The sequence below is a fragment of the Streptosporangium longisporum genome, from assembly GCF_039534895.1.
Classification (GTDB): Bacteria; Actinomycetota; Actinomycetes; order Streptosporangiales; family Streptosporangiaceae; genus Streptosporangium; species Streptosporangium longisporum.
In genome coordinates this window covers 230,153-345,495 of the sequence record NZ_BAAAWD010000015.1, presented here as the reverse complement: position 1 = coordinate 345,495, position 115,343 = coordinate 230,153, and the positions used below count along the sequence as shown (strand labels likewise).

The following is a 115,343-nucleotide window of genomic DNA, read 5'->3' as shown; positions in this document are numbered from 1 at the left end:
CCGCCCGCGGGCTGCCCTCGGTGATCTCCCTGCGCGGCATCGCGGCGGGTGCGGTCATCGGCGGTGAGGCGTTCCTGCCGCTGATGCTCAGGGACGAGCGCGGCCTGTCGCTGACCATGGCCGGGCTCGTCCTGACCGGCGGTGCGCTGAGCTGGTCGTTCGGCTCGTGGGTGGTCGGGCGCAGGAGGTTCGAGCGCGTCCCGCTGCTGCGGTTCGGCATGCTGCTGATCACCGTGGGCCTCGTGATGATGGGCCTGACCGTCTTCGCGGCCGTCCCGATCGCCGCGGCCTTCGCCGGTGAGATCGTGCTGGGGCTCGGCATGGGCGTCGTGTACCCGACGCTGTCGGTGCTCGTCCTGGAGCTGTCGCCCCCGGGACAGGAGGGGGAGAACAGCGCGTCGCTGGGGGTCGCGGAGTCGGTCTACACGGTCGTGTCGGTCGCGGTGGCCGGCGCGCTGCTGGCGGCCCTGGGCACCCTCGGTGCCGTCTACCTGCTCTGCTTCGCGCTGGTGGCGCTGCTGGCGGCCAGCGGGACCCTGGTGGCGGGACGGGTCAGGACCTGACGCCTCCCCGGGCCCGGTCCCTGTTTCCACCTCGGGTCCCCGCTCTCGCCTCGATCCCTGCCCCCGTCTCGGGTCCCGATCATGGGCTCGGGCAGGGAGCCGGGCGGGGGCCGCTTTCTCCTGATCCGTCCGACTCCGGACCCCGTTCCGGATTTCCCCGGGTACGGGGGATGTCCGTGGGTCCGCGTGGCACCATGGGGAAGAACGCCGTCCTTCCCGGTGTTGAACGGAGTCCCGCCCCCGGGCGGGATTCGTGTTTTCAGAGCTTGGAGTTCTCCGGGCTCGGAGAGACCGAGGGGGGGTCCATGCCGCGTGTCCGTGATCTCGAGGTGTTCCGGTTGATCCTGCCGTACGGCAGGCGGCCGGAGAGCATCCTCGTCCGGCTCACCGACTACGGCGGCATGACCGGGTGGGGCGAGGTCGTCGACGCCGACCCCGAGACCTGGGTCTCGCTGGAGGAAGGGCTCGGCCAGGCGTTGATCGGCCTGGACTGGGAGCACCCGGACGAGCTGGGCAGGATCCCCGGAGGGTCCGCGGCCGACATGGCCTGCTGGGACCTGTGGGCCAAGATGCGCGGGGTGCCGCTGGCCCACGCGCTCGGCGGTACCCGTACCTCCCTGATGGCCACCGTCAGGATCGGCGCCGAGCGCAACCTGGACAGCCTGGTCGCGAGGGTGAACCGGCACGTCTGCGCCGGATACGCCCACGTCACCCTGGACGTCCATCCCGGCTGGGACGTCGAGCCGCTGCGCGCCGTCCGCCAGGCGTACCCGGTGCTGGGCATCGCCGTGGACGCGCGCGGCGCCTACACCGGCATCGACGCGCTGGCGGCGCTCGACGCCTACACGCTCTCCGCGATCGAGCGTCCCTTCGCCGGTCCCGCGGGCCTGGCCGACCACGCCGACCTGCAGGAACGGGTCGCCGCGCCGGTCCTGCTGGAGGTCTCCTCCGCCGCGGAACTGGAAGAGGCGATCACCGTGCGGGCCGGCCGGGCGCTGCTGCTCCGCCCGGCGGCCCTGGGGTCCCTGCGCGAGGTGCGCCGGGTGCACGACCGCGCCGTGGAGGTCGGCTGGGAGATCGCCTGCGCCGGTGGCCGCGGCACCGGGCTGGCCCGCGCGGCCACCGTCGCCGCCGCCAGCCTGCCCGGTTGCGGCCTGCCCTGTGACGTGGCCGAGCCGCCACGCAGTGCCCAGATCGTCGACCCGCCGGTCGGTGCCTCGGGCGGCGTGGTGGCCGTGCCGCTCACCCAGCCGGGCCTGGGCCACCGCATCGACGAGGACCGGGTCCGCCGCCTGGCCAAGGAGTCGTACGCCGTCTGAACGGGCGTACTCCGACCGGACGTCTTCCTCACCCGGAGGCCTCGCGCGGGAGCGACACGACCGAGCCCGGCGCCCGCCCCGGAGCCGCTCCAGAACCGCCACAGAGCCGACCCGGAGCGGTCCGGTAGCCGTTCAGGGTTCTCCGGGATCCTCTACGGACAGGCCGGCGTCGTGAAGACCACGCCGTCCAGGAAGTTGCCGGCCCCCTGGCTGCCGCCCGCGGCCGACACCGAGTCGAAGGCGAACCGCGTGACGGTCTGCCCCGCGGGGACGACGTACACCCCGGTGTAGTAGCCCCAGGCGGTGTTGCCGTCGGAGATGTCCGGGGACGAGGCGCCGGTGGGGATCTGGGCCACGGTCGCCCCCGGCGCGCCGATGAGCACCCGCATCACGTCGGTGCCCTGACGCCCCCGGTGGTACAGCGACCAGGTCATCCGCGTCCCCGGGACGGTCGGCAGGTCCTGGTAGAGCGTGGAGACCTGGTTGGCGTTGAGCTCGGCGAACTGCCGGCCGTCGGCGGCGGGGACGGCGACGCTCCCGCCCCCGGTCTGGCCGCCGGCCCAGAACTCCAGCCGGTTGTCGGTCGCGGTGGTGCGCCAGCCGACGCCCGGGTTCGACGAGGCGTCCGGGACCGCGCTGTCGATCGTGGCCACCGGCGGTGCCTCGAAGCTGCCGTTGACCAGGTCGACGGGCGTGGAGGTGCACGGGATGGTGACCGTGGCGGTGGCGGTGGCGGTCCCGCAGGCGGTGGTGACGGTGTAGGTGAAGCTGTCGGTGCCGGTGAACCCGGCGGCGGGCGTGTAGACCACGTCGCGGCCGGAGATCGTCGCGGTGCCGTTGGCCGGCGGGTTCAGGCCGGTGATCGTCGGTGCGGCCGCGGTGTCGTTGGCCAGGACGGGCACCCTGACGGCCGTGCCCGGCGCGGTGGTGGCGGTGTCGTCGGCGGCCCGGGTGGGCGAGACGGACTGCCCGCTCACGATCTGGATCGGGGGAGCGGGAGCGTTGGCTCCGAGCTGGCCCGGAGCGGACAGGACACTGCTGATCCCGGTCGGCCGGATGGTCATGGCGCCCCCGACGGTGCCCTGCCTGACCTGGAAGGTGATGACCTTCGCCGGCGGGTCGGCCTTGGTGCCCTGCGAGGGGATCGACAGGACGCTGCCGACGACGGCGCCGGTCCCGGACTGGCCGACGACGTCGGCGTAGGCCAGCAGCGACGACAGGTCCCACGTCGTGGTGTAGCGGCTGACCAGGAACGGCCACCGGGTCGTGCGGTGGGCCAGCGTGATGGTGAAGGTGCCGCCCGGCGCGATCCGCCCGCCCCACAGGGGCGGGGAGGTGTCGACCGAGACCGACCCGCCGCCCAGCCGCATGCCCAATGCGTTCTTCCAGTAGTACTCGACGGGGTAGGTGGCCTGCCCCTGCTGCACACAGGGCGTGACGGCGGCCCGCGCGGTGGCCTGCGGTGCGGTGGCGGCGTGCGCGCCGGTGCCGGCCGCGGCCGGGGCGCCCGGCGGGGTGAGCAGCGTCGACAGCGCGCAGGCCGACGCGATGAGCGCGGAGGTGAATCGTCGTGGCACCAACTCTGGACTCCCGTTCTGTCATGAGGGATGCCCTCATGGATCATCCACTTCAGAACGGAGATTACTCTCGGTGACGATCGTGTCGCGTCAGGTGCCCGCGTACCGCGTTTCCCGCGACACGCGGGACGAACGCCCTCCTTGAGCGACAATCCCGGTGTGAGCGGATGTTCCAGGCGATCGCTTCTCCGGCTCGGCGGAGCCGCCGCGGCCGGGGCGCTGATCCCGGCGGAGGTCGCGCGCGTCCCGGGCCGGTCCTCGCCCGGGACGGACGCCCCGCCCGTGGCCCGTGCGGCGTCCGGGCGGGACGACGTCTTCGCCCTGCTGCGCCGCCGGTGGCGGGACGTCACGGCCGGGTCGGGCTTCGACGCCTCGGCCGAGCCCTACCGGACCCGGCTGGCGGAGCTGGGAAGGACCGCGGCCCGGTACCGGGACACCATGGCGCCGGCCGGCGCGTCGCTCTGGCCGGGCCTGGCGTTCCCCTCCTTCACCGCCACCCCGGAGCGGTTGCGGACCATGGCCCGCGCGTACGCCCTGCCCGGGACCGGGCTGACCGGTGACGCCGGCCTGGCCGCGGCCGTGGCCTCCGGGATCGACCACTACCGGAGCCGGGTGTACGCCGCGGGCGCGGAGGCGACGGGCAACTGGTGGAACTGGCAGATCGGCGTGCCGCGCAGGCTCCTCGACGCGGCCGTGCTGATCGGCCCGCACCTGACCGAGCGGGAGGGCGGGCCGCTGCGGGAGGCGGCGGAGCACTTCGTGCCCGCGTGCCTGCTGCGCGACTACGAGGGCACCAGCACCGGTGCCAACCGGGTGGACCTGTGCGTGGTGACGCTGCTGCGTGCCCTCGTGGGATCCGACCCGGGCGGGGTCGCGCTGGCCGCCTCGGCGCTCTCCCCGGTCTTCCCGTACGTCGAGGAGGGCGACGGCTTCCACCGGGACGGCTCGTTCCTGCAGCACACCTTCGTGCCCTACCAGGGCGGGTACGGGGCGGTGCTGCTGTCGGGCCTGGCGACCCTGTTCGCGGTGCTGCGCGGCTCTCCGTGGGAGATCACGGATCCCCGGCGGCAGGTCGTCTTCGACATGGTCGAGAGGTCGTTCGCGCCGTTCGTCCACGACGGTCTCTGCATGGACCTCGTCTCCGGCCGCGGGATCGGCAGGCGGCCGTACGGCGACCACGACAGGGGACGCAGGATCGCCCTGTCGATGCTGCTGCTGGGCGAGTCGGCGTCGGCGGCCGAGCGGGCCCGCTGGCGGTCCACGGTCAAGGGGTGGGCGCTGCGGGAGACCTGCCGGCCCATGCTCGCCGCGGCCGGGGCCGAGGACCTGGGAGCGCACGCCCGCCTGGCCGCGGTGCTGGAGGACGACGCGGTCCCCGCCGCGGCCGAGCCCGCCGGGCACCGGCTCCTGGCGAGGAGCGCCCGCGCCGTCCACCGCAGGCCGGGCTGGTGCGCGGGCCTCAGCATGGCCTCGGACCGGATCGGCCACTACGAGCACGGCAACGGCGAGAACCCGCGCGGCTGGCACACCGGCTCGGGAATGCTCCACTGGTGGGGCCGCGGCCACGGCGACCAGTACTCCGACTCCTTCTGGGCCACGGTCGACCCCTACCGGCTGCCGGGCACGACCGTCTCCACCAAGCGGCTCGCGGACGGCGCCGGGCCGGCCTGGGGCGACACCTGCCCGCCGGTCCGCTGGGTGGGCGGCGCCACCGACGGCGTGTACGCGGCGGTCGGCCAGCACCTGAACGGCTTCGAGAGCACGATGCGGGCGTTCAAGTCCTGGTTCTTCCTGGACGACGCCGTGGTCTGCCTGGGGGCGGGCATCACCGCCGATGACGGCGTACCGGTCGAGACCGTCGTGGACAACCGCAGGACCGGCGCGCGCCTGACCGTGGACGAGGCGGCGGGCTGGGCGCACCTGGAGGGGCACGGCGGCTACGTCCTTCCCTGCGCCTCCGGCCTGCGCACGCTGCGCGAGAGGCGGGTCGCCGAGGGGACGCGGACGGGCGGACCGGCGCGCGACTACACGACCCTGTGGTTCGACCACGGCGTCGACCCCGTCTCGGCCGGTTACCTCTACCTGCTCCTGCCGGGGGCGAGCCTGGCCGCGACCCGGTCCCGGGCCGCCGACCCCGGCCGGGTGCGGGTGCTCGACAACACCGCCCGGCGGCAGGGCGTGCGGGTCCCGTCGCTCGGCCTGACCGCCGTCGTGTTCTGGGACGCCGGGACCGTCGGCGGCCTGGCCGCCTCCGCCCCGTGCGCGCTCCTGGTCAGGGAGACCGGCGACGGTACGGCCACGGTGACCGTGTCCGATCCGCGGCGCGACCTGGACACCCTGACCGTGACCTGGGACCGGCCGGTGACCGGGGTGCTGGACGGGCACGGAGTGCTGACGGGCGCCACCACCGGGGCCGGGCTCACGCTCGTCTTCGACCGCCCGGCGGCCTGGGGCGGGGACTCGGTCACGGTCACCGTACGGCTCGGCGGGAGGTCGCCGGGCGGCCGGTGACGGCCGTGCGCGGGTGTTCACCCGGACCCGGGACGCGTGCGCTCAGCCGCAGCCCTCGGAGATGCCCTTGGGGGAGGCCGGGTCCGGGGTGGCCGTGGCGCTCGCCCGGGGGCGGGGCGTCCGGGTGGGCGCGCCGGTCGCGGTGCCGGTGCTGTCGGTGCTGTCGGCGCCGTCGGTGGTGCTCCTGCCGGTCGTCCCGGTGGTCTCGCCGGTCCGCGGACCGCCGGTGGCGGTGGTGGTCGTCCCGCCGGTGGGGGTCCCCGGGGTGGCGGAGGGGGCCGCGGTGGCGGTGAGCGGGCGCCGCGGGGTGGTCGCGGAGGCGCGCAGGGCCTTCGCGGTGATCTTGCGGATCTTGCTCCAGTCGGGGTAGCCGGTGTTGATCAGCGGCGGGACGAACTGGACGCTGGTCACCTTCGCGTTCTTCACCTTCAGCGCCAGCGGGACCAGGTGCTCCAGCATCGGGCGTGGGATGTCGGTCTTCAGCAGTTCCTTGGTGGCCAGCGCGACCCGGTTGAACCGGGACAGCACGGTCGCCGGGTCCGACTGGGAGAGCAGGGCGCCCAGCACGCAGCGCTGGCGGCCCATCCGGGTGTAGTCGTCGCTGTTGGTCCGCGAGCGGGCGAACCACATCGCGTCGGCGCCGCGCAGCCGCCGGGTGCCCGCCTTGACCAGGCCCTCGTTGTACCTGCCGAAGACCACGTCCTGGGGGACGGTCAGCGTCACGCCGCCGATCGCGTCGATCAGCCGCGCGAAGCCCCACATGTTGACCAGGGCGTACCAGTCGATCTTCAGTCCCAGCGTGTACCCGACCGTGTCGATGAGCGTCTTCGTGCCCTGGTGCCTGCGTCCCCCGAAGATCTCCGGGTGCGCGTCGGCGTACTCCCAGACGGCGAAGAGCAGGTCCTCGCGCGAGCCGTCCGGGTTGGCCGGGAGGCGGAAGCCGTCGGGGAAGCGCTTCGCCATGGGCGAGCCCGGGACGAAGCGGACGTTCTCCAGGTTGCGCGGCAGGCTGAACAGCACGGTGTTGCCGGTCCGGACGTCCACGCTGGCCACGTTGATGCTGTCGGTGCGCACGCCCGCCCGGTGGGTGTCGGCGTCGCCGCCCAGCAGCAGGATGTTCACCCGGGAGCGGCCGGCCCACGGGTCGTCCGCGTTCACCGTGCCGCCGTCACCGCTCCCGGGACGGGGGGTGGACGGGGCGCTGAAGATGTCGTTCAGCGCCGACTGCGAGAACGCCGCGGACTGCCCGACGAAGCCGAAGGGCAGCAGCACGGCCACCGCGAGCAGCCCCGCCAGGCCTCCCGCGACCGCCTGCCCCGCACCGGGGAGACGGCCGGGGTTCATCACCGTGAACGAGTGCACGACCAGCGCGAACCAGGCCAGCCCGAGCACGGCCGAGGCCGCGATGACCGTGGTCACCCGGGAGGAGGACGAGGCCAGCTGCCCGGCGAGGGCGCCCAGGTCGGAGGTGAGCGCCACCCAGAGCAGCGCCAGCAGCAGCACCGCGTACACCGACAGCAGGGTCAGGCCGGTCCTGCGCCATCCCGCGCGCAGGTGGGCCGCGCCCGGGACGACGGCGGACAGTGCCGTCCAGCCGATGACCGTGCCGACACCGGACGGCCGTGGTCTGTCCCGCACCCGCCCCCCGTTTCCTCGCCGTTCAGCGTCGTCGGAGATATTAGGGGGATAAAACAGCGTCGCGGGCGACAAGTCGGTGAACAACTCAAGAAGCCCATCCGGACTTATCGCACATTTTCCCTGGAATAAGATTCGGTCATGGCCTTCACGGAGATCCACTACGAGGTGGCGGACGGTGTCGCCACGATCACCCTCGACCGTCCCCACCGCCTCAACGCCTTCACCTACGTGATGCGCGGCGAGCTGATCGACGCCTTCGACCTCGCCGACGCCGACGACGGGGTACGCGCCGTCGTCGTCACCGGCAGGGGCCGCGCCTTCTGCGCGGGCGCCGACCTCGCGGGCGGGGGCGAGACCTTCGACCACCGCAGGACCGGCGAGATGTACGCCGGGCAGGACACCGTCGACGGCTCGCCCCGCGACGGCGGCGGCACGGTCGCGCTCCGGATCGCCAGGTCGCTCAAGCCCGTCATCGCCGCGATCAACGGCCCGGCCGTGGGCGTCGGGGTGACGATGACGCTCCCGATGGACATCAGGCTCGCCTCCGACACCGCCAGGTTCGGCTTCGTCTTCGCCCGCCGCGGCATCGTCACCGAGGCCGCCTCCAGCTGGTTCCTGCCCCGCCTCGTCGGCATCTCCCAGGCCATGGAGTGGGCGGTGACCGGCAGGGTGTTCCCCGCCGACGAGGCGCTCCGGGGCCGCCTGGTCTCCAGGGTCCTCGCCCCCGACGAGCTGCTCCCGGCCGCGTACGCGCTCGCCCGCGAGATCGCCGACAACACCTCGGCCGTCTCGGTCGCCGCGATCCGCAGGCTCATGTGGTCGGGCCTGTCGGCCTCCTCCCCGTGGGAGGCGCACCGCGCCGACTCGATCCTGATGAACGCGCTCGGCTCCGCCCCGGACGCGGCCGAGGGCGTCACGGCGTTCCTGGAGAAGCGGGCGGCGACGTTCCCGATGAAGGTCCCGGGCGACCTCCCCGAGGCGGTCCCGTCCTGGCCGGACAACCCCTACGAGTGACGCCGAGCACCATGTCCGACGTTCCCGCCCCCGGCGTCCCCTCCCTCGACGTCCCCCGCCCCGCGGTCCCCGCTCCCGACGTGCCCGCCCCTGACGTTTCCTCACCTGACGTTCCCGGTCCCGCGGTTCCCGGTCCCGGTCCCGGTGGCGAGGACGCCGACGGTCCCGCTCCGGACGTTCTCGGCCCCGGCTACGAGCTCACGGTCCTGCCGATGGCCGACGACCACGAGGGGCCGGTGGTGGCCTCGCTGGTGCGGCGGCGGACCGGCGGGCCCGCCCGCGGAGCCGTGCTGTACGTGCACGGCTTCACCGACTACTTCTTCCAGACCCACCTGGCCGACCACTTCGTCGCCCGGGGCTTCGACTTCTACGGGCTGGACCTGCGCAAGTACGGCCGCTCGCTGCTGCCGCACCAGACCCGCGGGTTCGTGCGCAGCCTCACCGAGTACTTCCCGGAGATCGACGAGGCCGTACGGGTCGTCCGCGAGCGGGACGGGCACCAGCGGGTCGTCCTCAACGCCCACTCCACCGGTGGCCTGATCGCCTCGCTCTGGGCCGACCGGGTCCGCGGCCGGGGCCTGGTCCAGGCCCTGGTGCTCAACAGCCCCTTCCTCGACCTCAACGTCCCCTCACCCCTGCGGGCCGCCGCCGACCTGCTGCGCGGCCCGCTGTCCCGGCTGCCCGCCGGTGCCGTCCTGCCCCTGGTGGCGGCCACCGCGTACGGCACGAGCCTGCACCGCACCCACCATGGCGAGTGGGACTTCGACCTGGAGTGGAAGCCCATCGGTGGGTTCCCGGTGCACGCGGCCTGGCTGGCCGCGGTCCGCCGGGCACAGCGCAGGCTGCACGGCGGCCTGGGGGTGGACGTGCCGGTGCTGGTGCTCTGCGCCGAGAAGGGACTGCGGCTGCGTGCCTTCGCTCCCGAGGCGCGCGGCGCCGACGTGGTGCTCGACCCCCGGCAGATCGCCCGCTGGTCGACCAGCATCGGCCCGCACGTGACGTGCGTCCGGATCGCGGGCGGCATGCACGACCTGGTGCTCTCGCCCGAGCCGGTCCGCGGGCGCGTGCTCGCCGAGATCGACCGTTGGCTCGGCGGCCACCTCTGACCCTGCCACCGTCCGCCCGCGTTCCGCCCGCCGTCGCGGGCGGAACGCGATCCGGGCCCCGGCCGCGGGCAACCTGTCGAACGGCTCACGCGTACCAGAGGGATGCGAACGACTTTTCCTATCAAAGGGAACACGTGAGAACCAGACGAAGAAGAACGAGCCTGCTGATCGCGGGCACGACGGTGGCCGCACTCGCCGTCCCGCAGCCGGTCGGAGCCGCCCCCACCCCCGTTCCCACACCCGCGCCGACGAGTCCGGCCCTCTCGGCGGCCCCCGCCCAGGCCCCGGTCAGCGTCACGCTGATCACCGGTGACCGGGTGACGGTGACCGCCTCCGGAGCCGTCCTGATCGACAGGGGCGAGGGCCGGGACGGGATCTCCTTCGTCACCGACGAGCACGACGGGCGGCTGAGGGTCGTCCCCGGCGACGCGTTCGCGCCGCTGCGCGAGGGCCGTGTCGACCCCCGCCTGTTCGACGTCGGCACGCTCGCCGCGTTCGGCTACGACGATCGCCGGGACGACCTGCCGCTCGTCGTGACCGGCCGGGGCTCTACGGCCAGGAGCGCGCTGCGCTCGGCGATGACCGCGAGCGGCACCACGGTGACGCGCGACCTGCCCGCCGTGGACGGGGTGGCCGTACGGGTACCGGAGAAGGGCCGTACCCGGTTCTGGAACGACATCGCAGGCGGCACCCGCGCCCGCTCCGGCGGCGCGGCGGGGACGGCGAAGGTGTGGCTGGACGGCCTGCTCAAGCCGTCGCTGGACACCAGCGTCGTGCAGATCGGCGCGCCCGCCGCGTGGCAGAGCGGGTACACCGGCGCGGGGGTGAAGGTCGCGGTGCTCGACACCGGCGTCGACGCCACCCACCCCGACCTGGCCGGCCGGATCGGCGCGCGGGCCGACTTCACCGCCGAGCCCCGCGCCGGCGACCCCGACGGGCACGGCACCCACATCGCCTCCACCATCGCCGGCAGCGGCGCCGCCTCCGGCGGAAGGCACCGGGGGGTCGCCCCGGGGGCCGAGATCCTCGACGGCCGGGTCTGCGAGGACCACGCCTGCCAGACGTCGGCGGTACTGGCGGGCATGCAGTGGGCCGCCGAGCAGGGCGCGAAGGTGGTGAACCTGAGCCTTGGTGGCGGGGACACGCCCGAGGCCGACCCGCTGGAGCAGGCGGTGGAGACCCTCACCGAGCGCCACGACATGCTCTTCGTGGTGTCCGCGGGCAACTTCGGGGCGGAGCGGTCGGTGGAGTCACCGGCCAGCGCCGACGACGCGCTGGCGGTCGGCGCCGTCGACGACTCCGAGGCGCTGGCGGACTTCTCCGCCCGCGGGCCGCGTGCCGGCGACTCCGGGCTCAAGCCCGAGATCACCGCGCCCGGCGTGGGGATCACCGCCGCGCGCTCCAAGGACAGGGCCACCGGCAGCGGCCCCTACACCGGCATGTCAGGTACCTCGATGTCCACCCCGCACGTGGTGGGCGCGGCGGCGATCCTGGCCGGGCGGCACCCCGGCTGGACGGCGCGGACGCTGAAGGCGGCCCTGATGGGATCGGCACAGCCCAACCCGGCGCTCGGGGTCTTCGAGCAGGGCGCGGGCCGGGCCGACGTGGCGCGGGCCACCGCGCAGACCGTCATCGCCGAGCCCGGCGGTGTCGGCTTCGGCCTGCGGCAGTGGCCGTACGACGACACGCCCGTCACCAGGAAGGTCACCTACCGCAACGCCGACACCTCCCCGGTGACGCTCCAACTGTCCGTCGAGGACCAGCCCGGCACCGCCCCCTTCACGGGGTCCCCCGGACCGTCACGGTGCCCGCGGGCGGGCAGGCGGACGTCTCGGTCAGCGCCGGCACCGCAGGCACCCTGCCCGGTGCCGTCGGCGGCCGTCTCGTGGCGAGCGGGGACGCGGGACTGCGGGTGAGCACGCCGCTGGCCGCGGAGAACGAGCAGGAGACGTACGCGCTGACCCTGAGGCACACGGGCCGCGACGGCGCCCCGACCCCCCACTACCTCACCACCCTGCGACAGCTCGACGGCGCCGCCTCCTGGAGGGTGATCCACGCGCCGGAATCCGGGAACGGCTCCGTCACGCTCCGGCTGCCCCGGGGCAGGTGGGCGGTGTACGGCACCCTCACCGACGGTGAGCACACCACCCATCTGGTCCACCCGGACCTGGACCTGAGCGCCACCCGGACCCTGGAGCTGGACGCCCGCCTGGGCCGGCCCGTCTCGGTCACCGTGCCGGACCCGTCGGCCGTACAGCTCAACGCCCAGGTGAGCTTCGACGACTCGGTGGGCAGACGGATCTTTCTGTCCGACCGGTTCGAGAACATGGCGACCGCGCAGCTCGGGCCCGACCGTACCTACGACGACGTGGTGACCGGCGTCGCCGGGACGTGGACGCACGCCGGCACCGGCGGCACCGATGCCGGGGCCCGTACCTACCGGCTCGCCTGGTTCCACGACGGTGGCATGATCACCGGGTTCCACCGCGAGGTCGCCCGGCGGGACCTGGCGACGATCCACACCGACCACGCCGCCCACCTGCCCGGCCGCCACCGCCGGGCCGCCGTCGCCAGGCTCGGGGACGGGCGGGGCGGCATCGCCGACATGGCGATCGGCTTCACCACGCCGTCGACGTACACCGAGTACGTCAACGGTGACCGCGGGGCACGCTGGCAGCGCTTCTTCCTGGAGGACGGCCCCGGCACGGAGGAGGGCCCCGAGGGGGAGGAGGGTGCTGAGGCGGAGACCGTCCTGGAGTCGCCGCCGACGCGCTACACCCCCGGCCGCGTCCACCGGGAGTCGTGGAACCGGGGCGTCTTCGGCCCCGTCCTGACCCCGCAGGACGGAGTCTCCGACGCGCTGGTCCGCTCCGGCGGCAGCATCAGGGTGGACGTACCGATGTACGGGGACGGCGCCGGGCACAGCGGCACGGCGAGGACCACCGGTGCGCGCGTCGCCCTCTACCGTGACGGTGACCTGATCACCGAACGACCGGGGCTCGGGGCCAAGTTCACCGTCCCGGCCGAGGCGGCGCGGTACCGGCTGGTCGTGGAGGCCGAGCGGGGAGCCCCGGCCACCCTGTCCACCCGCCTCTCGGTGGCCTGGACCTTCCGCTCGGAGGAGGCCGAGGGCACGGTGCCCCTGCCGGTCTCCGTCGTCCGCTTCTCCCCGCCGCTGGACGCCCGCAACACCGCACCGGGCGGTGTGCCGTACCGGGTGCCGGTCACCGTGCAGGCGCAGCCCGGCTCCGCGGCCGGAACGTCCCGGGACCTCGTCGTGGAGGTCTCCTACGACGACGGCGCCACCTGGAGCCGGGCACCGGTCCACGGAGGCGGCGCGGTCCTGCGCCATCCGGCCGCCGGGGGCTTCGCGTCCCTGCGGGCGACGTCCACCGACACCGCGGGCAACACCGTCGAGCAGACCGTGATCCGCGCCTACCGCATCGTCCCGGCGAACCGGCGGTAGCAGCGACCGAAGCGGCCGGGCACGCCCGGCCCGGTCCCGCGAGGCCGATCCCCGTGACCCGATCCTCACGGGGCCGGTCCCCGCGGGGACCCGGCCCCCTACAGGGGGAAGGAGAACAGGCCGTAGTAGGCCGCGGCCACCAGCAGCAGGCCGGTGCCGCCCAGGGCCCCGGCCACGGCCAGACTCTGGGGACGCGAGGGCTGCCAGCCCTCGCGCAACCCCTCGATGACGGCCGCCACGCCCGTGACCTCCTGCAGCAGCATCAGCAGCGCCAGGATCCTGATGACCAGCCATCCGGCCAGCACCGCGGGCCAGGCCCCGGCCTGGTTGACCGAGAACAGCACCAGCAGGACGATGAACGCCGGCACCGAGACCAGCAGCCCGACCCCGGTCCACGCCATCCGGCGGAAGCGGCGGCGGATCGGCGGCCAGATGCGGGCGTTGGTCTCCGCGGCCGCCCGGCCGCGGATCCGGGCGGCCATCTCGGCCACCGGGCCGACCACGTAGCCGACCGCCGCCAGGCAGAGCGCCAGCCCGATGACCGTCCCCCCGGCGTACCAGGGGGCGGCGGGCACGTCGCTGGCCTCCAGGCGCTGGACCGGCGTGGCGCCGGCGATGTGCACCGACGGTGTGGCCGTGCCCGGCAGCCCCCGGATCCAGTTGGCGAGCGTCTGCAGGTAACCGGGGGCGAAGGGGCCGCCGTGCAGGCGCATGCCGTGGTCGGCGCCCCGCAGGTAGCGGATCGTGTAGTTCGGGTTGCCGCCCTCGGTGAGCGCGCCGGTCAGCGCCTTGCTGCTCTCCACGAACGGGATCGACGGGTCACGGGTGCCGTACAGGGCCAGCACCGGCTGCCGCACCCGGCGCAGCGCGGGCAGGCCGTCGTAGCGCAGGAAGTTCATGTCGACGGCGCCCATCGCCCGGATGAGCAGCTCGCGTACCCCGGGAGGGGCGTACAGCCGGTCCAGCTGCTCGCCCAGCGCCCATGTCACCTGCCGCATGGGGGAGACGTTGGGGGCCGACACCAGCACGGTGAACCCGACCTCGTCGCTCTGGGTCGCGGCGATGGGCACCACCCAGCTCCCCTCGCTCACCCCCCACAGTCCCACCCTGGCCGGGTCGACGTCGGCGCGCCCGCGCAGCTCCCGCAGGACCCGCACGGCGTCGCGGGCCAGCAGGTCGAAGTCACGGTGCCGGAAGTCGTAGCCCACGGTGCGCTTGTCGTAGGCGAGCGTGACGATGCCGGCCCTGGCCAGCCACTCGGCCTGGCTGGTGAACTCGCCCCGCGTCCCGGCTCCGGCCCCCTGCACGAAGACCATCGCCGGGTGCCTGCCCGGTGTGAGCGGCGCCCGGATCGTGGCCGGCAGCGGCGTACCGTCCTCGGCGGTGACGGTGACCTCGCTGACGCTGATCCGCGCGGTCGCCGCGACCGGCACGACCTCGGCGGACGGCTGCGGCGGGAGCGTCCGGAAGACCGGGTCGACGCGCAGCGGGGTCGGGTCGAACGACGGCGGCAGCGTGTAACCCACCGTCGCCAGGGCGACCAGGATCAGACCGGCGGCGACGCTCAGAACGCCACGGCCGGCCTGCAGACCGATCCGATCCCCGCTCGTCACTCGCCTTTGCGCCCTCGCTCTCCGGTATCGTTCCCTTCGATCTTCAAGCCTACTCACGACCCCGAACCCCCGGCAGGGCGGGGATCCACGTGACGCGAGTGGCCACATTTGTCGCTGAGTCCTGTTAGCTTCGTGCGACATGCGGGTGCTGCACACATCGGACTGGCATCTGGGCCGCTCGTTCCACCGGGAGAGCCTCCTGGCCGCCCAGGGCGTCTTCGTCGACCACCTGATCGAGACGGTCAGGTCGGAGCGGATCGACGTGGTCGTGGTCTCCGGTGACGTCTACGACCGGGCGCTGCCCTCGGTCGACGCGGTCGAGCTGTGCAACCAGGCGCTGCGCCGGCTGGTCGACGCCCGCGTGCGCACCGTGCTGATCAGCGGCAACCACGACTCGGCGCGCCGTCTCGGCTTCGGCGCCGAGCTCATCGACGCGGCGGGCGTCCACCTGCGCACCGACCCCGGACGCGTCGGCGAGCCGGTCGTCATCGACGACGTCGCCTTCTACGGCATCCCCTACCTGGAACCCGAGCTGGTACGGGTGGCGTGGGAGCTGCCCGAGCGCACCCACACCGCCGCGGTCGGGCACGCCATGTCGCTGATCCACGAGGACCTGCGGCGCCGGGGCACCCGGTCGGTGGTCCTGGCCCACGCGTTCGTGACCGGCGGGCAGGGCAGCGACAGCGAGCGCGACATCAGCGTGGGCGGCGTGGCCCACGTCCCGGTGCGGGTCTTCGACGGCGTCGACTACGCGGCGCTGGGCCATCTGCACGGCCGCCAGCGGATGAGCGAGACCGTCCGCTACTCCGGTTCCCCCATCGCCTACTCCTTCTCCGAGGCCGCTCAGGTGAAGGGCTCCTGGCTGGTCGACCTCGGCCCCGGCGGGTTCGAGGGCGCCGAGTTCGTCGAGGCACCGGTGCCCAGACCGGTCGCCCGCCTCACCGGCCGCATCGACGACCTGCTGACCTCGCCCGAGCACGCCCGCCACGAGGACCACTGGCTCCAGGTGACGCTCGTCGACCGGATCCGGCCCAAGGGGGCGATGGAACGGCTCCGGGCCCGCTTCCCGCACACGCTCGCCCTGTCCTTCGAACCCGAGGGCGGCCCGGACGACGTCGTGACCCGTCCCCGGGTGGCCGGGCGCGCCGAGATCGACGTCGCCCTCGACTTCGTCCGCGAGGTACGCGGCGAGGCCGCCGACCCCGAGGAGACCCGGCTGCTGCGGGAGGCCGTGGAGGCCTCCCGTACCAAGGAGGCGATGGCGTAGATGCGCCCGCACCGTCTGTGGATCAGCGCGTTCGGTTCCTTCCCCGGTGAGGAGCAGGTCGACTTCGACGCCCTCGCCGAGGCGGGGCTCTTCCTGATCCACGGCCCCACCGGCGCGGGCAAGACCACCGTGCTCGACGCGCTCTGCTACGCCCTGTACGGCAGGGTGCCCGGCAGGCGCGACAGCGCCAAGAGCCTGCGCTGCGACCACGCGCCCCCCGGCCGCGGGCCCAGCGTGGCGCTGGAGGTCACGGTCAGGGGCCGCCGGCTGAAGATCACCCGTTCCCCGGCCTGGCAACGGCCCAAGCTCAGGGGCACCGGCACGACCAGGGAGAACGAGAAGGCCCTGCTGCAGGAGCTGTCCCCGGGCGGGGAGTGGGTGGGGCTGACCACCCGGATCGACGAGGCGGGGGAGTTCGTCGGCACCCTGCTCGGCATGAACGCCGAGCAGTTCCTCCAGGTCGCCATGCTGCCCCAGGGGGACTTCGCCAAGTTCCTGCGCGCCGACGGCGAGGACCGCCGCAGGGTCCTGGAGCGCCTGTTCTCGGTGAAGATCTACGCCACCGCCGAGTCCTGGCTCGCGGACAGGCGCACCGAGGCGTTCCGCGAGCAGCAGGCGCTGCGCAAGGAGGTCGACTTCGCCGTCAAGCGCCTGGAGGAGGCCGCCGGTCCCGCCCTGACCGCCGCGCTCGCGGCCGGTACGGGGTTCACGGCGGGAGCCGCAGTGGAGGACGCGACGGGAGTCCTGTTCGAGGTCGCGACAGAGTCCTCGACCACGTCCTCGACCACGTCCTCGACCACGTCCCCGGCCGCGTCCTCGGTCAAGCTCACGGCAGGGTCGCCGGTGGAGTTCTCCGCGGAGTTCTCGGTGGAGGACGACCCGCTGGCCTGGGCCCGCGCGCTGGAGGAGCTCGCGCGCCTGGAGGTCGCGCGGCTGGACCCGCGGGACGCCGGGAGCGAGGACGCCGTACGACGGGCACGCGAGAGCCTGGAGCGCGGTGCCGCGCTGGCCGACCGGCGCCGGCGCCACGCCGAGGCGCTGGTCAGGAGCCGCGCGCTGGAGGAGACCGCCGAGGAGCGGGCACACCTGGAGGCCGTCCTGGAGGAGGCGACGGCGGCCGACCGGGTGCTGCCGCTGCTCCAGGAGGCCGAGCAGCGCGCCGAGGCCGCGGCCAAGGCCGAGAACCTGGCCGCCGACGCCGTCGCCCGTGCCCTTCCCCTGCTCGACGCCACCGCCGGGGTTCACGACGCGTCCCCGGACCTGTTCGGCACCGGCCGCGCCGACGACACCGACGCTGCCGACACCGACACCGACATCGACGACGGCGGCGACGCCGCCGATGCCCGGGACGTCAACCGGGCCGCCCGCGACGCCGCCGGCGCGCACCGGCGCGGCGCCGTGCTCGGTCACCTGGCCGCGCTGGAACGCGACCGCCAGAGCGAGATCACCCGGCTGGGGGAGCTGCGCGCCGAGGAGACGCGCCTGGCGGAGCTGGAACGGGAACGGGAACGCGCCGGTCGCGAGATCACCGAGCTGACCGCCGCGCAGGCCGTGGCCGACGCCCGCCTGGAGGTCCTCCCTGAGCTGCGGCGCGAGGTGGACGAGCGCCTCACCGCCGCCCGTCTGGACTCCGCCCGCGTCCCGGCCGCCGAGTCGGCCGTGGAGGCCGCCGTCACCCGGCTGCGGGCCGCCGAGCAGCGCGACCGCCTCGCCGCCGAGCTGGCCGCCGCCCGCGCCGGCCTGGCCTCCCGCCTCGCGACCCTTCCGCCCGACCTCGGTGAAGGACTCGGCCGCGGGCTCGACGACGGGTCCGGTCGCGGGCTCGACGACCGGTCCGGCGACGGGCTCGACGGCCGCTTCGGCGACGGTGGCGCCGACGAGCCGGACGACGTTCGCGCGATCCTCGCCGACGGCGAGAGGGAACGCCGCGAGGAACTGGCCGGGCTGGAGGGGCTGCGGAGCGAGGAGGCCCGCCTGGCCGAGCTCGACACCGAGCTCGACGAGCTCGACACCGAGCTGCGCGAGGCCGCCCGCACCGAGGCCGGGATCCAGGAGACCCTGCGGGGACTGCCCGCCGCGTCGGCGGAGGTGGCCACCCGCCTGGAGGAGGCCAGGGCCGCCGCGGCGCGCGTCCCGGTGGCACGGGCCGAGGCCGAGACGGCCGGCGTGGTGCTCGGCGCGGCACGGCGGCGCGAGGTCCTGCGTGCCGAGCTGGAGACCGCCCAGGCCGCCCGGTCCGGGGCCGTCGACCTCGCCCAGCGGCTCCGCGACCGGCACCAGGACATCCGGCAGGCCAGGATCGACGGCATGGCCGCGGAGCTCGCCGCCAAGCTCGTCCCGGGTGAGGCGTGCGTGGTCTGCGGCTCGCCCGAGCACCCGGCCCCGGCCGCCGCGGCCGACGAGGCGCCCACCGCCGAGGACGAGCGCACCGCCCAGACCGACCTCGAGACGGCCATGGAACGGCGCCGGGCCGCGGAGACCGACGTCACGGCGCTCTCCCTCCGCCTGGAGGAGGCCGTCGCCACGGCGGGGGAGCGGACCGTTCAGGAGGCCGAGCTGAGCCTCGCCCAGGCCGAACGGGCGCTGGCCGCGCTCCGGGAGGTGGCGGTCACCGAGGAGACCCTCACCGCGGAGGCCGGCCGCCTGACCGCCGAACTGGACGCGGCACGGGAGACCGCCGCCGAGGTCGCCCGGCGCCTGGCCGAGGGCCGGGCCCGGCACGCCGCCCGGCAGGCCGAGCGCGAACGCCTGACCGGCCGCCTGGACGCGGCCCGGGGAAGCGACCCCACGGTCCAGGCCCGCCGCGACCGGCTGGCCGCGGAGGCGGCGCTGCTGTCCGCCGCCGTCGGCGCCGCGAGCCGCGTCGCCGAGGCCGCCGCCGCCCACCGCGAGGCGAGCGAGCGGACCACGCTGAGCGCGCACGACGCCGCCTCCGGGCTCGCCGGGACGGAGCGGGCGCTGGCCGCGCTGCGGGAGTCGGCGAGCGCCGAACCCGAGCTGGCCGCGCGGGCGGGCGAGATCGCCGCCGAGGCCGACCTGCTCCGGGAACGCTCGCGGGAGCTGGCCGTCGCGCTGGCCTCCCGCCGTACGGACGTCGGCAGGCTCGGCGCCGAGGCCGGACGGCTGGCACGGCGCATCGACGAGGCGCGCGGCCAGGACGCGACGCTCTCGGCCCGGCTGGACCGGCTGGCCGACGAGGCCGCGCTGCTCAGGGAGGCCGTCGAGGCGGTCAGGGACGAGCGGGTCACCGCCGCCGAGCTCGTCGCCGCCCGCGACCGCGCGTCGGCCGCCGTCGTCGAGGCGGGGTTCCTCGATCTCGACGACGCCCGCGCCGCGGTCCGCCCTCCCGCCGAGCGGCAGGCCAAGACGGCCCGGTTGCGCGAGCTCGCGACCGAGAGCGCCGCGGTCGCCGCGATGCTCGCCGACCCCGAGCTGGTCGCCGCCGCGGCCGAACCCGAGCCCGACCTGTCCGCCCTGCGCGAGGCACGTGACGCCGCGGACGCCGCCCACGCCCGCCTGCTGTCCGAACGCAGCCAGGCCGCCGCCCGCCTCACCCGGCTGGCCGCGCTCCGCGCCGAGCTGGACGCCTGCCTGGAACGCTGGCGTCCCGCCGCGGAGCATCACCGCCTGACCGAGCGGCTCGCCGCGCTGACCGGCGGCAACTCCACCGACAACCGGTGGAACATGCGGCTGTCGTCGTACGTGCTCGGCGAGCGCCTGCGGCAGGTGGTCGAGTCGGCCAACGAACGGCTCGACCACATGTCGGGCGGGCGCTACCTGCTGGAGCACAACCGCGACCGCACCGCGGGGGACCGCAGCAGGTCCGGGGGCGGGCTGGGCCTGCACATCCTGGACAGCTGGACGGGTGTGGGCCGCGACCCGGCGACGCTGTCGGGCGGGGAGAGCTTCATCACCTCCCTGGCGCTGGCGCTCGGCCTGGCCGACGTGGTCACCGCCGAGGCCGGGGGAGCGGACATCGGCACGCTCTTCGTCGACGAGGGCTTCGGCACCCTGGACGAGGACACCCTCGACGGCGTGCTGGACATCCTCGACGGGCTGCGCGACGGCGGCCGCGCGGTCGGCATCGTCAGCCACGTCGCCGAACTGCGCACCCGGGTGCCCGCCCAGCTGCACATCCGCAAGGAACGCCGCGGCTCGACCGTCCGCCAGTGACCCTCCTGCCGGGGGCGTTAGACTCGCCGCCCGGATGTGGATGAGAGAGCCGTACCGGTCACAACGTCGGGCTCCGGTGCGGCACACGGGGCGGACGGGGTGGCGATGAGCACCGAGGATCGGATCGAACGCGCCAGGGCGCTCCACGAGCGCGCGGTCTTCGGCGGAGAGGCCGGGGCCCTGGACGCGGCCGACGCGGAGCTGGACGCGGTCGAGGCCGACCTCGCGCTGGCCCGCGGCCGTATCGTTCACGAGCGGCTCCGCCGGGAGCGCGCCGAGCATCCCCGGGAAGCGTCCGAGGAGGACCCGCTCGAGCTGTTCGAGCGGGCCGCGCGGCTCTACCGGGCGCTCGGCGACGTGCGCGGCGAGGGGGAGGCGCTGCTCTGGACCGGCCTGTTCCATCAGGTCATCCGGCGGGACGACGCCACCGCCGTGCCCCTGCTCGAACGGTCGCGCGAGCTCGCGGAGCGGACCGGCGACAGGCTGACGCTGTCGTACGCGCTGCGCCACCTCGGTGTCGCCGAGCACAGGGCCGGGCGGCTGGACGCCGCGCGCGAGCGGCTGGAGGAGTCGACCCGGTTGCGCCGGGAGATCGGGCTCCTGCCCGGGGTGGCCGCGAACATGGTCGGGCTGGCCTACATCGCCGCGGCGGACGGCCGTCATGACGAGGCGTCGGCACTGATCGAGGAGGCGAGCGCGATCGCCGGGGCCAGCGGTGCCCATGCCGTCGCGCGCCAGCTGGAGGAGGCGCGCACACAGGTGTCACGCGACTGACCGGCCGGCCGCCGCCCCGTAGGTGACGCTGCCGGGTGGCATGGCGGCATGGCGGGTCCTCCACGCCCGGCCGGGCCGTCGGGCGCGGCGCCGGGTCCGTCCGGTCTGATAATGGCTGGTATGACCGGCGCGCGTAGAAGAGCTGAGATGTTCGTCGACCCCGAGCACGACCATCGGTTCGGCACCTCCGCCACCGCCGGCGAGCGGAGCATGCTCGTCGACGTCCTGGCGGCCCAGCGTACGACCCTGCGGCTGAAGTGCGCGGGCTTGGACACGGAGCTGTCCCGGCGGTCCGTGGAGCCCTCCACGCTTTCACTGCTCGGGCTGGTCCGGCACCTGGCCGATGTGGAACGCCGCTGGTTCCGGCGGGTGCTGGCCGGGCAGGACGCGCCGCCGCTGTTCTCCTCGGAGGCCGCCCCCGACCGGGACTTCGACGGCGCGGTGCCCGATCCCGCCGTCGTCGCCGAGGCGTGGGAGGCATGGCACGCCGAGGTGGCGTTCGCCACCGAGTTCGTCACGGGCGCGCCCGACCTCGACATCGCGGGCGAGGACTCGTGGCGGGGGACCGTGTCGCTGCGCTGGGTGCTCATCCACATGATCGAGGAGTACGCCCGGCACAACGGGCACGCCGACCTGCTGCGCGAGCGGATCGACGGGGCGATAGGCGTGTGAGATCGGGCGCCCGCATGGAGGCCGGCCCCCTTGCGCCGGGGCCGGGCGCCACGGTCCGGCTCGTGCCACGCCGTCCGGCTCGTGCCACGCCGTCCGGCTCGTGCCGTGTCGTCCGGCTCGTGCCGTGTCGTCCGGCTCGTGCCGCGTCGCTCGGCCCGTGTCGTGCCGTCCGGCGCGGGAGATCGCATGATCGTGATCTCTTCGGGCATGACGCCCTCATGCGCGGACGTTCAGGATCAGGGTCGTGGGGTGTGGTGCTCGACGCACCCGAGGCGGGAGAGCTCGCACGGTTCTACGTGCGCCTCCTCGGGTGGAAGATCACCGCGGAGGAGCCGAAATGGGTGGTGGTCATGCCGCCCGACGGCGTCGCCTACATGGGCTTCCAGACGGAGCCGGACTACGTGCGGCCGATCTGGCCGGCCACCGACGGCCGTCAGCAGATGATGATGCACCTCGACCTGGAGGTCGACGACCTCGAGGCCGCGGTCGCGCACGCGGTCGAGGCGGGGGCGACGCTCCCCGACCACCAGCCGCAGGAGACGGTACGGGTGCTGCTCGACCCGGCCGGGCACCCCTTCTGCCTCTATCTCGACACGTCCGCGGACGAGGAGCCGACGTGACGGCCTGACGGTGGCCGTCCGGCCGGTCCGGGTCACCGTGGAGCCGATGGCGGCCTCCGCGCCGGACCGGACCGGCCGGAGACCGCGTCAGCGCCGTCTGCCCAGGAACATGTCGCGCGGGGCGTACTCCCCGGTGCCGGCCTCCACGCGGTACTCGGCGTCGAACCCGGCCTCCTCCAGCATCTCCATCCACAGAGCGCGGCCGAACATGCCCGTCTCGTGGGTCTCGTTCACGGTGTCTACGGTCTTGTCCGCGTGCCTGAGGATGAACGCGTACTCCGTGAGGATCCGCGAGTCGGACGGATCGGGGTCCCACGTCCAGGAGAGGTATCTCGCCGCGCGGCCGTCGGCGCCGTCGCTCCCTCCGGAATCGTGGCCCGGCTCGAACGTCTCCGTGGTCACGTCCGGGACGAACAGCGCGAGGCCACCCTTCGCGCAGTGCAGGGCCGCGGTGCCGATCGCGGCCCGCAGGTCGTTCTCGTCGGTCATGTAGTCGACGGCGTCGTGGACGAACACGGCGTCGAAGCGCCGGTCGAGCCGGAGCGTCCGCATGTCGGCGCACACGTGCTCGCACTCGGGGTTGAGCCGTCGCGAGACCTCCAGCATCGGCTCCGACAGGTCGGTCAGGGTCATGGCGAAGTGCCGCTTCAGGTGGCAGGCGTTGTGTCCTCCGCCACTGCCCAGTTCGAGCACGGACCGGACCGGGCGTTCGTGACCCGACAGGATCTCGGCGAAACCGGCCGCCTCCTCCGCGTACTCCTCGAACGGGGAGATCAGCGGCCACCAGGGCGCGAGGGAGCCGTAGAACCGGTTGTCCTGCCGCACGGTCATCGAGGCTCCTGAGGGGAGGGGGAGCCCTCGGCTCCCCGGCGGTGTCTGCGGTAGTAACGCGACTGGCGAGCACGGTGGCCGCACGAATCGTGGCACCAGCGCCGGCGCGAGTGGTTCTTGACGAAGAACAGGGAGCACCCAGGCCCCTCACAGCGCCGCACGCGCGAGTCGGGAGACCCCGCCAGCGACTCGACGCAGCCGAGGGCCAGGCGTCCCAGCACCCCCGGGACGCCCAGCGCGCTCGGTTCGGTGCCGATCAGCATCCCCTCCCCGGGGCCCCAGCCGAGCGTCCAGCGAACCGGCGCGGCGGCGAGGCACCGGTTGATCGCCGCGAGCGACGTCGCACGCGGGCGGACCGCGTCGACCTCGGCGCTCAGGACGTCGTGAACGGCGTCGCGGAGTTCGCGCAGACGGCCGATCTCGTCGTCCGACCACGAGACGGGTGCGGGCTGATCCGCGGCGGCGAACCAGCCTGACACGAGACCGGGGGTGGCGAGGTAGTCCACGACCTCCTCGCCGGACCCGTAAAGGGTGTTGGCGAACTCGACGGCCGGTGGTTCCCCCAGGACGGGAAACTCGATCGCGTTCACATGCTGATGGTAGCAGGACCCTCCAACCGTCAGGTTCGGGCGGACGTGCGGATCGTCGCCCGTCTCGGGCGTTCGCTCCGGCGCGTCACGCCCTCCCGCCGACACCCGGGAACACCGGTGTCAGGAAACGCCGGCGCCCGGGAACGTGGTACTCGGGGAGCGTGGTGCCCGGGAGCGTGGTGCTCGGGGGCGTGGTGCTCGGGAGGGTGGTGCCCGGGAGCGTGGTGACCGGGGGCGTGGTGCCTGGGAGCGCCGGCGCCGACGAGGCGGTGTGGCTCGGGAGGCGGTGGCTCAGGAGGCGGTGTGGTCCAGTACCCAGACCACGCCGAACCCGTCCCTGAGCATTCCGTACAGCGAGGACCAGCCGGCCGGGGCGAGATCCTGGACGACGGTCGAGCCCTCGCCCTCGGACAGGCCCTTCCAGTAGGACGTGATCTCCTCGGCCGACGTGCCGCGGATCGAGACGAAGAACGAGTTCCGCCCCTGCTCCCACGGCGTGCCCGACGGCACGTCGTACGCCATCACGCGGAAGCCGTTGTCGCCAGAGACCTGGCCCCACATGATCTGGTCCGCCTCGGACGGATCCTGCACGTTGTGAGCGTCCTCGTAGCTGACGAGAGCGATCTCGCCACCGAAGACGGAGCGGTAGAACTCGAGTGCCGCGCGGGCGTCACCACGGAAGTTCAGGTGGACGGTGGTGCTGACGGTCATGACGGCTCCTTGGTCGTTGACGATGTGTTCCCGGGCGCGGTCGTACGCCCGGCGTGACCGGCGACGGATGCCGTCGGCCGGACGGGACGGTGTGAGACGAGCGGGGTGCGGTGCCGGGACCGGCCGGGTGAGTGAGGGGCCGGTCGGGCGAGGGGCCGGTCGGGTCAGAGGTGAAGCGCGGGCATGATCACACCGTCGACCAGGGTGACGAGGAACTCACGGTCGAAGGGCCTGCGCTGGACGAGCGCACAGTAGGCGGCCATCGTCGGGACGACCCGGGAGAGCGTCTCGATGTCGGCCGTCGCCGGGATCTCGCCGCGGTCCACGGCGCGGCGCATGAACGCGAGGTGCGCGTCGGCCCACGGCTTCACGAGCGCGGTGTCGGCGGCCTCGGCGAAGGTGTGCTCGGTGGAGATCATCGAGGCGAGAGCGGTCATGATCCTCAGGGTTCGCTCGCCCTCCTCGATCGTCTGCGGCCTGTAGAGGGCCAGAAGGTCGCCGCGGAGCGTGCCGGTGTCGGGCAGGTTCCCGGCATCGGCCTTGCTGTACTTCATCCGGGCGATCGCGTCGACGACGAGCTCGCCCTTGGAGGACCAGCGCCGGTAGACGGTGGCCTTTCCCGCCTTCGCCCGTGCCGCGACCATGTCCATGGTCATGCCGGAGTAACCGACCTCGGCGAGGACGTCGAGGGTCGCGTCGAGAATCTTCGCGTCTCGCGTATGGTCCCGCTTCCTGCCGGTACGTCCGGTCTGTTCGGGCGGGGATGGGCCGTCGTCGTCCGTCATGGGTCACCTCCTCTCACCAGGGGAACGATACCAGCCAGTTCCGAAACCGCCAAGTTTCGGAACTCGGTGGTCTCGTTATGCCCGCCACCAGGGTCCGGCTGTGGCACCATGGCGCGATGCGCCATATGTCCGACGACGAACGCCGTGCCCGACTCGCCGTCCGGCACGCGCTGGCCCCGGCGTTCCGCGTCGGCTCCCCGCAGGCCGCCACCCGGGCGATGACCGCGCTGCACGCCACCGAGCCCGCGACCGTCCACCTGTCCTGCCGGGCGCGCGTCGCGTCCCTCACGCTCGCCGACGTCGACCGGGCCCTCCACGACGACCGCGACCTCGTGAAACAGCTGGCCATGCGCCGTACCCTCTTCGTCTTCCCGCGCGACCTGCTGCCCGCGGTGTGGCCCAGCGCGTCCGCCCGGGTCGCGGGCAACGAGCGGGCCCGCATGGCCAAGGACGTGGTCAGGGCGGGACTCGCCGCCGACGGGGACGACTGGCTCGACCGCGCTCGCGCCGAGGTCCTCGCGATGCTCGCCGACGCGCCCGACGGCCGCTCGGCCCTGGAGATCCGCCGTGCGGTGCCGATGATCGACGTCAAGGTGACGGTCTCACCGACCGACCCGTGGTCGGCGTCGCGCGTCCTGACCCACCTCGGCGCAACCGCCGACATCGTGCGCGGCGTCAACGCCGCCCGCTGGTACACCTCGCGGCCGCGCTGGACCCTGATGCGGCACTGGCTCGGCGACGTCCCCGCGACCATGAGCGCCGCCGACGGTTACCGCGAGATCGTGCGCCGCTGGCTGTACTCGTTCGGGCCCGGCACCGTGGACGACCTCGCGTGGTGGCTGGGAGCCACCAAGACGGCGGTACGGACGGCGCTCACGGCACTCGACGCGGTCGCGGTCTCGCTCGACCGGGGCGCCACCGGCTGGGTGTTGCCCGACGACCTCGGCGAGACCCCCGACCCCGGCCCGTGGGCGGCGTTGCTGCCGGTGCTCGATCCGACCGTCATGGGCTGGCAGGGACGCGACTTCTACCTCGGCCCGCACCGCGACCGGCTCTTCGACCGCCGGGGCAACGCCGGCACGACCGCCTGGGCCGACGGCCGGGTGGTGGGCTGCTGGGTGCAGGACGAGGCCGGTGTCGTACGGGTGCGGTTGCTGGAGCCGGTACCGGCTCCGGCGCGCCGGGCCCTCGACGACGAGGCGGCGCGCCTGACCGAATGGCTCGGCGGCTTCCGCGTCCCGACCGTCTACGGCTCGCCCGCGATGAAGGCCCACCCGTCCGCCGACGCGATCCCGCTCTAGGACGGCGGCCCGGTGGCTCACGCCGGGGGAAGAGGCTCCGGGAGCCTGCTCAGCACGGTGTTGTGGACGCGCTGGAAGATCACCGACGTGCGGAATCCGGCGATCTCCCGGCGCTTGCTGAGCCGGTCCAGGAGGAAGGCGTGCAGGTGGTCGAGGTCCTGAAGGGCGACGTGGAGGAGGAAGTCGTCGCCACCGGCGAGCACGAAGACGCTGACCACCTCCGGGAGCCGGGCCACGGAGTCCTTGAAGGTGTCGATGACCGTCCGGTTCAGGGGGCGTACCTGAACCGACACCATGGCCTGGACGCCGCGGTTGAGCGAGGCGTGGTCGATGTCGGCGTGGTAGCCACGGATGACGCCGCGCCGGGTGAGCGCGCGCACCCGTTCCAGGCAGGTCGAGGGCGCCACGCCGAGCCTGCGGGCGAGCTCCCGGTTGGACTGCCGCGCATCTGTCTGGAGAAGCCGGATGATCTCCGTATCAAGTTCGTCCACGCTCGCATTCTCCTCCCGATTCCGGCCGTTCGTTCGCCCGGACCCCTCGTGCGGCACGCATGTGAGTAGCTTCGACCGCGCATCGGTGTTCATCTGAAAAGGAGTACGTCGTGGTTCTGGCGACGAAGCTGGTCCTGGTGGTCCGTGACGACCTGCCCGCCGCGCTGGCGGTGAACGCCGCCGCCGTGGTCGGGCTGAGCCTGGGAGGACGGCTGCCCGATCCACCGGCGGCGGAGGGGAAGGACGCCTCGGGCGGGGTGCACGCCGGGCTGAACCCCCACCCCGTGCCCGTGCTCACCGCGTCCGGTGACCGGCTGCGAGAGCTCCACGACCGGGCCCGCGCCCGGGAGGACCTGATCACGGTGGGTTTCAACGAGGTGGCCCGGCACGCCCGCGACTACGACGACTACCTCACCGCGCTGGCCGCGACGCCGGGGGAGGACGTCGAGTACGTCGCCGTCGCGGTGTTCGGCCCGCGTAACCGGGTCACGGCGCTGACCAAGCGGTTGCCGCTCCACGACTGACGCGTCAGGCACCGGGGCCGGAGGGGCTCAGCCCGGTGAGGCGGCACAGCGCGTCGAACCCCGCGGGGGTGCCGGGCCAGTGGCCGCGTACCGCCTCCAGCCCGGCCCGTCGCACCACGCCGCGCAGGACCGCGGTGACGATGATGGCGTCGTCGGCGTAGCCCAGCACGGGGATGAAGTCCGGGATCAGGTCGATCGGCATCGCAAGGTAGAGCATCAGCAGGCCGAGCCGGATCCGCACGCCGCGCGGCAGACTCTCGTCGGCGGCCAGCCGCCGGAGCAGGCGCAGCAGGTCGGGCAGGATCCGCAGGGCCTCCCGCAGCAGCCCGGCCTCGGGCCGGACGACGAGCAGCGCCACGATCAGCAGCAGCCACCCGGCCAGCAGCGCGGCCCCCACGCCGAGGGCGATGTCCCACCACACGGTGCCCCTCCCGTCCCCATCCGCTCGTCCTCGCCGGACCGCGACGACCGGGCCGGCATCGATGCGATCCGGTCGTGACCGGCCCGATCCAGACCGCGGCCAGGGTCGCGACCGGCCCGATCGAGGCCGAGGCCGAGGTCACGGCCGGTCCGGTCGAGGCCGAGGCCGAAGTCATGGCCGGTCCTGTCGCGGTCACGGCCGGTCCGGTCACGATCGGTCTGCTCGCGGTCACGATCGGTCCGCTCGCGGGCATGTCCGGATCGGTCGCGGCCATGGCCGAAAACCGGTTGCTTCCCCCGGAAGAATGACAGATGGCACGCGGCCTCGTTGACGGGACCCTCGGTGGTCCCGGCGCGTTCCAGCGTGATGTCGCGTCGATGGCGTATGGCCGGAAAGCAGGAGAACAGCCGTGGTTCCGCCGATCGTCGATCCCCCTCCCGCGAAGCAACGCGAACCGCTCCGGGTCATGGCCGCCGGGCTGGTCGCCGTGGTGCTCTGGGCCTCCGCCTTCGTCGGCGTCCGGGCGGCGGGCACCGACCTGTCGCCCGGAGCCCTCTCGCTCGCCCGGCTGGCCGTCGGCAGCCTGGCCCTCGGGGTGTTCGTCCTGGCCCGCAGGGAGACGATGCCCTCGCGGAGCGATCTGCCCCTGCTCGTCTTCTACGGCTTCCTGTGGTTCGGCGTGTACAACGTCACGCTCAACTGGTCGGAGCAGCTGATCGACGCCGGTACCGCGGCCATGATCGTCAGCCTCGGGCCGGTCCTCATCGCGCTGCTCGCCGGTCTCCTCCTCAAGGAGGGCTTCCCCCGGTCGCTGCTGGTCGGCTGCGCCATCGCCTTCTCGGGGGTCGTCGTCATCGGCACGGCCACCGCCTCGCAGAACGTCTCGGCAGGGCTCGGCAGCCTCCTCGCCCTCGTGGCCGCCATCACCTACGCGGCCGGGGTCGTCTCACAGAAACCCCTGCTCGACAGGTCGTCCGTCCTCGTCATCACCTGGCTGGGATGCATCATCGGCGCGGCCTTCTGCCTCCCGTTCACCCCGCAGCTCCTCGACGAGCTGCCCCGGGCGTCGTCGTCCGCGATCACCTGGACCGTCTACCTCGGCGTCTTCCCCACCGCCATCGCCTTCACCGCCTGGGGGTACGCCCTGTCCCGCTCGACGGCAGGACGGATGGGCGCGATGACGTACCTGGCGGCCCCGCTGAGCACCCTGATGGCCTGGCTGCTCCTCGGCGAGGTGCCTCCGTGGGCGGCCCTGGCCGGCGGCGCGCTCTGCCTCACCGGAGTGATCATCAGCCGCCGCGGACCACGGCCGTGAGCCGCGGACCACGACCGTGACACCGGGGAGCGGCCCGGCGCACCGTCGCCGGGTCCGCCTCCCCGCCGTCATCCCCGCCGTCATCCCCGCCGTCATCCCCGCCGTCATCCCCGGGGGCGCTCCCCGCTGTCCTCCCGGGACCGCTCCCCGCCGCGGGGCCGCTCACTCTCTTCCGGTCGGCCCGCTCACCGGCTCACCGCCGCGGCCAGGGCACGCACCCGGGCGGCGTGACCGTCGTGGCCGATGACGACCGGCGGCTCGTTGTACGGCATGGCGTCGGAGGAACGGCGCAGCTTGACGTACTGCCCGCAGGCGTCGACGGCGTAGGGCTCCATGTCGTCCTGGAGCGCACCGATCACCGTGATCCCGTACGTCTCGCCGATCCGGCGGAACAGCGCCACGGCCTCCCTGCGGTGCTCCTTGCCGAGGTTGCGGCCCAGCTCGTCGAGGACCAGGCACAGGTGCCCGCCGCCCGAGGACGCGATCGCCGCCGCGCAGACCAGCTTCACCGCCTTCTCGTCCATCAGCGCGGTGTTGGCCCGCCGGTCGTACGGCACGAACCCCTGGCCCTCGCCCCGGCGCCACTTGGGGGTCACCCGCCAGGCCCAGCGCTGCTCGGGATCGGCCGGAGCGGGCGGCACCGGGAACTCCAGCGTCGCCCCGTACCCTCCGTAGGAGGTGTCGAGCCTGTCGAACTCCTCCGCCACCCGGGCCAGCCTCGCCCTGATCGCGGCGGTCAGCGCGGCCCGGTGCGCGGCCGTGGACCGGGCGGCCTCCTCCGCCCCCCGGGTCGCGGCCGTCAGGTCGCGCTGCCGGGTGACGATCTGCGTCTCGATCTGGCGCCGCCGGTGCCGCTCGTACTCCTCCTGCCCGCGCAGGTAGGAGGCGAGCGCCGAGCAGACACCGGGGAACATGGCCTGCTCGCGCGCGGTACGCCCGGCACCGGGCGCGGCCCGTTCCCTGACCAGGAACCGCAGCTCCTCGGGCATCTCCTCGTCCTCGCCGGGGAAGGTGTCGCGCAGCGCCTCGTCCAGCCGCCGCTCGGCGGCCCGCCACCACTCCTCGGCCGTCAGCGGGCGCTCCTGCTCGTCGAGGGCGTCCAGCCAGTCGCGGGCCCCCTCGGCGGTGCCGCCCCACTCCCCGGCCAGCGCGTCCAGGCCGAGCGCCTCGCGGTCGGCGGTGATCCGCGCCGCCTGCTCCGCGGCCTGATCCCGCTCGGCCTCGTGCCGTGCCCGGCGGCCCTCCAGCCGCTCGACCTCCATGGTGCGCGTACGGGACCGGAAGTCCAGCGAGCTCACCCGGCGCTCCGCCTCGCCCACCCTCGGCGCGATCGCGGCCAGCGCCTCGGCCAGCTCGATGAGCGCGTGCCGTCGCTCGGACAGCCGCCGTTCGATGTCGGTCAGCTGTACGGCGGCCTTGGCGCCCTCCAGCCGCCTGCCCGCCTCGGCCACCGCGTCCTCGGCGGACCGCACGGCCGCCGACGCGCTCTCCTGGACGTCCCGGGCCCGGTGCAGACGCTGCTCGGCGGCCTTGATCCTGGCCTCCCTGCCGGTGACCGCCACCTCGAACGATCCCACCACGGTCACACCGGCGGCACTGACCAGCACCGAACCGGGCAGCGCGTCCAGTGCCCGTGCCGCGGCCTCCAGGTCGGCGGCGTCGACGATCACCGCGTGCTCGTGCGGCCACCCCCGGGCCCCCGGCGCGGACGGCGCCCGGCCGTCGCCGGGCCCCTCCTGGTCGCGCGCCTGCTCGGCGACGTCGATGGCGTCGAGCAGGCCGGTGGCCCCCACGCCCGCCTCGGCGAGCGCGTTCAACTGGGCCGCGGCCGGGCCGCCCTCGGCGTCGTCCAGTGCGGCCCTGGCCCCCTCGCTCTCGCGGTCGGCCACGCCCAGCGCCTTCAGCGCCTCGTTCAGCCGGGTTCCGGCCGTGGCCAGCTCGGCACCGGCCGTGGTCACGTCACGCCCGTCGGCCAGGCGGCGCTGCTCCTCCAGGCCGGGGATCCAGCCGCGCAGCTCGTCCACGGAGTTCTCCGCCACCGCCCGGTCGGCGTCCAGCTTCGCCGCGTGCGACTGCAGGTCGGCGAGCTCCCTGCGGGCCTGGGCCAGGCCGCGTTCGAGCGTGTCGTCCTTGAGCGTCGCGATCTCCGCCCGCACCTCGCCGATCGCCTCGACGGCGCGGTCACCCGCCGCCCGGACCCGCTCCAGCTCCACCGCCAGCGCCTCGTCCCGCCGTGCCGCGTCGACGAGCCTGCGCGCCAGCCGTCCCCGCCAGCAGCGCAGGGCCTCGGCCAGCCGGACGCGGGCCCGGTCGCGCCGGTCGAAGGTCTCCAGCAGGGTGCGGGACTCGTCCTCGAACTCGCGGAGCAGCTCCACGGCCCGTGTCGCGCGGACCCGCCGGGCGTGCTCGTCGCGCCGGGCCTCCCGCTCCTGGTCGAGCTCGGCGTCCAGGCCGGTCAGCGCGGCGATCGCCTCGAAGACCCGTTCGGGGGAGATCTCGTTGAGCGGCTGGGAGAGCAGGTTGGTGGCGACCTTGCTCCGCACCGAGGTGGACAGGAACGACACGCATCTGACCCGGTCGCCGTACAGGAACCTGGTCAGGTCGCGCGCCACCACGTCGCGGCGTCCGGCCGAGCGGGGCAGCGCCGCCCAGAGCTCGTCCGCCCGCGCCACCCGTTCCGCCTCCGAGGCGGCCGAGGCCAGGTGGATCCCGGGGACCCACCGGATCTCCAGGTGCGGGGCCTCCTGGTTGACCCGCAGCCACACGGTGACGGCGTCCAGCGAGTCGCCGCCGGGTGGGACGTCGGGTGGGACGTCGCCGGGTGGGACGTCGTGCCCGGAGTCGCGGTGTGAAGGGGCATCGTGCGCCGGGCGACGCCCGGGGGCGTCGTGCGGGACGCCGCCGGGTGCCGGATCGGCCGGTGCGAAGACGCCGACGATGTAACCGTGGTCGGCGCTGGCCCAGGTCCGGCCGCCACCGCCCGCGGCGAGTTCGGCGTTGAACAGCAGCTCCGAGACCGACTTGGCGCCGGAGGCGAAACGCCACTGCTCGTCCCCGAGCAGCGCGGTGATCATCGCGATGAACGACGACTTGCCCGCGCCGTTGGAGTCCTTCGGCCCGGCACCCGCGACCACGATGAGGGTGCCCGGCACGGTCGGCACCGGATGGGTCGAGAGCCGGGAGATGTTGACCGGTTGCACGGCGACCAGCACCCGGTCACCCACCACGTTCTCCGTCGGCGCGCCCGCCCGGACGTCCACGGAGACCAGGGTCGCCTGCGTCCCGGCCGAGACCCCGGATGTCCCGGGGACCTCGGAGACTCCGGGGATCGCGGGGATCGCGGGGACTGCGGCCGGAGCGGGCACGGTACGGACCTCCGTGGCCCGGGCGCCCCTGCCCCGCCCCTTCGCCACGGGAGCGGGCCCGCCGGGGGAGGTCGTGCCCGGGGCGGGAACGTCCGGGGACGTCACGGCCGGAGTGGGCGCGTCTCCGGGCTCCACGGCCGGAGCGGTCTCGGCTCCGGAGGCGCCCCTGCCGGGAGGCGCGCTCCCCGCGCCGCTCCCGCGTGAGCCCTTCGCGGCCTGGTTCCGCTGGTCGGTCAACCCCGTTCCCCTCTTCCATCGTGTTCACGGCTCCTGCGTTCTGCCCGCGACGTCGGAGCCCGTCCCGGCGGCACCCCGCCGGTCGCCGTCCCGGTCGCCGTCCGCCCCGGGAGGCCTCCCGTCCCGGGACACCGCCCCGGAACACGGCCCCGGGACACCGTCCGGTTCGGTCTCATCGCCGGGCCGCCCGTACGGCCGCGGCCAGCGGTGTGTGCGGACCTGCGGCCAGGATCAGCTCCTCCTGAAGGCGGCGCCTGGCCTGCGGGGTCAGCCGGTGGAACTGCGGGCCCGGCACGTGACCACCGGCCTCCTCACCCGCCTTCACCTGGGTCACCAGGCCCGCGTGCCGCAGGACGCGGAGCGCGGCCTCCAGCTCGCCGATCGGCAGCCGGGTGTGCCGTCGCAGCTCGTCGGCCTGGGCGGGGAACGGCGACAGCCAGCTGTCGGAGGGAAGGAGCCCGTCGGCCCGGGGGATCGCCACCGAGTGGATCAGCACCAGCACCAGCACCGCCCGCTCGGCCTGGCCCAGGACCGGGCCCGTCCCCGCGGTCACGCCGTCCGCGTACCCCGACGTCCACGTCTCGCGCTCGTGGATCAGAACCCGGCCGCGGCGCTCCAGCATCCCGGCCAGCGTGTGGCGCAGCGCGGGCTCGCGCAGCGCGGGGAAGCGGGCCTCGTGCACCGGCTCGGCCGCGTGTTCCACCGCCATGAACGCGGCCACGATCTCGGCCCTGCGCCGCTCGTCGAAGGGGCCGAGCAGGTCCTCGTCCACGTTCTCCGGAGCGCTGACGCTCGCGGCGGCCTCGACCTCCCCGCCGGGAGCGTCCCCGCCGGGGGCACGGTCGTGAGGAGCGTCGCCGTCGACGGTGACGGGAAGGACCGCCGGACCTCCCCGCGTCTCCTCACCCGAGGGCAGGCGGCGCATCAGCTCGCGCAGCTGGGCGTGCGACGACGCAGGCCACGAGGCGCACCGGGGGCCGAGCCGGACATGGCCGTCGGCGACCTCCAGCCACGCCGAGTCGTGCAGGCGGCGCAGCGCGCCGATCGCCCAGTTGCGCATCAGGTCGTCGCCACGCCCGATCAGCGCCCGGTACGCCGACAGCACGTCGTCCACCGGGACTGGGACACCGGGCCAGGGATCGGCGGACAGGTCGGTCCAGCAGCAGCGCAGCGCGGCGGCCAGCACCCGCCGGGTCTCCCCGGAGCGTTCCACCGCGACCGGTGTGACCTGGTACTCCTCCAGGAGCGAGGGGGTCGCGCCGTCCGGCCAGACCGGCAGCGCCAGGCCGGTGCCGTCACCGCGTCCCAGCCGCGCCATCCCCGGCGGAGCCGGCCGCCCGGTGCCGAGCCGGAGCGGACCGCCCGCCCGCGCGCGGACGTGCGCCACATCGGGCCGCTCGGGCACGGACCCCGTCGCGGAGGGCTCTCCGGCCGCAGACCCCGTCACGGAGGACTCGACGGCCGTGGAGCCTCCGGAGCCCGCGGTGTCATCGGCCGCCCCGGCGACCCCGGGGACCTCGGGGACCGGGAGGGTGTGCGGGTCAGTCGCCACCGCCGGTCCTCTCCAGCCGGCCGTGGGAGAGCCAGGCGGGCTCGGCCGCGGGGTCGGCGGTGAGGCCGTCGGACCAGCGCAGCCGGTACGGGGAGTCGGGGCGCAGGTCGGCCGCGACCAGGTCGGCCAGCAGGCGGCGGGCCGAGACCCACTCGCCGTCGGCGGTGAGCAACTGCTCCAGCCGGGCCGAGGAACGCCCGGCCAGCGCGGTCTCGGCCACCGAGGTCAGACGGTCCAGGCCGTCGGTGCCGGGGGCGTAGGTGTCGGCGGGACCGGGGTCGGGCAGGGCCGAACGCGGGGGAGTGGGCTGGGCGGGGACCGGCCGCGGGCTCTCGTCCACGGCCCGGACGATCGCCGCCGGGTCGTGCCAGGGGGCGGGGGCGTCGAAGACGAAGCCGTCGAGCACCGCGGCCAGACGCTCCTTGCTCGCGGTCTGGGCGAAGGTGCGCCAGGTCTCCGCGGGGAGCAGCGTCAGGTTCCTCGTCGTACCGGCGGAGTCGGCCAGCCGCCCGGCGGCGCGGCGCGAGGCGTCGCTGTAGGCGTAGATCGCGGCGCGCAGCTCGGTACAGGTGCGGTCCAGGTCGGGCCAGCGGTTCAGGACGGTGTCGTGCAGGCTCTGCGCCCGCCGGGTGATCTCCTCGGTGCCCCAGAGCTTGGGCGCCTGCTCGCGCAGCTCCTCGATGGTGCCGCCGGTCAGCGTGATCAGCTCCAGCGCCCAGAGGCGGAAGGCGCGCGAGAGGTTCTGCGCGCTGGTGCGGGCCTCCTCCATCGTCGTGGCGGGGTCGGCCACGTTGAGGTCCTCCAGCGCGAGCAGCCGGTGCATCTCCGACTGGCCGCCGTCGTCCATCATCCGGCGGATGAACATCAGCCCCACCACGCTGGTGAAGGAGGCGCGGTAGCGGAGCTGGTTGGGCTTGGGGAACACCTCGCGGATCGCGCCGAGGCCGCGCAGCACCCGCAGCCGGTTCTCGAACCGGTCGAGCGGGTAGGCCCGGCAGACGTGGCGCATCTGCTCGTGGGTCAGCCACTCCTCGCCGGCCTCGGCGAACGCCGCGAACAGCGTCTCGGCGATGTCGACGAGCGCCGGGTCGTCCACCACCGCGCCGCTGTCGCGGGCGAGGGCCGCGAACATGCGGCGGTAGGTGGAGAGCACGGCCTCCTCGGTGAGGGCCGAGTCGAGCGTGATCTCGTGGTTCGTCTCTGGCACGCGCCCTACCGTAAGGCCTGCGCCCGACATTCCTGGCCCGTACGGGCGGACGTGCCCGGCCTGCCGGCCCGTGCGACGGAACGTGCCCGCTCGTCCGGCCGGTGCGACGGGACGCGTCCACCCGTCCGGCCCGTGGCCGCGGGACGCGCACCCCGTCAGCGGCCGACGGCCGCCCGTACCTCCGCCATCAGGACGGCCGCGTCGGCGACGGTCCGCTCGATCTCCTCGGTGGAGCCGCCGACGCCCGCGAGCAGCCGCCCGGCGCGCGCGGTGAAGTCCCCCGGCGCCCCCGGCAACCGGCCGGCCGAGGCCACCATGCCCTTCTCGTTGATCAGCCAGCGGCCCGCGTGACCGTGCAGCCCCTGGCAGGCGACGCCGACGGCGCGGAACAGGCACCCGGCCGCGTACGCGGGGTCGGTGCCGGCCGCCCCGTACCGGGCCAGGCCCACCGAGAAGTCCGCCTCCCAGAGACCGTCCACCAGCGCCGTCCCCAGCGCCGGGGGGTAGGCCCGGGCGTTCTCCCGCAGCCCGGTGAGCTCTCCTCCGGGATCGGCCAGCACCCGGCAGAGCGCCACCTCACCGGCGTAGGCGTGGGAGTAGAACCCCAGCGGGTGCCCGGCCTGCGTCCCGACCTTGTAGCGGCCCCGCCGGCAGTCCTCCCAGACGCGGTGCACCCGGTCGAGGTCGCGGTAGAGCCAGTCGACCCGCCGTCCGCCGATCGTCAGCCAGCCGCCGCCGTCGACCCACGGCCCCCAGCCGCCCGGCTCGGTCAGCTCGCTCCCCTCACCGGCCTCCCGTACGGCCAGCGCGCGCAGCGCCGCCACGTCCAGGTCGCCCCGGTAGTACAGCCCGAGGTCGACGTCGGAGTCCGGGCGGTGCGTGCCGCGGGCCCGGCTGCCGCCGAGCGCCACCGCGACGATCCCGGGAACCTCCACCAGCCGTCGCGCGAGCGCCGTCATCGTCGCGTCGTCCAAGGCGATGTCCATGATGATCCATTCGACCACACACGCGACGGCCGTGCCCGCCCTCCGGGCCTGTCCCAGAGCCGGGGATCCCGCGCGCCGGTGGACGGGGCGGTCCCGTCCGGACGCCGCGGAGCGCCGGAAGGAACACGCCTGCCTCGTACGCAACGATTCGCAATTTTCGCGACAGGTCGCAATACGCGGCATACGGTCGGAGGACCAACCCCCCTGTGGTGACGAGGTGACGGAGATGGCGACCTCCACGGCGCGCATCGACGAGGCCAAGGGCATTCTCGCGGCCCGGCTCAAGGCGCTCCGCGCCGGTGCCGGGCTGACCGGGAGGGCACTGGCGGCGAAGACCGGCCTGGACCACACCAAGATCTCCAAGATCGAGAACGCGGTCCAGATGCCCAACCAGACCGACATCCGCACGTGGTGCGAGGCCTGCGACGCGCACGAGCAGGTGGTCGACCTCATCGCGGCCGCCCAGAACATCGACGCCATGTACGTCGAATGGCGCCGGCTGGAGGAGAACGGCCTCGGTCACGTCCAGCGCTCCTTCCAGCCCCTGTACGAGCGGACGCGCCAGTTCCGCGTCTGGCAGCACTCCGCGGTCCCGGGACTGCTGCAGACCGACGACTACGCCCGGGGACACCTGCGCGCCGTCATCGACTTCCGCGGCATCCCCGACGACACCGACGCCGCGGTGGAAGCCAGGCTGCGGCAGCGGGAGGTCCTGCGCGACGGCGGCAAGCGGTTCGCGTTCGTCGTCGGGGAGCAGGCGCTCCGTACCCCGCTGACCGGGCCGCGGGAGATGGCCGGCCAGCTCGACCGGCTGGCGGAGCTGACCTCCGGTATCGCCAACGTGTCCTTCGGGATCCTCCCCGCGACGGTCAGGCCGCCGCTCATGCCACCGGAGAACTTCTGGATCTACGACACCGACCGGGTCCGGATCGACACCGTGCCGGGCCAGATCCAGCACCGGACCCCGAGCGACGTGGCCGCGTACGAGAAGGCGTTCCAGGCGCTGAGCGGCGCCGCCGTGTACGGGCGGCAGGCGCGCGACATGCTGTGGGCCGCGGCGGAGGCGTTCCGCGCCGGGTGAACGCGCAACATCGCGCAACAACGTTGAGCCCGGGGCCGCGCGGTCCCTACCCTCGCCAGCGTGACCGTTGATCACACCGCTCCCGGAGATCTCGCGCCGCACCCGGTCGACCTCCGGGCCGGTGAACTGGCGGCCCTGCTGGCCCGAGCGCACAACATCCCGGCCGACGTCCACCGCCTGCCGTCGGGCGAGCCGGTCGTCTCCGTCTACTACGGGCTCGTCGTCCGCATCGACGACACGTGCCGTTTCTGGTGGGTCGTCCCGGCCTCGGTCGGCCGGCGGAGGCCGCTGTGGACGAGCGCCACCGTCCCGGCCGTGGCGGCGAGCCGGATCGCCGGTCACTACCGGGAGCTGCGCGCCCGCCCGCCGGGTCACCTGATCCGCGGCGGCTACCTGACCGCGGACGTTCTCATGGAGCACCACACCGCCTCCGCCCCGATCTGAGCGCGGCCCCGATCCGGGCGCGTCCTACCGCGTCTGCCGTTCCTGCCGCGCCTGCCGTCCCGCCCGTCCCGGCACGCGGCACAACGGCGGGCGGCGGGCCCAGGTGGCCCAGCGCCAGAGCCATTCGAGCGGGCCCTGGCGGTACCGGCGCAGCCACAGGACCGACAGCGGCCACTGGACGCACAGGACGCAGGCGGCGATCAGGTACACCCTGGCCGGGGACCAGTCCTGCGGGGAGCCCAGGACCTGCCGGACCCCCAGGACCAGGACCGTGGCGCTCAGGTAGTTGGTCAGGGCCATCCGGCCCAGCGGCGCGAAGACGGCCGACAGCACCGGTCGCAGCGGCGTCCTGAGCAGCACCAGCAGGACGCACACGTACACCCCCGCGACCAGCGCCCCGGCCGTGTGGATCCAGAAGCCGAAGTACGGGTCGTCCATGCCGCCGGCCAGCCCGGTCTGCACCCACAGCGCGGGCGCCGCGGCCGTCGCGAAGGCCAGGCCCAGCAGGAGCGGCACCCGGGTGGAGCCCTCCAGCCGGTCGGCCACCCCGTAGCGGACCAGCGCCGAACCCAGCAGGAACAGCCCGGCGACCAGCACGGTCCTGTCGCCGCCGAGGACCAGCGCCGTCGCGACGAGCGCGACGGCCAGGCCCGCCACGGCCCCGCGCGGCAGCCAGGTCGAGGGCAGCAGCACCAGCAGGCCGACGGCGGCGTAGACGGTCAGGATGTCCCCCTGCCACAGCAGCAGGAAGTGCGCCAGGCCGATCGCGAGCAGCGCGAGGAGCCGGCGCAGCAGGAGCAGCCGGGGACGGGCGACGCGGCCCGTGACGGAGGCCAGCAGCAGCGAGAACCCGATCCCGAACAGCAGCGAGAAGATCGGGAAGAAGCGCTGGTCGACGAGCATGCCCATGACCTGCTGGACGCCGTCGTTCGCCTCCTGCGGGTCCACCGGCGAACGTCGCACGACGACCTCGCCGGCGTTGGCGATCGGCTTGACGTTGGCCAGCAGGATCCCGCACAGCGCGAACCCGCGCAGCACGTCGAGGGCGGCGATCCGCGGCCTGCCCGGCGGGGCCGCGGCGAGGGTACCGGGGGACCCGGACGAAAGTGGATCTTCGTGTGGCATGGGCCTCATCCTGCGGGCCGCGCCCGGTGCCGGATATCGGCCGAAGGCAGGGGCGGCGCCGTCCGCGGCGGTACTTTCGGCCGGTACGGCGCGCGGCCGGGACCTCTAGCCTGAACGGCGTGAAGGTACGGGACCGGCCGGGCGGGCGGGTGCGGAACGCGGCCGACGCCGGGTTCGGGGTCGTGTCCGCGATGACGCTCGCCCTGTGGGCGTACCAGATCGCGGTGACCTGGGGCGGGACCCACTGGTGGTTCGGCTGCGCCGCCGGGGCGACCGTGTGCGCGATCGCCCTGGCGCGCCGGCGCGACCGGACGCGGGCGGCGGTCGCGGGCCTGGCCGTCGCGGGGGCCGCCCTCGTGGTCGCCCGTCTCGCGTCGCTGCCCAGCGAACCCGGTCCCGCCATGGCCCTGGGACTGGCCGTGCTCGTCGGCTCCGCGGCCGGGGCGCTCCCGGCGCCGCGCGCCGCCGCCGTCGCGGCCGGCGGGCTCGGGCTGGTCGCCGCCACCTGGTTCACCGCCCCGCCGTCCCCGGGGCTCCCGCCGGTGACGCTGCTGAACGCCGTCGCCTGGTCCGCGGCCCTCGCCACGGGGCTGTGCTCGCGGCTGTTCGAGGCCCGCCACCGGGCCGCCGTCGAGAAGGTGCGCCGTGACGAACGGCTGGCGCTGGCCAGGGAGCTGCACGACGCCGTCGCCCACCACGTCACCGGCATCGTGCTCAACGCCCAGGCCGCGCAGCTCGCCGCCCGCAGACGACCCGCGACGCCGCAGGGCCCGTTCTCGGAGATCGAGGCCGCCGGGTCCGACGCGCTGCGCGCGGTACGGCGCGTCGCCGGCCTGCTGGGCGACGACGGCGACGCGTCCCCCGCCGCGGCCGGTCCCGGATCCCTCGGCGACCTGGTCGGGCGCTTCGGCGACCGGGAAGGCGGCCCGCGGGTGCGCCTGCTGTCCTCGGCCGACGAGTCGCGATGGCCCCCGGAGGTGGCCGTCACCGTCCACCGGGTCGTCCAGGAGTCGCTGACCAACGTCTCGCGCCACGCCCGGCGGGCCCGCTCGGTCACGGTCCGCGTCGGCCTGGACGGCGGGTCCGTCGTCGTCGAGGTCCTCGACGACTCCCCGCCGGTCCCGGCCGGGTACCACCGCCGCGGCGGGTACGGCCTGGTCGGGATGCGCGAACGCGTCGAGGCCCTGGGAGGCACGCTGAGCGCGGGCCCGCGCCCGGGGGCCGGCTGGTCGGTGCGCGCCGTCCTCCCCGTGCCCGCGCGGACCCGCCGATGACGATCCGGGTGCTGCTGGCCGACGACCAGCCGATGGTCCGCCGCGGCCTGCGGCTCATCCTGGAGGACCAGCCCGGCATCAGCGTGGTCGCCGAGGCCGCCGACGGCGCCGAGGCGGTCTTCCTGGCCCGGCGGCTGCGCCCGGACGTGTGCCTGGTGGACGTCCGGATGCCCCGGCTCAACGGCATCGAGGTCACCCGCCTCCTGGCCGGTCCCGGTGTCGCGGACCCGCTCCGGGTGGTCGTGGTCACCACCTTCGACCTCGACGAGTACGTCTACGACGCGCTGCGCGGCGGAGCGGCCGGCTTCGTGCTGAAGGACGCCGGTCCGGTCCTGCTCGTCGAGGCCGTCCGGGCGGCGGACGCCGGTGACGCCCTGGTCTCGCCGTCGGTCACCCAGCGGCTGCTGCGCCGGTTCACGGCGGCCGCCGCCCCCTCCGCCCGCGGGCCGGGGCGACCGCTCTCCGAACGGGAGACGGAGGTGGTGCGGGCCATCGCCAGGGGCCTGACCAACCACGAGATCGCCGCGGAGCTGTTCATCTCACTGAGCACGGTCAAAGGCCACATCTCCGGCATCCTCACCAAGCTCGGGGTGCGCAACCGGGTCGAGATCGCCGCCTGGGCATGGGAGAACCGCGGGCCGGACGGCCCCTGAGGGCACCGGCACGCCACCGGCACGTCACCGGTATGCACCGCCGCGGAATCGGTCATCCGAAAAAAACCCCGCGCTAGGAAAAATCAGGAAATTGCGGTTCATAATGGAAACATCACTCTGGAATTAAATTCTTTTCGCGTACGGCGAAGCCCGCTACCTGCACTGATCTCACATCTATATCGTCTGATCCGTGTTTAACTCGGACTTGCGGTAATCACCCGACTTCCAGGGGTAGTGAACTCGGATTGAGCGAGACCGCACCGTGAACCAGGGGGAGACCATTCATGATCAGTGTCCTGATCGCCGAGGACATGCATCTCGTTCGGGGGGCCATGGTCGCCCTGCTCTCCATGGAGAGCGACATCAAGGTCATCGGTGACACCGGTCACGGCGACGAGGTCGTCCCCTCCTGCGTGCAGCTCCGGCCGGACGTCGCGCTCATCGACATCGGGCTCCCCGGCACCGACGGTCTCACCGCGACGGCGGAACTGCGCCACAGGCTTCCCGAGTGCGCGCCCGTGATCCTGACCGGGCTCGCCACCCCGGCCGCGCTCTGCCGGGCGCTGGACGTCGGGGCCCGCGGATTCGTGGTCAAGGACACCCCGGCCGACCAGCTCGCGGGATACGTGCGCCGGGTGGCCGCGGGGGAGCAGGTGGTCGACCCGGAACTGGCCGTCGCCGCGCTGCACGCCAAGCGGAACCCGCTGACCGCGCGCGAGCTGGAGGTCCTGGGGGCCGCGGCCGAGGGGGCCCCGGTCGGCGAGATCGCCGACCGGCTCTGCCTGTCCGGCGGGACCGTGCGCAACTACCTGGCGCGGATCCTCACCAAGGTCGGCGCCCGCACCCGCGTCGAGGCGGTCAAAATCGCCAGGCAGGCCGGCTGGCTCTGGTCCGACGACCCGGCCGAGCTGGGCGTGATCCGCTACCGCTGATCCCGCGCCACCGGACGCGGGGAGGGGCCGATCTCCAGGCCGGTGTGGGCGGCGAGGAAGGCGAGCATGTCCGCGGCCAGCCCGATCGCGCGGTCCGCCGAGCGGGCGCCGTGGCCGACGTCGCCCTCGTGGCGCAGCAGGATCGGCCGCGAGCCCGACGTCGCCCACTGCAGCGCCGCGCACATCTTGCGCGCGTGCATGGGGTCGACGCGGGAGTCACCGCCGAAGGTCGTCAGCAGCGTCGCCGGGTAGTCGACGCCCTTCGTGACCCGGTGGTAGGGGGAGTAGCCCAGCAGCCAGCCCAGCTGCTCGGGATCGTCGGCCGAGCCGTACTCGGGACGCCAGGACGGCCCCAGCCCGGAGCGCTCGTAGCGGACCATGTCGAGCAGCGGTGCCGAGCAGACCGCGGCGGCGAACAGGTCCGGGCGCTGCGTCAGCGCGGCGCCCACCAGCAGGCCGCCGTTGGACTCGCCGCACGCCCCCAGCAGCGAAGGGGTGGTCCAGCCGTCCGCGACGAGCTTCTCGGCCGCCGCCGCGAAGTCGTCGAAGACGTTCTGCTTGCGCTCCAGCATGCCGTCGCGGTGCCAGTCCGCACCCTCCTCGCCGCCGCCGCGCAGCTGGGCGAGGGCGAAGACCCCGCCGGCCTCGACCCAGGGCAGGACGTAGCTGGAGTACGACGGCGTGAGCGAGAGCCCGAACCCGCCGTAGCCGTACAGGATCGCCGGCCGGGGGCCGGAGCCGGGGCGGGCCAGCACGACCATCCGCACCGGCGTGCCGTCCGCCGAGGGGAAGACCACCTGGCGGGCCTGGAGCTCGGGCACCTGCACGGCGCCGGGCGGGACGGCCCACGGCGTCGTCAGGCCGGTGCGCGTGTCGTAGCGGTGCACGCTCGCGGGCGTGACGCTGTCGGTGTAGGTGAACCAGACCTCGTGCCCGCCCTCGGGACGGACGGTCATCCCGCCGGCCGACCCCAGGCCGGGCAGCGGCACCCGCCCGCGCCGCTCCCCGGTGGCCAGGTCGTGGACGTCGATCTCGGCGACCGCGTGCCGCGTCCGGGCGACCAGGAGCGTCCGGCCGGCGATGGTGAACTCGCCGATCACCGCCTCGGGGTCCTCGGCGACCAGGTCGGCCCAGTCCTCGGGGCCCGGCCGCGCCGGGTCGGCCACGCAGAGCCGTCCGCGCGGCGCGTCCAGGGTGGTGAGCAGGTACAGGCGCCCGTCGAGGCCGACGGCCGGGGCCGTCACCGCGCCTGCGTCCCGCTGGATCACCCGCAGGTCCGGGCGGTCCGGGGAGGAGGCGGACAGGTCGGCCAGCCAGAGGTCGTTGCCCCCGGCGGCCATCGCCGAGATCGTCAGCCAGCGCCCGTCGTGGCCGATCCCGAGGCCGTAGGAGCGGTCCTCCTCCATGATCATGGCGTCGTCCTCGGCGGGGGTGCCCAGCCGGTGCAGGCGGACCTGGCGGGAGCGGACGTAGAAGAAGGACTTCCCGTCGGGCAGCCACGCCACCGGCGCGTACCGGCACCGGTCGATCGGGCCGTCCACCACCTGCCGGGTGACGACGTCCATGACCCGCAGCTCCGAGCGCTCGTCCCCGCTCCTGGACAGCTGGTAGGCCAGCAGCCGGCCGTCCGGGGACGGCTGCCAGTGGTCGAGCGTGGTCAGCCCGCTCGGGTCGAGCTCCGCCGGGTCGATCAGTGCCTCCTCCGCCTCCTCCGTCCCCTCCGGACCGCACCGGTACAGGACCGCGTGCCGCTGGTCGGCCGTACGGCGCACGAAGAACCGGTGCTCGCCGCGCCAGGCCGGGGTGCCGACCATCCCGGCCCCGGTCAGCGCGGCCACCCGCGAGCGCCACAGGTCACGGCCGGGCAGCTGCCCGGCGTGGGCGCGCCACAGCTCCTCCTGGGCCGCCGACCAGCTCCGCGTCTCCGGGGCGCCGGGATCCTCCAGCCACCGGTACGGGTCGGGCACGGCGCGTCCGTGCAGGTGGTCGACGACCGGTCGCCGCTCGGCGGGAGGGTAGATCATCGGTTTCCTCCGGGGTGGGGACCGCGGGCCCGGGCTCTGCACGGGGGACGCGGCGGGACGGTCACGGGCATCGGGACGGCCGGGAACGGCGGGGACGGCGCAGGCTCTCGCGTGGTCACGGCACCGGCTCCCGCCCGGTCACGGCACCAGCTCCTGCGCGCTCGACGGGTCCCACCGTCCGGCCAGGTCGGCGTACAGCGGGGAGGTGGCGAGCATCTCCTCGTGGGTGCCCAGCCGGACGCTGGTGCCGTCCATCACGAGGATCCGCCGGGCCCGCAGGGCCGAGGTCAGCCGGTGGGCGATGACGATGAGCGTGCCGCCCCGCCGGGCGAACGCATCCTCGGCGCGGGCCTCGGCCACCGGGTCCAGGTGGCACGTCGCCTCGTCGAGGACGACCAGCCGGGCCGGGGCCAGGTAGGCGCGGGCCAGGGCGATCAGCTGGCGGTCGGCGGGGGAGAGCAGATCGGAGCGGACCTCGGCGGACAGGCCGCCCAGCCGCGTCACCAGGCCGGTCAGGCCGATCTCGGCCACCGCCTCGCCGACCGCCTCGGGCGAGGCGTCACCGGCCAGGTAGACGAGGTTCTCCCACAGGGAGCCCCGGAAGACGTAGGCCTCCTGGGGGATCAGCACCCGTCCGGCCGGGTCGAGCCGGTCGGCCGGCACCCCGCACACCTCGATGCGTCCGGACGCGGGCCGCAGCAGCCCGGTCAGCAGCGCGGCGAGCGTGGACTTGCCGATGCCACTGGGGCCCACCACGGCGATGTGCTCGCCCTCGGCCACCGACAGGTCCAGGCCGTCGATCACCGGTTCGGCGTGCGGGCCGTAGGCGAACGTCACGCCGCGCAGCTCGGCACCCCCGTCCCCGGTCACGGCCGCCACTCGCGCGCCCGCCCGCGCGGGCGGCTCGCCGTCGCGCAGCAGCCGGTCGAGCGCCACCCGCAGCCGGACCCCGTTGATGCCCAGCCCCTCCACGAGGTTGCCGAGCGCGGGCGCCAGCGACTGCGTGACGTAGGCCAGGGCGCCCAGGATCACCCCGGCGCCCGCGCCTTCGCCGATCAGCCAGGGGGTGCCGGCCAGGATCAGCAGGATCGGCAACCGGCCGCCCACCGCCAGGGACACGGTGCGCAGCGCCGTCACCCGGGCCAGCGACCGGGCCGCGCCGGCCTGCTCGGCCACCCGCAGGCCGACCTCGTCGGCCATCCGCCGCTCGGCCCGGCAGGCGGTGATGTCCCGCAGCCCGCCGACCATGCCGGCCAGCGCCGTGGCGGTGCGCTCGTCGGCCAGGATGAACTCTCGCTGCCGCCGGGCCAGGGCGCGCAGCGACAGCAGGAAGACGACGAGCCCCGCGACGAACGGCGGCAGCACCAGCACCAGCACCTGCGGCACGAGGGCCGCCAGCCCGAGCGCCACGCTCACCACGGTGAACGCGAACGACCTGACCACCGTGATGACCGAGGCGAACGCGTCGCGGGCCAGCTCGACCTGGAGGTTGGAGCGCGCCACCGCACCCGCCCCCGGGCCCCGCCCGGAGGCGGCCGAGTGGCGCAGCGCGTCGTCGACGACGTGGGCCAGCAGCTCCTCGCGGAACGGCTCCACGATCGCGGCGACGGCCAGCACGACCTGCCGCGCGCCGACCGCGGCCAGCAACCACGCGCCGCCGAGCAGGGCCAGCCAGGCGAACCCGGTCCCGGGCCGTCCCGCGCCGAAGCCCTCGTCGATGGCCCGCGCGATGGCCAGCCCGATGACCAGCGAGGGCGCGCTCTCCGCGACCGACCACCCCGCCAGCCTGACCAGCTGGTACGGGTCCCTGCGCAGCGCCCGGCGCAGCGGCCGGTTCACGGGGCGTCCGCCTGGAAGACGGCGCGGTAGGCCGGGTCGGCCCACAGGACGCCGTGCGCCGCGCAGGCGCGTATCCGGCCGTCGTCCAGCCAGATCACCCGGTCGGCCGCCGCGGCGGTCGCCACCCGGTGGGTCACGATCAGCCGCGTCCGGTCGCGCAGCTCCCCGGAGAGCGCGCGGGCGACCTGGCGCTCGGTGACGGTGTCCAGGCTGGAGGTGGCGTCGTCCAGGACGAGCAGGCGCCGGCCCTGCGCGAAGGCGCGGGCCAGGCCGAGCCGCTGCCGCTCCCCGCCGGACATGGGCGCCTCCTCCAGCGGGGTGTCGTACCCCAGCGGGAGCCTGCGGACGAAGTCGTCGGCCCGCGCCGCCCGCGCCGCCGTCCGCACGACCTCGTCCCCCCCGGAGGCGTACCGGGGAGCGTGCCGGGGAACGCGTCCGGAGCTCGCGGAGCCCGCGGGGCCTGCGGAGCTCGCGGGGTCCGGGCCGGAGGGCGACGGGGGGCCGGGAGCGGGGAGGTCGGCGCCCAGGGCGACGGCGGCGCCCACGGTCCCGCCGAGCAGCACCGGGCGCTCGAAGGCGTACCCGACCGCGGCGCGCAGCGCCTCCTGGGAGAGCTCGGGCAACGGGACGCCGTCCAGCAGGACCGTGCCGCGGCACGGGTCCACCAGGCGGCCCGCGACCGCGGCGAGCAGCGACTTCCCGGCGCCGGAGCGGCCGACCACGGCCACCGCCTGCCCGCCGGGGACGACGAGGTCGACGTCGCGCAGGCCGTCCGCCTCGACGCCGTGGAACTCCAGTGTGCCGGGCCCGGGAGGCAGCGTCCGGGCACCGTAGAGGCGGGGGCTCTCGGCCAGCAGCTCCCCCACCCTGGACGCGGCGGCCCGCGCCCTGGCCAGGCGGCCGACCTGGCCCAGCGCCGAGCCGAGGCCCGCGCCGAGCACGACGTAGCGGGCGGCGGCGTACAGCTCACCGGCCGACAGGTCCCCGGCGGCCAGCCGCAGCCCGCCCACCCCGAGCACGGCGACCTCCAGCAGCGGGACCACGGCCCCGGCCTGCACGCCGGCGCGCGCGTTGACCCGCCACATCTCCATGGCGTGCCTGCGCAGCAGGGGCAGCGCGGTCAGCACCCGCGCCCGCTCCTGGTCGGCGGTGCCGGCGGCGGCGATGGTACGGGCCCCGGCCAGGGCGTCGACCAGGCGGCCGGCGATGTCGCCCTGCGCGGCCTGGTACTCGCCCGCCATCGTGGTGCTCGCGCTGAGGAAGGCGCGCAGGACGAGCCCGATGAGGACGAGCCCGGCGACCAGCGTCACGGTCAGCAGGGGATCGATGAGGGTGAGGGCCACGACGGCGCCCGCGGTGGGGATGACCAGCGCGGCCGCGGTGACGACCGCCTCGGGGGCGCGTCCGATCTCCTCGGTGTTCAGGCCCATCCGGGTCACCAGCTCCCCCTCGGGGAACCTGCGGGTCATCGCGGGCCCGACGCCGAGGACGTGACGCACCACCCGGGTCCTGAGCCAGGCCGCCGAACGCGCGCCGCTCGACCCCGCGGCCCAGACACCGAGGGCGTCGCAGACCACGGCCGCCACCACGACGCCGGCGCAGACGCCGACCCAGGTCGCCGCGCCACCGGTCATGCCCGTCCCACCGGCCACCAGCGCGTCGACCGTCCTGCCCAGCACCAGCGGGAGCGCCAGCTGGGCGAACGCCCCCAGGACCGAGGCGACCGCGAGCACGGCCAGCCAGGGTCCGCCCCGCCGTACGGTCTCGGCCACCAGCCGGTCGGCTGCCCGCACGGGTGCCTCCTCCCTCGGGAAACGGGCGTGCCCGGGACGGCCGCCGTCGCTGGCCGTCCCGGGCACCGGATCTCACTAGTGGCAGAGCACGACGCTCAGGTTGCTGGGCTTGCCGGACTCGCAGCCGAGGACCGTGAGGGTGCTGCCGCCGCCACCGCCGCCACCGCCGGTGGGGGTCTCCAGGGACTGCAGGTCGAGAAGGACCATGGGAATCGCTCCGTTTCTGGGTTTTGTGACTCGGGGTGGAGAGGGGTTTCTAGTGGCAGAGCACGACGCTCAGGTTGCTGGGCTTGCCGGACTCGCACCCGAGGACCGTGAGGGTGCTGCCGCCACCGCCGCCGCCACCGCCGGTGGGGGTCTCCAGGGACTGCAGGTCGAGAAGGACCATGGGAATCGCTCCGTTTCTGGGTTTTGTGACTCGGGGTGGAGAGGGGTTTCTAGTGGCAGAGCACGACGCTCAGGTTGCTGGGCTTGCCGGACTCGCACCCGAGGACGGTCAGGGTGCTGCCGCCACCGCCGCCGCCACCGCCGGTGGGGGTCTCCAGGGACTGCAGGTCGAGAAGGACCATTTCGTTACACCTCCTTCGCTGTGTCGCAGGGGCCAAACCGCCCGGCGAATCCGTGCGCCGACACCCCTTGCGGGGTGTTCGTGTCGCCGGGCGGTTCGATGAAGGGGAGGAACACCGGCCTGTCGTGCAGCACGGCGCTCATCGCGAACAGGACTCCGGCCGTGCCGGTCGCGAAGTCCATGGAGAGCCTGAGCAACTGGTTGCCGGGGAAGGCCAGCCCGCCGCCGTAGGGCAGCGCGTGCCAGTCCAGTCCGCGCAGTTGCTCGGCCAGGTAGGTGGATTCGGGGACGGAGGCGCGCGGCCCGGGCGTCAGTCCCCAGCCCAGGGCGCCGATCATGCCGCTCCGGCCGGTGAACAGGCCGGACTGCACGAAGTACCGTCCCCGGGTGACGAGCCGGCAGCCGTCCAGGGCGGCGCGGAAGGTCTCGTCGTCCCGGTGGGCCAGGTAGCGGGCGAGGACCACGCCGATGCCCACGGATCCCTCGTCCAGGTAGGGCAGCGTGCGCCAGCCCTGGTCGACCTGGAGGGTCCCGTCCGCGCCGGCGGTGCAGCGCCGCAGGTCCTGGCGGAGCGCGACCTCCGCCCGCTCCAGCAGGGAGGTGTCGCCGGTGCGCTCGTAGGCGTGCAGGAACAGCAGGGCCGGTCCTGAGGAGCCGTACATCAGCCCGGCGCGGGGCTTGCCGCCGCCGCTGATCTCCGGCACGTCGTCGGGGCCGCCCAGCCGGTCGGAGCAGATGTCGACGATCTTCATGGCCGTCTCGCCCAGGGAGCGCTCGCCGGTGGCGGTGCCCAGGTGGAGGAGGTTCAGGCCCATGCCGGCCAGGCCCCCGAAGAGCCCCAGCTCCAGCGACTCCCACTTCTCGCGCAGGCACAGGTCGACGGTGTCGACCGCGTCCTGGCGGTGCCCGAGCAGGTCGAGGACGTAGGCCACGCCGTGCAGGCCGTCGTAGAACCCCAGGGCGGTCCCCGGGGCGGGGGCCAGTGCCCTGGCGCGCAGCCAGTCCTCGTACCGGGGAAGCCGTTCGGCGCCCGTCCGCTCCAGCGCGTACAGCACGCCCGCCGCGCCGTAGGCGAGGTTCACGCCCCCGCCGGGCTGGAACTGGGCGACGTCGCCGGGGAAGAGCCGGTCCTCGCGCTCGGGGGTGGCGCTCGCCAGGATGGCGCGGGTCATCGCCTCCCTGAGCCGGGGCCAGTCCTCGGCGCCCGGCCTCGGGAACGGGGTGGGCGCCGCGGGCTCGGGGCCGGTGATGGCCCGGACCGCGTCGTCGATCACCTCGGACGGCACCGGGAAGGTCTCGCGGATCATCCTGGCCAGGTCGAGGACCTTGGCGCGGTCGAGCGACAGCATGATCGTGAGCTGCGGGGCGAACAGCCCCAGGCACAGGCAGGCCAGGGCGTAGTGGTCGATCTCGACGCCCTGCCGGTCGGCCGGCGCGCCGAACGCCGGGTGGCCGAGCGCCGCCCGCCCGCGGTCGGCGGTCAGCGTGGCCACCTCGTAGTCGATCAGCGTCAGGCGGCCGTCGTCGGTCACCAGGATGTTGTTCGGGTGCAGGTCGCCGAAGACCACCCCGCGCCCGTGCAGGGACTCCACCGCACGGCGCACCTTGGGAAGGACGTCGAGCACCCAGGCGGTGTACTCGGCGATGGTCTGCTCGTCGCAGGTCGCGCTGGTCAGCGGGTAGCGGTGCACGAGCTGGCGCTGCAGCGGGTTGCCGTCGACGAACTCCTCGACCAGGAAGTGGTGGCCGCCCAGGGTGAAGTAGTCGACCAGCGCGGGCACCGCCTCCAGCCCGGACAGGCGCTCCAGCATGTCGCGCTCGTGGGCCAGCCGCGCCACGGCGTCCCGGCCCGCGGCGTCCAGCCCGGCGTGCGGGCGCCCCTCCTTGAGCACCACCCGCTTGCCGGTGCGCACGTCCTCGGCGAGGTAGACGCCCCCGCCGTTGGAGAACTGCATGACGCTCTCGACCCGGTACGGCAGCCCCTCGGTGGTGACCGCGTTGCGGGCGGCCAGGTGGGGTTCGAGGAAGGCGGGCAGCGTCACCCAGGACGGCACGCCGAAGGCCGGCTCCCGCACGTCCGGGACCAGGCGTCCCTCGCCGTCCTCGATGGCCAGCACCAGCTCGCCGTTGTCGGCCAGGCAGCGCCGCCCGGCGAAGCCGCCGTACCGGACGAAGAGCGGGCCCTCGCCGTAGCGGAGGTCGCTGAGGATGTACGGCCCCTCGATGCCCCTGAGCAGCTCGTCGAGCTCCTTGAGCGTGAGCTCCAGCTGGGCCTCGTCCACCGGGTAGATCGTCACGAGCTTGCCGCTGGCGCCGCGGGGGGCGGCCTTGGAGTTCAGCATGGCCATGACCGGCAGGCTGCGCAGGAACTTGAACGCGATGCCGCGGGGGACGCAGTAGTCCCAGACCGCCTCTATGGCGCGCTCGGCGTCCTCGACGCGGGCCGAGACGTGGATCTTCCAGCCCTGGAAGGGTGTACGGCCGGTGAGCGGCGCGTAGTGCATCCAGGTGTCGGTCGCCTGGTGCTGCCAGCCCTCCGGCAGGTCCCGGCTCGCGAGTGCGAAGTCGGGGTGGTCGCCCCGGCGGCCGTCGAGCGTGTCATAGAAAAGCGGGTCCGCCAGGCAATAAAGCTCATACTGGTCATCCACGGCATTCTCCCCTGCTGTCTTCCAGAAGAGAGAATTACGGATAACCCGAGAAACCACCAGTTACAAACTGAACCACTCGCATATGCGAAACTCACAGTGCTAACCGTGAGGGTGTGCGCTACCTGCACTTTCGCGAGGGACGTGAAGCTTATTCGGAAAAATTATCAGGAAGTTCGGCTATCAGGGTGAACCACCCGTCCTTGCCACCACTCGCCCGTACCGTGCCACCGAGGTCCTCCAGGCGGTGGCGCAGGTTGCCCACGCCGCTGCCGGGCGCGGACGTCTCCCGCCGGGGCGCCCCGTCGTTGACGACGGTCAGGCGCAGCCGGCCGCCCTGCTCGACCAGCTCGACGGCGCACCGCTTCACCCGGCTGTGCCGCAGCATGTTCGTCACGCCCTCGCGGACCACGGCGCCCAGCGCGGTGCTCACCGCCTCGGGCAGCTCGTCCACGTCCACCCGTACCGAGCAGTAGGCCCCGAAGCCCTCGATCAGCACCTTGGCCCGCGCGACCTCGCCGGGGAAGGAGATCCGGTGACCCGCCGCGGAGAGGTTCCGCACCGAGTGCGCGGCCTGCCGCACGGCCCGCAGCACCTCTTCGAGGTCCTCGCGCAGCGGACCGTCGCCGGCCGCCCGGCGATGGGCCAGCTCCCCCCTGATCGAGGCCAGCCAGAGCCAGTGCCCCACGAGGTCGTGCATGTCGCGGGCGAATCCCTCGTAGGCCCTGGAGAGCGCCCGCTCCCGTTCGAGCCTCAGCCGTCTGATGCGCAGGGTGAGGGCGTAGGTGACGCCCAGCGAGACCAGAAGCGCACCCGCCCCTGCCGCTCCGACGAGATAGGCGGCCTGCGACATCGAGTGCCTCTCCCAGAAGAAATGATATTCCCGATAATAAACGTGAAAAACAGGCCGCGTGTCAATGCGGAAGACGGTCACGCGGCGTGATGACGGGGGCGATGAATTTCAGTAATTACCCGACCATTGGGATGTGGATCACATATTCGGTTCAATGTCTAATAAACGGGCGCACCATGCTTCCGCCGCCTCGGGCGCACCCCGCCCGTCCCGCCTCCACCGGCCTCGGGCGCACCCCGCCCGTCCCGCCTCCACCGGCCCCGGACGCGCCACATTCCTCCGCTTCCACCGGCCCCGAGGGGCGCCGCACGCCCTCCGCGCACGCCGCCCCCGGGTGTACGGGAGTGCGCCGGCACGGCCGGGCGCCGGACGCGCCGGCACGCCTCCGGCCGCCACGTTCCCCGGGCCACGGCGTGGAAAGAGCCGGTCACGGTGGGTGATCGTGGAAGATGTCCGTGTGCGGTTGTCGATTCCGGCGCTCTCCGCGTGTCGTCCTCATGAGGGGCCGCCCGGAGGCGGCCCGGGAGCGACGATCAGGACGACGGAGATGACGAGGGACATGACGGCGGACACGACGACGGGAACGACGACGGACACGACGGCGGACACGACGGCGGACACGACGGCGGGGACGGTCGCGGGCCGGGCGTTCGAGGTGACGTGGGAGGGGGAGCTGCCCGCGAGCCCGCAGGAGGTCTGGGAGGCGTTCACGCTCCACACCACCGGCTGGTACTGGGAGATCGACTACGAGCCCCGGGCCGGAGGGGCCGAGCGGGGGCTGACCGGCAAGGGCGGCGTGGTGAGCGTCTGGGAGCCGCCCCGGCACTTCACCACGCGGACCGTGCCGGGCGCCGACGAGTTCAACGAGCTCGACTACCGGCTCCGGCCCACCCCGCGGGGCACCCTGCTGACCCTCACCCACCGGGGCGTCATCGCCGGGGACGACTACGACACCGAACTCGACGCCTGCCGGAGGCACACCGCGCTCTACTACCACTCGCTGGGCGAGTACCTGCGCCACTTCCCCGGCCGTGACGCGGCCTACCTCAGGCTCGACGCGCCCGGCGGCTCCGCGTCCGGAGGGTTCGCGCGGCTGCGCCGGGCGCTGGGCGTCCCCGACGGGATCGAGGCGGGCGACCCGGTGAGGCTGACACCGGCCGGCCTCGGCCCGATCGAGGGCGTGGCCGACTTCGTGGCACCCGCCTTCCTCGGGGTACGGTCCGCCGACGCGCTCCACCGCTTCTACGGACGGGACGCGTGGGGATGGCCGGTCGGGGTGGCGCACCACCTGTTCGCCGGGGACGCGGACGCGGAGGCGGCCCGGCGGGCGTGGGCGGCATGGCTGGACGACGTGTTCACGAGCGAGAGGGAGGCGTGATGGCCCGGTACGCGGTGCTCATCTACGAGCGGGAGACGCCCGGCGGGGTGGCCGACATCCCCCCGGAGGTCATGCGGGCCCACGGGGAACTGCCCGGACGGGTCGCCGAGCTGGGCGGCCGGATCGTCGCCGGGCTGTCACTCGAACAGTCCGGCACGGCGACCGCGGTCCGCGGCGACCTGGTGACGGACGGCCCCTTCATCGAGACCAAGGAGGCGCTGGCCGGGGTCTTCGTGCTGGAGGCGCGCGACCTCGACCACGCGCTGGCGCTGGCCCGGCTGACGCCGATCGTGAACGGCGGCGTCGAGGTCAGGCCGCTGACCGGCTTCGACGTCCTGGAGGAGGAGAGCTGAACCCCGCCGAACGAGCGGTCGCCGACGCGCACCGTCGCGAGTGGGCCTACGTGCTCGCCGCGACGGTGCGGGTGACCCGCGACCTCGACGCCGCGGAGGAGGCCGTGCAGGACGCCTACGTCCAGGCCCTGCGGACCTGGCCGCGCGACGGCGTGCCCGGCAGGCCCGGCGCCTGGCTGACCACGGTCGCCCGCCGGAACGCGCTCAACGTCATCCGCCGCCGGCGGACGCTGGAGACGAAACTGCCCCTGCTGCTCGGCGCCGAGGACACCGGGGACACCGGGGAGCCCGGGTACCCGGAGCCGTCCGGGGCGTCCGGGGTGCCGGGGGTGCCGGGGGAGTCCGGGACGGACGGCGGGGCGATCCCCGACGACCGCCTCCGGCTGATCTTCACGTGCTGTCACCCGGCGCTGGCCGAACAGGCGCGTACCGCGCTCACGCTGCGCCTGGTGTGCGGCCTGACGACTGCCGACATCGCGCGGGCCTTCCTGGTGCCCGAGGCCACGATGGCCGCCCGCCTCACCCGGGCCAAGAAGAAGATCGCCGCCGCGCGCATCCCGTACACCGTGCCGTCCGCCGCCGACCTGCCCGAGCGCGTCGACGCCGTGCTCACCGTCCTGCACCTGCTGTACGCGGCCGGGCACACCGCCCCCTCGGGCACCGGCCTCGTCCGCGACGAGCTGGCCGGACGCGCGCTCGACCTGGCGCGCACGCTGAGGCTCCTGCTGCCCGCCGACCGCGAGGTGGCCGGGCTGCTCGCGCTGCTGCTCGCCCACCACGCGCGCCGCGCCACCCGGACCGACGCCCACGGCCGCCTGCTGCGCCTTCAGGAGCAGGACCGCTCGGCCTGGGACCGCGAGATGATCGCCGAGGCCGACCGGCTCGTGGTCGAGGCGCTCACCGCCGGGCCGCCCGGCCGGTTCACCCTGCAGGCCGCGATCGCGGCGCTGCACGCCGAGGCCCCCGGCTACGCGCAGACCGACTGGCCGCAGATCCTGACCCTGTACGACGAGCTGCTGCGGATCTGGCCGTCGCCCGTCGTGGCGCTGAACCGCGCGGTGGCGGTGTCGATGGTGCACGGCCCCGAGGCCGCGCTGACCGAGGTCGAGGCGCTCGAACGGGAGGGACGGCTGGCCGGATACCTCTACCTGCACGCCACCAAGGCCGACCTCCTGCACCGCCTCGGGCGCGACACCGAGGCGGTGCGGTCCTACCGGGCGGCTCTGGAACTCGGCGGCAACGTCGCCGAGCAGGAGTTCCTCACCGAACGCATCCGGTCGGCCGGGCCGACAGGTTCGGCCGGTTCGACAGGTTCGGACACCGGTCTCCCCGGCTGACACCACCCCGGCCGGGACGGGGACCCGACGGAGCCACGGCACGACGGCGCGGCACGTCGGAGCGGGACGCTCAGAGCAGCGCGAACGCCGGGGGGAACAGCAGGTAGGCGCCCGCCACCAGGCACGCGCCCGCCACCAGCAGGAACAGGAACACCCAGAACCCGCCGGGCAGGAAGGTCAGCCGGGCGAGCTGGTCGGCGTCGGAGTCGGGCGCCCGGCCGCGACGGCGCTTGCCCTGCAGTTCCACGATCGGCCGCACCCCGCCCAGCAGCAGGAACCACACGGCCAGGTAGGCCAGGACCGCGTCCATGTCGGGCGCGGCGTACCAGGTGAAGGCGGCGATCGCACCCCCGGTGGCCAGCAGGCTCACCACGCCGAACAGGTTGCGGATCAGCAGCAGCATGCAGAACAGCAGCCCGATCACGACCGTGATCAGCACCGCCACGTAGCCGGACGCGGTCAGCCAGGCCCCTCCCAGCCCCAGCAGCGACGGGGCGACGTACCCGGCGGCGGCGGTCAGGATCATGCCGAGCCCGCGGGGCCTGCCCCTGGTGAGGGTCACGCCCGAGGTGTCGGAGTGCAGCCGGATCCCCTCCAGCTTGCGCCGGGTGAGCAGCGCCACCAGCGCGTGCCCGCCCTCGTGGGCGATGGTGATCAGCCCCCGGGACAGCTGCCAGGAGGTGGACCACGACACCACGCCCAGCGCCACCAGCGCCGACAGCAGCACCACCCACAGGGGCGGCCCGGAACGGGCCGTGGTCAGGGTCACCCAGACGTCGGACAACGCTCACTTCTCCTTCGCGACATGGGAGCAAAGCGTCCCACGTCCGCCGGTGTGCTGGCGATAAAGTCGGGCCGTGCCGAACATGATTCCGGGCCCCGCGCACGCCGCCGGGCCCCGGACCCCGCGCGCACTACACTCGGTCCGCAGGACATCGATGGTCGGGAGAGACTCGTGAACGATCGGAACGCCGCGCTCATCGAAACGTTCTACGACGCCTTCGCGCGCCGTGACCCGGACGCGATGGAGCGCTGCTACCACCCCGACGTCACCTTCGGCGACCCCGTCTTCCAGGAACTGGAGGGACGCGACAGGGTCATGGGCATGTGGCGGATGCTGCTCGGCCGCAGTGCCGACCTCAGCGTGACCGTCCGCGACGTCACCGCCCGCGACCACGAGGGCACCGCGCACTGGACCGCCCGCTACACCTTCGGCAGGACGGGCAGGAAGGTCGTCAACGAGATCGACGCCCAGTTCCGCTTCGAGGACGGCCTGATCGTCCGCCACCACGACGACTTCGACCTTCGGCGCTGGTCCAAGATGGCGATGGGACGGCCGGTCGGGGTCGTCCTCGGCTGGACCCCTATGCTCAGGGCGAGGATTCGCAGTACGGCGATGCAGTCGCTGCAGGAGTTCATGGGCACCCGATGAGGAGGGACGCGTGACCGACCGGCGACTGAGGGGGCTGCGCAGCCTGGTGCGCGGCCGTTCCGCCACCGGCAGGGACTCCCCGGAGCGGTCGATGGACCCCCGGTTCGCCGGGGACGAGCAGCCCCCGCCCCGCTCCCGCGTCATCGACAACGCGATCTACGTCGACGGGCACCGCGCCGCCACCCCCGGATCGCTGCCCGAGGCGTTCGAGCGCCTGAAGAACACCCCCGGCAGCATGGCCTGGATTGGCTTCTACCGGCCCGAGGACGGGGTCATCGTCAACGTCGCCGAGGAGTTCGACCTGCACGAGCTCGCGGTCGAGGACGCGATCGTCGCCCACCAGCGGCCCAAGGCCGACCGCTACGGCGACACGCTCTTCGTGGTGCTGCGCCCGGCCCGCTACCTCGACGAGACCGAGGAGGTCGACTTCGGCGAGCTGCACGTCTTCGTCGGCCCGAACTTCGTGATCACCGTACGGCACAGCGAGGCCCCCGACCTGTCCCAGGTCCGCAGGCGGATGCAGCACGACCCCGACCTGCTCGCCCAGGGGCCGCAGGCCGTGCTCTACGCCATCCTGGACGCGGTCGTGGACGGGTACGCCCCGGTCGTCGCGGGGCTGCAGAACGACATCGACGAGATCGAGGTGCAGGTCTTCGGCAACGAGCCCGGGGTCTCCCGCCGCATCTACGAGCTGTCCCGTGAGGTGATCGAGTTCCAGCGGGCCACTCAGCCGCTGCTGGGGATGATCGAGGGCTTCGTCGCGGGCGCCGAGAAGTACGGGGTGGACCAGGAGCTGCAGCGCTACCTGAGGGACGTGGCCGACCACGTGATCACCGTCGCCGAGCGGGTCGGCGGGTTCCGCCAGATGCTCCACGACATCCTGGTGGTCAACTCCACCATGGTCGCCCAGGCGCAGAACGAGCACATGACCAACCTCACCGAGGCGAGCAACGCCCAGAACGAGGAGGTCAAGCGGATCTCCGCCTGGGCGGCCATCCTGTTCGCCCCCACCCTCGTCGGCACCATCTACGGCATGAACTTCGACACCATGCCCGAGCTCCACTGGACGTGGGGGTACCCGTTCGCGGTCATGCTCATGGCGGGCGTCTGCCTCACCCTGTACGTGGTCTTCAAGCGCCGCGACTGGCTCTGACCCGCGACGTCCTTGTGGGTCCCCGCCGGAACGCGGGTCAGGAGGCCACGGCGTGCAGCAGACCCGCGGCGACACAGCCCAGCTCCCCGCCGGGGCACAGGTCAGCGGCGGGGGAGATGGGCCTCCGCCCAGGTCAGGTCGAGCGTCCGCAGGGTCTCCGGGGTCGGGACGCCGTCGTCGTCCCATCCGGTGATCCGGTAGTACAGCCGCAGCGCCGCCGCGAAGCCGTCCTCGTCGAGCAGGACCCCCTGGTGGCGTCCGGCGTCGACGGGCTCCTCGTGGAAGCGCCGGGGCAGGGCGTCGTCGGCGGCGCGCAGGCCCTCGCGGAGGTTGTAGACGCGCATCAGCTGCCAGCGCCGCCTGCCCCAGACGAACAGCTCGCTGTCGCTCGTCCGCCAGCCGGTGACCGCGGCCACCAGGCGCGCGATGCCCGGCAGGTCCAGCTCGCGGACCGGCGGACCGGCGAAGAGCGACAGGCAGAGCGCGTCCATCCCGCTCCACATGTCGACCAGGAGGCCGGTCCGCACCACGCGCCGGTCGTCGAGCAGTTCCATCGGCTCGTACTCGAGCGTGCCGAGCGTCCGCATCTGGTCGAGGCCGTGCCGCCATCCGCCCACCGGGTCGAAGTCGATGTCGTGCTCGACGATCTCGTACCGCGGCCCGACCGGGCTCACGGCGTACGCCAGCGCCTGCCCGGCCGAGGCGCGCGGTTCGAACGAGACCATCTCCAGTCCCTTGACGTGCATCGCCAGCGGGCCGAACTCCTCGCCGAGGGCGTCGGCCGCCCGTCTCACCCCCTCCGACAGCAGGCGCACGGGCTCCCTGCCCAGGGCCACCGTCTCCAGGAAGGCGACGAGCGCGGGAGTGTCCCCGAACGCGGGCGGCTCGGCGCCGAGCCGCCGCGCGTCCAGCATCCCCCTGGCCGCCGCCTCGCAGGCGAACGACACGGTGAAGGCCAGCGAGACGGGGTCGACCCCCCACAGGTGACAGCGGGCGTTGAGGTCGAGGAGGGTCGCCGTGTCGGTGATGCCCAGACCCAGGCCGAACGCGGCGAAGGCCTCCTGGTGCAGGCCGCCCGCGCGGGCGTCCACGCCGTTGTCGAAGATCTTGATGCAGTCGTTCGGACAGCCGGGACAGTTGCCCTCGCCCTTGACCAGCGCGGAGACGAGCCGCTCGCGCATGTCGCCGGGCACCGCGGGCAGGCGGCTGGTGCTGTAGTTCGTCCCGCCGCCGTAGCCGGCGTTCGCGTCGCCGTCGGCGATCCACGCGCCGAACCCCGGGGGGGTCGTGCTGCACGGTCGTGAGGTCGTTCCCCGCGATCCGCCCGGCGTACTCGGCGGTGAGCCGTTCCAGCTCCGCCGCGTCGTGGACGGCGGGGGCGGAACCACCGGTGATGACGACCGCCTTGAGCCTCTTGGAGCCCATGACGGCGCCCAGCCCCATGCGGGCGGCCGGGAACGTCCGGTCGGTGACGATGCTCGCGAAGCGGACGAGGGACTCTCCGGCCTCCCCGATGACGGCCACGTGCGCGTCCGGCCCGTGCCGTTCCACGAGCCGGTCGGTGGCGGCCGCGGTGTCCAGGCCCCACAGGGCCCCGGCGTCGTGCAGGCTCGGCCGCCCGTCCTCGACGAGGAGGTAGACGGGACGGTCGGCGGCCCCGCCGATGATCAGCCCGTCGTGCCCCGACGCCTTGAGGGCCAGGCCGAACGGGCCCTCCACCCGTGCCTCGCCGATCCCGCCGGTGAGCGGGGACTTGGCGAGGACCGCGAAGCGGGGCAGCCCGACGTAGGGATGCCCGGCGATCACGCTCGACCAGAACGTCAGCAGCGCCTCCGGCGCGAACGGATCGAGCCCGGCGGGGGTGAGGTCGAGCAGGAGCTTGGTGCCCATCAGCCCGCCGCCGACGTAGCGGCGGTAGTCGTCGGCCGGCGGGGTGAGGACACGGGTGGCGCCGGTGCCGAGATCGACCCTGAGCAGGGTCCCGTTGTACCCGGGGGTGGCGGTCACGAGATCGTCCCGGAACGGACCCGCTCCAGTGCGCGGGCGTGGTCCCCGGCCCCGCGGACGACCGTGTTGCGCAGCGTGCCGACCTCGGCGACGCCGATCTCGACGAGGTCGCCGGGCTCCAGGGTGAACGGCAGGTCCGGGACCAGGCAGGTGCCCGTCGACAGGACCGCCCCGTCGGCGAAGGTGTTGTCGCGGAACAGGTACCCGGCCAGCTCGGCGAAGGTGCGGTTGAGCTGCGCGGTCGAGGCGGAGCCGTGCCAGACCCTCTCCCCGGCCCGGGTGATGGACAGCTCCACGGTCAGGGCGCCGGGGTCCTCGATCTCCCAGGCCGGCCGGATCGCCGGGCCGAGCGCGCACGCGCCGTCGTAGATCTTCGCCTGGGGCAGGTAGAGGGGGTTCTCGGCCTCCAGGCTCCGCGAGCTCACGTCGTCGCACACGGTCAGGCCGAACATCTCGCCCGTGCTGTTGAGGACGAGCGCCGCCTCGGGCTCGGGCACGCTGATCGCCGAGTCCGCCCGGACGGCGATGGGCTCGCCGTCCCCGACCACCTTCCAGGCGACGGACTTGAAGAACAGCTCGGGCCGGTCCGCGTGGTAGACGCGCTCGTACACGTCGGCCTCGTTGAGGCTCTCCTCCATCCGGGCCAGCCGCGAGTTCTGGTACGTCACGCCCGCGGCCCACACCTCGGTGCGGCCGTCGACGGGAGGCAGCAGGACGACCTCCTCCAGGGCGGTCCCCGTTCCCGAGGCCCCCTCGCACAGGTCGCGTGCCCGCCCCAGGGGCAGCCGCAGCAACGCGGCCACGGTCTCCGCGCCCTCGACCGGGACCACCCGCCCTTCGCGGAGCACGCCGACGCCGGCGGGTGACCGGTGATCCCGGCGGTAACGGACGATGTGCACGGGGGGCTCCTCAGCGTGGTTCGCGACGGTGTCCTGCCCTGGACGGCCCGGACGTCACGGGGACCCCGCGTTCCGGGTAGACATACGATGTTTAAGTCCCCGTGCGTTCAAAGTCAAGGGTTCCGTCCCCGGGCGTCCTCGCCAGAGGTGCCGGTCCGTAAATCCCGGCCAGGGTCGGCGGATGCTCCCTCGTGGTTCTCGGCGACACGATGTGAACAGCTCTTTCTTCGACAGCGAGTGACCCCTGCCGGAACGACGCCGCGCCCGGAACATCGGGTTTTTACCTGCCGGAAATCTATTGACAACACGCGGGGCCGGGTGTTTCGTGGCCTAAACATTCGATGTTTGGTGTGACGAGGTCCGCCGTACGAGCCGTGAACGAAGGAAGCCCCCTTGACCAAGATCACCGCAGTCGAGTCCGTCGACCTCCGCTTTCCCACCTCGCGCTGGCTCGACGGTTCCGACGCGATGAACCCCGCCCCCGACTACTCGGCCGCGTACGTGATCATCCGCACCGACGCCGGCGACGGCCTCGAAGGGCACGGGTTCACCTTCACCATCGGCCGGGGCAACGAGCTGTGCACCGCCGCGATCGACTCCTACGCCCCGTTCGTGGTGGGCCTCGACCTGGAGGAGACCCTGGCCGACCTCGGCGGGTTCTGGAAGCGGCTGACCGGCGAGAGCCAGCTCCGCTGGCTCGGGCCGGAGAAGGGGGTCGTGCACCTGGCGGTGGCCGCCGTCGTCAACGCGGTCTGGGACCTGCGCGCCAAGCGGGAGGGCAAGCCGCTGTGGCGCCTGCTTTCGGAGATGAGCCCCCGGGAGATCGTCGACCTGGTCGACTTCCGCCACATCGCCGACGTCCTGCCGCCCGAGCGGGCCCTGGAACTGCTGGAGTCACGCGTCGGAGGCCGGGCCGAGCGCACCGCCCTCATCCACCGCGAGGGCGTGCCCGCGTACACCACCTCGGCGGGCTGGCTCGGCTACAGCGACGACAAGCTCCGCACCCTCGCCACCGAGGCGGTCGACGCCGGCTGGCGGCACCTCAAGCTCAAGGTCGGCGCCGACATCGGCGACGACGTCCGCCGCGCGGGCATCCTGCGGGAGGTGCTCGGTCCTGACCGCAAGCTGATGATGGACGCCAACCAGGTGTGGAACGTCGACGAGGCGATCCGCAACATGGAGGCCCTGGCGCCGTTCGACCCGTGGTGGATCGAGGAGCCGACCAGCCCCGACGACGTCCTCGGGCACGCCGAGATCGCCCGCAAGATCGCCCCGATCCGCGTCGCCACCGGCGAGCACGTCCAGAACCGGGTCATGTTCAAGCAGTTCCTCCAGGCGGGCGGGATGGGCTTCTGCCAGATCGACGCCTGCCGGCTCGGCGGGGTGAACGAGGTCGTCGCGGTCCTGCTGCTGGCCGCCCACCACGGGATCCCGGTGTGCCCGCACGCCGGCGGCGTGGGCCTGTGCGAGTACGTCCAGCACCTGTCGATCTTCGACTACATCGCCGTCGGCGCCTCCTTCGACGACGTGGTGGTGGAGTACGTGGACCACCTGCACGAGCACTTCGTCGACCCGGTGCGGATGAGGAACGGCCGCTACGTCGCCCCCACCGCCCCCGGCTACAGCGCCCAGATGCACGAGGCCACCCTGCGGGACCACGCCTATCCCGGCGGCGCGGTCTGGGCGGACGCCCGATGAGCCCGGTCGTGTCCATGTCGAAGGTGCGGCTGGCCTTTCCCGGCACCCAGGCACTGGACGGCGCGGACTTCGAGATCGAACCGGGGGAGATCCGCTCCCTGCTGGGCGAGAACGGCGCCGGCAAGTCCACGCTGATGAAGGTGCTGGCCGGAGCCGAGCACCCCGACGAGGGCGAGATCCGCGTCGACGGCGAGGTCGTCGCCCACCAGACCCCCAGGAACGCGCGGGAGCTGGGGATCGCCATGGTCTTCCAGGAGATGAGCCTGGCGCCCAACCTCACCGTCGCCGAGAACATCACGCTCGGCCGCCCGCCCGCCTCGTACGGCGTGGTGTCCTGGAACGGCGTGCGCGAGCGGGCCGCCGAGGCCCTGGAGCAGCTGAACGTGGGCGTCCCCCTGGACGCCCTCGCCCGCACCCTCACGATCGCGCAGCAGCAGATGGTCGAGATCGCCAAGGCGGTCGCCGGCGACCTGAAGGTCCTGATCCTCGACGAGCCGACCTCCGCGCTCACCGAGACCGAGACGCAGGAGCTCTTCACGCTGATCAGGAGACTGTCGGCCCGGGGCATCGCGGTGGTCTACATCTCCCACAACCTGGAGGAGATCTTCGTCGTCTGCGACAGCGTGACCGTGATGCGCGACGGCAGGACGATCGCCACCCACCGGACCGCGGAGACGGACGTCGACCGGCTCATCGGGGAGATGGTCGGCCGCGTGCTGTCGGACATGATGCCCAAGGAGTCGATCCCCCGGGGCGAGGTCGTCCTCGACGTCCGCGACCTCGTCGTCGACGGCAAGGACGTCCCCGTCAGCTTCCGGGCGCACCGCGGCGAGGTCCTGGGATTCGCCGGCCTGCTCGGCGCCGGCCGCACGGCGCTGATGCGCTGCCTGGTGGGCGACATCCCCCGCACCTCGGGGACCGTCGAGCTGCACGGCCGGCCCCTCGACCCGCGCCGTCCCGGCGACGCGATCCGCAGGGGCCTGGGCTACCTGTCCGACGACCGCCGGGCCAGCGGCATCGTCGGCGGCCTGAGCGTCCGGGAGAACATCGGCATGGCCTGCCTGTCGCTGAACGCCCGCTACGGCGTCATGAAGTCGCTCCAGGAGAGACGCCTGGCCGTCACGACCGCCGAACGGCTGCGCATCGTGACCAACGGCGTCGAGAAGAAGGTCGGGGAGCTGTCCGGGGGCAACCAGCAGAAGGTCGTCCTGGGCAAGTGGATGGCCGCGGGCGTGGAGGTGCTGATCCTCGACGAACCGACCCGGGGGATCGACGTCGGGGCCAAGGCGGAGGTCTACCAGCTCGTCAACGATCTCGCCCGGGAGGGCAAGGCCGTCATCCTGGTCTCCTCCTACCTGCCCGAGGTCCTCGGCATGAGCGACCGGGTGCTCGTCATGCGCGCGGGCTCCATCGTCGGCGAGTACGACCGCGAGGACGCCACCTCCGAGTCGGTGATGTACGACGCCACCGGCCAGGCCAAACCCGAGGAGTTCACCCGGGTCACCGGCTACGTCGACTCGCTCCTGGCCGGGCCCGCCCCCGGCACCCCGAGGGGCCCCGAGGCTCCCCAGACGTCCGGGGATCCCGGGACCCCCGCCGCTCCCGTCCCTGCCCGCCCCACCGGCACCCCGGAGGACCGCCCGTGAAGACCACCGACGAAGCACCGCGGCTCGCGGGCGGCTCACCGGGCGTGCCCGCGCCGTCGCCCGGCGCTCGCTGGCGCGCCCTCGTCGCCCCGCTGGGCCAGCAGCTCGCCCCCTTCACGATCGTGTTCGTGATCTGCGTCGTGCTGTGGATCCTCACCCCGCACTTCCTGACCACCTCGAACATCCTGGGCAACCTCGTCCAGATGTCGAGCCTCGCCATCATCGCGGTCGGCGCCACCATGGTCATCGTCGCGGCCGGCATCGACCTGTCGGTGAGCACGGTGGTCGGCCTGGCCGGGGTCGTCTCCACCGTGTCCATCGTCGAGTACGGCACGGGCGTCCCCCTCGGGCTGCTCGCCGGCGTCGCGGCCGGAGGACTGGTCGGGCTGGTCAACGGCCTCCTGGTGAGCAAACTGGGGCTCCCCGCCTTCATCACCACCCTCGGCACCCTCAGCGTCTGCGGAGGCGCGGCGCTGCTGATCACCGACGGCAAGGCCGTGTACGGGCTGCCCGACGGCTTCAAGTGGCTGGGCAACGGCACCGTGCTCGGGATCCCCGTCCCGATCGTCCTGATGCTGGTCGTGGCGTTCGCCGGCCACTTCCTGCTCTCCCGCACCACCCTCGGCCGCGCGGCGTACGCCATCGGGGGCAACCCCGAGACCGCCCGCCTGTCGGGCATCAACGTCGCCGCGATCCTCATCGCGCTGTACGTGATCTCCGGCCTCCTGGCGGGGCTCGCGGGCATCCTCGAGGCGTCGCGGGTCGTCAGCGGCCAGCCCACCGCGGGGACCAACTACAACCTCAACGCCATCGCGGCGGCCGTCATCGGAGGCGCCAGCCTCTTCGGCGGCGAGGGAAGGATCGTCGGCGCCGTCGTCGGCGCGATGATCCTGCAGCTCATCGGCAACGGCAGCAACCTGCTCAACATCTCGACGTTCTGGCAGAGCGTCATCGTCGGCGTCGTGGTCATCCTGGCCGTCCTCTACGACCAGATACGCCACCGCCGGGCCAGAAAGGCCACCTGACCCCCCGCCCGCGACCGCCCGTTCCCATCCGCCCCTCGCGGCCCGGCCCACGAGACCGCCCGGCCGCCCGTCCTCCACCGCCGTGCACCACCCCGCCTGATCGAGGTCACCATGAACGCCAGCAGAAACCCGGCACACCGCAGGACGCGGCGCGCGCTCGCCCTCGTCCCCGTCGTGTGTCTCTCCCTCGCCCTCACCGCGTGCGGCAGGGACCAGGGCACCACCACCGCGTCCGGCGGCGGGGCGGGGGGCCAGAAGCTCACCATCGCCGTCGTGCCCGGATCCACCGGCTACTTCTACTGGGGAAGCCTGCACGCCGGGGCCAAGGCCGCCGCGGACGAGCTGGGCGCCGAACTGGTGTGGCGCGGCACCGCCACCCAGAGCGACATCACCGGCCAGACGAACATCCTTCAGGACTTCGTCAACCGCAAGGTCAGCGGCATCGCCTTCGCGGCGAACGACACCAAGGCCCTGGCCCCGATCGTCGAGCAGGCCGCGGCGGCCAAGATCCCGATCGTGAGCGCGGACGCGGGCATCGACCCGCAGTCGATCCCGCTCATCGCCACGGACAACGAGAACGCCGCGGGCCAGGCCGCCGACTTCATCGGCGAGAAGCTGGGCGGCAAGGGCAAGGTCGCCCTGCTGCCGTTCCTGGCCACCTCGGCCACCTCGCAGGCCCGGGAGAAGGGCTTCACCGACCGGCTCACCGAGAAGTACCCCGACATCGAGATCGTCGCGAAGAAGTACACCGACGGCGACGTCAACAAGTCGCTGACCATCATGAACGACGTCCTCAGTGCCCACCCCGACCTCAACGCCGTGTTCGGCCTCAACGAGCCGAGCGTCATCGGCGCGATCCGCGCGCTCGAGGCCAAGAAGACCAAGGGCGTGACCGTCGTCGGCTTCGACAACGCTCCCGACGAGGTCAAGGCGCTCAAGGCCGGCACCGTGGCCGCCCTGGTGGTCCAGGACCCGTACAAGATCGGCTACGAGAGCGTGATGGCGCTGAAGAAGATGGTCGACGGGGGCAAGGTGGAGAATGTCGACACCGGCGCCACTCTCGTCACCCCGGACAACATCGACGATCCGAAGATCGAGAAGTTGATCAACCCGCCGGTCGAGAAGTAACCACACCGACCTCACCCCCGGAGGGGACCCGCCGTGCGCATCACAGACATCGCCATCGAGCGACTTCGCGAGCTGATCGTGTCCGGCGTGTTCCCCCCCGGGGCCAGGCTGCCCCCCGAGACGGAGCTGGCGCAGCAGCTGGGCATCTCCCGCGGATCGATGCGCGAGGCGGTCAGGGCCCTCACCCACGCCCAGATGCTCTCGGTACGGCGCGGCGACGGTACCTACGTGACCGACCTGCAGCCCGAGGAGCTGCTCCGCGGGATCGGGTTCGCCGCCCAGCTCGCCCGCAACGACACCGTTCTCGACGTGATCGAGGTCCGCAGGCTCCTGGAGCCGGCCGCGACCGCCCTCGCGGCGCTGCGCATGTCGGACGAGGCCCTCGACACCCTCAGGACGCACCTGGAGGCGATGCGCCGGACCGCCGGCGACCCCGAGTCGTTCGTCGAGCACGACGCCGCCTTCCACAACTGCATCGCCGAGTCGACCGGCAACATGTGGCTGGCCGCGGTGCTGCGCGGCCTGGCCGATCCCACGATCCGCTCCCGGCGGCTGCGGGTCGCCTCCCAGGAGGACGTCTCCCAGCTCACCCTGCGCCAGCACGAGGACATCTTCAACGCCCTCCTCGAACACGACCCGGCCCTCGCCGAGGCGACCGCCCTGGCGCACGTCCACTCCACCCAGCGCGGTCTCCGCGCCATCCTCGACGAGTCGGCGGGACCGGCTCGCCCACACCCGTAACGATCTCCGGTCACCGGCCGCGCCACACCGCGCCGGCACAGCAAGAGGAGTACGAACCATGGACAGCATGCAGGCCCTCGCCGAGCTCGGCGTGACCCCCGCCCTGACCCCCGAGCAGCGCGAGGCCCTCGACCGCGACGGGTTCTTCGTCGTCGAGAACGTGCTCACCCCCGAGCAGTGCGTGGCCATGCGCGAGGAGTTCGACCGCATCGTCGCGGCGGAGGCCGGCAGCGGCGTGGTCATGGACGCCGAGGCCGGCGCGACCCGGCTCTCCGACCTGTTCAACAAGTCGGACGTCTTCGACGCGGCACTCGCCGTCGAGCCGGTGCTCGCGGCCTCCCAGTACCTCCTGGGCGACTTCAAGCTGCACGGCGCCAACATCCGCGACCCGCACCGGGGCGGGGGCGACCAGCCCCTGCACAGCGACGTGCCCAAGAGCGGGGAGGAGGACTGGCGCCTGGTGAACGCGCTCATCGTGCTCGACGACCTGACCCTGGACAACGGCCCGACGCGCATCGTGCCCGGCTCGCACCGCCTCCCGCACAACAACACGCCCACGGTGAACCTGGCCGAGGGCGAGGAGCAGCGGGGCGACTACGGCGACCAGTCGAGGTTCCCCGAGGACCCCTACGCCGAGTACCCGGGCCAGATCCTCTTCACCGCCCCCGCCGGCTCCGTCGCCGTCTGCAACGCGAGCCTGTGGCACGGCGGCACGTCCAACAGGGACGGCGCCCGCCGCCGCATGCTGCACCTGACGTACACGCGGCGGGACCTGATGCAGCAGTTCGTGCAGCAGGACCACCTCACCGAGGGCCTGTACGACCGGCTCTCCCCGGCGCAGCGGTACCTGTTCGACGTCCAGGCACCCACCTCGGCCTGATCCGCCCGACCGCACGAAAGGACGTCACATGGCATCGCCGATCGCCCCGCTCACCCCGGTGGCCGGCACGGCCGGGACCGCCCATCCCCTCGGCCTGGGCACCGCACCCCTGGGCAACCTGTTCACCGGCGTGCCGGAACAGGACGCGGCCGCCGCCATCGGCACGGCCTGGGACCTGGGGATCCGGTCGTTCGACACCGCGCCGCTCTACGGCTACGGCGAGTCCGAGCGCAGGCTCGGGCGTGCCCTGCGCGACCGTCCCCGGGACGAGTACACGATCTCCACGAAGGTGGGCCGCCTGATCCGGGAGGGCGCCCCGCCCTCGCCCGAGCAGCTGCACGACGGCGAGCACTTCTACAAGACCTCCGGAAAGGCCAACCCGGTCTTCGACTACAGCTACGACGGGGTCATGCGATCCCTGGAGGAGAGCCTGGAACGGCTCGGGCTCGACCGCGTCGACCTCCTGTACATCCACGACCCCGACGACCACTACGCCGAGGCGGTGGACGGCGCGTACCGGGCACTCGACAGCCTGCGCGAGCAGGGGGTCGTCCGCGCGATCGGGGTGGGGATGAACCAGTCCGGGATGCTCGCCGACTTCGCCCGGGACGGACGGTTCGACTACTTCCTGCTCGCCGGCCGGTACACCCTGCTCGACCAGGGCGCGCTGGAGGAGCTGCTGCCGCTCTGCCTCGAGAACGGCATCGGGATCAACGCGGGCGGTGTCCTCAACAGCGGCATCCTCGCCGACCCGTCACCCGGCGCCACCTTCGACTACGTCCCCGCGTCGGCCGAACGCCTCCGGCAGGCACGCGCCGTCGCCGAGGTCTGCGCCCGCCACGACGTGCCGCTCATCGCCGCGGCCCTGCAGTTCCCGGCCGCCCACCCCGCGATCTGCAGCGTCCTGGTGGGCGCCCGCACCGAGCGGGAGGTACGCGACAACGACCGTCTGCTCTCCCACCCGATCCCGGCACAGCTGTGGGAGGACCTGCGGGAGCGAGGGCTCATCGCCCCCGGCGCCCCCACCCCGGGATGACGAGCCCGGCACAACGCGAGGAGAACACGTGAACGCCGTCCTCAGCATCGATCCGCGCACCGGCGCCGGCCACGGCCCGGTCGCCGACGAGTCCGGTCCCGCCGTCGTCGACGACGTCGCAGGCGAGGCCCTCACGGCCTTCCAGGCCCTCCAGGACGCCGGTCGCTCCGGCCGCGCGGACCTGCTCCGCGGCTGGGCCGACGCCCTGGAGGGGCACCGGGAGGAGATCGTCCGGATCGCCGACCGGGAGACGGCCCTGGGCGGCGTCCGCCTCGGCGGCGAGCTCACCCGGTCGATCTTCCAGCTGCGGTTCCTGGCCGGGGTCGTGACCGAGGACGCCTACCTGGAGGCCACGCTCGACCCGGCGGCGGACACCCCGACGGGGCCGCGGCCCGCGGGCGGTCGATCGCCGAGGGCCTGACCGCGTCCTTCACCGCCTCCGGCGGGCAGTTCTGCACCAAACCCGGCCTGGCCTTCGTCCCCGCGGACGAGGCGGGCGACCGGCTCGTCGACGTCGTCGCGGAGTCGCTGTCGGTGCTCCCCTCGTACGTGCTGCTCAACGAGAACATCGCCGCCTCGTACCGGCGGGGGATCGACGAGATCACCTCCCGCGCCGCCGTCGGCACGGTCGCCACCGGCGCGGAACCCGGCGGGGACGGTTTCGGCGCCCGCGCCAGGGTGCTCACGATCGACGCCGCCGACCTGCGGCCGCGCGACGTCGAGGAGTGCTTCGGCCCCGTCGTCCTGCTGGTGAGATACCGGGACGGCGACGACCTGCCCTCCCTGATCCGGGCGCTTCCCGCCTCCCTGACCGGGACGATCCACGCCGAGGAGGCCGATCGCGACCTCGTGGTCCGGCTGGAGGCGGTCCTGCGCCGGACGTCGGGCCGGGTGCTGTTCGACGGGTACCCGACGGGAGTGGCGGTGTCCTGGGCCCAGCACCACGGCGGTCCCTGGCCGTCGGCCAACTCCCAGCACACCTCGGTCGGCGCCACCGCCGTCCGGCGGTTCCTGCGGCCGGTGGCCTGGCAGAACGCACCCGCGTTCGTCCTGCCGGCCGAGCTGCGCGACGGGTTCACCGAGATCCCGCGCCGCGTCGACGGCGAGCTCCGGACACCGTCGAGCCGGGACGTGGGCACGGTACGCCCCTGAGGGGACACCCGCCCGCGAGTCCTCGGAGCCCGCGGGCGCGGTCACGCGTGTTGTTCGAACGCCGGGGCCGGCTCCGACCTGCGTCCGGCCTCAGCCCGCGACGAGCTCCGCCCCGTCCGGTCTCGGCCTCACGCCTCCTCCTTCCGGCCGGTCAGGTCGCGCACGCGACGCAGCAGTGCCGCCCGGCGGGCGTGAGCGCGCACGGCCAGCACCGACGCCGCCGCGACGAACAGGGCCCCGGTCGCCAGTACGAGGCCCGGACCCGTCCCGCGCTGGACGGCGACGATGGTCATGAGCGTGGTGACGGACGTCGAGGCCGCCAGGGCGATCCAGGCGGCGATCACCTGCTCGGCGGCGAACAGCGGCACCCTGTTCCTCAGGAGCCATCCTCCGTAGCCTGCCCAGGCAAGGCAGAAAACGGTCAACAGCGTGAACGCCAGGTGCGTGCGGCCGGGTAGCGGGCCCGGCTCGGACGACCACAGCGCGACCACGAACACCGCGCCGGACAGCCCGGCCAGCAGCGCCGTCACCGCCCGGACCCGCATTCCCGTCGACAGCGCCGGTGCCAGCCGCTCGATCGTCTCCCGCGCCGACAGGCGCGGCTCCTCCTCGGTCATGACCGGTGTCCCCTCTCCTGCAGGTGTTCACGGAGCATTCGGCGGGCACGGTTGAGCCGGGACTTCACCGTGCCGACGGGGACCTGGCAGATCCGCGCGCAGTCCTCCACCGACAGGTCTTCCAGATAGAACAGGACGAGGATCTCCCGTTCCGGCACGGGCAGACCCGACAGCGCGTTCACCAGCTCGGCGCGATCGACCATGGCCTCGACCGGGTCCTCGGTGAGCACGTCGTCCGCCGTGAGGTCCTCCCGCGCTCGTGCGTACTCGCCGCGCAGGCGGTCGTTCACCGAGCGCCGGGCGATCGTGAACAGCCAGGGCGCGAAGCGGCCCGGTTCCCGCAGCCGGGGCAGGCCGCGGACCACGGCCAGCCAGATCTCCTGGGTCACGTCGTCGGCCCGTTCGGCGTCGAGCATGCGGCGCACGTACGTCCATACCGGCACCCGCCAGCGGGTCACCAGCTCGGCCAGGGCCGCGCGCTCGCCCAGCTGCGCGCGCACCACCAGCAACTCATCGGTCATCTCGCCCTCCCGTTCCCCTGCACAGTCGGGCGGGAGGCCGATCAGGTTCACGAACCACGAGATCATCACGCGGAACGGGGCCCGGGAGTGAGCGAGGAGAACCCGCCGGGGCCGTCCTGCGGCTCACCGGTCCGATCACGGTGACGGCGAACGACACGGCATCCGCGATGACGAACCCGGACGTGACCCACTCCCCGGCCGGGACGTTCGAGACACCCCTACGCATGCGGGCGCGAACCGGTGTGACCCGGCCGGGTCCCGCGGTCCGCGGGACCCGTTCGTGCGATCAGTCGAGCTTGGTCAGGATCAGGTCCAGCTTGCCCTCCACGGATCCCATCCGGGAGTTCATAGAGGCCATGTCACCCTGCATGGACGTGATGTCGCCCTGCAGGGTGTCCATCCGGGCGTCCATGGAGCTCATGGCGCCCTCCATGGACTCCATGCGCCCTTCCATGGCGCCCATGCGGACCTCCATGGCGCCCATGCGGACCTCCATGGCGCCCATGCGGACCTCCAGGCCGTCGACCTTGACGTCCAGGCCGTCGACCTTGGTCTCCAGGCCGTCGACCTTGACGGACAGCGCGGAGAGATCCTCCTTGGTGGCCATCCTGTTCATGATCTCTTCGAACATCGGCGCGGTGTACGTCATGACCTCCTCGCGGATGATCGTGGGAAGATCGCTCAGGGTCTCCTTGATGTCGGCCAGGTCGGAACCCGTCCGGAAGGCCCAGGCCTCCAGGTCAGCCACGCGCTGACCGGTGTTTTTGATCGCCACGTCGGGCATGCTACCTCCTGATCAGGGGGGATGTGGAGGGACGACCGTCGCCGGACCGGGGCCATGTTCCGTAACGACGCGACACTGATTCAATACGTTCCGTGAACGTGTTGGGGCGGTTTTCCGAGATCTCGGCCGAGTTGCCGGAGCGGCCCCGGGCGGATCGGCCGAGTGACCCGCGAGCGATCGCGCGGATCGACCGATCGGTTCGCGGGCGGCCGCGCGGATCAGCCGAGCAGCTTACGGGCGGCCGTCTCGATCTCGTCCTCCGACAGCAGCACGTGCCCGGCGGCCTCGCCCAGCGGGACGAAGCTGTCGCGGGAGGTCACCCGGGCGATCCTGCCGGTGAAGCCCGCGTCGAGCAGCTCGGCGACGATGCCCTCGGAGACGCCCCCGGTACGCCGCGTCTCGTCGGCGACCAGCACCCTGCCGGTCAGCTCGGCGGCCCGCATCAGGTCCTCCACCGGCAGGGGGGAGAGCCAGCGCAGGTCCAGGACCCGGCAGCCGAACCCCTCGGCGGTCAGCCTCACCGCGGCGCGCAGGCTCATCCGCAGGCCGTTGCCGAAGGTGACGATGGTCAGGTCGCGGCCGTCGCCGTAGCTGCGGGCGCGGCCGATCGGGACGTGCGTCTCCGCCCAGCGGGCCGGGGGGGCGTAGGGGGAGAGCCAGCCGCCGTCGCCGTCCTCGAACATGTCGCGGGTGTTGTACAGGGCGATGGGTTCGAGGAAGACGCAGACGCTGCCGTCGGTACGGGCGGCGGCCAGGCAGCTGCGCAGCATCGAGGCGGCGTCGTCGGGACGGGCCGGGGAGGCCACCACCAGCCCGGGGATGTCGCGCAGCGCGGCGACGGAGTTGTCGTTGTGGAAGTGGCCGCCGAACCCCTTCTGGTAGGCGTACGAGGCGACCCGCACCACCATCGGGTTGCGGAAGGCCCCCCGTGAGAAGAACTGCAGGGTCGCGGCCTCGCCGCGGATCTGGTCCAGGGCGTTGTGCAGGTAGGCCAGGTACTGGATCTCGGGCACCGGCAGCAGGCCGGAGACGCCCGAGCCGAGCGACAGGCCCAGCACCGCCTGCTCGTCGAGGTGGGTGTCGAAGACCCGGCCGAGGCCGAAGCGCTTCTGCAGGCCGCGGGTGACGCCGTAGACGCCTCCCTTGCGCGCCACGTCCTCCCCGAAGACCAGCGTGTCGTGATGGGCGGCCAGCGCGTCGACGAGGGTGCGGTTGACCGCCTGGGAGAAGGTCAGCGGCCCCTCCTGCTCGGGGAGCCTGCCGCCGAACGCCCTCGCCCTGGCGTCCGGCGTCGCGGCCGTCGTGCTCGCCGCCGCGACGGCCGCGGGGGTGCGCGGGGCCAGCGGCCCGACGATCTCGGCGGCCGAGGTCAGCCGGGGCCGCCGCGAGCTCTCCATGGCCATCTTGAACAGGTGCTCGCGCGTCGTCTCGTAGTGCAGCAGCAGGCCGTCGGGGGTGGCCAGGCCCGCCTCGACGAGCAGCCTCGCGGTGGCGACGAGCGGGTCGCGCAGCAGGTCGGCGTCGATCTCGCGCTTGTTCCGGTAGGACAGCTCCACGTCCGAGCCGGCGTGACCCATCAGCCGGACGGTGCCGACACGCAGCAGGGCGGGGGAGCGGGTCTCGCGGACGTGGTCCGTGGCGGCCCGCGCGACGTCGTGGACGTCCGCCAGGTCGCAGCCGTCGGCCTCGAAGTACCTGATCGCCGGGTGGCGGGCGGCCTCGACCCAGCCGTCGGGGGTGCGCACGCTCAGCCCCAGGCCGTTGTCCTCGCAGACGAACAGCACCGGCAGCGCCAGCTTCCGGTACGCCCCGTAGGCGGCGGTGTTGATCCCGGTCAGCGCGCTGGCGTGGTTCATCGAGGCGTCGCCCAGGCTGCACACCGCGATCGCGTCGGCCGGCCACGGCCCCGGCAGGCCGAGCTGGCGGGCGCGCTCGATGGCGAAGGCCACGCCCACCGCGCGCGGCAGGTGGCTGGCGATCGTGGAGGTCTGCGGGATCACCGCCAGGTCGGGGTGGCCGAAGACCTTGTGCCGCCCGCCCGAGATGGGCTCCTCGGCCGAGGCGGTCAGGCCGAGCAGCACGTCGCGCAGCCCCTCCTCGGGCAGCCGCCCGGCCATCGCCGAGCGGGTGAGGTAGAAGGCGCCGGAGCGGTAGTGCAGCAGGGCGGGATCGGTGACGCGCAGCGCGGCGGCGATCGCGGCGTTGCCCTCGTGCCCGGCCGAGCCGATGGTGTAGAAACCCTGGCCCTGCTCGCGCAGCCAGCGGGCGGTGACGTCCAGCAGCCTGCTGCCGAGCTGGAACTCGAACAGCTCCCGGCAGCGGGCCCCGGTCAGGGTCGTGCCGTCCCGTACGGGCAGGCCGGGATCGCGCGGCGCCCCGGGGGAGAGGGCGGTCACGGCCTCGGTGAAACGGGTCTCAACAGTGTCGCGCGCCACAGCCCGATTATGTCCTCATCGGGGGACGCCGTCCCGAACCTTCGCATCTTTGATGCTCCCAGCTCAGTGGACCGGTCCCGACCGGCAGCCATTAATACCAATTTGTCGGACTTATCGCTTGATCGTACGAAATAAATGGCTACTTACGTAAAGAGGGATATCTCCATTGGCGTGTCCGGCGGGTCTCACCACCGGTGGCGGGTCTCACCACCGGCCGGCACGGCACCGGCGTCCCACCCCTCTTCGCGAAGCCCCGCCGGGTTAGCGGTTCCTAACCGAGGGGACGGCCAGCGCCGCGCGGGCCATGCCGCGCAGCAGCTCGGCCATGACGGCGGGCGGCAGCTCCCCGGCGCTGTGCGGGGTGGAGTTCAGCAGCCCGAAGACGGCGTGCGTGGCGGCGCGCAGGCTCGCCTGGGAGCGGCCGGGATACAGCTCGCTCAGCACGGTGACCCACTCCTCGACGTACAGCCGCTGGAGGCGGCGGATCCGCCGGCGCGCGGGCTCGGGGACGTTGCCCAGCTCCCGGTCGTGCACCGTGATCAGCGCCGGGTGGTTCAGCGCGAACTCGATCTGGCAGCCGAGCAGGGAGTCCAGCGCCTCCTCGGCGTCGGCGGCCTCGGTCACCCGGCGCGATCCCGAGCTGTGCAGGCGCTCGCTGACGTCCAGCAGCATCTCCGCGAGCAACGCCTCCTTGCCGCTGAAGTGGCGGTAGAGGGCCGGGCCCGAGGTGCCGACCGCGGCGCCGATGTCCTCGATCGAGACGCCGTGGAAGCCGCGCGCCGCGAACAGCCCGGCCGCGGCGTCGAGGATCTCCGCGCGCCGCGAGCCACGGACGCGGGTGGGGGTCCGATCGGTCGTCACCCCTCGCATGGTAGACGGTAACGTTAATGATGACTAACATCGGCCGTGAAGGCGCCGGTCGCCGGACCCCGGACGGGCGGTCGGCGATCACGGCGACGACGGTGGCCACGGTGGGGACACGGCGGCGACACAGCGGCGACGGAGCGGCGACGGAGCCGTACGAGGGAGGCTCGGATGAGTGGCTGGCCGGTGCTGCGGAGCACCTGCGACCCGGGCGGTGAGGGCTTCAAACGCAACGCCGAGGTCAACGAGGGCCTGCTGGCCGACCTCAGGGAACGCCTCGCCGTCGCGGCGCTGGGCGGCTCCGAGAAGGCGCGCGCCCGGCACGTCTCCCGGGGCAAGCTGCTGCCCCGCGACCGCGTCGACTCCCTCCTCGACCCCGGCTCGCGCTTCCTGGAGCTCTCCCAGCTCGCCGCGGGCGGGATGTACGGCGACCAGGCCCCCGCGGCCGGGATCATCACCGGCGTGGGCCGCGTCTCGGGCCGCGAGTGCGTGGTGGTCGCCAACGACGCCACCGTCAAGGGCGGCACCTACTACCCGATCACCGTCAAGAAGCACCTGCGGGCCCAGGAGGTCGCCCTCCACAACAACCTGCCGTGCGTCTACCTCGTCGACTCCGGGGGTGCCTTCCTGCCCCGGCAGGACGAGGTCTTCCCCGACCGCGAGCACTTCGGGCGGATCTTCTACAACCAGGCGACCATGTCGGCGCGCGGCATCCCGCAGATCGCCGCGGTCCTCGGCTCCTGCACCGCGGGCGGCGCCTACGTCCCCGCGATGAGCGACGAGGCGGTGATCGTCCGCAACCAGGGCACCATCTTCCTGGGCGGGCCTCCGCTGGTGAAGGCCGCCACCGGCGAGGAGGTCAGCGCCGAGGAGCTGGGCGGCGGCGACCTGCACGCCCGGGTCAGCGGCGTCACCGACCACCTCGCCGACGACGACCGCCACGCACTGCGGATCGTCCGCGACATCGTCTCCACCCTCGGGCCGCGCACCCCCTCCCCGTGGGAGCGCGCCGAGCCCGAGGAGCCCGCGCACGACCCCCGCGACCTGTACGGCATCGTCCCCGCCGACACCCGCACGCCCTACGACGTCCGCGAGGTCGTCGCCCGCGTCGTCGACGGCAGCCGGTTCGGCGAGTTCAAGGCCGAGTACGGCAGCACGCTCGTCACCGGGTTCGCCCGCATCCACGGCCACCCCGTCGGGATCGTCGCCAACAACGGCATCCTGTTCGCCGAGTCGGCCCTCAAGGGTGCCCACTTCATCGAGCTGTGCGACCGGCGCTCCATCCCGCTGCTGTTCCTGCAGAACATCAGCGGGTTCATGGTCGGCAAGGCGTACGAGGCGGGCGGCATCGCCAAGCACGGCGCGAAGATGGTCACCGCCGTCGCCTGCGCCCGGGTGCCCAAGTTCACCGTGGTGGTCGGCGGCTCGTTCGGGGCCGGCAACTACGCGATGGCCGGACGGGCCTACTCGCCCCGCTTCCTGTGGATGTGGCCGAACGCGCGCATCTCGGTGATGGGCGGCGAGCAGGCCGCCAACGTCCTGTCCACCGTGGGCGACGCCGACCCCGACGCCATCCGCGCGCAGTACGAGGAGCAGGGCAACCCCTACTACTCCACCGCCCGGCTCTGGGACGACGGGGTCATCGACCCCCTCGACACCCGGACCGTCCTGGGCCTGGCCCTGTCCGCCTCGGCCAACGCCCCCCTCGACCCCGTCGGCTACGGCGTCTTCCGGATGTGACCGCGACCATGACCCACCCCTCGGAGCCCTCGGAGTCCCGCCGGATGTTCGACACCGTGCTCGTCGCCAACCGCGGCGAGATCGCCCTGCGGATCACCCGCACCCTCAGGCGGCTGGGCATCCGCTCGGTCGCCGTGCACAGCGACGCCGACGCCGGAGCGCCGCACGTCCGCGAGGCCGACGTCGCGGTACGCCTGCCCGGCGGCTACCTGGACATCGACGGCATCCTCGCCGCCGCCGCGGCCACCGGCTCCCAGGCCGTCCACCCCGGATACGGGTTCCTCGCCGAGAACGCCGACTTCGCCCGGCGCTGCGCCGGGGCCGGGCTGGTCTTCGTCGGCCCGCCGCCGGAGGCGGTGGAGGCGATGGGCGACAAGATCCGCGCGAAGGCGACCGTCTCCGCCGCGGGCGTCCCGGTCGTCCCGGGCGGCGCCGAGCCCGACGACGACCTGGCCGAGGCCGCCGTCCGGGTCGGGTTCCCCGCGCTGATCAAGCCCTCCGCGGGCGGCGGCGGCAAGGGCATGGTGCTGGTCCGCTCCGCCGAGGAGCTGCCCGACGCGCTGGCCTCCGCCCGGCGTACGGCTGCGGCCGCGTTCGGCGACTCCACCCTGCTGATCGAGCGGTTCGTGGAGAACCCCCGGCACATCGAGATCCAGGTGATGGCCGACGCGCACGGCGGCATCGTCCACCTGGGCGAGCGCGAGTGCAGCCTCCAGCGCCGCCACCAGAAGATCATCGAGGAGGCGCCGTCCCCGCTGCTGGACGCCGGGACCAGGGCCGCCATGGGCGCCGCCGCGGTCGAGGCCGCCCGGTCGGTCGGCTACACCGGCGCCGGGACGGTCGAGTTCATCGTCCAGGGCTCCACCGGCGACTACTACTTCATGGAGATGAACACCCGGCTGCAGGTCGAGCACCCGGTCACCGAGCTGGTGACCGGGCTGGACCTGGTCGAGCTCCAGCTCAGGGTCGCCGCGGGCGAGCGGCTCCCGATCACCCAGGACCGGGTCCACCTCAACGGCCACGCCGTGGAGGCCCGCGTCTACGCCGAGGACCCCTCCCGGGGCTTCCTGCCGACCGGCGGCCGGGTGTTGGCGCTGCGCGAGCCGCGCGGCGTGCGCGTCGACTCCGGCCTGGTGACCGGCGGCGTGGTCGGCAGCGACTACGACCCGATGCTGTCGAAGGTCATCGCCTGGGGCGTCGACCGGGCGAGCGCGCTGCGCAGGCTGGACGGGGCGCTCGCGGCCACGGCGGTGCTCGGGGTCCCCACCAACGTCGCGTTCCTGCGGGCGCTGATCGGCCATCCCTCGGTGGTCGCCGGGGACCTGGACACCGGCCTGGTCGAGCGTCACCTGGACGAGCTGATCCCCGCCGAGGGCGTCCCCGCCGACGTCCTGGCCGCCGCCGCGCTCCTGCTGCACCGCGAGCACGTCCCCGCGGCACCGGCCGACCCGTGGGAGATCCCCGACGGCTGGCGGCTGGGCGAGGCGGCGTGGACCGTCCACCGGCTGGAGAGCCGCGACGGCGTCCACGAGCTCCGCGTCCGCGGCCTGCCGGCCTCCGGGGCGGAGATCCGGCTGCCCGGCTCCGACCCGTCCGGCCCCGGCGCCGACCCCCGGCCGTCCGACGGTGATCCCGCCGACCCGGCCGACCCGGCCGACCCGGCCGACCAGGACGGCCCGGACGCTCCGGTGACCGTACGGGCACGGCTGGCCGACGCCGGGGAGGACGTGATCGTCACCGTCGGCGGGATCGCCAGGCGCTACGCCGCGGCCCTGGACGGCGACACGGTCTGGCTCGCCCGCGACGGCGACGCCTGGGCCCTCACCCGCCGTCACCTGGGCGACCCCGCCGACCGGGCGGGCGCGGGAGGCGCCGGGGACGGGCAGGTCCGCAGCCCCATGCCGGGCACCGTCCTGGTGGTCAAGGCCGCGCCGGGGGACCGGGTCGCCCAGGGACAGCCGCTGCTCATCGTGGAGGCGATGAAGATGGAGCACACCGTGACCGCACCGGTCGACGGGGTCGTGGAGGAGCTGCGGGTCCGGGCGGGCCAGGCGGTCGCCATGGACGCCGTGCTGGCCGTGGTCCGCGGGGAGGAGTCGTGACGCGCGAACCGTACCCGGTCCGGGCGGCGGGGCTGCCCGAGCGGATCACGATCCACGAGGTCGGGCCGCGCGACGGGCTGCAGAACGAGTCCGTGATCGTCCCGGTCGAGGTCAAGGCCGAGTTCATCGCCCGGCTCGCCGCGGCCGGGCACCGCGTGATCGAGGCCACCAGCTTCGTGCACCCCAAATGGGTGCCCCAGCTCGCCGACGCCTCGCAGCTGCTGGAGAGCATGGAACGGGTTCCGGGGGTCCGCTACCCGGTGCTCGTGCCCAACGACCGCGGCCTCGACCGGGCCCTCGAACACGGCGTCGAGGAGATCGCGGTCTTCGCCAGCGCCACCGAGACGTTCGCGGCCAGGAACCTGAACCGGACGCTGGAGTCGCAGTTCGAGATGTTCGAGCCGGTGATCGCGCGGGCGCTGGCGCACGGCCTGCGGGTGCGGGCGTACGTGTCGATGTGCTTCGGTGACCCGTGGGAGGGGCCCACCCCGATCGGCCAGGTCGTCTCCGTCGGGCGCCGGCTGCTCGACCTGGGCTGCTTCGAGCTCTCGCTCGGCGACACCGTCGGCGTCGGCACCCCGGGCCACGTGGCCGCGCTGATCGAGGCGTTCGGCGGCCCCGCCGGGCTCGCGGTGCACTTCCACGACACCTACGGCCAGGCGCTGGCCAACACCCTCGCGGCCCTGCGCGAGGGCGTGACCGTGGTCGACGCCTCCACCGGGGGCATCGGCGGCTGCCCGTACGCCGAGAGCGCCACCGGCAACCTCGCCACCGAGGACCTCGTCTGGATGCTGCACGGTCTCGGCGTCGAGACCGGGCTGGACCTCGCGTCACTGGTGGAGACCAGCACCTGGCTGGCCGCGCGGCTCGGCCGCCCCAGCCCCTCACGGGTCGTCCAGGCCCTGGGCGGCACCCCGCCCGCCGGGCCGGCCGACCGGGCCACCACCCCGGCCCCGGGTCAGGGCACGACCGCGGACAACGTCAAGGAGTGACCATGCCGAAGCTGACCGAAGAGTACGAGGACCTGCGCAAGACCGTCGAGGCGTTCGCCCGCGACGTGGTGGCCCCGGTGATCGGGGACCTCTACGAGCGTGAGGAGTTCCCCTACGACATCGTGCGGCAGATGGGCGCGATGGGCCTGTTCGGGCTGCCGATCCCCGAGGAGCACGGCGGCATGGGCGGCGACTACTTCGCGCTCTGCCTGACCCTGGAGGAGCTGGCCAGGGTCGACTCCAGCGTGGCGATCACCGTGGAGGCCGCGGTGTCGCTGGGCGCGATGCCGATCCACCGGTTCGGCACCCCCGAGCAGCGCGCCGAGTGGCTGCCCAAGCTGGCCTCCGGCCAGATGCTGGGCGCGTTCGGCCTCACCGAGCCGGGCGGCGGCTCCGACGTGCCCGGCGGCATGCGCACCACCGCCGTGCTCGACGGCGACGAGTGGGTGATCAACGGGTCGAAGGCGTTCATCACCAACTCCGGCACCGACATCACCGGCGTCATCGGCGTGGCCGCGATCACCGGCGAGCGGGCCGGGGGCAAGAAGGAGATCTCCACCATCCTGGTGCCGTCCGGCACCCCCGGTCTCACCGTCTCGAAGAAGTACTCCAAGGTGGGCTGGAACTGCTCCGACACCCGCGAGCTCTCCTTCACCGACTGCCGGGTCCCGGCGGGCAACCTGCTCGGCGAGCGCGGACGCGGGTACGCGCAGTTCCTGCAGACCCTCGACGAGGGCCGCGTCGCCATCGCGGCCCTGTCGGTCGGGCTGGCCCAGGGCTGCGTGGACGAGTCACTGCGCTACGTCCGCGAGCGCCAGGCGTTCGGCCATCCCATCGGCCACTACCAGGCCATCCAGTTCAAGGTCGCCGACATGGAGGTGCGGACCCACACCGCCCGCCTGGCCTACTACCACGCGGCCGAGAAGATGCTCGCGGGTGAGCCGTTCAAGAAGGAGGCGGCCATCGCCAAGCTGGTCGCCGGTGACGCCGCCATGGACAACGCCCGCGACGCCACCCAGATCTTCGGCGGCTACGGGTTCATGAACGAGTACCCGGTCGGCCGCTTCTACCGGGACGCCAAGATCCTGGAGATCGGCGAGGGCACGAGCGAGGTCCAGCGCATGCTGATCGCCCGCCAGCTGGGGATCGGGGACCTCTGAGGCGTACGAGGACGGGGTCCCGTCCCCATGAGAGGGACGGGACCGCCGCCCGGACGGCGCGTTCGGAACGACGGTCGGTGACCGGTCACCGGTCACCGGTGGGTTCGGGACGGTGAGCCCGGGGGCCGGGCCGGGGCGTCAGTGCACGGGGACCGTCGCGGTGAAGGGGCGGCCCGCGACGGTGCCGGAGACGGCGATGTCGTCCCGGGCGCGGAACGCCTCCCACCTCAGCTCCAGGGCGTGCGACCCGCCGGCGCCGGTGACGGTCAGCCGGGCCGTGGCGTCCCCGCCGTTCAGGCGGGCCTCGCCGTCCACGGCGAGGTCGCCGGCGAACCGGACGTCCCGGAGCGTGATCACGACCGCTCCGCCGGCCCCTCCGGTCCCGTCGGCGAACGTCAGCAGGCCGCCGCGCAGGCCCGCCTCCGTGGCCTCCTGCCAGTACGGGGACCTGAGGGGATCGCGCCTGGCCGCCGCGTCGGCGACGGTGGCGAGAGCGGCCGCGACGACCTTCCGCTCCTCGCCGGTCAGGCCGGTGCCGTCGGCCGGCGGCACCTGCGCCACGGTCCGCGGGAAGGAACCCAGGGCGCGGTAGGTCGCCTCGTCGCATCGGGGCCCGCCGCCGGAGGCGTACGGGTCGGCGATGAAGGCGCGCATCGCGCCGCGGGCGCACGCGTTCACCGGCGTGCTCACGGTGGGGCCGTGGCCACCGGCACGGACCCGGGAGAAGACGGAGACCGGGAAGCGGCGGGTCACCGCGGCCGCCTCCGCGGTCGTCGTCCCGTCGAAGTCACCGCCCAGGGCCAGGACCGGCACCCGCGGGTACACCGCGCCCGGCGGCACGGGCGGGCTGCTGCGGGGGGTCGGCCAGCCGACGCAGACGTCCTGCATGCCGAAGATCGGCCACTGCGAGGAGGACGCGCGGAGATCGGCGACGGTGAACGGGCTGAACGGGCGCTCGGTGTCGTAGTGGCGCTCCAGCCGGCGCCGCCGCTCGTCCGGCGCGGCCCCGCGCTCGAACGGGAAGGCGCTGTCGGCGCAGGTGTAGGAGATCAGGCCCGCCAGCTCCGCGCCGCGCAGCGGCGCCCTCGGGGCCGCGTCGATCACCCGCGCCAGCCGGCGCAGCGGCAGCGGGTCGCCGCCCAGGTACGCGGCGACGGCCGCGTTCAGCTCGCGGCCGACCATCGGCAGGTAGAGGTTGTTCGTCAGGTGCCCGAGTGACGGGAGCCGCAACCGCGGATCGGGGTGCTCGCGCAGGTGCCGTACCAGCCTCGCGATGGCGTCGGCGGGAGCGCCCGGCAGCCGCCGGCAGGCGCGCGAGGGGGCGCAGGCCACGTCGAGCAGGTGGGCGCCGCTGCGGATCGGCTTGGTCACGTAACCGTCCGGGCCCGTGGGGACGATGCTGTCGAGCATCACCGCCGACAGGCGGTCCGGGTGGCGGGTGGCGTACGCCTGGGCGAACAGGGTGCCGTAGGAGATGCCGTAGAACGTCACCTTCGGCACCCCCAGCGCCGCGCGGACGGCGTCCATGTCGGCGACGGCCTGGTCGGCGGTGAAGAACCGGACGCGCGGGCCCAGGTGCGCGGCGCAGGCGCTGACGCTCTCCTGGCGTTCCAGGTCGAGTCCCGGGCAGAGCAGGGGACTGGACCTCCCCAGCCCGCGCGGCTCGACCACCAGGAGGTCGTGCCGGTCGAGCACCGGCCCGAGCGCCTCGGTCAGGGACGGCACCGCGGGGAGCGCCGGCGCCGGCCCGCCGGGATTGGCCAGTACGGTTCCGGCCGCGGGGCGGGAGGCGTCCTTCCTGGGAAGCCAGGCGAACGCCACGGTGATCCGCTCCGACGCCGGATCGCTCCAGTCGAGGGGCACCCGTATCTCCCCGTCGCAGCGGGCCCTCGCGGAGGCGCACGGATGCCGGGAGCCGTTCGTGCCCCTCGACGTCTCCCCGCTCGCCTCCCGGCCTTCGGCGGGCACGATGGTGGAGGGCGTGTCATGGTCTCGGGCGGTGGCGTTCGGGGCGGTGAGGAGCGAGACGAGGAGCGTCCCGCAGGCTCCCGTCGCGACGAGCGCCGCCGCGGCCCGGCGTGTGATGGATCGCTGGTCCCTGTTCATGTATCCAGGCTCGCCCGCGATCAGGCCCTTTCCCTCGTCACGGGGAACGGTCTCCCGCCTGGGAGCGGGGCGCCGGTCGCTCTCCCCCCTGGGAGCACGGTCCCGGACGGGGTACGCGGTTCCCGGACGGGCACGGTCCCGGACGGGAGCCGGCCGGTGCCGGGAGGGGCCGGCGGAGCTCGTGAGAGGTGTAGGGAGAAGACGGCGGAGGTGGTGAGGCGGTGGGAAGGCGGGGCGGCGGGGCGGCGGGGAAAGGTCAGCCGGCGGCGCCCGGGGTGACGAACCCCGCCTCGTAGGCGACGACCACGGCCTGGGCGCGGTCGCGGACGCCGAGCTTGGCGAACAGGCCGGTCACGTGGTTCTTCACGGTGGAGGCCGCCACGCCGAGCGCTTCGGCGATCTCGGGGTTCGAGCGCCCGTGCGCGATGAGGACCAGCACCTCCCGCTCACGGCCGGTCAGACCGGCGAGCTCGGGCGGCATCGTCGAGGGCCGGGGCCGTACGGGCCGGACGAAGGTGCCGATCAGGCGGGTCAGCAACCGCGGGGCGACGACCGAGTCGCCGCGATGCACCACCCGGACCCCCTCCATCAGTTCTTCGGGGGAGACGTCCTTGGGCAGGAAGCCCGAGGCTCCGGCCCGCAGGGCCTCGACGACGTACTCGTCCAGGTCGAAGGTGCTCAGCGCGAGCACGCGCACGCCGGGCAGTTCGGCGGTGATCCGCCCGGTGGCGGTGACGCCGTCGGTCTCCGGCATGTGCAGGTCCATCAGCACCACATCGGGAAGCAGGTCGCGGGCGAGGACGAGGGCCTCGTCGCCGTCGCCCGCCTCGCCCACCACGGAGAGGTCGTCCTGGGTGTTCAAGATCATCCGGAAGCCGGAGCGCACCACCGCGTGGTCGTCGACGACCAGTACTCTGATCATGTTCTTTTCCCTCCTGTCCGGCCGGTTCCCGGCGTCCGGATGCCGCCCGGCCGGACACCGGCCGGCAGATTCCGCCGGGCCGCGCCACCCGCCTCCGCTGCCGGATCGCCCCACCCCCGCCGCCGGGCCGCGCCACCCGCTCCCGCATCGCGCCACCCACCGCCGCCACCCGCCGCCGGATTCCGTCGCCCGACCTTGCCGCGGGACCGCGCCGTCAGGTCGTGTCGGAGAGCGTGAGGGGCAACCGGGCGTGGATCCGGAATCCCCCCTCGGGCAGAGGTCCCGTCTCCAGCCGCCCACCGCAGAGTGCCACACGCTCGGCCATCCCGCCCAGCCCGAATCCACCCCCCGCGTGGCCTTCGTGTCTCCGGCCACCGGAGGGTGTGCCGGGCCCGTCGTCGACCACCTCCACCTCGACGGCCGAGGGCTCGTAGACGACCCTGACCCTCACCGGCGCGTTCCCGGCGTGCTTGCGCGCGTTGGTCAGCGACTCCTGGACGATCCGGTAGATCGCGTGGTCGACCACGGCGGGCAGACGGCCGAGCTCGCCGGTCACCTCCAGGGACACGGGCTGCTCCGCCTCGCGTGCCCGGCCGATCAGCGCGGGCAGGGCGGCCGCCCCGCGGGCGGGGAGGCCGGCCGACGCGGGGGAGGGCTCCGCGCCGGCCGGATCGTTCACCTGGTCGGCGCGGAGTACGCGCAGGAGATGGCGCATCTCCGCCAGGGCCTCGCGCCCGGCGCGCTCGGCGCCGAGCAGGGAGGTCTCGGCCCCGGCGGGGTCGTCGGCCATGGTCATGCGCGCCGCTCCCAGCAGGATGTGCATCGTGCTGATGTTGTGGGCGACCACGTCGTGCAGCTCCCGGGAGATGTGACGGCGTTCCGCGCGCACGATCTCCTCGGCGCGTTCGGCCTCCCTCTTGAGGGCGGTCTCCCGGCGCAGCCGCATGAGCCTGCCCGCCCCGACGAGCAGCGGCGGGACGAGCACTCCCACGGAGCCGGAATCCTGACGGCCGGACGCCGTGGCGAGCTGGACGCCCATCGCCACCGCCGGGTAGAACAACGCCACCGCCACGGCCGCGATCCAGGCGCGCCGGGCCTCGCCGTGCCTGCCCGCCGCGTACAGGGCCAGCATCACCTGCAGGCCGTAGCCCTTCCAGCCCGTCGACACGACGATCACGCTGTCGCAGAGGGCGGAGACGGCCACGACGAGCCCCGGCCGGCTCCGCCGCCACAGCAGGGCCGCGGACGAGACGGTGAAGAACGTGAACAGCAGGACGGAGGACCCCTGCGCGGAGAACCTGCCCTGCATGAAGGTCACGAGGACGTACAGCGCCCAGACACCCAGCGCGAGGAGGACGTCCGTCACCCGCGAACGGTTCGCCGGCCACCACCCGTCCCCGAGTGCCCGGAACCTCACGACCGCTCCGAGGGGCGACCCCGTCCCCGGTGCGCGGCGCGAACCCCGCCGGGCACGAGGGTCGCCTTCGTGACATCCCTCACCGCCGTGCCCTTTCGCGGTGACGTCCGATCCGAGGGGAGCCGGTCGGGTCTGCGGGATGAGCCGACCCCGTGTCCGGCCGGTCCGGGACGGCGGTCCGGGACGGGGAGGGAGATCTCGGAGGCTCGGTCAGACAGATCATGACTTCCTATGATTTCAGCCGGCTGGTTTTCCGGCGAGTGCTCCGAAGGGGGATGTGAGCCCTCCTCTCCCCGGGCGGCTTCTCCGGCTCTCCCGGACATCTCCTCGTGCGGGCGGTGTCGTCCGGCCGATGTACTGAAACTTTCATGGGGGGTGGCGGGTGTTCGCACAGGTCAGCACGGCGCGATGTGAGGACGGAGCGCTCGGCGCTGGGTTCCGGGGCACCCGCGCACCTAAGGTGGGAGCGCTCCCACATCTCCCCCGAAGGAGCCTGCTCCATGCCGAGAAGGTCAATCCTCGCCACGCTCTGCGCGGCCGTCGCGATCATGTCAGGGACGGCCGTCGCCGTCGCCTCCGGCGCGTCCGCCGCCGACTCGCCGTTCTACGTGGACCCCGAGACCAGCGCCGCCAAGTGGGTCGCGGCCAACCCCGGCGACTCCAGGGCCGCGGTCATCCGCGACCGGATCGCCTCCGTGCCGCAGGCCCGCTGGTACACCACCACCAACACCTCCACGGTCCGTGGCCAGGTGTCGTCGTTCGTCGGTGCCGCGGCCGCCGCGGGCAAGATCCCCATCCTCGTCGTCTACAACATCCCCAACCGCGACTGCAGCGGTGCCAGCACGGGCGGTGCTCCCAACCACACGGCCTACCGGCAGTGGATCGACGAGGTCGCCGCCGGCCTGCAGGGACGCCCGGCGTCGATCATCCTGGAGCCCGACGTGCTCCCGATCATGACCAACTGCATGAGCTCCTCGCAGCAGCAGGAGACCAACGCCTCCATGGCGTACGCCGGGAAGAAGCTGAAGGCCGGGTCCTCCGCGGCCAAGGTCTACTTCGACATCGGGCACTCGGGATGGCTCTCGCCCGGTGAGGCCGCCGCCCGGCTGCGCGCCGCGGACATCGCGAACAGCGCCGACGGCATCTCCCTCAACGTCTCCAACTACCGGCTGACCTCCACCGAGGTCGCGTACGCCAAGAACATCATCTCCGCCACCGGCATCTCCCGGCTGCGCGCCGTGATCGACACCAGCCGCAACGGCAACGGCCCCGCGGGCAGCGAGTGGTGCGACCCGGCGGGCCGGGCCATCGGCACGCCCAGCACCAACGCCACCGGCGACTCGATGATCGACGCGTTCCTGTGGATCAAGCTGCCGGGCGAGGCGGACGGGTGCATCGCCGGCGCGGGGCAGTTCGTGCCGCAGCGCGCCTACGAGCTGGCCCTGGCGGGCCGGCCGGAACCCACCCCCACGCCCACCGTGACCCCGACCGTCACGCCCACCCCCACGCCGACCCCGACCGTCACGCCGACCGCCGGACAGGCCTGCACGGCCTCCTACAAGGTGGCCGGTTCCTGGCAGGGCGGTTTCCAGGGCGAGGTGACGGTGAAGAGCACCGGCACCGCGCCGCTGTCCGGCTGGACGGTGACCTGGTCCTTCCCGGGTGACCAGCGCATCACCCAGCTCTGGAACGGCCAGCACACCCAGAGCGGCGCGGGTGTCTCGGTGCGCAACGTCTCCCACAACGGCTCCCTGCCCTCGGGCGCCTCGGCGACCTTCGGGTTCACCGGTAGCTGGTCCGGGAGCAACCAGGCACCCTCTCAGATCGGCTGCACCGCCGCCTGACCCGGCGATGTGGCGTGATCCGGTACGGCTCACACGGTATGCCCCCCGTGCGAGCCGTACCGGATCCTTTTTTGTCGCCCGTGCTCTGACCCGGGCGGCGGGGATCCCCGCTCGGGCGTCCGGGGTCCGGGGTCCGGGGTTCGGAAGAAGGACCGGTGTCCGGGGGAAGGGGGACCCGCGCTCCGGCGGCGTCCGGCGGGGGAGGGGGCCTCGGCGAGGACCCGCCGGTCAGCCCGGAACCTCGCCCGGTCCCGTTCCGCGATCCGATCCCGGTCCTGCTTCGCGACTTGATCCCGGTCCCGTTCCGGGATCCGATCCCGCTCCCGGTTCGCGGCCCGGTCCCGGGTCGCGGAGCGGGCCGGGCAGTGCCGCCTCCATGGCGGCCGTGGCCTTCGTCATGATCTGCCGCATGGCCTCGATCTCCTCGGGGGTGAGCCGGTCGATCAGGAAGGCGCGTACGACGGCGACGTGCCCGGGCGCGGTCCGCTCCAGGCAGCGCATCCCCTGCTCGGTGAGCACGGCGAGCACGCCCCGCTCGTCCGAGGGGCAACTCTCCCGGGCGACGAGCCCTTTCCTCTCCAGCTGCCCGATCTGGTACGTGAGGCCGCTCTTGGAGACGATCAGCCTGTGGGCGAGCTCCGTCATCCGCAGCTGCCTCCCGGGGCAGGCGGAGAGCTTCGCCAGGATCTCGAACTGGGCATGGGTCAGGCCGGAGTCGGCCTTCAGCTGATCCTCGACGCGACGCTCCAGCAGGTGCGTGGCGGCCACGTAGGCCATCCACGCGGCCATCTCGGCCTCGTTGAGCCATCTCGTCTCGCTCACTCACCCATCCTATGCTTGTTCGAATTTGAACTAACCGCTAGGGTTCTGTACAAATTCGAATGACATGAGGAGTCATCATGGTTGACAGAATCCGTCCCTACACCCTGCTGGTGGCACGCGTCGTCCTGGGTGTGGTCTTCGTGGTGCACGGCTGGCAGAAGTTCGCGACGATGGGCCTGGCCCAGACCACGGCCTTCTTCGACTCGATCGGCATCCCGCTGGCGGGCGTCGCCGCCCCGGCCGTGGCCGTCCTGGAGGTCGTCGGCGGCATCGCGCTCATCCTGGGCGCGGCCCTGCCCGTCTTCGGAACCCTGCTCGCGCTCAACATGCTCGGCGCGATCCTCTTCGTGCACGGCGCCAACGGCTTCGGCGCCGACAAGGGCGGCTACGAGTACGTCCTGGTCCTCGCCGCCACCACCCTGGCCGTCGGCTTCAGCGGTGGCGGCGCCCTCGCCGTCGACGCCCTCTGGCAGCGCCGCCGTCAGCCGGTCGCGGTCTGACCCGGAGACCACACCTGGCCGCATCCGGCCACACCTGGCCGCGCACGGCCGCGCACGGCCCGTATCGTCGCCTCCGGCCGCGCCGCCCCGCGTCACGGCACATCAGAGCAGGTCAGAGCACGTCAGAACATGCCGGGCCCCGGCCGGTGTCGCACCCGGGGCCCGGATCCCTCCCGTCCGCCCGAGGCGAGCCGCCCGGAAACGGGACGAAACATCGCGCGTCCACAGGTCCCGTCCCCGCGCAGTGGGCATAGTCGTCTACGACAGCACCCGAGGGCTGGGGGGGCCGGTATGCGATGGCTGCGCAGGATCGGCGCGGATTTCAGGGCCCGCCAGCACATCGACGCGTACGCCCTCACCGTCGTCGTCTTCGCGTTCGCGCTCCTGTCGGTCTTCAGCGACGCGCTCGAGGACGACCTGCGATGGGCCGTCCTGTTCTCCGGGCTGGGACTGCTGCTCTACCGCCTCACCCTGCCCGCCGAGTCCGCCTCCCCGCCCGCCGACCTGCTGCACGACCGGTCGGTGTACGACACCGCGCCGCTGTCGTCGCTGTTCGCCCACGCGCGCGACGTCCGCGTGTTCGCCCCGTCCGCGGTGAACCTGCTGTCGGCGCGGACCTGTGAGCTGCTGCGCACCACGGTGCTCGCGCGGGAGAAGGGCAGCGTCAGGATCGTCGTGCTCGACCCGGCCGAGAGGGCGGCCGTCCGGCTGGCCGCCCGGCAGCTGGACGACTCGGTCGAGTTCCCGGTCCAGCGGCTCCCCGCCTCGCTGGAGGGGACCCTGGAGCGCCTGCGGCTGATGGGCGACTGGAAGGTCGCGGGAGGGTTCGAGTACCGCCTGCTCGCCTACAGCCCGGGGTTCAGCCTGGTGCTCGTCGACCCGGAGACGCCCAGGGGCCGGATCATCGTCGAGATCCACGGCTTCCACAACCCGTCGACCTCCTCGCGCATGCACCTGGAGCTGACCCGGGGACGCGACGAGCGCTGGTACGCGTACTGGCTGGAGCAGTTCGACCACATCTGGCAGGCCGCGACCCCGGACGTCAGGCGCTTCTCCTCTTCCGCAGAAGCTCCTCGGCCTGCTTCCGGAGGTGCGGTGGAAGCCCGGGACTGACCGCCTCCAGCGCCCGCGAGACGAGCTCCTCCGAGTACGGGACCCACCCCAGCATGGCCTGGACGCGGGCGACCCGCAGCAGGACCGGCCCGCTGCCGGGGTCCTCGGCGAGGGCGTCGAGACTCTCCTGACCGGCGGCGTCGAACCGCCGTGTCAGGGCCAGGGCCAGCGCCCTGGCGGCGACCGTGCCGGGACGGCGGTCCGGCCGTACGCGTTCCAGGTCGCGCAGCGCCTCGACGGGCCGGTCGAGGTCGGCGAAGATCTCGCCGCGCAGCGCGAGCGCCTCGGCCGGGGGGTCGCTCGCCAGGGCCACCACCCCGTTGAGCAGGGCCAGGGCCGAACGCGGGTTGCCCTGGTGCCAGAGGGCCTCGCCGAGCGCCAGCTGTACGGGCACATCGTTGGGCGCCCAGGACAGGGCGGTGTGGAGCCGCTCGACCGCCCTGTCGTACTCGCCCTGGCCGAGCCAGAGCCGTCCCTCCCCGCCCAGCGCGGTGGCCACGCCGGTGAAGCGCTGGAGCTTCGCGAACATGTCCGCGGCCGCCTCGAAGTGACGTCGCGAGGTCTCCACCTCTCCCGTCCCCGCCGCCACCTCGCCCAGGATCACCAGCGCCTCGGCCCGGACCGAGGTGTCCCCGGTCTCCAGCGAGCACGCCTCCTCCGCGCGGTCGCGCGCCGCCGCCCGGTTCCCCTCGGCCAGCGCGGCCCGCGCGTCGGCGAGGCAGGTGGCCGAGGACCGCGACCGGCGCAGAGGGCTCAGCATGCGGTCGTCCAGCAACCCGTACCGGCGGAATCCCAGCCGTTGCTCGCTGCGCAGCAGGTGATGGTCCTCCAGGGCCCTGACCACGTGGTTCGGCATGTCGGCGGTCGTGTGCAGGCCCTCGTCGACGGTGGTGTGCCTGTTCGGATCGGTGACGAAGGTCGTGCGCAGCCAGGAGCGGATCTCGTTCACCGCCACTCCGGATCCGGCCGCGACCTCCACCGGGACCCGCTCGCAGAACCCCGTCAGGAAGGCGTCGACGTCCAGGTGCAGGTTCACGTGCCCGGCGGTGATCTCCGTCAGGGAGGGGGGAAGCGCGTCCCACAGCGCGGAACAGGCGATCTGCAGGCGGACCGGCTCGACCGTGCGGGACGTGCCGGTCTCCTGGTCGTGGCCGGTGAGGAGAGCGGGCCCCAGGCCGTCGACGAGCCGTTCGGCGGCGCCGGGGGCGAAGGAGCGGCCGGTCCCCTCCAGGGGCCTGGTCACGGCGTCGAGGGCCGCCGCGCGTGAGAGGGGGAGCAGGCGGAAGCGCGTCCGCGAGCTCCGGCCCAGCAGTCGCTCGTACGGCAGCATGGGCGCCAGGTACTCCTCGCGCAGCGACAGGAGCAGGTGCAGCCCGGCGTGGTCCCTGGCCGCCTGGGTCAGCTGGAGGAGCAGTTCCTGGCGCTCCTTCTCCTGGTCGACGGGACCGCTGAAGAGCTCCTCGGCTTGGTCGATGGCGACCAGGACGGGTATCGGGTCGCCGTACCTGTCGACGCGTTCCGGATGCCCCCTCAAAAAGTCCGAGACCGTCAGACCGGCCAGCTCCGACAGCGGCCTGCGCGGGGCCCACGACGACAGCAGGGCCAGGACGTGGGCGTTGCCGAGCCCGTCCGGCCGCGGCCGGGGGAGCCTGTGCGGCGACACCCGGGCGACGGGCAGGACGTCCGCGTGCCGGGTGTCGATGCGGGGCAGGACGCCCGCTCGCAGGAGCGACGACTTCCCGACGCCCGGTGCCCCGATCAGGACCACGAGACCGGTGGCCGGCCACATGGTGGCGATCTCGCGGGCCTCGTGGTCCCGCCCGAAGAACAGTGCGTGGTCGTCGCCGTCGTAGGAGCGCAGCCCCACGTACGGTCGAAGGGGGCGGTCCCCGGCGGAGGCCGTGATCGTCATCTCACCCGCTTCCGTTCTCGGCCGTGCCCGCTCCCCGGCGAGCCGGGGGCAGGGGGGCCGGCACACGTGCGACGGTGCCCGGCGGGGCGCCGGTCGCGCGCGGTGTCACCGGCAGGGGACGGGCCCGCGCGACCGCTCTCCGGGGCGTGGACGTTTCCGGCGAGCGAATCGATCGGCTTTCCCGGCCGGCACCGTGCATGAGCCACCTTGGTCAAGGAGATATGCCCTTACAACACTCTATATCGCTTATTTCGGCAACGCCGAGGTCCCGGGTTTCCGTACGACCGACGAGAATCCGGCAACGGGTCCCATGTCATCATCGTCGAGTATGTGCCGCAACGCGTCCTTGAGCGGCGAGCCTTCGATCCGATCGAGATCGGCCAATGTCAGCCCGGTCACGTCGACCAGGCGGCCGTTCACGTGACCTGCGTCTTTCCCGTCTGCTTTCCTGGCCACAGGACGTACCTTGCCTTCTTCTTGATGTGTTCCGTATACGGTTGTCTTCTCGGCGGGATCACTTGTAGTGTCGTCTTTCCACGCTCGACGAGCACTTGCCAACCTAGCGTAGCCGGTTGTTTTGGTGCGGCAAAGAGCGGGGGATACATGCGTGCCGTATTTCCTTTTCGATAATCCCGTATGGGAGTGTGACCCCCGCGTCCATGCCTTTGACGTGGACGGGTCTCTTAGGCTGAACCGGAATCGGGCGAGCGGAGGCGATCGCATGTCCAGTTCGGAGCCATCGGTGACTTTCCGGAGCAAGGGACGCCGGCCCCGGATCTGGGGCAAGGTGCCGCCGAGGAACAAGAACTTCACCGGTCGCGAGGATCTCCTCGACAAGCTGCACACCGGGGTCACCTCCGAGGTGACCGCCGTGGTGCCGCACGCGCTCCACGGATTCGGCGGTGTCGGCAAGACCCACGTCGCGATCGAGTACGCCTACCGCTTCCAGGACGAGTACGACCTGATCTGGTGGATCCCCGCCGACCAGCCGATGCTCGTGCGCTCCACGCTGGCCGGACTCGCCCCCGACCTGGGGGTGGAGTCCTCGTCCGCGATGGGCGTCGAGGAGGCGTCCGCCGCCGTGCTGGACGCCCTGCGCCGCGGCGATCCCTACTCCCGGTGGCTGCTGGTCTTCGACAACGCGGAGAGGCCGGAGGAGATCAACGAAATCATCCCGCGAGGCCCGGGACACGTCCTGATCACCTCCCGCAACCACGCCTGGGAGAGCGTGGTGGACACCGTTCCCGTCGACGTGTTCAGCAGGACGGAGAGCATCGAGTTCCTGCGCAAGAAGGTGCCCGGCCCCATCGGCGACGAGGACAGGGACCGCCTGGCCGAGGAGCTCGGAGATCTTCCTCTCGCCCTGGAGCAGGCCGGGGCGCTGCAGTACGAGACGGGAATGTCCGTCGACCGGTATCTCACGCTGCTCAAGGAGCAGACGACCCGGCTGCTCGACGCCAACAAGGCCACCGGCTACCCGCTGTCGATGACGGCGGCCTGGTCGCTGTCGGTGTCACAGCTCAAGGTCAAGCAGCCCGCGGCCGTGGAACTGCTGCGCTGCTGCGCCTTCTTCGGCCCCGATCCCATTCCGCACGACGTCTTCGAGACCTTCCCCCGCGAGTTCGTCTCGGAGTCGCGCTTCGGGTCCCTCTTCGACGACCCGATCCTGCTGAGCAGGGCGATCAGGGAACTCGGGCGTTACGCGCTCGTGCGGATCGATCCGGGCAACCGGACGATCCTGGTGCACCGGCTGGTCCAGGCCCTTCTGCGGGACGAGCTGAGCGAGGAGGAGAAGGAGTCCTTCCGCCGCGAGGTGCATCTCCTGCTGGCGATGACAGCGCCCAAGCGGCCGGACGACAACGCCCTCTGGCCTCGCTACGGCGAACTGCTCAGCCACATGAAGCCCGCCGTGGTCGAGGCGAACGACGACCCCCGGGTGCGCCGCTTCGCCCTGCGCATGGTGCGCTTCCTGTACTCGTCGGCATCGTTCAAGCTGGCCGTCGACCTCGTCGAGCGCCTCATCGTGAGGTGGCGGGCCGACAGCGGGGACGACGACGAGTACGTGCTCTCCGCGCAGCGGCACCTCGGCCTGGTGCTGCGCGAGCTCGGCGACTACAAGACCGCCTTCGCGATCAACAGCCGGACCCTGGAGCGCATGAGGGAGGTCCTCGGAGCCGAGTACAAGGAGACGCTCCTGATGACCAACAGTCACGGGGCCGACCTGAGGGCGAGGGGCGACTTCACCGGAGCGCTGGCGCACGACGAGGACTCGGTGCGCCGTCACGAGGCCGCCTTCGGCCCCACGGACCCCCTGACGCTGCAGGCCATGAACAACCTCGCCGTCGACCAGATGCTGCTCGGTGACTACGGCAAGGCGTTCGAGCTCCTGAAGAGGGTCCACTCGCTCCAGCGTTCCTCCTCCGGCAGCGCCGTGGGCAAGCCGGCCGTCCTCGCCTCCTGGAACGGCCTGGCCCGTATCGTCCGGCTGCGCGGTGACTACTCCGAGGCCTGTGACATCGGCCAGGACGCCTACGAGTTCGGCGTGCGGGAACTCGGCCCGGACCACGTGTGGACCCTGCGCACGGCGAAGGACCTCTCCATCGCCCAGCGCAGGGCCGGACTGGTCGAGGACGCGGCGGAGCTGGCCGAGTCGACGTTCGAGCGCGCGGAGCGCATCTTCGGGCGGGACCACCCCGACACGCTCGCGACGGCTCTCTGCCTCGCCAACGCGCAGCGCACCAACGGGCAGGTCGCCGAGGCCCTGGAACTGCTGCGCGACACGGCGGCACGCTACCCCAGGCGGTACGAGGAGTCGCACCCCTTCACGTTCGGCTGTGACATGAACCTCGCGCTGCTCCTGCGCGTCAGCGGGCGGATCGACGAGGCGACCGACCTCGACCGGCGGTCCCTGGAGGGCTTCGACCGTACGGTCGGACGCACCCACCACTACTCGCTCACGTGCGCGGTCAACCTCGCCAGCGACCTGGCCTTCGGAGGGGACGTGGCCGAGGCGGTGCGGCTGGGCCGGCAGACCCTGACCCGGCTGCGTGGGCTCCTGACCGAGGACCATCCGCTGACGCTCGCCTGCGCGAACAACCTGATCATCGACCTGAAGAGCGAGGACTCCTTCGGCGAGGCCGAGGCGCTGAGCGTCGACACCTTCGAGCGGTACCGGCGGGTGCTGGGTGAGCACCACCCCGACACGAAGGTGGCCCTGGCCGGCGAACGGCTCGACTTCGACTTCGACCCGCCCGCCGTCTAGAGCCTGTTTCAAAGGCAGGTGAGCCAGTCGTTGATGGCGGCGATATGGATGGTGGCTTGGTAACGGACGGCGAGCTTGTCGTATCGGGTGGCGAGAGCGCGGTGGCGCTTGAGCCGGTTGATACCGCGCTCCACGGTGTTGCGATCGCGGTAGTCGATCCGGTCGAAGGCCGGAGGCCGACCGCCTCGGCTGCCGCGTCGTAGCCGTCCTTGAACCCGGTCGGCCGGTTCGGGAATCGTGGCGCGGATACCGCGCCGGCGCAGGTGAGAGCGGATGGCTTGGGAGGAGTAGGCCTTGTCCGCCCGTACCCGGTCCGGACGGGTCCGCGGCCGTCCCGGCCCTACTCTGGGCACCTTGATGGCGGCCATGACCGCCTCGAACTGCGGTGCATCTCCGCGCTGGCCGGCGGTCAGGACCAGCGACAACAGTTTCTGGCCCTGCTCGCACGCCAGGTGCAGCTTGGTCGACAGGCCACCGCGAGAGCGGCCCAGCGCGTGATCGCCGGGTTCGGTCTCCACCCCGCCGGGCGGCTCGGCCTGCCGGTCTGCTGTCCTTGATGCCCCGGCCGCGTGCTGGTGGGCTCGGCAGATCGTGGAATCGACTCCCACCTGCCAGCCGATCAGCCCTTGGGCATCGCCGGCGGCCTGCAGGCCGCACACGATCTGCCGCCAGGTACCTGAGCGCTGCCACCGGCGAAACAAGGAGTACACCGCCTGCCAGGAGCCATAGCATTCGGGCACGTCCCGCCACGGTGCTCCGACCCGTACCCGCCACCGGATCCCGTCGATCAGCTGTCGTTTGGTCCACCGCGAGGGCCGCCCCGGCCTCTTGGCCGCCGGCAGCAGCGGTTCCAAGGCCGCCCATTGCGCATCGGTCAGATCGAACCGCCGCGTCACCGCTAGGGTGGTCACGAGATCTCCGGTGTTCAGGTTCTTCTTGGTCGTTGAACCCTCTACCGGAGATCTCTTTATTTAGCGATCGTTACACACCGCTACATACCGGACTTCGAGACAGGCCTTAGGCGTGGTGTTCGAGCCAGCGGGCACGGTGGTGCTCCGCGCGCTCGAGGGCGAGGTCGCGGGCATCGGCCGGGACCGTCTCCCGTGACCACTCGTCGAGGCGCCGCGCCATTCCGGCGGTGAACGTCTCGCCCGCGGCGGTCAGCCGCCCGCTGCCGTGCAGGGTGCCGGTGACCAGGCGCGCGGCCTCGCGCCACCGGAAGAACTCGGCGCCCGCGTGCACGGCGGCCGCGCCCTGCTCCAGGTGACGCTGGCGTCCCCAGAAACCGGCCACGCCCAGGAAGGCGTAGGCCCCCTGGAGCAGCCCGGGAACGGGCCGGGGGTCCTCGCGCCAGGGGGCGTAGTAGCGGGAGCCGTCGTCGGGGAGGGTCAGGGGGACGAGGTCGAGCAGGGCGGAGAGCTTCGCGTGCTGGGTCTCGTGCGTCAGGGTGACCGCGAGGGTGGTGGCGTCCGGAGGTGTCGAGAGCGCGACGCAGCCGAACGTCTCCCGCGAGCTCGAACTCGTCTGGCCCTGGGCCGGTGCGGCCAGGGGGGTGAGGACGGTGATCGTCGTCGACACCTCCCGCGCCACGGCCTCGTGGTGGCGGACCATCAGCTCCCAGGCGCGGTCGAGCGTCGACTGCCACCGGGTGGTCTCGTGCTCGGTGAGACGCGTCCCGATGTTCGCCGTCCCGGGCATCCGGTAGGGGTCGAGGTCGTCGATGAGGAGGCTGAGCGGCATGCCACCGGCCTGGGTCGACAGCGACCGGAGGCCTTTCCAGCCCGGGGCGTCCCGGTGAGGGTGCCGGGGGATCCGGACGATGACCCCATCCGCCGCCACCTCGGTGCCGTCTGCGGCGCACTCGACCGTGGCCGTGGAGACGGTGGGGGAGAGGATCGCCTGGCCCAGGGAGGGCAGCGTGACGACCCCCTTCACGGCCGGCACGTCGATCTCGCAGGCCGTACCGGACCGGATCGCCGCCGCGGCTGCGACCGCCGCGAGCTGTCCCGGTGCCGCGTCCGCGTCGCCGCCGTCGAGCATCTTCACCGTGCGGCGCGCCCAGGCGCCGACCGAGGGGTGACGCAGGACCGTGCCGACCACCTCCGGGTGGCGGCGCTGGACGGCGGCGAGCAGGTCGTAGGCGCGGCGGGTGACGTCGGCGTCGGGATGGCCGTTCGCCCGCGCCGCCTCCAGCACCCCCCGCACCAGGAGGATGTGCTTGCTGTGCTGGGCCGCGGAGAGCTCGGTGAGCACGGCGATCCCCCCACCGCCCTCGGCCAGCTCGGAGAACTCCTCGACCGGGATCCGGTGCTCACGCAGGTTCATCGTGACCTTCACGCTCTGTTCCTTCGATCGGGACGTGCTCCTGACCGTGTCAGGCGGTGCGGGGCGCATTGAGACGACCGTTCCCGCCACGATATCCATGCCGCTGTCCTGACGCAGGTTTTGAAGCCCGCCCGATGCGATTTCACCGCGTGTCGCAACGGCCCCGCGGGCGGGCCTGATCCCGTGTTTGATCGGTGCCCGATCGCGCTGTGTAATGGCGGGGGCGGCCCCGGGGACGAGAACCCGTCGCCGTGCGTGGACCGTCCGTACGGCCCGGTGGACGGTGCGCATAGTGTTTCGCGGGCTTCGTTTCTCCTGCGCCGGTCCCGGAAAGCGTGAGAAGGGTGTTCCATTTGTCGGATAAGTCTAATTTTAGGCTGTCGTTTCCCGGGGGGGTTTTCCCGGAGACGCTCGATGTTCCGGGGCTGCTGTCCACGGGATGGCGCCCCGCATCTTTCCGGCAATTCATCCTGAAGATACACAGCAGGTGTGATCTCGCCTGTCGGCATTGCTATGTGTACGAAATGGCGGATCAGTCCTGGAAGGCCCAGCCGCGGCGGATGTCCACGGCGATCGTCGACCGCACGGCGAGACGGATCGCCGAGCACGCCCTCACCCACGAACTGGCCGAGGTCGAGGTCGTCCTGCACGGCGGGGAGCCGCTGCTGGCGGGGCCCGACCTGATCTCCTACGCCGTGCGCACGATCAGACGGGAGGCGGCCGAGGTCGGAACCCGGGTTCATGTCGGCGTGCAGACCAACGGACTGCGGCTGGACGAGACCTATCTCCGGCTCTTCGACGCCCTGGAGATCGGCGTCGGCGTGAGCATGGACGGCTACGCCGAGGGGCACGATCGGCACAGGCGCTACGCCGACGGCAGGGGGAGTCACGCGGCCGTGACGGCCGCGTTGAGACGTCTCACCAGCGGCCCGTACCATCGCCTGTTCAGTGGCCTTCTCTGCACGGTCGACGTGCGCAACGATCCGATCGCGACCTATGAGGCGCTCCTCGAATTCGATCCGCCCGCGATCGACTTCCTGCTCCCGCACGGCAACTGGTCCACGCCCCCGCCCGGGCGCGTCCCCGGATCGGCCGACACGCCGTACGCCGACTGGCTCATTCCGATCTTCGATCTCTGGTACGGATCGACCGGCCACCAGACCGAGGTCCGGCTGTTCGGGGAGATCATGCGCCTGCTGGCGGGCCGCGCCTCGCGGAGCGAGACGGTCGGGCTGTCGCCCGCCCGGATGGTCGTCGTCGAGACGGACGGCAGCATCGAGCAGTCGGACATCCTCAAGTCCAGCTACCACGGGGCCGCCGCGACCCGGCTGCATCTTCTCCGTGACTCCTTCGACGCCGCGCTCACGCACCCCGCCATGGTCGCCCGCCAGCTCGGCGAGCTCGCGCTGGCCCCCGTCTGCCTGGCCTGCGACCTCCGCTCCGTCTGCGGCGGAGGGCTGTACGCGCACCGCTACAGCGAGGCCGAGGGGTTCCTCGGGGCCTCGGTCTACTGCCCCGACCTCTACCGGCTGATCACCCACATCCGCGACAGGTTCGCGCGCGACGTCGCGGCGCTGAAGGCGAGCCGGTGAGCGGTGGTCCGCCGGCTCGCCGGAGGCGTCCTTCCGGCGCCCCGGCGGAAGAAGGGGCTCGCGACGCGGACGTCGCCGAGGGCCGGTTCCGGGAATGCGGCGTCCCTCGTCGCACGAGAAAGGAACGATCCGCATCAGGGGAAAACCGCATTGCGCTTTTCGGATGTCTCGAATTCGGGCGTCGATGGCCGGTCGTTTGATGTGACGTGAAATGAGCGCGCCGCGGTGAAGGAAATTCAAGATCGGTCACTCGGGGTGGCGCCGAAGCGAGAGCATCTCCGGCGTGAAAAGCGTAGTGATCGTTTTTCGTGAGAGGACCGCCATTGCCCGTGCGGGCCGATCCCGGTGTCCGCGGTGGCGCTTCGCGGAGCGGATGCCGAATGATCCGGGGGCCTTTCCGTCCGTAACGCAGGTGAAAGAAGGAGTTTTCTTCCAGGGGGCTGATCGTGCACATAGAGTCGGGTGATATCGGATTCGTCATCGTGTCCGCCCTCTTGACCGTGAGGTGGTGCCCTGCGTGCATGACATGGGGGAGGCCGAGTGGGAGCGTCTGCTCGACCAGCTGGAAAGCGGAGACTGCACGCCGTTCCTGGGGTCGGGGGCGTGCGTGGGGGCCCTCCCGACGGGAGTGGCGCTGAGCCGTGAGATGGCCCGGCGATGGGAATACCCCTTCGACGACGATCACGACCTTCCCAGGGTGACGCAGTATGCGGTGATGAAATACGGCGACCCCCTTTACGTCAAGAAGCAGGTCTGCGCCGAGCTGAAATCAGGGCGCGAGCCCGACTATCTCCACCCGCTGGAGCCGCACGGCCTGCTCGCCGAATTTCCCCTATCGGTGTATCTCACGACAAACTATGACAACTTCATCGCGCGCTCTCTGCGGGGCGTGGGAAAGAATCCGAACACGGCCGTCTGCCCGTGGAACGAGGATCTGGAGTACGCGGAGGAGTTGTTCGAGAGCGAGGACGGCTGGAATCCGCGGGCCGGCGCGCCGCTCATCTACCATCTCCACGGCAGCCTGCGAGATCCGGCGTCGGTCGTGCTCACCGAGGACGACTACCTGGAGTTCCTCACCAGCCTCGCGGCCGGGGGCGTCGAGGGCGACAAGAGAATCCTTCCCCCCTCCATCCGGGCGGCTCTGACCACGCGTTCCCTGCTGTTCGTCGGGTACAGCCTGCGGGACTGGACCTTCCGGGTGCTCTTCCACGGGCTGTTGAAGACGGTGTGCGGGGTCAACCGCCGCAGGCATGTGAGCGTTCAGCTCACCCCGTCGCTCGTCAGCGCGAAGACGGACGTCCGCGAGGTCAGACGCTGGCTGGACAGGTATTACGAAAGCTCACAGATCTCCATCTTCTGGGGGACGGCGGAGGAGTTCTGCGGCGAGCTGCGCCGGCGGATGGGCCCGCCGTCATGAGCGTGGGCCACCCCGGTCGTCGAGCGGCCCCACGCGGGCCCGCGGGCGTCGCGCCGCCGGGGCCGCTGAAGAGCCCAGGTCCGGTCCGCCCTCGTGCTCCGGTGATCCCCGTCGGGCGTGCCCTCCCCGCGAGACGTCCGCGGGGAGGTCCGTCGCACAGGTCAGGCGGGAAGCTGGGCGTCCAGCCGGTAGCCGTCCACGGTGACGTAGACCTGGTCGCCCGGGCGGGCGTTCAGGCGCATCAGCACCGGCTGCAGCGAGTCGAAGACCGGGTGGTCCCGCCAGACCAGGACCACCGCGTTGTCGCCGGGGCCGGTCACCGAGAGCAGCGTGCCGGGACGCATGCCCAGGCGGGTGGCGTACCCCTCGGGGACGGCCACCGGGCCGCCGCGCAGGTGGTCGCTGGTCACCTCTATGCGCTGCCAGCGGCTCGGGTCGGCGGACGGGCTCGCGGGCGGCGGCATCGGGGCCCGCCTGCTGGTGATCAGGTGAGGCCGGGTGTTGCCGGCGGACAGGGCCGAGAGCGTGGCCAGGGCGGCGCGGGGGTCGATGGAGCTCGCGCTGACCTGCGGGACCGGCTGGCCACCGCGGTGGTGGTGGCCGTTGGCCCCCGGCGTACGGCGGGGCAGCTGCCGGGCGGGTTCCCCGGCGGCGGGCTCCTCGTGGGAGGGCCGCTGCGCGGCGCTGACGGCCAGGGCGTCCAGCCAGGCCTGGGCCGAGTGGGCCCGGATGCCGAGCTGGTGCTCCATCAGCACGACCGCGTCGGTGTCGGCGGGCTTGTTCGCCAGCAGGCGGCGGGTCCGGTCGCGCAGGCCGCCCAGGTCGCCCACGACGAGCCAGTCGTCCTGGAGACGCCGGTCGGGCATGAGCGTGACGAGCACCCGCCAGAGCGGGGTGCGCAGCGTGGGGACCTCGATCGGGTGCGCGGGGTCGGCACCGATGAGCTGCTCCTTGGTGGCGGCGGCGCCCAGCCACTCGGTCAGCCCGAACATGTGCCCGGTGAGCGGCGCGGACTCCGAGGAGCGCAGCCACAGCAGGATGCGCTCCTCGGCGGCGCGCTGGGCCACCGACAACGCGTCGCGGTCGGCGTTCAGCTTGTGCGCGAGCGCGCGCAGGCTGATCGGGTCGACCGCGAAGAGCCGTTCCACCGCGACCGCCCGCTCCAGCGGGCCCCAGTCGCGGAACATGTTGTCCACCAGCCGTACCAGCGGGTACTCGCTGAGGTCGACGCGCGGCGCGGCACCGGACGCCTCGGGTGCGGGCGCGGGTGGGGCCGCGGAGGCCGTGGCAGCGGCGGGGGGCGACAGGAGCGCCGGGGGCCGGACGCCGCTCCTGCGCGGGCTGCGGCACCTCCGGCGCCTGCGGCCCGGCCGGGGCCTGCGCGGCGGCCTGTGCCGGGACCTGTGCCGGGACCTGCGCCGGGATCCGGGGCACGGACGGCTGCGCGGGAGCCGGGGACTGCGTCTGGGCCTGCGTCTGCGTCTGGACCTGCGTCTGGGCCGGGGTCTGGGACGCGGACGGCGCGGACGGCGCGGCCTGCTCGGCGATGCCCGGGATGCGGCTCAGCACCTCGCGGAACATGGCGGTGACCACCACCTCCGGGGAGGGGGGCATGGCGGGCCCGCTCAGGTCTCCGGCGGTCAGCCTGCGCAGCCGGGCCCAGCCGCCGAGCCCGGCGACGGCCGAGCGCGCCTGCTCGGGCCAGCCGGGCAGGGTGGGGTCGACCGTGTGCACGTGCAGGGCGGGCAGCACGTCGCTCAGCGGCAGATGGTCCCAGCGGGACAGCGAGAGCCGGGCCAGCCTGTCGCAGACCCAGTCGAGCCCGGCGGCGCCGAGGGCCTTGGACAGTGTGACCGACGACCACCAACCGGCGGGCAGCCGGGGATCGGCCAGGGCTTCGGCGACCTGCTGGGGGCGGCTCCAGCGCAGGGCCGGTACCAGATCACTCAGGCAGATCGATGACTCTGCATCCATCGGCTGACCGCAACCTCCCCAAAGTGACGCGTGTGGCTAGTGGTGCAGCTTACGCCGCAAGCTATCAATTGGTGTTAAGAGGGTAAAGCTCGTTGGTACCCAAATCAGACGGAACGACACGCGGCCGGCCGCCCAGAACCGTCACGGCCTCCGCGCCTGCGCGACACCCCGCCTCGAGCGCGGCCTCGTCGCCGGCCCCGCCGAGCAGGGCCGTCAGCAGCCCGGCGGCGAACGCGTCCCCCGCTCCAATGGAGTCAACCACCTCGGTGGCGAGCGCGGGAAGGCGTGCGGCCAACTTTCCGTCCCTGGCCATCAGCGCGCCCCCGGAGCCGAGCTTCACCGCGGCGGCGCCGTAGTGCAGGCTCAGACGCCGCGCGGCCTCCTCGGCGTCGTTCTCGCCGGCGAGCAGCAGCGCCTCGTCCAGGTTGGGGATGATCAGCCGGGCCGCGGCGGTCTCCAGCATGAACCGCTCGGTGCCGAACGAGCGCAGGAACCCGGTCGAGGCGGGGTCCACGCTGATCGAGACACCGCGCCGGGACGCCTCGGCCATGGCCAGCCGGGCGAGCTGCAGCCCGGGCTCGGCGAACAGCGTGTAGCCCGACAGGTGCAGGTGGCCCACGCCCTCCAGCAGGCTCTCGTCCCAGTCGCCCGTGCCGATGTGCCCCCCCGCGCCGCGGTTGGTGAGCATGGACCGCTCCCCGGTCACGTCGACCATGGCGATCACCACCGCCGTCGGCCGGTCGGGGTCGACCCGCAGGTGCGCCCGTACCCCGGAACGGCGCAGCTCGGCGGCGTGCCAGTCGGCGGTGTCGAAACCGGCGCGGGTCAGGATCCGGGCGTCGGCCCCCAGGCGGGCGGCCCAGGAGGCGGTGTTGGCTCCGGAGCCGCCCGGACGCAGCACGATGTCGGCGGCGGTGTCGGTGCCGACGGCCAGGCCGGACCGGGCGGACCCGGCGTGCAGCGCGACGACGTCGGTCACCACGTCGCCGATGATCAACAGGCCGTTTCCGGTCACGGCGTCCTCAGTCTCCCCGGCTCCAGCAGGTCGCGATCCGCCCGGCGAGCCGGACGTTGCCGCGCACCGCCGCCAGGTTCGCCTCCAGCGAGGCGCCGTCGGTGCCGCGTACCAGGTAGCCCAGCAGGAACGGGGTGATGGCCTGGCCGGTGACCCCCTCCTCGCGCGCCGCGGCGAGGGCCTCGGCCAGGACGCGGTCGTGCAGGGCGGGGTCGAGCTGCTCGGCCCGCGGCACCGGGTTGGCGACGATCAGCGCGGTCTGCGGCCCGCCGAGCTCGTCCTGGGCCCGCATGATGGCCGCCGCCTCGTCCGGGGTCTCGATCCGCCAGTCGATCGGCTCGCCCGAGGAGTGCAGGTAGAAGCCGGGGAACTCGCCGGTCCGGAAGCCCGCGATCGTGACCCCGCGCGTCTCCAGCCGCTGCAGCGTGGCGGGGACGTCCAGGATCGACTTCACGCCCGCGCAGACCACGGTGATGCGGGTACGGCTCAGCATGTCGAGGTCGGCCGACTCGTCCTGGCTCTCGGCCCACCCGCGGTGCACGCCGCCCAGGCCACCGGTGGCGAAGATCCGGATGCCCGCCCTGGCGGCCAGGAACGAGGTGGCCGAGACGGTGGTCGCCCCGCTCGCGCCGAGCGCGGCGGCGGCGGGCAGGTCGCGGAAGCCCAGCTTGTGCAGGCCCGGCTCACCGGCGACGCGCTCCAGCCGGTCCTTGTCGAGGCCGATGTGCGCGACCCCGTCCAGGACCGCGATCGTCGCGGGTACGGCCCCGGCCTCGCGGACGATCTGCTCCAGCTCCACCGCGACCTCCAGGTTGCGGGGCCGCGGCAGGCCGTGCGAGATGATCGTGGACTCCAGCGCCACGATCGGGGCGCCCCGGTCCAGCGCCTCGGCCACCTCCTCGGAGGGACGCAGCATGTCGGTGAGGGCCGGTCGGGTGGTACCCATGAGCGGTTCTGTCTTCCTGTCCGCGGTGATGATCATCATGCTCTTCTGGAACGGGGTAAACGACACCGTCCTCCCAGAAAGAGCAGGTTACGGCGGTTGCGGGGAGACGTCCACTCGAAGATCAGCCAACGATCACGGTGCCGGCCGGTGGGATTCCGCCGATGAGGACCGTGGCGACGCCGGCCGGGGTCAGCCGACGATCAGGACGCCGGCCAGTGAGATCCCGCCGATGAGGACCGTGGCGATGCCCCCCAGCAGCAGCGACCGCCCGCCCCGTACGAGCCGGCGCAGGTCGATCCCGGTGCCCAGGGCGAACAGGGCCGCCGCCAGCAGGGCGGAGGTCAGGCCGGGGATCGCGTCGGCGACCCCGGCGGGTACGGCGCCCAGGCTCCGTACCGCCACCGCCGCGACGAACCCGGCGACGAACAGCGGCACCACGGGCGGCCGGTGACCGGGCGTCCCGGCCGGGCGGTCCGCCGCGCCGCGGCGCAGGGCGGCGGAGACGAGCCCGACCATCGGGGCCAGCAGCAGGACCCGGGCCAGCTTGACGGCCACCGCGCTCGCCAGCACCCCGGCGCCGGCCGCCGCGCCGATGGCCGCGACCTGGGCGACCTCGTGGACCGACGCGCCGGTCCACAGGCCGAGCTGGTGGGGCGTCAGGCCCAGCGCCCCGGCGAGCAGCGGCAGCACGACGATCGAGGCGCTGCCGTACAGCACGACCACGCTGACGGCCGCGGCCGCGTCGTCGTCGTCACTGCCGGCGACCTCGTGCATGGCGGCCACGGCCGCGGCCCCGCAGACGGACACGCCGGTCGCGATCAGCAGGGACCTGCGCGGGTCCACCCCGAGCCGGGCCCCGATCCACCGGGTCGCGCCGAACGTGACACCGGTCGCGACCGCGACCACCGCCAGCGCGCCCCCGCCCAGCGCCAGCAGCTCGGGGAGGGCGATCTGCAGCCCGAGCAGCACGATCGCCAGGCGGAGCACCCGCCGGGAGGCGAACCGCAGGCCCGGGGCCAGGCGGGCGTGCAGGCCGCCGAGGTTGGTCAGCGCGACCCCCAGCCCCACCGCGAGCACGGCCGCGCTCACCCCGGTGACGGCCCGGCTCGCCGCCGTGGCCAGCACCGTCGCCACGATCACGACGGCGAGTCCGGGGACCAGCGGACGCAGGTGCTCCGTCCATGCTCTCGCCGCCCTCGCCGCCCACGACTCCGCCGTCCGGGGACGGCCCGTCCGCGGCTCCGGCGGCCGGAGGGGTTCCGTCCTCGACCGCGCCGGGTGGAGCGGGTCCCCGTGTGTTCCCGGTGGGAGGGGAGGCGTTCTTCGTGGTCCCGGCGGCCGCAGGGGTGCCGTTCGCGGCTCCGGTGGCCGGAGGCGCGTCGCCGGCACTTCCGTCCGCGGCCCCGCCGTCCCCGCTCCCGCCGTCCCCGCTCCCGCCGTTCCCGATCCTGTCGTTCGTGGCTCCGTCACCCGCGACTCCATTGTCCGTGGCTCCGTTGTCCGTACTCGTGTCGTCCGTGTCCGTGTCGTTCTCGGCCGTGCCGTGCGGGACGGCGTCGTCCCGGTCCCCGTCCTCTCCGCTCCCGCCGTCCGCGGTTCCGCCGGTACGGCGGGGCGGAAGGACGGGGGAGAGGGGGGCATGGCCCGAGTCTCGGCGGGTCTCGGCCCGGCCGGTAGCCGTCACCTCGGTGGAAGGTCATAGCCTGGCGCTATGAGCGAGCTGCCCGACCTCGAATCCCTGCGACTGCTCGTCGACGTGGACAGGCTGGGCAGTCTCGGCCAGGCCGCCCGCGCCGCGGGCATCGCGCAGCCCTCGGTGAGCAAGCGGATCTCGCTGCTGGAACGCCGCCTCGGGTTGCCGCTGCTGGAACGCACCCCCCGCGGCTCCACCCTCACCCCCCAGGGGGTGATGGTCTCCGCCTGGGCCGCGCAGGTGCTGGCGGCGGCCGAGGAGCTGATGCGGGGGGCCGAGGCGGTACGGCACGGCCGCTCCGCCCACCTGCACATCGCCGCCAGCATGACGGTGGCCGAGTACCTGCTGCCGCGCTGGCTGGGGGAGCTTCAGGACCGCGAGCCCCAGGTCCAGGTCGGCCTGGACGTGCAGAACTCGGCCGAGGTGGCGAAACTGATCGGCGGGGAGATCGAGCTCGGGTTCGTGGAGGGGCCCTCGGTGCCTCAGGGCCTGGTGTCGCGGGTGGTGGCCACCGACCGGCTCGTGGTGGTCGTCGCGCCCGGCCACCCGTGGGCGAGGCGCCGTACCCCGCTGCTCGCCGCCGAGCTGGCCGCCACCCCACTGGTCGTCCGCGAGCGCGGTTCCGGCACCCGCGAGACCCTGGACCGCGCGCTGGCCGGCCACGCCGTCGCCGCGCCCAGGCTGGAGCTCGGCTCCAACGCCGCGGTCAAGGGGGCGGCCCGCGAGGGAGCCGCCCCCGCCGTGCTCAGCGGGTACGCCGTGGAGGCCGAGCTGGCCACCGGCCGCCTGATCGGGGTGCCCACCCGCGACATCGACCTCACCCGCCGGTTGCGCGCGGTCTGGCGGCGGGGCCGCGCCCCCAGCGGACCGGCCGCCACCCTGCTGAAGATCACCCTCTCCGCCGGGCAGGAGCGCCGATGACGAACCGATCGCACCACGACGCGGTGATCGTCGGAGGCGGCCACAACGCCCTGGTCGCCGCCGCCTACCTGGCCCGCGCCGGACGGCGCGTCCTGGTGCTGGAACGCCTGGACCACGTCGGCGGCCTCGCCGTCTCGGCGCGGGCGTTCCCTGGGGTCGACGCCCGGCTCTCGCGCTACTCCTACCTGGTCAGCCTGCTGCCCTCCAGGATCGTGGCCGAGCTGGGGCTGAGGATCACGCTCCGCCGCCGCCGGTACGCCTCGTACACGCCCGTGGGGGAGACCGGTCTGCTGGTCGACGGCGGTGACGCCGCGCGGACCGCGGACTCCTTCGCCCGCGTCACCGGCGGCACCGCCGAGCTGGACGCCTGGCGGCGCTTCTACGCGATGACGGCCGGCGTGGCCGAGCGGGTGGCGCCGACGCTGCTGGAACCGCTGATGGACCGGGCGGCGATGCGGGACCTGGTCGGCCGCGAGGCGTGGCGGGAGCTGTTCGAGAGGCCGGTCGGCGAGGTGGTGGACGAACGGTTCGCCGACGACACCGTGCGCGGGGTGGTCCTCACCGACTCCCTGATCGGCACCTTCGCCGATCCGGACGACGCGGGCCTGCTGGCCAACCGCTGCCTGCTCTACCACGTGATCGGCGACGGCACCGGGGACTGGAACGTCCCGGTGGGCGGCATGGGGGCGGTCTCCGGCGCGCTGGCCGATGCCGCCCGCGCGGCCGGGGCGGAGATCCTCACCGGCGCCGAGGTGTTCGCGATCGACCCCTCGGGAGAGGTGGCCTTCCGCGACGCGGCCGGGGAGCACACGGTGACGGGGGAGCGGGTCCTGGCGGGCGTGCCGCCCGTCGTGCTCGCCCGCCTGCTGGGCGGCGCCGCCGAGCCCGTCCCCGAGGGGGCCCAGCTCAAGGTCAACATGGTGCTCTCGCGGCTGCCGCGGCTGCGGGACCCGCGCGTGGACCCCGCGGCCGCGTTCGGCGGCACCTTCCACATCAACGAGGGACGCCGGGCGCTGGCCCGCGCGTACGCGGAGGCGTCGGCCGGGCGGATCCCGTCGCTGCCCCCGGCCGAGGTCTACTGCCACTCGCTGACCGACCCCTCCATCCTGGGACCGGGGCTGCGCGAGGCCGGGGCGCACACCCTGACGCTCTTCGGGCTGCACATGCCGGCCAGGCTGTTCCGCGAGGACCCCGCCGGGGCGCGCGAGGCCGCGCTGCGCGCCACGCTCGCCTCGATGGACCGGGTGCTGGCCGAGCCCGTCGAGGACTGCCTGCTGCGCGCCCCGGACGGCACCCCCTGCCTGGAGGTCAGGACCCCGGTGGACCTGGAGACCGAGGCGGGCCTGCCCGGCGGCCACATCTTCCACCGCGACCTGTCCTGGCCGTACGAGGACGGGTCGTGCGAAGGGGGGACGTACGCCGGGAGCGGGCGTTGGGGGGTGGGGACCGGTTTCGAGCGCGTCCTGCTGTGCGGCGCGGGTGCCCGGCGCGGTGGCGGGGTGAGCGGCGTCCCCGGTCACAACGCCGCCATGGCCGTGCTCGGCTGACCCGCTCCCGCGGGGGTTCGGCCGCTGGAGGAGACCCGCTCCACCGTCCCCGGCCCGCAGGGCTGAGAGGGGCCGCTCAGGCCGGACGGGCCGGGGGACCGCTCAAGCCTCCGGGACGGACGGGCCGGACAGGACGGACGGGCCGGCCGCGGGCCAGATCCCGGCGCGGCCCAGCTGCGCGGGCAGGGGCGCGTCCAGCTCGGGCTCGATCAGGGCCGCGGCCCGTAGCAGCGCGGGCAGGTCCAGGCCGGTGCGGACCCCGGAGCGGTGCAGCAGGTAGACCAGGTCCTCGGTGGCGATGTTGCCGGTCGCGGCGGGCGCGAACGGGCAGCCGCCGATGCCGCCCGCGCTGGCGTCCAGGGACGTGGCCCCGGCGTGCAGGGCGGCCTCGGCGTTGGCGTACCCGGTGTTGCGGGTGTTGTGGAAGTGGAAGCGCAGCGGCAGGTCCGTCACCTCGCGCACCGCCGCGGTCAGCAGGCGGACCTCGGCGGGCACGCCCACGCCGATGGTGTCGGCGAGCGCGATCTCCTCGGCCCCGGCGTCGGCGCAGCGCCGCACGATGTCGGTCACCCGGTCCGGGGAGACCTCGCCCTCGAACGGGCAGCCGAAGCTCGCCCCGACGGTGACGGTGACGCCCAGCCCGGCCTCGCGGGCCCGCCCGGCGATCGCGGCGAAGGCGTCCACGGCCTGCCGGACCGACATGTTCTGGTTACGCCGGGAGAAGGTCTCGGTGGCGACCACGACGACGTTCACCTCGTCCACCCCGGCGGCCAGCGCGCGGTCCAGGCCGCGCTCGTTGAGCACCAGCCCGGCGTAGCGGACCCCGGCGGCGCGGGGGACCCGGGCCATCACCGCCTCGGCGTCGGCCATCTGCGGCACCCGCCCGGGGTGGGCGAAGCTCACCGCCTCGACGCGGCGCAGCCCGGCCGCGACCAGGGCCTCGATGTAGGCCACCTTCGCGTCGGTGGACACGATCACCGGCTCGTTCTGCAGGCCGTCCCTCGGGCCGACCTCGACGACGTCTATTTCCATGAATTGTATGCAACCTCTTGTCATTGACCTGGCATATCCCCATCATGGTGGCAGATAGACCGGAGGAATGTATACATGTCAGTGGTCGATGACCTACGCGGGCTGATCCTCGCCGGGCAGTACGTCCCGGGCGACCGACTGGGCGAGGCCGAGCTGGCCGAGACCCTCGGCGTGAGCAGGACGCCGGTCCGCGAGGCGCTGCGGCGCCTGCAGGCCGAGGGGCTCGTCGAGATCGCGGCCAACCGCGGAGCCCGCGTCGTGGAGTACCCGCGCGAGGACCTGGAGACGATCTTCGAGCTGCGGGCGCGGATCGAGGGACTGGCCGCGCGCCAGGCCGCCGCCGTCGCCACCGCCGCCGACTGCGACCGCCTGCACCGGGTCGCGCTCGACCTGCGCGACCGCGCCGAGCAGGGCGACGTCGAGGCGGTCTACCGCCTCAACGCCGACTTCCACGGCGACCTGGTACGGCTCGGCGGCAGCGCCGTGCTGGCCCAGTCGATCAGCTCCCTGGTCCACTCGCCCGTCCTGCTGCGCACCTACGGCGCCTTCGACGAGGAGGCGATGCGGCGCAGCGTCAACCACCACATCGAGATCGCCGCGGCCGTGCGGGCCGGAGACCCCGAATGGGCCGAGGCCGTCATGCGGGCCCACCTGTTCTCCGCCCGCGCGTCCCTGCTCGGTCCCCGTCACCAGGAGAACCCACGATGAGAGGCCTTCCGCTCGGAGACGTCCGGGTCGTCGAACTCGGGCAGCTGCTCGCCGGACCGTTCTGCGGGCAGCTGCTCGGCGACTTCGGCGCGGAGATCATCAAGGTGGAGGACCCGGGCCGGGGTGACCCCATGCGCCAGTGGGGCAGGGAGAAGCCGCACGGCACGTCCCTGTGGTGGCCGGTGGTGGCCCGCAACAAGAAGTCCGTCACCTGCGACCTGCGTACCGCCGAGGGCCAGGACCTCGTCCGGCGGCTGGTGGAGCGGGCCGACGTGCTGCTGGAGAACTTCCGGCCCGGCACGCTGGAGCGCTGGGGCATGTCCCCCGACCGGCTGCACGAGATCAATCCCGGCCTGGTCATCACCCGGGTGACCGGGTTCGGCCAGACCGGGCCGTACGCGCCCAGGGCGGGCTACGGCTCCATCGGCGAGGCCATGGGCGGCATCCGGTACGTCACCGGAGACCCCGACCGGCCGCCGTCGCGCGCCGGGATCTCGCTGGGCGACTCACTGGCCGCCACCCACGCCTGCGTCGGCACGCTCGTCGCGCTGCACGAGCGCGAGCGCAGCGGCAAGGGACAGGTCGTCGACTCGGCCATCTACGAGGCCGTGCTCGCCATGATGGAGTCCATGCTGCCCGAGTGGCAGCAGGCCTCCTACCAGCGTGAGCGCACCGGCCCCGTGCTGCCCAACGTCTCGCCCAGCAACGTCTACCCCACCGCCGACGGCGACTCGGTCCTCATCGCGGCCAACCAGGACAGCGTGTTCCGCCGCCTCGCCGCGACCATGGGCGCCGACGAGCTCGCCACCGACGAGCGCTACGCCACGCACGGCGCCCGCGGCGCCCACATGGCCGAGCTGGACGAGACGATCGCCCGCTGGACGGCCCTCTTCCCCGCCGACGAGCTGCTGGAGATCCTGCACCGGGACGGCGTCCCGGCCGGGCGGATCTACCGCGCCGCCGACATGTTCGACGACCCGCACTTCGCCGCGCGCGAGGCGATCGTGCACGTCCCCCACCCCGAGTTCGGCGAGCTGGCCATGCAGAACGTGGTCCCCAAGCTCTCCGAGACGCCGGGAAGCGTGCGCAGCGCCGGGCCCGAGCTCGGCGCGCACAACGACGAGGTCTATCGCGGCCTGCTCGGCCTGTCCGGCGAGGAGATCGCGCGGCTCGCCGCGACAGGAATCATCTGACAAGGAGCACGGCATGCACTACCGGCTCGGGGTGGACGTCGGAGGGACGTTCACCGACATCCTCCTCATCGACACCGACAGCGGGCGCACCTTCCGCGCCAAGACCCCCTCCACCCCCCACGACCAGTCGGCGGGGGTGCTGGCCGGCATCGAGAAGGTCTGCGCCGAGGCCGGCATCCCCCTGTCCGAGATCGGCCAGGTCCTGCACGGGACCACCGTCGCGACCAACGCCATCCTGGAGGGCAAGGGCGCCAGGGTGGGCCTGGTGACCACCGCCGGGTTCCGGCAGGTGCTGCAGATCGCCCGCTCGTTCGTGCCCGGCGGCCTGGCCGGCTGGATCATCTGGCCCAAGCCCGAGCCGCTGGCCGCGCTGGAGGACACGATCGAGGCCGTCGAACGGGTCGCCTCGGACGGGTCCGTCGTCGTCCCCCTGGACGAGGACGCGCTGCGCGTCTCCCTGGCGCGGCTGCGCGGCGTCGAGGCCCTCGCGGTCTCCCTGATCAACTCCTACGCCTTCGACGGCCACGAGCGCCGGATCGCCGAGATCGCCGCGGAGGAGCTGCCGGGCGTGCCGGTCTCGATCTCCTCGGCCGTCCTGCCCGAGCTGCGCGAGTACGAGCGCACCATCACCACCGTCGCCAACGGCTACGTCCAGCCGCAGGTCGCCCGGTACATGGACAACCTCGCGTCGAAGATCGCCGACGGCGGGGTGGCGGGTGCCCTGAACATCCTGCGCAGCGACGGTGGCCTGGCCTCGGCCCCGGCCGCGGCGGCCAACCCGGTCAACCTGCTGCTGTCGGGCCCGGCCGGCGGCGTCGCCGGCGCGGTCTGGGTGGCCGAGCAGGCAGGCTTCCCCGACTTTCTCACCTTCGACATGGGCGGTACCTCCACCGACGTCGCCCTGGTCGAGCACCTGCGCCCGCGCATCGGCCGCGAGACCAAGATCGGCGACCTCACCGTCCGCTCGGCCTCGGTGGACGTGCGGACCGTCGGCGCGGGCGGCGGCTCGATCGCGCACGTCCCCGAGCTGACCCGGGCGCTGCGCGTCGGCCCGCAGTCGGCCGGAGCCGACCCCGGCCCGGCCGCGTACGGCAGGGGAGGAGAGGAGCCGACCGTCACCGACGCCAACGTGGTGCTGGGCTACCTGCCGACCCGGCTGGCCGGGGGCGAGATCGTGCTGGACCGGGAACGTTCCCACGCCGCGGTGGCGCGGATCGCCGAGGCCATGGGCCTGCCGTCGGTCGAGGCCGCAGCCCAGGGCATCGTCGACATCGTCAACGAGAACATGTTCGGCGCGCTGCGCCTGGTCTCGGTGCAGCAGGGCTTCGACCCGCGCGACTTCGCGATGGTCGCCTTCGGCGGGGCCGGGCCGCTGCACGCCAACGCGCTGGGCCGTCTCACCGGCTCCTGGCCGGTCGTCATCCCGCCCTCGCCGGGCGTGCTCTGCGCGTACGGCGACGCCACCACCTCGCTGCGCGACGAGGCCTCCCGCACCTACATCCGGCGCTTCTCCCGGCTCACCGACACCGAGCTGGGCGGGCTGCTGGCCGAGCTGGCCGAGACCGCCGCGCGGACGCTGGAGGCCGAGGGCGTCGGCCGCGACGACCAGAGCGCCACCTACCACGTCGACGTCCGCTACCACGGGCAGGGATTCGAGATCCCGATCCCGGTGGAGGCCGACACCGGGCTGGAGGCCCTGGGCAAGGCGTTCGACGCCGAGCACGAGCGGCTCTTCTCCTTCCTGCTGGGCAACGAGCACGAGCTGGTCAGCGCACGCGCGGCGGTCAGCGGCCCGCGTCCCAACGTCCGCGCGGTCGCGCTGGCGGCCGGTGGCGAGGACGCGTCGGCGGCCGTCGTCTCCACCCACCCGATCTGGGTCGAGGGCGGCTGGAGCGACGCCTCCGTGTACGACCGCTCCGCACTGCTGGCCGGGAACGTGGTCCGCGGCCCGGCGATCGTCGTCGAAATGGACTCCACCACCCTCGTGCTGCCGGGCCACGCCGCCACGGTCCACGAGAGCGGCAGCCTGCTCATCCGCCCCCTGGAGGCATGATGGCCCAGATCATCGAGACCGCCGGCGCGCCGCTCACGGCGGTGGACGTCGACCCGGTCACCCTCGACATCATCGAGAACGCGCTGCGCAACGCGCGCCACGAGATGGACGAGGTGCTCTTCCGCACCGCCCTCTCCCCGGGCATCCGCGAGCAGCACGACGAGTTCCCGCTGATCGGCGACCCCCAGGGCCGCATGGTCGTCGGCCAGTTCGGGCTGTCGATCCCCTCGCTGCTGGACGGCTTCGACGGGACCATCGAGGAGGGCGACGTGCTGCTCACCTCCGACCCCTACTCCTGCGACGGCGCGATCAGCCACGCCAACGACTGGCTGGTCGTCATGCCCATCTACGTGGACGGCCGGGTCGTCGGCTGGGCGTCGATGTTCGGCCACATGTCCGACGTCGGAGGCAAGACCGCCTGCTCCATGCCGACCGACGCGCGCACCATCTTCGAGGAGGGCGTGGTCATCCCGCCCTTCAAGCTCTACTCCCGGGGCGTGCTCAACGAGGACGCGCTGCGCATCATCCTCAACCAGGTGCGCCAGCCCGACTGGAACCGCGCCGACCTCAACGGCCTCATCGCGGCCTGCCGTACCGCCTCCCGGCGGATCCAGGAGCTGTGCGCGCGGTTCGGGACCGAGACCTACACCTCGGCGCTGGAGGCGCTGCTGCTGCGCAACCACGACGCGATGAAGATCCTGCTGGCCACGCTCTTCGAGGACGGGGAGACCCTCACCTTCTCCGACTACATCTGCGACGACGGGGTGGGCTTCGGGCCGTACAAGCTGACGCTGTCGCTGACCCGCACCGGGGAGAAGGTGCTGCTGGACTTCTCCGGCAGCGACCCGCAGGCCCAGGGGCCGATCAACTACTTCATCAACGAGAACCTGGCCCGGATGTTCTTCGGCATCTACCTGATCACCGTGGCCGACCCGCAGATCCTGTGGAACGACGGCTTCTACCCGCTGGTGGACGTGCACATCCCGGCCAAGAGCTTCTGGAAGCCGGAGTACCCGGCCGCGCTCAACGCCCGCAACCACGGCATCGGCCGCATCTTCGACCTGTTCGGCGGGCTGCTTGGGCAGCGGACGCCGGAGCTGCTGAACGCCGCGGGCTTCTCCTCCTCGCCGCACTTCATGTACTCCGGGCACAAGACCGGCACGGGGGAGTGGTTCCAGCTCTACTCCATCGGCTTCGGCGGCATCCCGGGACGGCCGATCGGCGACGGCCCCGACGGGCACTCGCTGTGGCCGTCGTTCACCAACATCCCGTGCGAGTTCCTGGAGTCGTACTACCCGCTGCGGATCGAGCGCTGGGAGACCGTCGCCGACACCGGCGGCGCCGGGCTGCACCGCGGCGGCAACGGCGTGGACGTCGCCTACCGGTTCCTGGAGCCGGGCACGATCGCCATCCACGACGACCGCTGGCTCACCTACCCCTGGGGCGTCAACGGCGGCACCCCCGGGGCCCGGGGACGCAAGTGGATCGAGCGGGCCGACGGGAGCGTGCAGACGCTGCCCAGCAAGGTGCACGACGTCCCGGTGGCCCCCGGTGACCTGCTGCACTTCGTCACCTGGGGCGGGGGTGGGTGGGGCGACCCGCTGGAGCGCGACCCCGCCCTGGTCGCGCTGGAGGTACGGCGCGGGCTGGTCAGCGCCGACGGCGCCCGCCGCTACGGCGTGGCCTGCGACGGCGAGGGCGTCGTGGACGAGGAGGCGACCGCCGATCTGCGCGCCTCGCTGCGCGAGACCAGGCCCGAGCCCGCGGTGTTCGACATGGGCCCGCCGCTGGAGGAGATCCTGGCCAACTGCGAGGAGGAGACCGGCCTGCCCGCCCCGCGCCCGCCGGTGCGGGTGTGAGCGCGGGATCCGGCCCGAGGTCCGCGTCCGGATCCGCGTCCGGATCCGGTCCGGGGGCCGGGCCCGGTTCGCGGTCCGGTCCGGGGGTCGGGGCGGGGTCGGGGGAGGCGTTCGGTGGGAGCCTCCCCTTCGGGGAGCGGCCGGTGCTGGTCCTCGTCGACCTGATGCGCGCCTACTTCGAGCCGGGCGCCGAGCTGTTCCTCGGCTCGCGCGGCTGCCTGGAGTCGTCC

Annotated in this window: 96 protein-coding genes and 1 pseudogene (2 of these 97 running past the window's edge); 53 read left to right on the top strand and 44 right to left on the bottom strand. The window is 73.3% G+C overall.

Annotated elements, in window-relative coordinates; genetic code table 11:
* Both ABD832_RS27925 and ABD832_RS27920 read left to right on the top strand, forming a co-directional pair.
* Window positions 1–563 carry the 3' end of an MFS transporter gene (locus ABD832_RS27925; RefSeq protein WP_344900625.1) on the top strand. It extends 811 nt beyond the left edge of the window, so the window shows 563 of its 1,374 coding nt (coding positions 812–1,374); the start codon falls outside the window, past its left edge; it ends in the stop codon at window positions 561–563.
* Between the two features lie 305 nt (window positions 564–868).
* Window positions 869–1,882 carry an enolase C-terminal domain-like protein gene (locus ABD832_RS27920; protein ID WP_344900623.1) on the top strand — a complete coding sequence of 338 codons (1,014 nt, stop codon included), beginning with the start codon at window positions 869–871 and terminating at the stop codon, window positions 1,880–1,882.
* Between the two features lie 152 nt (window positions 1,883–2,034).
* Here the strand turns inward: ABD832_RS27920 and ABD832_RS27915 are convergent, their stop codons facing one another.
* The gene (locus tag ABD832_RS27915) at window positions 2,035–3,459 is read right to left on the bottom strand and encodes an Ig-like domain-containing protein (protein ID WP_344900621.1); all 1,425 of its coding nucleotides are present in this window, start codon (window positions 3,457–3,459) and stop codon (window positions 2,035–2,037) included.
* Between the two features lie 159 nt (window positions 3,460–3,618).
* Between ABD832_RS27915 and ABD832_RS27910 the strand changes: the two genes are divergently transcribed.
* Window positions 3,619–5,970: a polysaccharide lyase 8 family protein gene (locus tag ABD832_RS27910; protein ID WP_344900619.1), complete on the top strand. Its 2,352-nt coding sequence runs from the start codon at window positions 3,619–3,621 to the stop codon at window positions 5,968–5,970.
* Window positions 5,971–6,012: 42 nt separating this feature from the next.
* Here the strand turns inward: ABD832_RS27910 and ABD832_RS27905 are convergent, their stop codons facing one another.
* Window positions 6,013–7,608, bottom strand: a complete 1,596-nt coding sequence (locus ABD832_RS27905) for an LCP family protein (RefSeq protein ID WP_344900617.1) — start codon at window positions 7,606–7,608, stop codon at window positions 6,013–6,015.
* A 138-nt stretch (window positions 7,609–7,746) separates the two neighbouring features.
* Between ABD832_RS27905 and ABD832_RS27900 the strand changes: the two genes are divergently transcribed.
* The 4 genes from ABD832_RS27900 (at window position 7,747) to ABD832_RS27885 (ending at window position 13,194) form a co-directional block, all read left to right on the top strand.
* On the top strand, window positions 7,747–8,622 hold the full coding sequence (locus tag ABD832_RS27900) for a crotonase/enoyl-CoA hydratase family protein (RefSeq protein ID WP_344900615.1): 876 nt from the start codon (window positions 7,747–7,749) through the stop codon (window positions 8,620–8,622).
* 11 nt (window positions 8,623–8,633) lie between these two features.
* Complete coding sequence (locus tag ABD832_RS27895) at window positions 8,634–9,728, top strand: alpha/beta hydrolase (RefSeq protein ID WP_344900613.1); 1,095 nt, start codon at window positions 8,634–8,636, stop codon at window positions 9,726–9,728.
* 134 nt (window positions 9,729–9,862) lie between these two features.
* On the top strand, window positions 9,863–11,644 hold the full coding sequence (locus tag ABD832_RS27890; protein WP_344900611.1) for a S8 family serine peptidase: 1,782 nt from the start codon (window positions 9,863–9,865) through the stop codon (window positions 11,642–11,644).
* Window positions 11,641–13,194, top strand: a complete 1,554-nt coding sequence (locus tag ABD832_RS27885) for a hypothetical protein (RefSeq protein WP_344900610.1) — start codon at window positions 11,641–11,643, stop codon at window positions 13,192–13,194. The genes ABD832_RS27890 and ABD832_RS27885 overlap by 4 nt, the downstream gene beginning before the upstream one ends.
* Before the next feature lie 98 nt (window positions 13,195–13,292).
* Here the strand turns inward: ABD832_RS27885 and ABD832_RS27880 are convergent, their stop codons facing one another.
* Complete coding sequence (locus ABD832_RS27880) at window positions 13,293–14,807, bottom strand: alpha/beta hydrolase family protein (RefSeq protein WP_344900608.1); 1,515 nt, start codon at window positions 14,805–14,807, stop codon at window positions 13,293–13,295.
* Window positions 14,808–14,946: 139 nt separating this feature from the next.
* Here ABD832_RS27880 and ABD832_RS27875 point away from each other — a divergent pair, with 139 nt between their 5' ends.
* The 5 genes from ABD832_RS27875 to ABD832_RS27855 all read left to right on the top strand — a co-directional run bounded on the left by ABD832_RS27875 (window position 14,947) and on the right by ABD832_RS27855 (window position 22,313).
* Entirely contained in the window at window positions 14,947–16,074 is a 1,128-nt protein-coding gene (locus ABD832_RS27875) for an exonuclease SbcCD subunit D (RefSeq protein WP_344900606.1), read from the top strand.
* Complete coding sequence (locus ABD832_RS27870) at window positions 16,075–20,247, top strand: AAA family ATPase (RefSeq protein WP_344900604.1); 4,173 nt, start codon at window positions 16,075–16,077, stop codon at window positions 20,245–20,247.
* Window positions 20,248–20,352: 105 nt separating this feature from the next.
* The gene (locus ABD832_RS27865) at window positions 20,353–21,021 is read left to right on the top strand and encodes a tetratricopeptide repeat protein (RefSeq protein ID WP_344900603.1); all 669 of its coding nucleotides are present in this window, start codon (window positions 20,353–20,355) and stop codon (window positions 21,019–21,021) included.
* Between the two features lie 120 nt (window positions 21,022–21,141).
* Window positions 21,142–21,693, top strand: a complete 552-nt coding sequence (locus tag ABD832_RS27860) for a DinB family protein (RefSeq protein ID WP_344900601.1) — start codon at window positions 21,142–21,144, stop codon at window positions 21,691–21,693.
* Between the two features lie 251 nt (window positions 21,694–21,944).
* Window positions 21,945–22,313: a VOC family protein gene (locus ABD832_RS27855; protein ID WP_344900599.1), complete on the top strand. Its 369-nt coding sequence runs from the start codon at window positions 21,945–21,947 to the stop codon at window positions 22,311–22,313.
* 87 nt (window positions 22,314–22,400) lie between these two features.
* On the opposite strand, the gene ABD832_RS27850 is transcribed toward ABD832_RS27855, so the two are convergent.
* The 4 genes from ABD832_RS27850 to ABD832_RS27835 all read right to left on the bottom strand — a co-directional run bounded on the left by ABD832_RS27850 (window position 22,401) and on the right by ABD832_RS27835 (window position 25,230).
* Complete coding sequence (locus tag ABD832_RS27850) at window positions 22,401–23,144, bottom strand: class I SAM-dependent methyltransferase (protein WP_344900597.1); 744 nt, start codon at window positions 23,142–23,144, stop codon at window positions 22,401–22,403.
* Complete coding sequence (locus ABD832_RS27845; protein WP_344900595.1) at window positions 23,141–23,734, bottom strand: CGNR zinc finger domain-containing protein; 594 nt, start codon at window positions 23,732–23,734, stop codon at window positions 23,141–23,143. Before ABD832_RS27845 ends, ABD832_RS27850 begins: the two co-directional genes overlap by 4 nt.
* 291 nt (window positions 23,735–24,025) lie before the next feature.
* Window positions 24,026–24,445 carry a VOC family protein gene (locus tag ABD832_RS27840; protein ID WP_344900593.1) on the bottom strand — a complete coding sequence of 140 codons (420 nt, stop codon included), beginning with the start codon at window positions 24,443–24,445 and terminating at the stop codon, window positions 24,026–24,028.
* 164 nt (window positions 24,446–24,609) lie between these two features.
* On the bottom strand, window positions 24,610–25,230 hold the full coding sequence (locus tag ABD832_RS27835; protein WP_344900591.1) for a TetR/AcrR family transcriptional regulator: 621 nt from the start codon (window positions 25,228–25,230) through the stop codon (window positions 24,610–24,612).
* Window positions 25,231–25,346: 116 nt separating this feature from the next.
* Between ABD832_RS27835 and ABD832_RS27830 the strand changes: the two genes are divergently transcribed.
* Entirely contained in the window at window positions 25,347–26,531 is a 1,185-nt protein-coding gene (locus tag ABD832_RS27830) for a winged helix DNA-binding domain-containing protein (RefSeq protein WP_344900589.1), read from the top strand.
* Window positions 26,532–26,548: 17 nt separating this feature from the next.
* Here the strand turns inward: ABD832_RS27830 and ABD832_RS27825 are convergent, their stop codons facing one another.
* Entirely contained in the window at window positions 26,549–27,022 is a 474-nt protein-coding gene (locus ABD832_RS27825; RefSeq protein WP_344900587.1) for an Lrp/AsnC family transcriptional regulator, read from the bottom strand.
* Between the two features lie 110 nt (window positions 27,023–27,132).
* On the opposite strand from ABD832_RS27825, the gene ABD832_RS27820 reads away from it, so the two are divergent.
* Window positions 27,133–27,546, top strand: a complete 414-nt coding sequence (locus tag ABD832_RS27820; RefSeq protein ID WP_344900585.1) for a DUF2000 domain-containing protein — start codon at window positions 27,133–27,135, stop codon at window positions 27,544–27,546.
* Window positions 27,547–27,550: 4 nt separating this feature from the next.
* On the opposite strand, the gene ABD832_RS27815 is transcribed toward ABD832_RS27820, so the two are convergent.
* The gene (locus ABD832_RS27815) at window positions 27,551–27,967 is read right to left on the bottom strand and encodes a YkvA family protein (RefSeq protein WP_344900583.1); all 417 of its coding nucleotides are present in this window, start codon (window positions 27,965–27,967) and stop codon (window positions 27,551–27,553) included.
* Between the two features lie 74 nt (window positions 27,968–28,041).
* Between ABD832_RS27815 and ABD832_RS27810 the strand changes: the two genes are divergently transcribed.
* Together ABD832_RS27810 and ABD832_RS27805 are read left to right on the top strand one after the other, a co-directional pair.
* Window positions 28,042–28,275 carry a hypothetical protein gene (locus ABD832_RS27810; RefSeq protein ID WP_344900581.1) on the top strand — a complete coding sequence of 78 codons (234 nt, stop codon included), beginning with the start codon at window positions 28,042–28,044 and terminating at the stop codon, window positions 28,273–28,275.
* Window positions 28,276–28,376: 101 nt separating this feature from the next.
* Window positions 28,377–29,282 carry a DMT family transporter gene (locus ABD832_RS27805; protein ID WP_344900579.1) on the top strand — a complete coding sequence of 302 codons (906 nt, stop codon included), beginning with the start codon at window positions 28,377–28,379 and terminating at the stop codon, window positions 29,280–29,282.
* Window positions 29,283–29,467: 185 nt separating this feature from the next.
* Here the strand turns inward: ABD832_RS27805 and ABD832_RS27800 are convergent, their stop codons facing one another.
* The 4 genes from ABD832_RS27800 to ABD832_RS27785 all read right to left on the bottom strand — a co-directional run bounded on the left by ABD832_RS27800 (window position 29,468) and on the right by ABD832_RS27785 (window position 36,629).
* The gene (locus tag ABD832_RS27800; protein ID WP_344900577.1) at window positions 29,468–32,884 is read right to left on the bottom strand and encodes a chromosome partitioning protein ParA; all 3,417 of its coding nucleotides are present in this window, start codon (window positions 32,882–32,884) and stop codon (window positions 29,468–29,470) included.
* A gap of 172 nt (window positions 32,885–33,056) precedes the next feature.
* Window positions 33,057–34,436 (bottom strand): hypothetical protein, encoded by a 1,380-nt coding sequence (locus ABD832_RS27795; RefSeq protein WP_344900575.1) that lies wholly within the window; start codon window positions 34,434–34,436, stop codon window positions 33,057–33,059.
* The gene (locus ABD832_RS27790; RefSeq protein WP_344900573.1) at window positions 34,426–35,643 is read right to left on the bottom strand and encodes a hypothetical protein; all 1,218 of its coding nucleotides are present in this window, start codon (window positions 35,641–35,643) and stop codon (window positions 34,426–34,428) included. Before ABD832_RS27790 ends, ABD832_RS27795 begins: the two co-directional genes overlap by 11 nt.
* Before the next feature lie 155 nt (window positions 35,644–35,798).
* Window positions 35,799–36,629 carry a nucleotidyltransferase domain-containing protein gene (locus ABD832_RS27785; protein WP_344900571.1) on the bottom strand — a complete coding sequence of 277 codons (831 nt, stop codon included), beginning with the start codon at window positions 36,627–36,629 and terminating at the stop codon, window positions 35,799–35,801.
* A 226-nt stretch (window positions 36,630–36,855) separates the two neighbouring features.
* On the opposite strand from ABD832_RS27785, the gene ABD832_RS27780 reads away from it, so the two are divergent.
* Window positions 36,856–37,710, top strand: a complete 855-nt coding sequence (locus ABD832_RS27780; RefSeq protein WP_344900569.1) for a helix-turn-helix domain-containing protein — start codon at window positions 36,856–36,858, stop codon at window positions 37,708–37,710.
* A 60-nt stretch (window positions 37,711–37,770) separates the two neighbouring features.
* Window positions 37,771–38,154: a hypothetical protein gene (locus ABD832_RS27775; RefSeq protein WP_344900567.1), complete on the top strand. Its 384-nt coding sequence runs from the start codon at window positions 37,771–37,773 to the stop codon at window positions 38,152–38,154.
* Window positions 38,155–38,178: 24 nt separating this feature from the next.
* On the opposite strand, the gene ABD832_RS27770 is transcribed toward ABD832_RS27775, so the two are convergent.
* Window positions 38,179–39,279: a DUF418 domain-containing protein gene (locus ABD832_RS27770; protein ID WP_344900565.1), complete on the bottom strand. Its 1,101-nt coding sequence runs from the start codon at window positions 39,277–39,279 to the stop codon at window positions 38,179–38,181.
* Window positions 39,280–39,398: 119 nt separating this feature from the next.
* On the opposite strand from ABD832_RS27770, the gene ABD832_RS27765 reads away from it, so the two are divergent.
* The 3 genes from ABD832_RS27765 (at window position 39,399) to ABD832_RS27755 (ending at window position 42,138) form a co-directional block, all read left to right on the top strand.
* Window positions 39,399–40,553, top strand: a complete 1,155-nt coding sequence (locus ABD832_RS27765) for a sensor histidine kinase (protein WP_344900563.1) — start codon at window positions 39,399–39,401, stop codon at window positions 40,551–40,553.
* Window positions 40,550–41,206: a response regulator gene (locus ABD832_RS27760; RefSeq protein ID WP_344900561.1), complete on the top strand. Its 657-nt coding sequence runs from the start codon at window positions 40,550–40,552 to the stop codon at window positions 41,204–41,206. Before ABD832_RS27765 ends, ABD832_RS27760 begins: the two co-directional genes overlap by 4 nt.
* 284 nt (window positions 41,207–41,490) lie before the next feature.
* The gene (locus ABD832_RS27755) at window positions 41,491–42,138 is read left to right on the top strand and encodes a response regulator transcription factor (RefSeq protein WP_344900559.1); all 648 of its coding nucleotides are present in this window, start codon (window positions 41,491–41,493) and stop codon (window positions 42,136–42,138) included.
* Here ABD832_RS27755 and ABD832_RS27750 read toward each other — a convergent pair.
* From ABD832_RS27750 to ABD832_RS27715, 8 genes are all read right to left on the bottom strand, one after another.
* The gene (locus ABD832_RS27750) at window positions 42,129–44,162 is read right to left on the bottom strand and encodes a prolyl oligopeptidase family serine peptidase (protein WP_344900557.1); all 2,034 of its coding nucleotides are present in this window, start codon (window positions 44,160–44,162) and stop codon (window positions 42,129–42,131) included. The genes ABD832_RS27755 and ABD832_RS27750 overlap by 10 nt on opposite strands.
* 138 nt (window positions 44,163–44,300) lie before the next feature.
* Entirely contained in the window at window positions 44,301–46,001 is a 1,701-nt protein-coding gene (locus ABD832_RS27745; RefSeq protein WP_344900555.1) for an ATP-binding cassette domain-containing protein, read from the bottom strand.
* Entirely contained in the window at window positions 45,998–47,794 is a 1,797-nt protein-coding gene (locus ABD832_RS27740; RefSeq protein WP_344900553.1) for an ABC transporter ATP-binding protein, read from the bottom strand. The genes ABD832_RS27745 and ABD832_RS27740 overlap by 4 nt, the downstream gene beginning before the upstream one ends.
* 75 nt (window positions 47,795–47,869) lie before the next feature.
* Complete coding sequence (locus ABD832_RS27735; protein WP_344900551.1) at window positions 47,870–48,001, bottom strand: SapB/AmfS family lanthipeptide; 132 nt, start codon at window positions 47,999–48,001, stop codon at window positions 47,870–47,872.
* Between the two features lie 49 nt (window positions 48,002–48,050).
* Window positions 48,051–48,182 (bottom strand): SapB/AmfS family lanthipeptide, encoded by a 132-nt coding sequence (locus tag ABD832_RS27730; protein ID WP_344900551.1) that lies wholly within the window; start codon window positions 48,180–48,182, stop codon window positions 48,051–48,053.
* 49 nt (window positions 48,183–48,231) lie between these two features.
* Window positions 48,232–48,363, bottom strand: a complete 132-nt coding sequence (locus ABD832_RS27725; RefSeq protein ID WP_344900551.1) for a SapB/AmfS family lanthipeptide — start codon at window positions 48,361–48,363, stop codon at window positions 48,232–48,234.
* Between the two features lie 4 nt (window positions 48,364–48,367).
* Complete coding sequence (gene lanKC / locus ABD832_RS27720) at window positions 48,368–51,010, bottom strand: class III lanthionine synthetase LanKC (protein WP_344900549.1); 2,643 nt, start codon at window positions 51,008–51,010, stop codon at window positions 48,368–48,370.
* A gap of 148 nt (window positions 51,011–51,158) precedes the next feature.
* The gene (locus ABD832_RS27715) at window positions 51,159–51,860 is read right to left on the bottom strand and encodes a sensor histidine kinase (RefSeq protein WP_344900547.1); all 702 of its coding nucleotides are present in this window, start codon (window positions 51,858–51,860) and stop codon (window positions 51,159–51,161) included.
* 547 nt (window positions 51,861–52,407) lie between these two features.
* Here ABD832_RS27715 and ABD832_RS27710 point away from each other — a divergent pair.
* From ABD832_RS27710 to ABD832_RS27700, 3 genes are read left to right on the top strand one after another with little or no spacing between them, the layout of a single operon-like run.
* Window positions 52,408–53,238 carry an SRPBCC family protein gene (locus tag ABD832_RS27710; RefSeq protein ID WP_344900545.1) on the top strand — a complete coding sequence of 277 codons (831 nt, stop codon included), beginning with the start codon at window positions 52,408–52,410 and terminating at the stop codon, window positions 53,236–53,238.
* Window positions 53,238–53,591 (top strand): YciI family protein, encoded by a 354-nt coding sequence (locus ABD832_RS27705; RefSeq protein WP_344900543.1) that lies wholly within the window; start codon window positions 53,238–53,240, stop codon window positions 53,589–53,591. Before ABD832_RS27710 ends, ABD832_RS27705 begins: the two co-directional genes overlap by 1 nt.
* A 50-nt stretch (window positions 53,592–53,641) precedes the next feature.
* The gene (locus tag ABD832_RS27700) at window positions 53,642–54,928 is read left to right on the top strand and encodes an RNA polymerase sigma factor (protein ID WP_344900541.1); all 1,287 of its coding nucleotides are present in this window, start codon (window positions 53,642–53,644) and stop codon (window positions 54,926–54,928) included.
* A 70-nt stretch (window positions 54,929–54,998) separates the two neighbouring features.
* Here ABD832_RS27700 and ABD832_RS27695 read toward each other — a convergent pair whose 3' ends face one another.
* Window positions 54,999–55,712, bottom strand: coding sequence for a M50 family metallopeptidase (locus tag ABD832_RS27695; RefSeq protein WP_344900539.1), 714 nt, complete (start codon window positions 55,710–55,712; stop codon window positions 54,999–55,001).
* A 171-nt stretch (window positions 55,713–55,883) separates the two neighbouring features.
* On the opposite strand from ABD832_RS27695, the gene ABD832_RS27690 reads away from it, so the two are divergent.
* Together ABD832_RS27690 and ABD832_RS27685 are read left to right on the top strand one after the other, a co-directional pair.
* Window positions 55,884–56,360 carry a nuclear transport factor 2 family protein gene (locus tag ABD832_RS27690; RefSeq protein ID WP_344900537.1) on the top strand — a complete coding sequence of 159 codons (477 nt, stop codon included), beginning with the start codon at window positions 55,884–55,886 and terminating at the stop codon, window positions 56,358–56,360.
* 10 nt (window positions 56,361–56,370) lie between these two features.
* Window positions 56,371–57,513, top strand: a complete 1,143-nt coding sequence (locus ABD832_RS27685) for a magnesium and cobalt transport protein CorA (protein WP_344900535.1) — start codon at window positions 56,371–56,373, stop codon at window positions 57,511–57,513.
* 101 nt (window positions 57,514–57,614) lie between these two features.
* Here the strand turns inward: ABD832_RS27685 and ABD832_RS27680 are convergent, their stop codons facing one another.
* From ABD832_RS27680 to ABD832_RS27675, 3 genes and pseudogenes are all read right to left on the bottom strand, one after another.
* The gene (locus ABD832_RS27680; protein WP_344900533.1) at window positions 57,615–58,901 is read right to left on the bottom strand and encodes an aldehyde ferredoxin oxidoreductase C-terminal domain-containing protein; all 1,287 of its coding nucleotides are present in this window, start codon (window positions 58,899–58,901) and stop codon (window positions 57,615–57,617) included.
* A 58-nt stretch (window positions 58,902–58,959) separates the two neighbouring features.
* A pseudogene (locus tag ABD832_RS42305) lies at window positions 58,960–59,520 on the bottom strand (aldehyde ferredoxin oxidoreductase N-terminal domain-containing protein); the annotation flags it as partial.
* Window positions 59,517–60,419, bottom strand: coding sequence for a fumarylacetoacetate hydrolase family protein (locus ABD832_RS27675; protein WP_344900530.1), 903 nt, complete (start codon window positions 60,417–60,419; stop codon window positions 59,517–59,519). The gene ABD832_RS27675 and the pseudogene ABD832_RS42305, both read right to left, overlap by 4 nt.
* 393 nt (window positions 60,420–60,812) lie before the next feature.
* Between ABD832_RS27675 and ABD832_RS27670 the strand changes: the two genes are divergently transcribed.
* The 9 genes from ABD832_RS27670 to ABD832_RS27630 all read left to right on the top strand — a co-directional run bounded on the left by ABD832_RS27670 (window position 60,813) and on the right by ABD832_RS27630 (window position 69,725).
* Window positions 60,813–62,117, top strand: a complete 1,305-nt coding sequence (locus tag ABD832_RS27670; protein WP_344900528.1) for an enolase C-terminal domain-like protein — start codon at window positions 60,813–60,815, stop codon at window positions 62,115–62,117.
* A complete protein-coding gene (locus tag ABD832_RS27665) occupies window positions 62,114–63,763 on the top strand; it encodes a sugar ABC transporter ATP-binding protein (protein WP_344900526.1) in 1,650 nt (549 codons plus the stop codon). The genes ABD832_RS27670 and ABD832_RS27665 overlap by 4 nt, the downstream gene beginning before the upstream one ends.
* Window positions 63,760–64,788 carry an ABC transporter permease gene (locus tag ABD832_RS27660; RefSeq protein ID WP_344900524.1) on the top strand — a complete coding sequence of 343 codons (1,029 nt, stop codon included), beginning with the start codon at window positions 63,760–63,762 and terminating at the stop codon, window positions 64,786–64,788. Before ABD832_RS27665 ends, ABD832_RS27660 begins: the two co-directional genes overlap by 4 nt.
* A 111-nt stretch (window positions 64,789–64,899) precedes the next feature.
* Entirely contained in the window at window positions 64,900–65,916 is a 1,017-nt protein-coding gene (locus tag ABD832_RS27655; RefSeq protein ID WP_344900522.1) for an ABC transporter substrate-binding protein, read from the top strand.
* A 33-nt stretch (window positions 65,917–65,949) separates the two neighbouring features.
* Window positions 65,950–66,657, top strand: coding sequence for a FadR/GntR family transcriptional regulator (locus ABD832_RS27650; protein WP_344900520.1), 708 nt, complete (start codon window positions 65,950–65,952; stop codon window positions 66,655–66,657).
* 58 nt (window positions 66,658–66,715) lie between these two features.
* On the top strand, window positions 66,716–67,537 hold the full coding sequence (locus ABD832_RS27645) for a phytanoyl-CoA dioxygenase family protein (RefSeq protein WP_344900518.1): 822 nt from the start codon (window positions 66,716–66,718) through the stop codon (window positions 67,535–67,537).
* Window positions 67,538–67,565: 28 nt separating this feature from the next.
* On the top strand, window positions 67,566–68,573 hold the full coding sequence (locus tag ABD832_RS27640; RefSeq protein ID WP_344900517.1) for an aldo/keto reductase: 1,008 nt from the start codon (window positions 67,566–67,568) through the stop codon (window positions 68,571–68,573).
* 28 nt (window positions 68,574–68,601) lie between these two features.
* Window positions 68,602–68,994: an aldehyde dehydrogenase family protein gene (locus ABD832_RS27635; RefSeq protein WP_344900516.1), complete on the top strand. Its 393-nt coding sequence runs from the start codon at window positions 68,602–68,604 to the stop codon at window positions 68,992–68,994.
* 113 nt (window positions 68,995–69,107) lie between these two features.
* Window positions 69,108–69,725, top strand: coding sequence for an aldehyde dehydrogenase family protein (locus ABD832_RS27630; protein ID WP_344900515.1), 618 nt, complete (start codon window positions 69,108–69,110; stop codon window positions 69,723–69,725).
* Between the two features lie 128 nt (window positions 69,726–69,853).
* Here the strand turns inward: ABD832_RS27630 and ABD832_RS27625 are convergent, their stop codons facing one another.
* The 5 genes from ABD832_RS27625 to ABD832_RS27605 all read right to left on the bottom strand — a co-directional run bounded on the left by ABD832_RS27625 (window position 69,854) and on the right by ABD832_RS27605 (window position 74,952).
* Window positions 69,854–70,342 (bottom strand): hypothetical protein, encoded by a 489-nt coding sequence (locus ABD832_RS27625; RefSeq protein ID WP_344900513.1) that lies wholly within the window; start codon window positions 70,340–70,342, stop codon window positions 69,854–69,856.
* Window positions 70,339–70,863 carry an RNA polymerase sigma factor gene (locus ABD832_RS27620; RefSeq protein ID WP_344900511.1) on the bottom strand — a complete coding sequence of 175 codons (525 nt, stop codon included), beginning with the start codon at window positions 70,861–70,863 and terminating at the stop codon, window positions 70,339–70,341. The genes ABD832_RS27625 and ABD832_RS27620 overlap by 4 nt, the downstream gene beginning before the upstream one ends.
* Window positions 70,864–71,149: 286 nt before the next feature.
* Window positions 71,150–71,638, bottom strand: a complete 489-nt coding sequence (locus tag ABD832_RS27615) for a hypothetical protein (RefSeq protein ID WP_344900509.1) — start codon at window positions 71,636–71,638, stop codon at window positions 71,150–71,152.
* A gap of 227 nt (window positions 71,639–71,865) precedes the next feature.
* Entirely contained in the window at window positions 71,866–74,082 is a 2,217-nt protein-coding gene (locus ABD832_RS27610) for a thiamine pyrophosphate-dependent enzyme (protein WP_344900507.1), read from the bottom strand.
* Window positions 74,083–74,343: 261 nt separating this feature from the next.
* Window positions 74,344–74,952, bottom strand: a complete 609-nt coding sequence (locus ABD832_RS27605) for an SACE_7040 family transcriptional regulator (RefSeq protein ID WP_344900505.1) — start codon at window positions 74,950–74,952, stop codon at window positions 74,344–74,346.
* 165 nt (window positions 74,953–75,117) lie between these two features.
* On the opposite strand from ABD832_RS27605, the gene ABD832_RS27600 reads away from it, so the two are divergent.
* Genes ABD832_RS27600 through ABD832_RS27585 form a run of 4 tightly spaced genes read left to right on the top strand, consistent with a single transcriptional unit; the run spans window position 75,118 to window position 80,940 of the window.
* On the top strand, window positions 75,118–76,686 hold the full coding sequence (locus tag ABD832_RS27600) for a carboxyl transferase domain-containing protein (protein ID WP_344900503.1): 1,569 nt from the start codon (window positions 75,118–75,120) through the stop codon (window positions 76,684–76,686).
* 44 nt (window positions 76,687–76,730) lie between these two features.
* Entirely contained in the window at window positions 76,731–78,788 is a 2,058-nt protein-coding gene (locus ABD832_RS27595; RefSeq protein ID WP_344901771.1) for an acetyl/propionyl/methylcrotonyl-CoA carboxylase subunit alpha, read from the top strand.
* On the top strand, window positions 78,785–79,780 hold the full coding sequence (locus ABD832_RS27590; protein ID WP_344900501.1) for a hydroxymethylglutaryl-CoA lyase: 996 nt from the start codon (window positions 78,785–78,787) through the stop codon (window positions 79,778–79,780). The genes ABD832_RS27595 and ABD832_RS27590 overlap by 4 nt, the downstream gene beginning before the upstream one ends.
* Before the next feature lie 2 nt (window positions 79,781–79,782).
* On the top strand, window positions 79,783–80,940 hold the full coding sequence (locus ABD832_RS27585) for an acyl-CoA dehydrogenase family protein (RefSeq protein WP_413224626.1): 1,158 nt from the start codon (window positions 79,783–79,785) through the stop codon (window positions 80,938–80,940).
* Window positions 80,941–81,078: 138 nt separating this feature from the next.
* Here ABD832_RS27585 and ABD832_RS27580 read toward each other — a convergent pair whose 3' ends face one another.
* The 3 genes from ABD832_RS27580 to ABD832_RS27570 all read right to left on the bottom strand — a co-directional run bounded on the left by ABD832_RS27580 (window position 81,079) and on the right by ABD832_RS27570 (window position 85,334).
* Window positions 81,079–83,046, bottom strand: a complete 1,968-nt coding sequence (locus ABD832_RS27580) for an alpha/beta fold hydrolase (RefSeq protein ID WP_344900497.1) — start codon at window positions 83,044–83,046, stop codon at window positions 81,079–81,081.
* 256 nt (window positions 83,047–83,302) lie between these two features.
* A complete protein-coding gene (locus ABD832_RS27575) occupies window positions 83,303–83,968 on the bottom strand; it encodes a response regulator (protein ID WP_344900495.1) in 666 nt (221 codons plus the stop codon).
* 214 nt (window positions 83,969–84,182) lie between these two features.
* A complete protein-coding gene (locus tag ABD832_RS27570; protein WP_344900493.1) occupies window positions 84,183–85,334 on the bottom strand; it encodes a sensor histidine kinase in 1,152 nt (383 codons plus the stop codon).
* A 551-nt stretch (window positions 85,335–85,885) separates the two neighbouring features.
* Between ABD832_RS27570 and ABD832_RS27565 the strand changes: the two genes are divergently transcribed.
* Entirely contained in the window at window positions 85,886–87,229 is a 1,344-nt protein-coding gene (locus ABD832_RS27565; protein ID WP_344900491.1) for a glycoside hydrolase family 6 protein, read from the top strand.
* A gap of 228 nt (window positions 87,230–87,457) precedes the next feature.
* Here ABD832_RS27565 and ABD832_RS27560 read toward each other — a convergent pair whose 3' ends face one another.
* Window positions 87,458–88,051 (bottom strand): MarR family winged helix-turn-helix transcriptional regulator, encoded by a 594-nt coding sequence (locus ABD832_RS27560; RefSeq protein ID WP_344900490.1) that lies wholly within the window; start codon window positions 88,049–88,051, stop codon window positions 87,458–87,460.
* Between the two features lie 77 nt (window positions 88,052–88,128).
* Here ABD832_RS27560 and ABD832_RS27555 point away from each other — a divergent pair, with 77 nt between their 5' ends.
* Both ABD832_RS27555 and ABD832_RS27550 read left to right on the top strand, forming a co-directional pair.
* Window positions 88,129–88,551 carry a DoxX family protein gene (locus ABD832_RS27555; protein WP_344900488.1) on the top strand — a complete coding sequence of 141 codons (423 nt, stop codon included), beginning with the start codon at window positions 88,129–88,131 and terminating at the stop codon, window positions 88,549–88,551.
* 291 nt (window positions 88,552–88,842) lie between these two features.
* On the top strand, window positions 88,843–89,664 hold the full coding sequence (locus ABD832_RS27550) for a hypothetical protein (protein ID WP_344900486.1): 822 nt from the start codon (window positions 88,843–88,845) through the stop codon (window positions 89,662–89,664).
* Here ABD832_RS27550 and ABD832_RS27545 read toward each other — a convergent pair.
* Together ABD832_RS27545 and ABD832_RS27540 are read right to left on the bottom strand one after the other, a co-directional pair.
* Window positions 89,594–91,576, bottom strand: coding sequence for an nSTAND1 domain-containing NTPase (locus ABD832_RS27545; RefSeq protein WP_344900484.1), 1,983 nt, complete (start codon window positions 91,574–91,576; stop codon window positions 89,594–89,596). The two genes, ABD832_RS27550 and ABD832_RS27545, sit on opposite strands and share 71 nt — an antisense overlap.
* Before the next feature lie 246 nt (window positions 91,577–91,822).
* Complete coding sequence (locus tag ABD832_RS27540; RefSeq protein WP_344900482.1) at window positions 91,823–92,032, bottom strand: hypothetical protein; 210 nt, start codon at window positions 92,030–92,032, stop codon at window positions 91,823–91,825.
* Window positions 92,033–92,318: 286 nt separating this feature from the next.
* Here ABD832_RS27540 and fxsT point away from each other — a divergent pair, with 286 nt between their 5' ends.
* Complete coding sequence (gene fxsT, locus ABD832_RS27535; RefSeq protein WP_344900480.1) at window positions 92,319–94,838, top strand: FxSxx-COOH system tetratricopeptide repeat protein; 2,520 nt, start codon at window positions 92,319–92,321, stop codon at window positions 94,836–94,838.
* Window positions 94,839–94,846: 8 nt separating this feature from the next.
* On the opposite strand, the gene ABD832_RS27530 is transcribed toward fxsT, so the two are convergent.
* Together ABD832_RS27530 and ABD832_RS27525 are read right to left on the bottom strand one after the other, a co-directional pair.
* A complete protein-coding gene (locus ABD832_RS27530) occupies window positions 94,847–95,734 on the bottom strand; it encodes an IS5 family transposase (RefSeq protein ID WP_344895986.1) in 888 nt (295 codons plus the stop codon).
* 121 nt (window positions 95,735–95,855) lie between these two features.
* A complete protein-coding gene (locus ABD832_RS27525) occupies window positions 95,856–97,175 on the bottom strand; it encodes an HEXXH motif domain-containing protein (protein WP_344900478.1) in 1,320 nt (439 codons plus the stop codon).
* A gap of 323 nt (window positions 97,176–97,498) precedes the next feature.
* Between ABD832_RS27525 and ABD832_RS27520 the strand changes: the two genes are divergently transcribed.
* Together ABD832_RS27520 and ABD832_RS27515 are read left to right on the top strand one after the other, a co-directional pair.
* Complete coding sequence (locus ABD832_RS27520; protein WP_413224377.1) at window positions 97,499–98,755, top strand: FxsB family cyclophane-forming radical SAM/SPASM peptide maturase; 1,257 nt, start codon at window positions 97,499–97,501, stop codon at window positions 98,753–98,755.
* 526 nt (window positions 98,756–99,281) lie between these two features.
* Window positions 99,282–100,172, top strand: a complete 891-nt coding sequence (locus ABD832_RS27515) for an SIR2 family NAD-dependent protein deacylase (RefSeq protein WP_344901768.1) — start codon at window positions 99,282–99,284, stop codon at window positions 100,170–100,172.
* A gap of 161 nt (window positions 100,173–100,333) precedes the next feature.
* On the opposite strand, the gene ABD832_RS27510 is transcribed toward ABD832_RS27515, so the two are convergent.
* Window positions 100,334–101,368 carry a hypothetical protein gene (locus tag ABD832_RS27510; protein WP_344900474.1) on the bottom strand — a complete coding sequence of 345 codons (1,035 nt, stop codon included), beginning with the start codon at window positions 101,366–101,368 and terminating at the stop codon, window positions 100,334–100,336.
* A gap of 71 nt (window positions 101,369–101,439) precedes the next feature.
* On the opposite strand from ABD832_RS27510, the gene ABD832_RS27505 reads away from it, so the two are divergent.
* Complete coding sequence (locus ABD832_RS27505) at window positions 101,440–102,153, top strand: hypothetical protein (RefSeq protein ID WP_344900472.1); 714 nt, start codon at window positions 101,440–101,442, stop codon at window positions 102,151–102,153.
* Window positions 102,154–102,210: 57 nt separating this feature from the next.
* On the opposite strand, the gene ABD832_RS27500 is transcribed toward ABD832_RS27505, so the two are convergent.
* The 3 genes from ABD832_RS27500 to ABD832_RS27490 all read right to left on the bottom strand — a co-directional run bounded on the left by ABD832_RS27500 (window position 102,211) and on the right by ABD832_RS27490 (window position 105,247).
* Window positions 102,211–103,161, bottom strand: a complete 951-nt coding sequence (locus tag ABD832_RS27500) for a carbohydrate kinase family protein (RefSeq protein WP_344900470.1) — start codon at window positions 103,159–103,161, stop codon at window positions 102,211–102,213.
* Window positions 103,162–103,168: 7 nt separating this feature from the next.
* On the bottom strand, window positions 103,169–104,107 hold the full coding sequence (locus tag ABD832_RS27495; RefSeq protein WP_344900468.1) for a pseudouridine-5'-phosphate glycosidase: 939 nt from the start codon (window positions 104,105–104,107) through the stop codon (window positions 103,169–103,171).
* Between the two features lie 189 nt (window positions 104,108–104,296).
* Entirely contained in the window at window positions 104,297–105,247 is a 951-nt protein-coding gene (locus tag ABD832_RS27490) for a YeiH family protein (protein ID WP_344900466.1), read from the bottom strand.
* Window positions 105,248–105,818: 571 nt separating this feature from the next.
* On the opposite strand from ABD832_RS27490, the gene ABD832_RS27485 reads away from it, so the two are divergent.
* Together ABD832_RS27485 and ABD832_RS27480 are read left to right on the top strand one after the other, a co-directional pair.
* Window positions 105,819–106,721: a LysR family transcriptional regulator gene (locus ABD832_RS27485; protein WP_344900464.1), complete on the top strand. Its 903-nt coding sequence runs from the start codon at window positions 105,819–105,821 to the stop codon at window positions 106,719–106,721.
* Window positions 106,718–108,268, top strand: coding sequence for a phytoene desaturase family protein (locus ABD832_RS27480; RefSeq protein WP_344900462.1), 1,551 nt, complete (start codon window positions 106,718–106,720; stop codon window positions 108,266–108,268). The genes ABD832_RS27485 and ABD832_RS27480 overlap by 4 nt, the downstream gene beginning before the upstream one ends.
* 102 nt (window positions 108,269–108,370) lie before the next feature.
* On the opposite strand, the gene ABD832_RS27475 is transcribed toward ABD832_RS27480, so the two are convergent.
* Complete coding sequence (locus ABD832_RS27475) at window positions 108,371–109,300, bottom strand: hydroxymethylglutaryl-CoA lyase (RefSeq protein WP_344900460.1); 930 nt, start codon at window positions 109,298–109,300, stop codon at window positions 108,371–108,373.
* A gap of 75 nt (window positions 109,301–109,375) precedes the next feature.
* Between ABD832_RS27475 and ABD832_RS27470 the strand changes: the two genes are divergently transcribed.
* From ABD832_RS27470 to ABD832_RS27450, 5 genes are all read left to right on the top strand, one after another.
* Window positions 109,376–110,008, top strand: coding sequence for a GntR family transcriptional regulator (locus tag ABD832_RS27470; protein ID WP_344900458.1), 633 nt, complete (start codon window positions 109,376–109,378; stop codon window positions 110,006–110,008).
* Window positions 110,005–111,201, top strand: a complete 1,197-nt coding sequence (locus ABD832_RS27465) for a CaiB/BaiF CoA transferase family protein (RefSeq protein ID WP_344900456.1) — start codon at window positions 110,005–110,007, stop codon at window positions 111,199–111,201. Before ABD832_RS27470 ends, ABD832_RS27465 begins: the two co-directional genes overlap by 4 nt.
* 13 nt (window positions 111,202–111,214) lie before the next feature.
* Window positions 111,215–113,254, top strand: coding sequence for a hydantoinase/oxoprolinase family protein (locus ABD832_RS27460; protein WP_344900454.1), 2,040 nt, complete (start codon window positions 111,215–111,217; stop codon window positions 113,252–113,254).
* Window positions 113,251–115,113 (top strand): hydantoinase B/oxoprolinase family protein, encoded by a 1,863-nt coding sequence (locus tag ABD832_RS27455; protein ID WP_344900452.1) that lies wholly within the window; start codon window positions 113,251–113,253, stop codon window positions 115,111–115,113. Before ABD832_RS27460 ends, ABD832_RS27455 begins: the two co-directional genes overlap by 4 nt.
* Before the next feature lie 143 nt (window positions 115,114–115,256).
* Window positions 115,257–115,343: the start of an isochorismatase family protein gene (locus ABD832_RS27450; protein WP_344900450.1), read on the top strand. It continues 468 nt past the right edge of the window; 87 of the gene's 555 nt are visible here — the first part of the coding sequence; it begins with the start codon at window positions 115,257–115,259; its stop codon lies off the right edge, out of view.

Bases quoted from the DNA above. Each gene is read 5' to 3' on its own strand.
- ABD832_RS27920 (WP_344900623.1), top strand. From the start codon at position 869: ATGCCGCGTGTCCGTGATCTCGAGGTGTTCCGGTTGATCCTGCCGTAC.
- ABD832_RS27900 (WP_344900615.1), top strand. From the start codon at position 7,747: ATGGCCTTCACGGAGATCCACTACGAGGTGGCGGACGGTGTCGCCACG.
- ABD832_RS27895 (WP_344900613.1), top strand. From the start codon at position 8,634: ATGTCCGACGTTCCCGCCCCCGGCGTCCCCTCCCTCGACGTCCCCCGC.
- ABD832_RS27875 (WP_344900606.1), top strand. From the start codon at position 14,947: ATGCGGGTGCTGCACACATCGGACTGGCATCTGGGCCGCTCGTTCCAC.
- ABD832_RS27870 (WP_344900604.1), top strand. From the start codon at position 16,075: ATGCGCCCGCACCGTCTGTGGATCAGCGCGTTCGGTTCCTTCCCCGGT.
- ABD832_RS27865 (WP_344900603.1), top strand. From the start codon at position 20,353: ATGAGCACCGAGGATCGGATCGAACGCGCCAGGGCGCTCCACGAGCGC.
- ABD832_RS27860 (WP_344900601.1), top strand. From the start codon at position 21,142: ATGACCGGCGCGCGTAGAAGAGCTGAGATGTTCGTCGACCCCGAGCAC.
- ABD832_RS27850 (WP_344900597.1), bottom strand. From the start codon at position 23,144: ATGACCGTGCGGCAGGACAACCGGTTCTACGGCTCCCTCGCGCCCTGG.
- ABD832_RS27840 (WP_344900593.1), bottom strand. From the start codon at position 24,445: ATGACCGTCAGCACCACCGTCCACCTGAACTTCCGTGGTGACGCCCGC.
- ABD832_RS27835 (WP_344900591.1), bottom strand. From the start codon at position 25,230: ATGACGGACGACGACGGCCCATCCCCGCCCGAACAGACCGGACGTACC.
- ABD832_RS27830 (WP_344900589.1), top strand. From the start codon at position 25,347: ATGCGCCATATGTCCGACGACGAACGCCGTGCCCGACTCGCCGTCCGG.
- ABD832_RS27785 (WP_344900571.1), bottom strand. From the start codon at position 36,629: ATGGACATCGCCTTGGACGACGCGACGATGACGGCGCTCGCGCGACGG.
- ABD832_RS27780 (WP_344900569.1), top strand. From the start codon at position 36,856: ATGGCGACCTCCACGGCGCGCATCGACGAGGCCAAGGGCATTCTCGCG.
- ABD832_RS27770 (WP_344900565.1), bottom strand. From the start codon at position 39,279: ATGCCACACGAAGATCCACTTTCGTCCGGGTCCCCCGGTACCCTCGCC.
- ABD832_RS27760 (WP_344900561.1), top strand. From the start codon at position 40,550: ATGACGATCCGGGTGCTGCTGGCCGACGACCAGCCGATGGTCCGCCGC.
- ABD832_RS27755 (WP_344900559.1), top strand. From the start codon at position 41,491: ATGATCAGTGTCCTGATCGCCGAGGACATGCATCTCGTTCGGGGGGCC.
- ABD832_RS27750 (WP_344900557.1), bottom strand. From the start codon at position 44,162: ATGATCTACCCTCCCGCCGAGCGGCGACCGGTCGTCGACCACCTGCAC.
- ABD832_RS27735 (WP_344900551.1), bottom strand. From the start codon at position 48,001: ATGGTCCTTCTCGACCTGCAGTCCCTGGAGACCCCCACCGGCGGTGGC.
- ABD832_RS27730 (WP_344900551.1), bottom strand. From the start codon at position 48,182: ATGGTCCTTCTCGACCTGCAGTCCCTGGAGACCCCCACCGGCGGTGGC.
- ABD832_RS27725 (WP_344900551.1), bottom strand. From the start codon at position 48,363: ATGGTCCTTCTCGACCTGCAGTCCCTGGAGACCCCCACCGGCGGTGGC.
- ABD832_RS27715 (WP_344900547.1), bottom strand. From the start codon at position 51,860: ATGTCGCAGGCCGCCTATCTCGTCGGAGCGGCAGGGGCGGGTGCGCTT.
- ABD832_RS27710 (WP_344900545.1), top strand. From the start codon at position 52,408: ATGACGAGGGACATGACGGCGGACACGACGACGGGAACGACGACGGAC.
- ABD832_RS27705 (WP_344900543.1), top strand. From the start codon at position 53,238: ATGGCCCGGTACGCGGTGCTCATCTACGAGCGGGAGACGCCCGGCGGG.
- ABD832_RS27665 (WP_344900526.1), top strand. From the start codon at position 62,114: ATGAGCCCGGTCGTGTCCATGTCGAAGGTGCGGCTGGCCTTTCCCGGC.
- ABD832_RS27655 (WP_344900522.1), top strand. From the start codon at position 64,900: ATGAACGCCAGCAGAAACCCGGCACACCGCAGGACGCGGCGCGCGCTC.
- ABD832_RS27645 (WP_344900518.1), top strand. From the start codon at position 66,716: ATGGACAGCATGCAGGCCCTCGCCGAGCTCGGCGTGACCCCCGCCCTG.
- ABD832_RS27640 (WP_344900517.1), top strand. From the start codon at position 67,566: ATGGCATCGCCGATCGCCCCGCTCACCCCGGTGGCCGGCACGGCCGGG.
- ABD832_RS27625 (WP_344900513.1), bottom strand. From the start codon at position 70,342: ATGACCGAGGAGGAGCCGCGCCTGTCGGCGCGGGAGACGATCGAGCGG.
- ABD832_RS27620 (WP_344900511.1), bottom strand. From the start codon at position 70,863: ATGACCGATGAGTTGCTGGTGGTGCGCGCGCAGCTGGGCGAGCGCGCG.
- ABD832_RS27605 (WP_344900505.1), bottom strand. From the start codon at position 74,952: ATGCGAGGGGTGACGACCGATCGGACCCCCACCCGCGTCCGTGGCTCG.
- ABD832_RS27600 (WP_344900503.1), top strand. From the start codon at position 75,118: ATGAGTGGCTGGCCGGTGCTGCGGAGCACCTGCGACCCGGGCGGTGAG.
- ABD832_RS27595 (WP_344901771.1), top strand. From the start codon at position 76,731: ATGTTCGACACCGTGCTCGTCGCCAACCGCGGCGAGATCGCCCTGCGG.
- ABD832_RS27585 (WP_413224626.1), top strand. From the start codon at position 79,783: ATGCCGAAGCTGACCGAAGAGTACGAGGACCTGCGCAAGACCGTCGAG.
- ABD832_RS27580 (WP_344900497.1), bottom strand. From the start codon at position 83,046: ATGAACAGGGACCAGCGATCCATCACACGCCGGGCCGCGGCGGCGCTC.
- ABD832_RS27575 (WP_344900495.1), bottom strand. From the start codon at position 83,968: ATGATCAGAGTACTGGTCGTCGACGACCACGCGGTGGTGCGCTCCGGC.
- ABD832_RS27565 (WP_344900491.1), top strand. From the start codon at position 85,886: ATGCCGAGAAGGTCAATCCTCGCCACGCTCTGCGCGGCCGTCGCGATC.
- ABD832_RS27555 (WP_344900488.1), top strand. From the start codon at position 88,129: ATGGTTGACAGAATCCGTCCCTACACCCTGCTGGTGGCACGCGTCGTC.
- ABD832_RS27550 (WP_344900486.1), top strand. From the start codon at position 88,843: ATGCGATGGCTGCGCAGGATCGGCGCGGATTTCAGGGCCCGCCAGCAC.
- ABD832_RS27545 (WP_344900484.1), bottom strand. From the start codon at position 91,576: ATGACGATCACGGCCTCCGCCGGGGACCGCCCCCTTCGACCGTACGTG.
- ABD832_RS27515 (WP_344901768.1), top strand. From the start codon at position 99,282: ATGGGGGAGGCCGAGTGGGAGCGTCTGCTCGACCAGCTGGAAAGCGGA.
- ABD832_RS27495 (WP_344900468.1), bottom strand. From the start codon at position 104,107: ATGGGTACCACCCGACCGGCCCTCACCGACATGCTGCGTCCCTCCGAG.
- ABD832_RS27485 (WP_344900464.1), top strand. From the start codon at position 105,819: ATGAGCGAGCTGCCCGACCTCGAATCCCTGCGACTGCTCGTCGACGTG.
- ABD832_RS27480 (WP_344900462.1), top strand. From the start codon at position 106,718: ATGACGAACCGATCGCACCACGACGCGGTGATCGTCGGAGGCGGCCAC.
- ABD832_RS27475 (WP_344900460.1), bottom strand. From the start codon at position 109,300: ATGGAAATAGACGTCGTCGAGGTCGGCCCGAGGGACGGCCTGCAGAAC.
- ABD832_RS27470 (WP_344900458.1), top strand. From the start codon at position 109,376: ATGTCAGTGGTCGATGACCTACGCGGGCTGATCCTCGCCGGGCAGTAC.
- ABD832_RS27465 (WP_344900456.1), top strand. From the start codon at position 110,005: ATGAGAGGCCTTCCGCTCGGAGACGTCCGGGTCGTCGAACTCGGGCAG.
- ABD832_RS27460 (WP_344900454.1), top strand. From the start codon at position 111,215: ATGCACTACCGGCTCGGGGTGGACGTCGGAGGGACGTTCACCGACATC.
- ABD832_RS27455 (WP_344900452.1), top strand. From the start codon at position 113,251: ATGATGGCCCAGATCATCGAGACCGCCGGCGCGCCGCTCACGGCGGTG.